The organism is Streptomyces cupreus, assembly GCF_014257025.1.
In the GTDB taxonomy this organism is placed as follows: Bacteria; Actinomycetota; Actinomycetes; order Streptomycetales; family Streptomycetaceae; genus Streptomyces; species Streptomyces cupreus.
The window spans coordinates 55,331-161,375 of the sequence record NZ_JACMSF010000013.1 but is presented as its reverse complement, the minus strand read 5'-3'; the positions used below and the strand labels follow the sequence as shown (position 1 = coordinate 161,375).

Sequence of the window (106,045 nt, the reverse complement as noted above, 5' to 3'; positions counted from 1 at the left end):
GCAAGGCTCTGGCCCGGGGAGCCAAGGCGCCCCATGGCGAACCCATCCCCAGCGGAGGGTGCATGGGTGAGGCGGACCGGATCGTGCGGGTTCCCTACGACTACGCCAAGGGTGTGGCGGCGGCCCGGACCGTCGACTTCGACGGGTTCAAGAAGTCACTCACCGCTCCGAGCGTGAAGAAGGCCTTCTCGGAGTGGTCGGCCTGTATGAAGGCCAAGGGCTACTCCTACCCCACCCCGCTGGCGGCCATGGGCAGTGCCGAGTTCTCCAAAGGGTCGATCTCCGACCATGAGCGTGCCGTGGCCCAGCGCGATGTGCGGTGCAAGGAGAAGGTGGATCTGATCCATCGCTGGAACGAAGCGGAGTCCGCGGTCCAGCGGAGCCTGATCAAGAAGAACCAGGCGGTTCTCGACCGGTTCCAAGAACTTCAGACCGCCAAAGTGGCTGCCGCTCGCAAGCTGCTCGACCCGGACGACTGAACAGGTCGGCCCGCGACCCGTACAGGGCCGCGGGCCGAACCCGTCGTGCGAGACGTCAGCTGGTCACCTTGACGTCCATGACCCGCCCGCGCCACTTGCCGTCGTCCGCCTGTATCGGCAGCTCGGTGAGCCACACCAGCAGATACCGGGAGTTGAGGTCCTTGCCGGGCTCGAGCGTCACCGTCGTGCCCGAACCCTCGGCAACCTTGGCGTAGCCCTCCAGGGACGTCGGCATCACACCGGTGTCGCCGGAAGCGGCACGGAGTTCGACGGACGTGCTCCCCTTGAATGTGACGGTCACCTTGCCGACCTGCTGGGCCTTGCCGAGGTCGAGGACGACTCCGACACCCGGCTTCAGGTTCCCGAGGTCGGCGCCCTCGTAATAGCTGGTCTCCCAGTACGACTTCGGGTCGGCGTCATAGACCTTGTACACGTTTTCCGGGTACTCGGTGCCGTCCTCGCCGTACGGGTCGAAGTCATGAGCGCTCTGGATGGCGATCGGCTTGCCGCTCGCCGGCTTCTTCGGGCTTTTGTCGTCCCCGTCCGTCGTCTGCGTCTGATTCGTGTCGTCGGACTTGTTGCCCTGGTCCATGAGGGCATCCGCCAGCTGCCAACTGCCAAGACCCAGCGCGGCGATGAGCAGCGCCGAGACGGCCCACTTCAGGGCCCGGCCCGTGCGGCTCTGGAGCGGGGGCGGCGGGGCAGGAACCGACTGGGGCGCGCCGGGGCGGGGGGCCTGGCGGCCGTACGTGCCCTGTTGGTACGTCGTGCGCTGGTACTCCGGCGGTGCGGTGAACGCCGGCTCCGGCGGGCGGATGCGCGGCATCTCGCTGATCGCCTTCACCAGCTCCTCCGGCGTCGTGCACGCGGACTCGTGGCGGGAGGCGGTCGCGCCGTCGTTGGCGAGCGCGCGCATGGACAGCTCGGACAGACCGCGGTGGACCCCGGCCCGCACCTGGTCGGGAGCGATCAGACCGACGTCCTTGGGCAGCCCGGACAGACCGTAGGCGTCGCTCTCGTACGGCCAGCGCTGGGTGAGCGCCGCGTACAGCAGGGCGCCGATCGATTCGGTGTCGGTGCGCTGCGGAGTGTCCGAACTGATCCCGCGCAGCGCGGCGTTGACGGCCAGTCCGCGGATGCGCCACTGGCCGGTCGACGTGCGCAGCACCGCGTTGGGGTTCAGCCGCAGATGGGCGAGGCCCTCCCGGTGCGCGGCCGCCATGGCCGCCGCGACCTGGGAGACCATCTGGTAGCCGTCGTACGGCTCCAGCGGCCCGGCGGACAGTAGCGTCGTCAGCTCGGTGGCGTCGGGCAGCCACTCGTGGACGACGTAGACGAGGTCGTTCTCCTCGACGGCGTCCAGCACCTGGACGAAGCGGGGGTCGCCGAGCAGCGCGGAGGAGCGGGCGGCCGCCAGCACGGAACGGGCCCGTGAATGGTCCGCGGGCAGGATGTGGACGCCGACGGCGCGCCGCAGCTTCTCGTCCACCGCACGCCAGCTGCTGAAACCGTCCAGACGGGTGACGCACTCCTCCAGCCGGTAGCGTCTGGCGAGCTTGTGGCCGCTGTGCAGTTCCGGTGGTGAGGCCTTCCCGGAACCCTCGGTCCCGCCACTCCCCTGTGCCTGGTCGGTGTCCGTGTCCCGCTCCCGATTCTTGACCACCCCGTCGGCCGTGGACTGGTCCGCCTGTGCGGTCAGCGACTCGTCGCCGCTGTTGTCTGCCACGTCGACGGCAGCCGTGCTCCGTTCCGCCACCGTCGCTCCTGCCTCCCCATCCATTGCGCGCTCTCAGACGCCGAAACCAATTGTGCCCACAGTCCGCCGCTATGCACGACACGCAGCGGCGGACGATGGTTGTGCGCTTACCCCCGCCTCAGCGCCCCAGACGCCCGCGGACCATTCCGACCAGTGAGTTCAGCTCCTCGATGCGCATCTTGCGGGCGAAGACGAAGAAGATCCCGAGCAGGACGGCGCCGCCGACGATCAGGGCCGCGAAGGAGCCCAGGACGCCCTGGCCGAGGCTCTGGGCGATGCCGTAGCAGGCCGCACCGCTGAGCAGCGCGGCCGGGATCGAGGCGATGCCGAGCCTCGCGTACGTCCGGATCACCCGTGCACCGTCCAGGTCGCCGCCCAGTTTCCTGCGCAGTCGGGCCCAGGCGACGCCGACGCCGATCGCGTAGGCCAGGCCGTACGAGGCGGCCATGCCGACGACGGCCCAGCGGGCCGGGATGACGAAGAAGCAGACGGCCGAGGCGATGGCGTTGACGGCCGCCACGATGACCGTGTTGTAGAAGGGGGTTCGGGTGTCCTCGTAGGCGTAGAAGGCACGAAGGACGACGTACTGCACGGAGTACGGGATGAGGCCGAGGCCGAAGGCCATCAGCATGTAGCCCATGTTGGTGGCCTCGCTGGTGCCCGAGGAGCCGAACATCAGCGTGCACATCGGGACGCCCAGGGCCAGGAACCCGAAGGCGATGGGGACGATCGCGACCGCCGTCGTCCGCAGGCCCTGGGAGATGTCGTCCCGGACGGCGCCGCGGTCGCCCTCGGCCGCCGAGCGGGAAAGACGCGGCAGCAGGGCGGCCATCAACGAGACGGTGATGATGGCCTGCGGCAGACCCCAGATCAGCTGGGCGTTGGCGTAGGCGGCGAAGCCGGTTCCGTCGACATCGGCGTTGACGCCGGCCGCGGTGGACAGCTGGGTGACGACGAGCGCACCCGCCTGGTTGGCCAGGACGAACAGGATCGTCCACTTGGCGAGCATCGCCGCCTTGCCGAGACCGTGGCCCTTCCAGTCGAAGCGCAATCGCAACCGGAAACCCGTCTCGCGCAGGTACGGGATCATCGCCAGGGCCTGCACGACCAGGCCGAGCAGCACGCCGACGCCGAGGAGCCGCTGGCCCTCCGGCGGGATGCTGGTGACCGCCATGCCCGAGTGCTCAGCGGTGCCGTACACCCAGAGGAACATCCCGAGCGTCACGATGATGACGATGTTGTTCAGGACCGGCGTCCACATCATCGCGCCGAACTTGCCGCGGGCGTTGAGGATCTGGCCCATCACCACGTGGACGCCCATGAAGAAGATCGAGGGCAGGAAGTAGCGGGTGAAGGTGACCGCCACGTCGTTGGCGGCGGGGTCGTTGGCGACCTTGGTCGACAGGGCGCTCACCAGGAGCGGCGCGGCGACCATCGCGAGCGTGGTGAGAGCGGCGAGCGCCACCATCACCAACGTCAGCAGACGGTTCGCGTACGCCTCGCCGCCGTCCTCGTCGTCCTTCATGGCGCGCACCAGCTGCGGCACGAAGACGGAGTTCAGGCCGCCGCCGACGGTCAGGATGTAGATCATCGTCGGCAGCTGGTAGGCGACCTGGAAGGTGTCGCCGAGCAGACCCACACCGAGCGCCGACACGATCATCGCCGACCGGATGAACCCGGTGAGCCGGGACACCATCGTGCCCGCCGCCATCACCGCGCTGGACTTCAGCAGGCCCGCGGCCTTCCCGCCCCTCTTCGCGGAAGCCGCTGGAGCCGCGGGAGCCGGAGTCGGTGAGGCCGGCGGTGGTACCGGTGCGGTGCCGAGGTTCATGGTCGCGTCGGCCGGGGGTGGGCCGGCCGGCTGCGGCTGCTGGTACTGCCCGGGCTCCGACGCAGGGCCCGGCACCGACGGCTGCTCGTACGGCGGGCGGACGCCGCCCTGCTGCTGGTCCCTGAACAGGTGGGCGAAGGCGTCGGGCTCGTGGCGTTCGTCGGCGGAGTGCGTGACCAGGTCGTCGACGCCCACGTACTGCGTGGTGCGCGGATCGTCGCCGTAGGGCAGGTACTGGCTGGCGCCGTCCGGCTCGGGGGCCGGGGTCTGGGCCCACACATTCGGGTCGGGGGCGTACGGCGACTGCTGGGGCTGGGCGTAGAGCGGCTGCTGCGGCGCGTACGAGCCCGGGGGCGGCGGGGGGTGCGCGGCGCGGTCGTAGAGCGCCTCGGCGACCGGGTCCTGGGCCGAGAGGTCCTGCGCCCGGTAGGGGTCCTGGTCGTAGGCGTCCTGGAGGTACATGTCCGCGGGCGGCTGCGGCGGCACCGGGCCATGCTCGGGCGGCGGGCCCTCGGGGTAGCCCGAGCTGCCCGCGCCCTGGCCGCGGGCACCGTCGTACGGCGCGTTCATGGTTACCCCACCTCATCGTCCCGGGCCCACCGGCCACGACATCCTCAACGGTCCACTCTCTCACCCGTGCCGGACGGGTCGGCGCTTTCCGCTGGGGTGTCCGGTGCCGGGTCACTCGGCTGCTCCGGGTCGTCTGCCCCGGCACCGGATCCGGACTCCTCCGTAGGACGGTCGTCGGGGCCCTCGGGGTTCTCCGGTCCGTCCGTGTTCTCGTCGGAGGTGTCGGGGCCGTTCTCCTCGACCGCCCGGGCGGCACGCTTGCGCTGCGTGTACATCCGGAAGCCGGCGAGGACGAGGAGGAGGAAGCCGCCGCCGATGACCAGCATCACGGTGGCGGTGAACTCGGTGACCTTCACGTCGAACTTGACCGGGTCACCGTACTTCTGCCCGTCCTCCGTGTAGAGCTGGGCGATCACCTCGGCCTGGCCGTTGGCCTCGGCGGAGGTGGTGAACTTCACCGTCTGGCTGTGCCCGCCGGAGACCGTGACCGGCTGCTCCTCATAGGCGTAGCCGCCGATCTTCAGGCGCCTCGGGCTCGTCGAGGTGAGCCGCAGCACCAGGTTGTCGACGCCCTGGACCAGGTTGTTCTGCACGGTCACGGGGATCGTGGCGCTGCGGCCGGAGAGCTTGGTCTCGGACTTCTCGATCAGGGTGACCTGGTCGGCCAGGGACTCCAGGTACGTCTCCACGTCGTTGCGGTACACGGCCGCCTCGGTGCCGCGGCCGCGCCACGACGTGGACATCCCGCGGTCCATGGCGCGACCGAAGGGGGTCACGACCCGGGACTCGTTGCTGAGGATGACCTTGAACTTGTCGAGCTTGTCCTGGGTGGCCGCGATCTGCTCGAAGGCCGACCGCTGGAGCTCCTGCTTGCGCAGCGCGGAGGGGTAGGCGGACGCCGACGGGACCTTGGTGGTGGCGTCCGGGTCCGGCTTGGCCGTGGCGGCCTCGGTGAGGTCCTGGGGCTCGGTCCAGCCGCCGCCCTGGAGGGCCGTCACCGCCTCCGCCAGCGCCCGGGCCTGGCCGGCCGTCGGCATGCGCTGCGGGGCGATGACGATGCTGCGCTGCTTGTCCGTCTGGAGGTTCAGCGCCAGGCTCTGGGCCAGGAACCGCTGGACGGCGAGCGTCGAGGTGGACGCCCTCGTCATGTCGCCCTGGAACGCCGTGGACAGCCGAGCGTCCGCGACCACCGCCGTCGTACCGCTGCCGATGGGGCGGGCCGCCGAGGGCGTGTAGGTGAGGCCCGCCGTCTCATCCAGGCTGTCGCTGCGCGCGATCACCTTGTCCGCACCTGCGGAGGTGGCGACCTTCACGATCGACGGGTCCACGGCGCCGTCCACCGGCCAGGCGAAGTCGGTGGTCGGCTCCACATGCAGGATCGACTCGACGGTGTCGGCGGCGACATCGGTCGCCTCCTTGAGGTGGCCCAGCGAGCCGGTGACGGCCGTGCCGTTGTGGGCGAGGGAGGCCAGGTCGGGGTCGGCGAAGGGCAGGGCGACGACCTCGTTGTCCGCCACCGCGTCCTGAAGCTCGGCGAGCCATTGCTTGGCGAGCTCCTGATCGGCGCGGGTACCGGCCGTGGTGGTGGTGCCGTCCTCGTCCTGGACGCGGTAGCTGCGGGTCATGGCGTCGACGGAGGCCAGCAGGTCCGGGTCGACCACCCAGGTCACGTCGAGGTCCTTGCCGAGGGAGACCATCTGCTCCAGGCGGCCGCCCGGCGCGAGCTCTTTGGCGAGGTCGTTGTCGCGGAAGACCGGCGTCTGCGACTCGTTCGACCCCGTCTGCGCCGTCATGTGGACGGTGGAGATCAGCGGCCACAGCACGGTCGTCTTCGTCTGTGTGTCGGGCCCGTCGGGCTGCCACGGCAGGAAGGTCCGCTGGATGCCGAGCACCTGGGGCCACGGCTGCGCGGCCGTCTGGCCGGACAGGGAGACCGCGAACTGGTAGATCCCGTTGCCGCCCAGGTCCAGCTCGTCGACCGGTACGGAGATGTCGAAGGACTCGGAGACGCCCGGAGTGAGCTTGGAGAACTTCTCGACGTACTTCCCGCCGACCGGCACCCCGTCGGTGCCCGGCTGGTGGCCGGTGGTCTTGGCGGCGGTGTCGATGCCGGAGCGGGTGTTCAGCTCCTGGCCGACGCGGAGGTCCACCTGGGCGTCGGTGACCGCCTGCTTGCCGTTGTTCGTCACGGTGCCGGACACGGTCAGCGTGTCGCCGTCCGTGGGGATGCTCGGGGTGAGGGAGTCCACGGAGACAGCGACCGTCTCGGAGGCGGTGGCGGCCTCGGCGGGGGACGCGGCGGGCAGCTGGAGAAGCCCCGCCAGCAGGGGGGCACCGGCGAGCAGTGCCCCGGTGCGCCGCAGCCACCGGCGGGCAGGTGAGGCACTCGTCCCCTGGAAGTCTGCCGCCTCGGCCACGCGCTCGCCCGTCCCTCGTCGTCGTCAGTGGTCGTCGGAATGTGCGTCCAGGCATGGTAACGATGCGCGCTGAGGGGAAGTGCCGCGGACTCCTCCACAAGATCGGCTCGTACCCCCGGGCTGTCCCCTATGTGCCCGTATGAAAGGGAGCGGGTCTGTGCACGTTAATGGGGGCGCAGGGGGCCGTTCCGGCCACGTACCCTCTTTTGTTGTGCCGAACGCCAAAGACAACCTCAGTGTCCTGAGTCAGGTGCAGCACCGCGCGGTGAGTGAACTGCTGCGGGTCGCGCCTGTCGCCGACGACCTCGCCCGCCGTTTCCAGGAGGCCGGGTTCTCACTCGCCCTGGTCGGCGGGTCGGTGCGGGACGCGTTGCTCGGCCGGCTCGGCAACGACCTCGACTTCACGACCGACGCCCGGCCCGAGGACATCCTGAAGGTCGTGCGCCCGTGGGCGGACTCCGTATGGGAGGTCGGGATCGCCTTCGGCACGGTGGGTGCTCAGAAGGACGGCTACCAGATCGAGGTCACCACCTACCGGTCCGAGGCGTACGACCGGACCTCGCGCAAGCCCGAGGTGTCGTACGGCGACTCCATCGAGCAGGATCTGGTCCGCCGTGACTTCACGGTGAACGCGATGGCCGTCGCGTTGCCGGAGAAGGAGTTCATCGACCCGCACGGCGGGCTCGGTGACCTCACGGAGCGTGTGCTGCGCACCCCGGGCACGCCCGAGGAGTCCTTCTCCGACGATCCGCTGCGGATGATGCGGGCCGCGCGTTTCGCGGCGCAGCTCGACTTCGAGGTGGCTCCCGAGGTCGTCACCGCCATGAAGGAGATGTCCGAGCGCATCGAGATCGTCTCGGCGGAGCGGGTGCGGGACGAGCTGAACAAGCTGATCCTCTCCGCCCACCCGCGCAAGGGTCTGTCCCTGCTCGTCGACACCGGTCTCGCCGATCGGATCCTGCCCGAGCTGCCGGCCCTGCGGCTGGAGAGTGACGAACACCACCGGCACAAGGACGTCTACGAGCACACGCTGATCGTCCTGGAGCAGGCGATGGCCCTGGAGGAGAGCGGTCCCGACCTGACCCTCCGCCTGGCCGCGCTGCTGCACGACATCGGCAAGCCGCGTACGCGGCGCTTCGAGAAGGACGGCCGGGTCTCGTTCCACCACCACGAGGTGGTCGGCGCGAAGATGACCAAGAAGCGCATGACGGCGCTGAAGTACTCCAACGAACTGGTGAAGGACGTCTCGCGGCTGGTCGAACTCCACCTGCGCTTCCACGGCTACGGCACCGGCGAGTGGACGGATTCCGCGGTCCGCCGCTATGTCCGGGACGCGGGACCGCTGCTCGACCGGCTGCACAAGCTGACCCGCTCGGACTGCACGACCCGCAACAAGCGCAAGGCGGCCGCGCTGTCCCGGGCGTACGACGGTCTGGAGGACCGGATCGCCCAGCTCCAGGAGCAGGAGGAGCTGGACGCGATCCGCCCGGACCTCGACGGCAACGACATCATGCAGATCCTCGGAGTCGGCCCGGGCCCGGTCATCGGCCGCGCCTACAAGCACATGCTGGAGCTGCGGCTGGAGAACGGCCCGATGGAACGCGACGCCGCGGTGACTGCCCTCAAGGAGTGGTGGGCCGAGGAGGAGCAGGGCTGAGGCTGTGAAACGGGGTCATGTTTCACGTGAAACATGACCCCGGACGCACCGAGGGGCGTTGTTTCACGTGAAACAACGCCCCTCTCGGCTGTCTGCTTACTTCTTGTAGTCCTTCAGGCAGAGCAGGAAGTCGCTGCCGTCACCGGACTCGGTGTAGACGTACTGGAAGTCCTTCGCCTTGGCCTCGCACTGCGTCTCGGCCGTGAGGCCGCTGAACGAGCCCTCAATCTTGGCCAGCACCTCGTACTGAGCGTCCGAGGAGCTGCACTCGACGACCTCAAGGTCCGGGTTGTTGTCGTCGGTGCTGCCCCGGTGCATACAGTCGCCCACAGCGGCCGCGGCCGCGTCGTCCTGGCTGGCTATGTAACCGCCGACAATCACGGAGACAACGGCGACGCCGATGACGATGTTCTTGATCGTCTTGAAGCTGAGCTTGCGGCGGGGCTGCTCCGGCGGGACCGGGGCGTACGGGGCCGCACCCTGCTGCGGGAAGCCCGGCTGCTGCGGGTACGGAGCCTGGCCCTCAGGCTGGGCATACGGGTTCTGGCCCTGAGCGAACGGGTTCTGGCCCTGGGGCGGCGGAGTGGTCACTTGGGGGTCCCCCTAAGAACATGGGTGAGTGACGCGAACGGAGCGCGCATAAGACCCACGTAAGTTATCGGGCCCCACTGACACACCAGTAGTCAGGAGGGGCTCTGTGGCACTGATGTGACACTTACTGGCGCTCAAAGCGGGCCATAGCAACAGCAACCGCTCCGTAGATAACGGCGACCGTTACCACCAGCGGTACCGAGCGGCCGTCCGGGGGCAGTATCAGGGCGGCGACTCCCGCGGCGCCGACGAAGGCGACGTTGAACAGGACGTCGTAGAAGGAGAAGACGCGGCCTCGGAAGCCGTCGTCGACCGAGGACTGGACGATGGTGTCCGTGGCGATCTTCGCGCCCTGGGTGGTCAACCCGAGGACGAACGCCGCGAAGAGCATGGGAACCGTGGCGAACGGCAGCCCCAGGGCCGGTTCCAGCACCGCCGCGACGCCGGCGCACACGACGATCCAGCGGCCGGGGCCGAGCCGCCGGGCCGCCCAGGGCGTCAGGACGGCCGCCGTGAAGAAGCCGGCGCCGGAGACGGCCAACGCCAGCCCCAGCAGCGCGAGTCCGTCGTCGGTGGTCGTGGAGAAGGAGTACCGGCACAGCATCAGCAGGATGACGAGCAGGGCGCCGTAGCAGAAGCGCATCAGGGTCATGGTGGCGAGCGCCCACACCGCCTCCCGGCGTGCGGGTGTGGCCAGATGACGTACCCCCGCCACCAGATCGCGCGCGGTGCCGGCGATCGCCGTCCGCAGTCCGGGCCGCACCAACTCCGGGTCAGGGCCCAGCAGATCGCGGGACATCCGCAGCGACGCCAGCGCCGCGCACAGGTACAGGGCCGCGCCGAGCAGCACCACCGCCGCGTCGGAGTCCGACACCAGCAGCCGTACGACGAAGGCGAGACCGCCGCCCACGGTCGCCGCGAGCGTTCCGGCCGTCGGGGACAGGGAGTTGGCCATCACCAGGCGCTCTTCGTCGACGACGCGCGGAAGAGCGGCGGACAGGCCGGACAGGACGAAGCGGTTGACGGCGGTGACGCACAGGGCGGAGACATAGAAGAGCCAGTCCGGGACGGGACTGAGCATCAGCACGGCCGTCGCCGTCGCCAACAGGGCGCGCAGCAGGCTGCCGTAGAGGAAGACCTGGCGGCGCTGCCAGCGGTCGAGGAGGATGCCGGCGAAGGGGCCGACGAGGGAGTACGGCAGGAGCAGGACCGCCATCGCGGAGGCGATCGCGGCGGCCGAGGTCTGCTTCTCGGGGGAGAAGACGACGTAGGTGGCGAGCGCGACCTGATAGACGCCGTCGGCGCCCTGGGAGAGCAGCCGGAGGGCGAGCAGACGCCTGAAATTACCGAAGCGCAGCAGTACGCGCAGGTCGCGGGCGACGGACATGGGGCTCAGCCTCACATACGGGAAGGTCCCCGGGCCGCATGACCCGGGGACCCTTCACGGCCCTGGCAGGAGCAGAATCGCGGAGCGGCTTTAGCGCTCGACCGTGCCCTGGATGAACTTCTCGACGTTCTCGCGGGCCTCGTCGTCGAAGTACTGGACCGGCGGGGACTTCATGAAGTAGCTCGACGCGGAGAGGATCGGGCCGCCGATGCCGCGGTCCTTGGCGATCTTCGCGGCGCGCAGGGCGTCGATGATGACACCCGCGGAGTTCGGGGAGTCCCAGACTTCGAGCTTGTACTCCAGGTTCAGCGGGACGTCACCGAACGCGCGGCCCTCCAGGCGGACGTAGGCCCACTTGCGGTCGTCGAGCCAGGCGACGTAGTCGGACGGGCCGATGTGGACGTTCTTCTCGCCGAGGTCCCGGTCGGGGATCTGGGAGGTGACGGCCTGCGTCTTGGAGATCTTCTTGGACTCCAGGCGCTCGCGCTCCAGCATGTTCTTGAAGTCCATGTTGCCGCCGACGTTCAGCTGCATCGTGCGGTCCAGGATGACGCCCCGGTCCTCGAACAGCTTCGCCATGACGCGGTGCGTGATGGTCGCGCCGACCTGCGACTTGATGTCGTCACCGACGATCGGGACGCCGGCCTCGGTGAACTTGTCCGCCCACTCCTTGGTGCCGGCGATGAAGACCGGGAGGGCGTTGACGAAGGCGACCTTGGCGTCGATGGCGCACTGGGCGTAGAACTTCGCCGCGTCCTCGGAGCCGACGGGGAGGTAGCAGACCAGAACGTCGACCTGCTTGTCCTTCAGGACCTGGACGACGTCGACCGGGGCCTCGGCGGACTCCTCGATGGTCTCGCGGTAGTACTTGCCGAGACCGTCGAGGGTGTGGCCGCGCTGGACGGTCACGCCGCTGTTCGGCACGTCGCAGATCTTGATGGTGTTGTTCTCGGAGGCGCCGATGGCATCCGCGAGGTCGAGGCCGACCTTCTTCGCGTCGACATCGAACGCGGCGACGAACTCCACGTCACGGACGTGGTAGTCGCCGAACTGGACGTGCATCAGGCCCGGGACCTTGGACGCCGGGTCGGCGTCCTTGTAGTACTCGACGCCCTGCACCAGCGACGCGGCGCAGTTGCCCACGCCGACGACGGCTACGCGAACCGAACCCATTCCGGTTGCTCCCTGTGTGTACGAGTGAGGCCCTGGCTGGGCGCTCACGTGGCGGTGTCGTCGGGCGTATCCGTCGCGGGGGTGTCCCCGGGACGGGGCAGGCCGCCCGTCGATCCATTGGTGGTGTCCTGCTGAGCGGACCCCCCGGAGCCGGAACCCTTCAGGTCCCGTCCGGCCCGCTCGCTCTCGATGAGCTCGTTCAGCCAGCGCACTTCGCGCTCCACGGACTCCATCCCGTGGCGCTGGAGCTCAAGCGTGTAGTCGTCGAGGCGCTCCCTGGTGCGCGCCAGCGAGGCGCGCATCTTCTCCAGACGCTCCTCCAGGCGGCTGCGGCGGCCCTCCAGCACGCGCATGCGGACGTCGCGCGAGGTCTGCCCGAAGAAGGCGAAACGAGCGGCGAAGTGCTCGTCCTCGTACGCGTCGGGGCCGGTCTGGGAGAGGAGGTCCTCGAAGTGTTCCTTACCTTCCGCCGTCAACCTGTAGACGATCTTGGCGCGGCGGCCGGCCAGGGTCGCCGCGAGGGCGTCCTCGGGGGCGTTCCCCGGCTCTTCGATCAACCAGCCGTTGGCGACCAGCGTCTTGAGGCAGGGGTAGAGGGTCCCGTAGCTGAACGCACGGAACACACCCAGTGACGTATTGAGTCGTTTGCGCAGCTCATAGCCGTGCATCGGGGACTCGCGGAGCAGGCCGAGGACGGCGAACTCAAGGATCCCGGAACGTCGGCTCATCCTCTCGCCTCCTCGCCTTATCTCGCGCTGATGTATCGACTCGATACATCACGACGATAGAACGGCCTTCCGCATGCGACAAGAGGGAGGATGGTGAACGGGATCACATCACTGATTCATGGGAGGCGAGTTGCCTGATTTGGGGGGAACTTCGGGGCTAGGCGGGTTTTGACGGTGCGTAGTCTGTGCGCCATGCACACCACCGGGAACCAAGTGACGTCTGGGGGCGTCGTCGTCCTCGGTGCAGTACGGGTGAATGCGGTACCGACCACATCCGTACTTCGGGGGGACCGGAAACCTGCCGCCGTTTCCAGGCGCGTCACACGGGTGCGCCTGCCCGAGGAGTAGTCGTTCGATGAGCGAGCACCGTCGCAAACCGCCGCAGCCGCAGGAAGGCGGACGTGCCGCGGCCCGACGCGGCCAGTCCGGCTCGTCCTCCGGCCGCCGCGCGGCACCGCGAGGCGCCACCGGATCTCCCGCCGACTCCTATGGGACGAGTTCCCATGGGTCGGAGTCGTATGGTCCGGGTGGTGAGGAGCGTCCGTACGGCGGCCGCGCCGAAGCCCGGCGTGCGGCCCAGAGAAGCGGGGGCGGCCGCCGTAGAGCGGCCGAGCCGGGCCGGGGCGGCCGGCGCGGTGCTCCCGGCGGGCCGACCGGTCCCGGGCGGGGCCGCGGGCGGGCCACCGGTCCCGTCAAGAAGCGGTTCATCGACTATCCGCGCGCGGGCAAGTACGGCTGGCGCCGCTGGGTGCCGTCCTGGAAGCTCGTGTCCGGGCTGTGCATCGGTTTCTTCGGCAGCCTGGTGGCCATCGCCGGCATCGGTTACGCGATGGTGGGCGTCCCCGACGTGGCCAAGACCGCCAAGGCGCAGAACAACGTCTTCTACTGGTCCGACGGCTCCGAGATGGTCGCCACGGGTGGCGAGACCAACCGCCAGATCGTCAAGCTGGACCAGATCCCCGAGGAGATGCGCAACGCGGTCATCTCCCAGGAGAACAAGACCTTCATGACCGACAGCGGCATCGACCCCAAGGGCATCGCCCGCGCCGTGTTCAACATGGCACGGGGCGGCGAGACGCAGGGTGGCTCGACGATCACCCAGCAGTTCGTCAAGAACGCGATGCTGGACGATCAGTCGCAGACGTTGACCCGTAAGTTCCAGGAGATCTTCGTCTCGGTCAAGGTGGGCGCCAAGTTCTCCAAGGACCAGATCATGGAGGGCTATCTGAACTCCGCGTACTACGGCCGCGGTGCCTATGGCATCCAGGCGGCCTCGCGGGCGTACTTCAACAAGGACTCGGTCGACCTGAGCCCCGGGCAGTGTGCCTTCCTGGCGGCCATGCTCAAGGGCGCCACCTATTACGACCCGGCGGGCGCGACCTCCGTCGACGCGGCCGCGACGCCCGAGGCCAACAGCCGACGGGCCAAGATCCAGATGCAGGACACGCTGGACAAGATGGTCGAGTACGGCCACCTCGACGCCACCACGCGGGACAAGTACAGGGAGCTTCCGGCGGTCCAGAACCCTCGGTCGAACACCGCGCTGAGCGGCCAGGTCGGCTATCTCGTCGACCTCGCCAAGGCATACGTGATCAACAACACGAACATCACCGCCGACGACCTCCAGCAGGGCGGCTACTCGATCTACACGACCTTCGACAAGAAGAAGGTCAAGGCGCTGGAAGCCGCGGTCAAGAAGGTCGAGAAGGAGAACATCGACCCCAAGAAGCGCCCGAAGACGGACAAGCACGTCCAGTTCGGCGGGGCTTCGGTGGACCCGGAGACGGGGGCCATCAGGGCGATCTACGGCGGTGCGGACGCGACCAAGCACTTCACCAACAACGCCGACGTGACCGGCGCCCAGGTCGGCTCGACGTTCAAGCCGTTCGTTCTCGCGGCCGCCATGAAGTGGGGTGTCCGGGATCCCGAGGGCGTCCCGGAGCAGGCACAGGACGAGCGGACCAAGGTGTCCCCGAAGAGCCTGTACAGCGGCAAGAACGACCTCAAGATCAAGAACTACGACGGGACGGTCTGGCAGGACGACAAGGGCAAGGAGTGGCTCCAGGCCAACGACGGCGACCAGTCGCTCGGTGACCCGCCGAACTACCAGGTCGACCTGCGGACCGCGATGCAGTTCTCGGCGAACTCGGCCTTCGTGCAGCTCGGTATGGACGTCGGTCTGGACAAGGTGCAGGAGGCCGCCACCGACGCGGGCCTCTTGAAGGAGAGCCTGACGGGCACCACTTTCCCGTCCTTCTCCATCGGTATCTCCGAGCCCAGCGCGATCCGTATGGCGGGCTCGTACGCCACCTTCGCGGCCAGCGGTAAGCAGCGTGCCCCGTACTCCGTCACCGAGGTCAAGAGCGCGGACGGCACGGTCTACACGCACGAGGACGAGACGAAGCAGGCCTTCACCGCTCAGGTGGCCGACAACGTCACCGACGTCCTCAAGACCGTGGTCGAGAAGGGTACGGGTACCAACGCCCAGCTCACCGGCCGTGAGGTCGCCGGCAAGACCGGTACGACCGACGGCAACAAGTCGGCCTGGTTCGTCGGGTACACCCCGCAACTGTCCACCGCGATCAGCATGTTCCGGTACCCGGACGACGAGACCATCAAGAACCGCAAGTTCCTGAAGATGTACGGCACGGGTGGCGAGCAGTCGATCCACGGTGCCTCGTTCCCGGCCGAGATCTGGCACGACTACATGGAGCAGGCACTGAAGGGAGAGCCGGCGAAGGACTTCCCGACCCCGGAGCCCATCGGCAAGGTCATCAACGACGTTCCGAGCCCGACCGCGACGCCCACGCCCACGGAGACGGAGGAGGAGGAGAGCCCGACGCCGACTCCGACGCCCAGCAAGACCCACGGCAATCCGAAGCCCACGGAGTCCGAGCCGGAATGCGGCTTCTTCGGCTGCGAGGAGACGACCGGCGGGACCGACAGCGGTGGTACGGACGGGGGGGTGACCACATCACCCACGCCCACGGAATCCAGCGATACCAGCAATGGCAATGGCAACGGCAATGGAGGCCTCTTCGGAGGAGAGGACTCGACCGGCTAGCCCTGGCTGACCCGACAGGCCGGGAATCCGGTGGGCGTCCGGTTGGGCGCCATATCGCCCAGCGCGGGTGTTTCACGTGAAACATAGGCCGCCGCACCTACCAGGTGCGGCGGCCCTCGGCGTGTTCCCAGGCGCGTACGGCAGGATGTGCCCCATGCCCAGTGCAGAGACGACGCAATCGAGCGTGCACGAGCCTGACCCGGTGCGGCCCACCAAGGACGACGAGGTGGCCCGCAGCGGCAGTGAGCTGATCGGCGGCCCCATCGGACGGCGTGCCCTGCTGGGGACGTCTTGGTGGACCCCGGTGCGGGTCATCGCGCTCGTGGCGATCGGTATGTTCGCCCTCGGCATGGTCCAGAAGGCGCCCTGCTACAACGGGGCCTGGTTCGTCGGCGCCAGCTCGCAGTACACACACGCCTGCTACTCCGACATCCCCCACCTCTACCAGGGGCGCGGCTTCGCCGACGGCCTCGTGCCGTACTTCGACAAGCTCTCCGGCGACATGGAGTACCTGGAGTACCCGGTGCTGACCGGTGTGTTCATGGAGGTGGCCTCCTGGCTCACACCGGGCAGCGGCAGCATCCAGGACCAGGAGCAGTGGTACTGGATGGTCAACGCGGGGATGCTGATGGCCTGCGCGGCCGTCATCGCCGTCTGTGTGACCCGCACGCACGCCCGGCGTCCCTGGGACGGACTGCTGGTCGCGCTGGCACCGGCCTTCGCGCTCACCGCGACCATCAACTGGGACCTGCTGGCCGTCGCTCTGACGGCCGCAGCGATGCTGATGTGGTCGCGGGGCCGTCCCCTCGCCTTCGGTGTCCTCCTGGGGCTCGCCACGGCCGCCAAGCTCTATCCCGCCCTGCTGCTGGGCGCGCTGTTCGTGCTGTGCTGGCGTGCGGGCAAATGGCGGGACTTCGGCAAGGCGCTGGGCGGCACGGCCGTCGCCTGGGTGATCGTGAACGGCCCGGTGATGCTCCTCGCCTTCGACGGCTGGTCGAAGTTCTACACGTTCAGCCAGAAGCGGGGCGTCGACTTCGGGTCCTTCTGGCTGATCCTGGCCCAGAACTCCGACGACCCGCTGAGCACCGACACAGTCAACACGCTGGCCACACTCCTGATGCTGCTGTGCTGCGCCGGTGTCGCCGCGCTCACGCTGACCGCCCCGCGCCGGCCGCGCTTCGCCCAGCTCGCGTTCCTGATCGTCGCGGCGTTCATCCTCACCAACAAGGTCTACTCGCCGCAGTACGTCCTGTGGCTGATCCCGCTGGCCGCGCTGGCCCGGCCCAAGTGGCGGGACTTCCTGATCTGGCAGGCCTGCGAGGTGGCTTACTTCCTGGGGATCTGGATGTACCTCGCGTACACGACCAGCGGAGACGCCCACAAGGGGCTGCCGACCGACGGCTACCACTGGGCCATCGGCGTGCATCTGCTGGGCACGCTCTACCTGTGCGCCGTGATCGTCCGCGACATCCTCATGCCGGAGCGGGACGTGGTGCGCCGGACGGGCGACGACGATCCCTCGGGCGGGGTGCTCGACGGGGCGGAGGACGTCTTCGTGCTCGGGGCCGCGGCCCATCCGCCCAAGCACGCGGCCCACTTCGACGGGCCGCAGGTGGAGTGGGGCAGTCCGGGGGCGGGCGATCGTTCGCTCTGAGCGAACACCGTCCCGGGAGGCCTGGGACGAAGGAGTGCGGGACATGCGAAAGGCCGTGCGCGGGAAAACCCGTGCACGGCCTTTGTGTTGGGCTGGGGAGGATGTCAGCGGTCGACGATGCGGTCGAACTGCGTGGTGGTGTGGCGCAGATGGGCCACCAGCTCGTCGCCGACCTTCGGCTCCGGGGCGTCCGCAGGGACGAACAGGATGGAGACCTGCATGTGCGGCGGCTCGGCGAACCAGCGCTGCTTGCCGCCCCAGACGAACGGAGAAAGGTTCCGGTTCACGGTGGCGAGTCCGGCGCGGGCGACGCCCTTGGCGCGCGGCATGACGCCGTGCAGCGCCTTGGGGGCCTCCAGACCCACCCCGTGCGACGTTCCGCCCGCCACGACCACCAGGAAGCCGTCGGAGGCCGCTTTCTGCTGCCGGTAGCCGAAACGGTCGCCCTTGGCGACGCGCGTGACGTCGAGGACGGCGCCGCTGTACTCCGTGGCCTCGTGGTCCCCCAGCCACAGCCGGGTGCCGATGCGGGCGCGGAAGCGGGTCTGCGGGAACTGCTGCTGGAGCCGGGCGAGTTCATCGGCCTTGAGGTGGCTGACGAACATCGTGTGCAACGGCAGCCGGGCGGCGCGCAGGCGGTCCATCCAGCCGATGACCTCCTCGACGGCGTCCGAGCCGTCGGTGCGGTCCAGCGGCAGGTGGATGGCGAAGCCCTCCAGGCGGACGTTCTCTATGGCGGAGTGCAACTGCGGCAGGTCCTGCTCGCTCACGCCGTGCCGCTTCATCGAGGACATCACCTCGATGACCACCCGGGCCCCCACGAGGCCGTACACGCCGTCGATCGAGGACACCGAGCGGATGACCCGGTCGGGCAGCGGCACCGGCTCCTCGCCGCGCCGGTACGGCGTCAGCACCAGCAGGTCACCGCCGAACCAGTCCTTGATGCGCGCGGCCTCGTACGTCGTGCCCACGGCGAGGACGTCGGCGCCGAGCCGCGTGGCCTCCTCCGCCAGCCGCTCGTGCCCGAAGCCGTAGCCGTTGCCCTTGCAGACCGGGACGAGGCCCGGGAACTGCTCCTGCACGTGCTTGTGGTGCGCCCGCCAGCGCGCGGTGTCGACGTAGAGCGTGAGCGCCATGGCCGGACCTGGAACCTTTCTGGTGGCTGCGGTGTATCAGAGGTATGGAAGCTATCGAAGCAAATGCCTGTGGCTCAGCGGCGCGACATGTAGATGTCGAGCGCCTTGTGGAGCAGCTTGTTCAGCGGGAAGTCCCACTCGCCGAGGTACTCGGCGGCCTGGCCGCCGGTGCCCACCTTGAACTGGATCAGGCCGAAGAGGTGGTCGGACTCGTCCAGCGAGTCGGAGATGCCCCGCAGGTCGTAGACGGTCGCGCCGAGCGCGTAGGCGTCGCGCAGCATCCGCCACTGCATCGCGTTCGAGGGCCGGACCTCACGGCCGATGTTGTCGGAGGCGCCGTAGGAGTACCAGACGTGTCCACCGACGATCAGCATCGTCGCCGCGGACAGGTTCACGCCGTTGTGCCGGGCGAAGTAGAGCCGCATGCGGTTGGGGTCCTCGGTGTTGAGGGCCGTCCACATGCGCTGGAAGTACCCCAGCGGGCGGGGCCGGAAGTGGTCGCGCACGGCCGTGATCTCGTACAGCCGCTGCCATTCCTCAAGGTCGTGGTAGCCGCCCTGGACGACCTCGACACCGGCCTTCTCGGCCTTCTTGATGTTGCGGCGCCACAGCTGGTTGAAGTTCTTGTGCACCTCTTCCAGCGAGCGGTTGGCGAGCGGCACCTGGTAGACGTAGCGGGGCTGTACGTCGCCGAAGCCGGCCCCGCCGTCCTCGCCCTGCTGCCAGCCCATACGACGCAGCTTGTCGGCGACCTCGAAGGCGCGCGGCTCGATGAAGTCGGCCTCGATGTCGCGCAGTCGCTTCACGTCGGGGTTCTGGATGCCGGCCTTGATGGAGCCCGCCTCCCAGCGCCGGATGATCACCGGCGGGCCCATCTTCACGGAGAAGGCGCCCTGCTGCTTGAGGTGCGCGAGCATCGGTTCCAGCCAGTCCGTCAGATTCGGCGCGAACCAGTTGATGACCGGGCCCTCGGGCAGATAGGCGAGGTAGCGCTTGATCTTGGGCAGCTGGCGGTAGAGCACCAGGCCCGCGCCGACCATCTCACCGGTCCGGTCGTCGAACCACCCGAGGTTCTCGGAGCGCCACTCCGCCTTGACATCGGCCCAGGCCGGAACCTGCATGTGGCTCGCCGCCGGCAGGCTCTGGATGTACGCCAGATGCTGCTCGCGACTGATCGTCCTCAGGGTCAGGCTCATTCGGGGCGCTCCTCGGGCTGGTGTGTCCCCATGGGTTCAGGGGCTCCGGCTCTCGCGCCGAAGCCTACTGCGCCTCGCGAGCGGCCCGACTGGGCATACGGCAGCTTCGCCCCGGCCTGTGGGCCGCCGGGGCGATCGGTGGCGGTGTCGGAGGAGTCCGAGGACGGTGTCTATGGCATCAGCCGACGACCCCGCCGAAGAGCCCACCGTGCGCCATGCCCAGGAAGAAGCCGACGCCCGCGGCGCCCAGGCCCAGGATCAGGCCGAAGCGCTCCCGCGTCGTCTCCGAGACCCACTGGCCGTAGGCACCGGTGGCGATCCCCACCAGGCCGGTCCAGGAGCTGAGCAGATGCAGGTCGTGGAACATCGCCGTGACGAAAGACGTGATGCCCAGCACCAGGGTCACCGCGAGCAGGGTGTCCTGGAGCGGGTGGGACTTTCCGTCCGTGGCGAAGAGGCCTCCGACGGTGTTGGGTCGCATTGCTTGTGCCATGAGGGCACCTCCTGCGGAAGGCGGCGCATCGTAGCGCCATACACACCCGATGTATCCAGATTGTCGGCGCTCACGGCCGGATTTCAACCGGAAGCGGGTGTGCGGGTACTCTGTACCGTCTGCACCGGTGTCTGCCCACGTCACGGCCGGGAATCCCGAGAGGGACCCCGATTGTCAGTTGTGGCCGATACCGTTGCGTACGCATCACAACCCTCCTGCCACGGAACGACCGTGGCCGTTGAGTCCAAAGGAGGTGGGTTCCACATGCGTCACTACGAGGTGATGGTCATCCTCGACCCCGATCTGGAGGAGCGCGCTGTCGCCCCCCTGATCGAGAACTTCCTCTCCGTCGTCCGTGAGGGCAACGGCAAGGTCGAGAAGGTCGACACCTGGGGCCGTCGTCGTCTCGCGTACGAGATCAAGAAGAAGCCCGAGGGCATCTACTCGGTCATCGACCTGCAGGCCGAGCCTGCGGTCGTCAAGGAGCTCGACCGCCAGATGAACCTGAACGAGTCGGTCCTCCGGACCAAGGTCCTCCGCCCCGAGACCCACTGAGCTCTCCCGCTCAGCTGATCTCGGGATTTCGAGTAGCAGCACAAGCAGCCAGCAGCAAACCCGCCGAGAGGTTCCCCCAATGGCAGGCGAGACCGTCATCACGGTCGTCGGCAATCTTGTCGATGACCCCGAGCTGCGCTTCACCCCTTCCGGTGCGGCGGTCGCGAAGTTCCGTGTCGCGTCCACTCCCCGCACCTTCGACCGTCAGACCAATGAGTGGAAGGACGGCGAGAGCCTCTTCCTGACCTGCTCGGTCTGGCGTCAGGCGGCGGAGAACGTCGCCGAATCGCTCCAGCGAGGCATGCGCGTCATCGTGCAGGGCCGGCTGAAGCAGCGGTCCTACGAGGACCGTGAGGGCGTCAAGCGCACGGTCTACGAGCTGGACGTCGAGGAAGTCGGCGCCAGCCTGCGCAGCGCCACGGCCAAGGTCACCAAGACCGCCGGCCGCGGTGGCCAGGGCGGTGGCTTCGGTGGCGGTGGCGGCCAGGGTGGCGGCGGCTGGGGCGGTGGCCCCGGCGGCGGTCAGCAGGGCGGCGGCGCTCCGGCCGACGACCCGTGGGCGACCGGCGCTCCCGCCGGTGGCCAGCAGGGCGGCGGTGGCGGCGGCTGGGGTGGAAACTCCGGCGGCAGCGGTGGCGGCTACTCGGACGAGCCCCCCTTCTAGGCCCTCGGGCCGAGGGTGGGTCGTACCCACACTTCTTGATCACACAGGAGATACACCATGGCGAAGCCGCCTGTGCGCAAGCCGAAGAAGAAGGTCTGCGCTTTCTGCAAGGACAAGGTCACGTACGTGGACTACAAGGACACGAACATGCTGCGGAAGTTCATTTCCGACCGCGGCAAGATCCGTGCCCGCCGCGTGACCGGCAACTGCACGCAGCACCAGCGTGACGTCGCCACGGCCGTGAAGAACAGCCGTGAGATGGCGCTGCTGCCCTACACCTCCACCGCGCGATAAGGGAAGGGTGACCGACACATGAAGATCATCCTCACCCACGAGGTCTCCGGCCTCGGTGCCGCGGGCGACGTCGTCGACGTCAAGGACGGTTACGCTCGCAACTACCTGATCCCGCGGAACTTCGCGATCCGTTGGACCAAGGGTGGCGAGAAGGACGTCGAGCAGATCCGTCGTGCTCGCAAGATCCACGAGATCCAGACCATCGAGCAGGCCAACGCTGTGAAGGCCCAGCTTGAGGGCGTCAAGGTCCGCCTGGCCGTCCGCTCCGGTGACGCCGGTCGTCTCTTCGGTTCCGTCACCCCGGCCGACATCGCTTCCGCGATCAAGGCTTCCGGTGGCCCCGAGGTCGACAAGCGCCGCATCGAGCTCGGCGCGCCGATCAAGACTCTGGGCGCCCACGAGACGTCCGTGCGTCTGCACCCCGAGGTTGCCGCCAAGGTCAACATCGAGGTCGTCGCGGCCTGATCGCTGCGCTCGGCTTGAAGAGCTGAGAGAAGGGGCCGTGCCCGTGGGGTGCGGCCCCTTCTTCGTGCCTGGGGCCATGTTTCACGTGAAACGTCGGTTTCACGTGAAACAGTCAGCGCGTCGCGCCCGTCACGATCCATCGGCCGGAGCGGGCGCGGAGCCAGAGCGTCAGCATCCGTACCGTCATCATCAGCGTCATCGCCCCCCAGACCGCGGTGAGTCCACCGCCGAGGACCGGGACGAGCAGGGCGACCGGAGTGAACACGGCCAGGGTGAGCACCATGGCCCAGGCCAGATACGGGCCGTCGCCCGCGCCCATCAGGACGCCGTCCAGGACGAACACCACGCCGCAGATCGGCTGGGAGAGCGCCACCATGAGCAGAGCGGGCAGCGCGGCGTCCTTCACGACCGGGTCGCTGGTGAACAGCGGCAGGAACAGGGGCCGGGCGATCACCACGAGCAGGGCCAGGACGACACCTGCCGCGATGCCCCACTCCACCATGCGGCGACAGGCGGCGCGGGCGCCCTCGGCGTCGTCAGCGCCGAGATAGCGGCCGATGATCGCCTGCCCTGCAATGGCTATCGCGTCGAGGGCGAAGGCGAGCAGGCTCCAGAGGGACAGGATGATCTGGTGGGCCGCGATATCGGCGTCTCCGAGGTGGGCGGCGACCGCAGTGGCGATCATCAGGATGGCCCGCAGCGAAAGCGTCCGCACCAGCAGCGGCACACCGGCCTGGGCGGAGGCCCGGATCCCGGCCGCGTCGGGGCGCAGGGAGGCCTGGTGCTCGCGGGCTCCGCGAACGACGACCACGAGATAGGCGGCCGCCATGCCGCACTGGGCGATGACGGTGCCCCAGGCGGATCCGGCGATCCCGAGGTCGGCGCCGTAGACGAGGCCGAGGTTGAGGACGGCGTTGGTGACGAAGCCCGCGATGGCGACGTACAGCGGTGTTCGGGTGTCCTGGAGTCCGCGCAGGACGCCGGTGGCGGCGAGGACGACGAGCATCGCCGGTATGCCGAGTGCGGAGATCCGGAGATAGGTGGTCGCGTACGGGGCTGCAGTGTCGGAGGCGCCGAAGAGTTCCACGAGGAACGGTGCCGTGGGCAGCACGACCGCGATGACGCCGGCGCCGAGGATGAGGGCCAGCCAGATGCCGTCCATGCCCTGGCGGATGGCGGCCTGGAGGTCACCGGCGCCGACGCGTCGGGCGACGGCCGCGGTGGTGGCGTAGGCCAGGAAGACGAAGACGCTCACGGCCGTCATGAGGAGCGCGGAGGCGACGCCGAGGCCGGCGAGCTGGGCGGTGCCGAGGTGGCCGACGATCGCGCTGTCGACCATGACGAAGAGGGGCTCGGCGACGAGTGCGCCGAAGGCCGGGACGGCCAGCGCGATGATCTCTCGATCGTGCTGGCGGCGGATGGCCTTGGGGGTCGCGGGAGCCTGTGTCATGAGCACCAATCTAATCGTCCACAGGTAAGAGATGCAATCAGAGAATGACCCTTACTGTTCGTCTCGGGGTGTGTGCTCTCGCGCACCGTTCGAAGTGATCTTGGGCCGACTGGGGAAGTTTTTCTTCTGCACAGCCGGTGGATGGGAAACATGCAGCTCAGAGGCGGTGCTTGGGAAATCGGCGCGGCTTGTTCACAGGGCTGTCCACCGGGTCGTGCACAGGTTTTGCGGAGTTCTCCACAGCATCCGGGCCGTCGTCCACATGGCCTGTGGATAACCAGATTGGCTGACGGTGCCGAGGGGCCTACCGTGGTCCGGCGCCCGCTCCGTCCGTCGGTCGAGAAAACGACACAAAACCGACGAGCAAGAACCGGAGTTGGGCCTCTTAGTTGTCAGTGGCGTGCCGTAGAAATGAGGGGCACGCGAGGTCCGCTCGGCGGACGGGAGGAGGTGGCTCGGTGAGCATTTCCGAGCCCTTGGACGACCCGTGGGCCGACAGCGGGCCCAGTGATCGTCTGCCTGCCTCCCGCCGCCGCGGTGACGGGGGCCGGGGCCGGGACGAGCAGCACGACCGCGGCCGGGAGAGCGGCGAGTGGGACGGTGGCGGTTCGGCCTTCGAGCGGGTGCCGCCCCAGGACCTGGACGCAGAGCAGTCCGTCCTCGGGGGCATGCTCCTGTCCAAGGACGCCATCGCGGACGTGGTCGAGGTCCTCAAGGGCCATGACTTCTACAAGCCCGCGCACGAGACAATCTTCCAGGCGATCCTCGACGTCTATGCCAAGGGCGAGCCTGCCGACCCCATCACCATCGCCGCCGAGCTCACCAAGCGCGGCGAGATCAACAAGGTCGGTGGCGCCTCGTATCTGCACACCCTCGTCCAGACGGTGCCGACCGCGGCGAACGCCGAGTACTACGCGGAGATCGTCCACGAGCGCGCCGTGCTCCGCCGCCTGGTCGAGGCCGGAACCCGCATCACCCAGATGGGATACGCGGCCGACGACGACGTCGATGAGATCGTCAACCGCGCCCAGGCCGAGATCTACGCGGTCACCGAGCAGCGCACCAGCGAGGACTATCTGCCGCTCGGCGACATCATGGAGGGCGCGCTCGACGAGATCGAGGCGATCGGCTCGCGTACCGGCGAGATGACCGGTGTGCCCACCGGGTTCACGGACCTCGACTCGCTCACCAACGGCCTGCACCCGGGTCAGATGATCGTCATCGCGGCCCGTCCCGCCATGGGTAAGTCAACGCTCGCGCTGGACTTCGCGCGGGCGGCGTCGATCAAACACAACCTGGCGAGCGTCATCTTCTCCCTCGAAATGGGGCGCAACGAGATCGCGATGCGTCTGCTGTCCGCCGAGGCCCGCGTGGCCCTGCACCACATGCGCTCCGGCACCATGACGGACGAGGACTGGACCCGACTGGCGCGCCGGATGCCCGAGGTCTCGGCCGCACCGCTCTACATCGACGACTCCCCGAACCTGTCGATGATGGAGATCCGTGCCAAATGCCGCCGGCTGAAGCAGCGCAACGACATCAAGCTCGTGATCATCGACTATCTGCAGCTGATGCAGTCCGGCGGTTCCAAGCGCTCTGAGAGCCGTCAGCAGGAGGTCTCGGACATGTCCCGTAACCTCAAGCTGCTGGCCAAGGAGCTGGAGGTCCCGGTGATCGCGCTCTCGCAGCTCAACCGTGGACCCGAGCAGCGCACGGACAAGAAGCCGATGGTGTCCGACCTGCGTGAGTCCGGCTCCATCGAGCAGGACGCCGACATGGTGATCCTGCTGCACCGCGAGGACGCCTACGAGAAGGAGTCCCCGCGTGCCGGCGAGGCGGACATCATCGTGGGCAAGCACCGTAACGGTCCGACGGCGACGATCACGGTGGCCTTCCAGGGCCACTACTCACGCTTCGTCGACATGGCGCAGACCTGATCCGTCCGCATGTAGGGTCTCAAATCTCGCGGCACAAACTCATCTCCGATGGCAAAACACCCATCCAAGCCGTGAGACCGCGGGAAGCTGCTCAGCGCCTCGTCTCGTACCTGGTCAGGACCACGCCGCCGGGAAACGTTCGCGTCTCCACCAGGTTCAGGTTCACCCAGCTGTCCAGCGCGGTGAAGAACGGCGTGCCGCCGCCCACCAGGACCGGATGGGCGGCGATCACGTACTCGTCGATCAGCCCGGCGCGCATGGCCGCCCCGGCGAGCGTTGCGCCGCCGATGTTCATTGGGCCGCCGTCCTCGGCCTTGAGCCGGGTGATCTCGGCGATCGCGTCGCCGGTGACCAGGCGGGTGTTCCAGTCGACCTTGTCGATCGTCGAGGAGAACACCACCTTCGGCGTGTCCCGCCAGTTCCGCGCGAACTCGATCTCCGCCGGGGTGGCGTTGGGCTGCTGGTCGCCGGTCGGCCAGTAGGAGCTCATCGTCTCCCACAGCTTGCGCCCATACAGCGACAGGCCACTCGCCTGCTCGTGGTCGAGCCACCACTGGAACAGCTCGTGGCTCGGCGGTCCGCTCCAGCCGATGTCGTCGCCGGCCGCGGCGATGTAGCCGTCCAGGGTCAGGTTCATGCCGTAGATCAGTTTCCGCATGGCCCAGCCTTCCGTCCGTGGGTGTCCGGCGTATAGACCAGCGCGGCGCGGGAAACACATCGGTGCGCGATCTGGGCTCGCCGGTAGTCCTCGTGCTCGGGGCTCAGCGTGGTGTACTCGGCCGACACGGGCAAGCCGGCTGATCTCGACCTCGCCCTCGCGAGGAAATGCCACGGATTTGAGACTGATCATGGGTGACAAGGCCGTGAGACAGCCAACAACGCCCAGGTCACGCAAGATCGACATGTCACGAGCGGCGAGACCCCACACCGCGCCGCGGGATATGCGCTCGACTCCCACAGGCCCCTCGGGGTGGACTGGGGGGATGACGACACCTCAGGAAGAGTTGCTGCCCGGGACCCGACGGGCGCTGCTGCACCGGATCGCCGTGGCCCAGTCCGAAGGGCGGGCGCCCTCGCTGGTCGCGGCGGTCGTTCGGGGCGGGAGCGCGGTGTGGCACGGGTCCCGGACGTCGGTCGAGGGGCACGGGCCGGACGAGAACGTGCAGTACCGGATCGGCTCGATCACCAAGACCTTCACGGCCGTTCTGGTCATGCGGCTGCGCGACGAGGGGCTGCTCGACCTCGGGGATCCGTTGGAGAAGCATCTGCCCGGGACCGGCGCGGGGGAGGCCACGGTCGCCGAACTGCTCGCCCACACCGGCGGACTGGCCGCCGAGTCCCCCGGGCCCTGGTGGGAGCGGACGCCCGGCTCGATGCGGCCCGAACTCTCCGATGTGCTGGGAGAACAGCCCCTGCTGCATCCCGTCGGCCGCCGCCACCACTACTCGAACCCCGGCTACACCGTGCTGGGAGCGCTGGTGGAGAAGCTGCGCGGGGCGCCCTGGGAGGACGTACTGCGGCGGGAGGTGCTCGGCCCCCTGGGCCTGAGCCGCACGAGCGGGCAGCCGAAGGCGCCGCACGCGGGTGGCTGGGCGGTGCACCCGTGGGCCGATGTGATGCTGCCGGAGCCCGCGGAGGACCTGGGGCGGATGGCCCCGGCCGGTCAACTGTGGTCCACCACAGCCGACTTGGCGCGGTTCGCGACCTTCCTGGTCAAGGGGGACGACCGGGTGCTGAGCGCGGAGAGCGTACGGGAGATGCGGACGCCGGCCGCGCCGGGCGAGGCCGCGGATGTCGCCGACGGAGCCGCGTACGGACTGGGGCTGCAGATCCAGCACCGGCACGGCCGACTGTTCGCGGGGCACTCGGGATCGCTGCCGGGCTTCCTGGCGAGCCTCTTCTTCAGCGAGAGCGACGACGTCGCGGCCGTGGTGCTCGCCAACTGCACCTCGGGCCCGCTGCTCTCCCTGGTCGCCACCGACCTCGTGCGCGTCGTTGCCGAGGCGGAGCCGCGGATCCCCGAACCCTGGCGGCCGATGACCGAAGTCGATCCGGGCGTACTGGAGTTGGCGGGGCAGTGGTACTGGGGGACGTACGGCTTCGCGCTGCGGCTGACGGCCGATGGGCTTGTCTCGCTGGAGCCGCTGTCCGGCAAGGGCCGTCGCTCACGGTTCCGGGCGAACGGTGACGGCACCTGGACCGGCCTTGAGGGCTACTACGCGGGAGAGGTCTTGCAGGCCGTACGGCGCCCGGACGGGGGCGTGAGCCATCTCGACCTCGGGTCGTTCGTGTTCACGCGTCAGCCGTACGACGAGGGAGCTCCGGTGCCGGGTGGAGTGGACCCGGAGGGGTGGCGGGGCATCGGGTAGCGGTTGTTGAGTGGGGAGCGCCTTGTTTCACGTGAAACAAGGCGCCTCGGCCGTCACAGGGCGAGCTTGAAGCCCACGTGGGAGGCCTCGAAGCCGAGTCGCTCGTAGAAGCGGTGGGCGTCGGTGCGGGAGGCGTCCGAGGTCAACTGGACGAGTTGGCAGCCCTGGCGCCGGGACTCCTCCACCGCCCACTCGATGAACTGTGTTCCCAGGCCGCTGCCGCGCTCGTCGGCGTGGATGCGGACGGCCTCGATGATCGAGCGGGTGGCGCCCTTGCGGGAGAGCCCGGGGATGAGCGTGAGCTGGAGGGTTCCGACGACCCGTCCCTCCCGCTCGGCCACCATCAGGTACTGGTTCGGATCGCGGTTCAGGCGTTCCAGGGCCGACATATAGGGGCTCAGGTCGTCGGGGGACTCGCGCTGGGCGCCGAGAGGGTCGTCGGCGAGCATGGCGACGATCGCCGCAACGTCGTCCGCTGTGGCGGGGCGTATCTCAAGATCTCCCATGGGGCTCACCCTAAGCGGCGGATGGCAGGCCTGATCGGCTCAGGCGTGCCCGGGAACGCGCAGGGACTCCATGACCCGGACCAGCGGGGCCAGTTCGGGATGCTTCGCGGCCTCGTCGAGCGCCTCTCGCAGGGCGGTGTCATTCGTCGGCCGCGCCTCCTGCAGAAGCTTCAGGCCCGTCTCGGTGACATCGGTGTAGATGCCCCGCCGGTCGGTGCGGCACAGATAGCGCGTCAGTAGCCCGCGGTCCTCCAGGCGGGTCACCAGACGGGTGGTGGCGCTCTGGCTGAGGACGACGGCGTCGGCGACCTGCTTCATCTGGAGGTGGCCGCCCTCGCCGGAGTGCTGCCGGCTGAGGACGTCGAGCAGCGAGTACTCCCGGACGCTCAGGTCGTGCCGGGTCTGCAGGGTGCGCTCGATGTGGGCCTCGATCCGCCCGTGCAACAGGGAGAGCGCGCACCAGCCCTGGGCGAGGGCGGTGAGTGCGGGGTCCGTCGCTGTCATGTGCGTCTCCTTCGTCCCTGAGCGGCTGAAGCCGGATGAGGGCAGGGCCGCGATTGCCGTCGCTTGCAAATATAGTGCGCATGCAAGTATTGTCGTGGCGCGTAAAGCTCTCCTGCAATATTCTGGGAAGGTGGCTCCTCATGCCGCTCGCGCTCCTGGCCCTGGCGATCGGGGCCTTCGGAATCGGAACGACCGAGTTCGTGATCATGGGCTTGCTGCCCGAGGTCGCTGCCGACTTCGGGGTCTCCATCCCCACCGCGGGGCTGCTCGTGACCGGCTACGCACTCGGCGTCGTGGCCGGAGCGCCGCTGATGACCGTGCTCGGCACCAAGGTCTCCCGCAAGCGGATGCTGATGCTGCTGATGGGCCTGTTCATCGCCGGAAACCTGCTCTCCGCGCTCGCTCCGGCCTTCGCCGTCATGCTGATCGGCCGGGTCGTCGCCTCACTCGCCCACGGGGCCTTCTTCGGCATCGGCTCGGTCGTCGCGGCCGAGCTGGTCGCCCCGGACAAGAAGGCCGGCGCCATCGCGATGATGTTCACCGGCCTCACCGTCGCCAACGTGGTCGGCGTCCCGCTCGGCACCTTCGTCGGGCAGTCCATCGGCTGGCGCGTCACCTTCGGCATCGTCGCCGCCCTCGGTGTGATCGGCCTGGTCGGCATCGCCCGGCTCGTCCCCGATCTGCCCCGGCCGGAAGGCGTACGGCTGCGCCATGAGCTGGCCGCCTTCAAGAACACCCAGGTCCTGCTCGCGATGGCGATGACCGTGCTCGGCTTCGGCGGCGTCTTCGCGGCCATCACCTACATCGCGCCGATGATGACCCGAGTCGCCGGTTTCGCCGACGGCTCCGTCACCTGGTTGCTGGTCCTGTTCGGGCTCGGCATGGTCGGCGGCAACCTCGTCGGCGGCAGGCTCGCCGACCGCGCCCTGATGCCTCTGCTGTACGTCTCCCTGGGCGCCCTCGCCGTCGTGCTGGCACTGTTCACCCTCACCGCCCACAACAAGGTCCTCGCGGCCGTCACCATCGCGCTCATCGGCGCCCTGGGCTTCGCCACCGTCCCGCCGCTTCAGAAGCGCGTCCTCGACCAGGCCCACGGCGCTCCGACCCTGGCCTCGGCCGTGAACATCGGTGCCTTCAACCTCGGCAACGCGCTCTCCGCCTGGCTCGGCGGCCTCGTCATCGCGGCCGGCCTCGGGTACACCTCCCCCAACTGGGTCGGCGCCGCCCTCGCCGCCGCCGCGCTGCTGCTGGCCTTCCTCTCGGCCGCCCTGGAGCGCCGGGACCGTAGGACCAGCACCGTCGTGGCCGGGTCGGCGCCCGCCGAGGAGCAGGCTCTGGCTCACCGCTGACCGAACTCGAACGCCGGTTCCCGACTGCCCCCGGGAACCGGCGTCGTCATGTCCGCCCGGCTCAGCCCGCCGCCACCGTGAGCGGGGCGAACCGCCGTTGCCAGTCCCCGGGCAGTTCGGGGATGCCGTAGGTCATCACCGAGTTGAAGGCGACGGAGGCCAGACCCCGCTCCTTGGCCCAGGTCAGCAGCTCCTCGTGCCGTACGTCGATGTCGGTGCGCAGAGGGCGGTCGGTGCCTGCGGCGAGGGAGGCGATCAGGGACTGTGCGGTCCGGGTGTCGCGGGCGATCAGCGGGCCGACGACATGGGTGTGCATGTTGGGCCAGGCCGCCGCGTATCCGGTGATCCGGCCGTCCTCCTCGGCCACCCGCAGCTGGTCGGCGAAGGCGGGCAGCCGGGTGATGAGAGGCGTGCGATCCGAGCCGAAGACCTCCTCGTCGAGCCGGAGGATCGCGGAGAGGTCCTCGGCGGTGGCCGCGCGCGTGCTGGCCTCCGGTTCCGGGCCTCGGGGCGTGAGGTGCCCGAGCAGCATCTCCGCCCGGCCCGTGGTCTTGAAGCCGAGCTCCTCATACAGCGGGCGGCCGGTCGGCGTCGCGTGCAGCGTCAGCGGGGTGGTGCCCTGAGCCGTGAGGACGTGCCGCATCAGATGGCGTCCGATGCCCTGACGGGCGTGCCGTTCGGCGATCAGCACCATGCCGATGGCCGCCAGATCGGGGCGCTCGGGCGGGCCGTACCGGGTGACCACACAGGCGCCGATGAGTCCGCCCTCGGGGTCGTCGATGCCGTAACCCTGTCCCGCGGTGAGGAGGAAGCCCCACTTGTGTTCCTCCCGGGGCCACCCCCGGTTCTCGGACAGGTCGGCGCAGGCGGTGAGATCGCGCGGCGTCAGACGGCGGATGGACCAAGTGGCGGGGGAAGGAGTCGGCACGCAGGTCAGGCTGTCTGACCGGTGGCCTCGTCGTCCACCTGTTTCCGGGGAGACGCACGCGCTTTTGGCCATGTCATGGCCAACTGTGCAGGGGGCTGACCGACGCAGGCTGTTTCACGTGAAACATGGACGAACAGCGTGCGTCCGGCAATCCGACCGCTGGTCGTCGGCCAAGGCGCACTAGCCTCACCGGTCATGGCGCGACTGCATCTCTTCGACCTCGACGGCACCTTGCTGCACGGCACGTCCGCGCCCGTGGAGATCTCACGGCAACTCGGTCTTGAGGCCGAGACGATGGCTCTCGACCGGGCGATCTCGGACGGCAGGATCGGCCCGCCGGAGTATGCGGTGCAGGTGCACGGCCTCTGGGCGGAGCTCACCGAAGCGCATGTCACGGCCGCCTTCGAGGGCGCGCCCTGGCTGGACCGTATCCGTGAGGTCTGGGCGGAGATCGGACAGCGGGGGGACTACTGCGCGGTGGTGTCCCTCTCGCCGTCCTTCTTCGTCGAGCGGCTCATCGGGTGGGGCGCTCACGCGGCCCACGGATCGCTCTTTCCCGCGGTGCCGTTCACCGAGCCGGTCGATCCGGCCGGTGTGCTCAGCGCCGCCGCCAAGGTGCGTATCGCCGACCGGCTGTGCGCGGAGTTCGGGGTCACCCGGGCCGACTGCATTGCCTATGGCGACTCCCTGTCGGACATGGACCTGTTCGCAGCCGTACCGATCTCTGTGGCGGTCAATGCGGACCGCCATCTGTCCGGTCTTGCGACCCACTCCGACCTGGGGAGGGATCTATGGGAAGCCTATGAATTAGTGCGGTATGCCCGGTAATTGACCGAAGTCACAGCTTCACCCCTGGTTGACAAGTGACAGGGGATGGGGGGACTTGTGTGCGCGGCGCTGGCCGGTAGGGTCGACTCCGGTTCGCATCCGGGACGGGCGCCGGGGTGAGCGCACACGACCTGTGCGAGCCGAGAACAGGGCAACGCAGCCTAACGGGACGGAGAGATCGAAGACCCGCATTTGCGCTTATGCGGCCGGGGTTTGCACGCGCGGTGGGATGCTGCGGTGACAAGACTGCGGCCAATGTCACACTCTCCCCTTACTTGTCCGTACGAAGTGTGAATACGGGTTGAATGTGGCTGCATTGGCCAGGGCGCCGAACGGGGAGACCAAGCCGTCTGCGGGGGAAAGCAGGCACCTTCCGACCAAGGAAGTGCGCAGACCGACCGAGAGATGTTCGAGGCGAGGCACACAGGATGGACGCTCCGACCACCACGCCGGCCGACAACGGCACTCCCGGCGGCGGGGGCGGCTGGTTCACGCCGCGCACGCAGCCGACGACGGCTCAGAGCAGTGAGCCGGAGACGGCCGAGGGCAGCCGGCTGGCGGCGATGCGCCCGGTGGGCAGGCCCAGGGCGGGTGCCGAGGAGAATCCGCCGGTAAGGCAGGACACTTCACCGCCGGTAGCGCAGGAGGCGGCACCGCCCGAGATACCTGTCCAGCCCACACCCTCCACCCCGCCTCCGCCGCCCGAACCCCGCGTCCCCGTCCAGCGCCCCGCCCCCGCGCGGCAGGCCTCCCCGGACGCCGTCCTCGTCCGCCGGACGATGGCCGAAGTCGGCCCCGTCGCCGACAAGGTGACCTCGTACTTCTACGCGCTGCTCTTCGTCCGCCACCCCGACCTGCGCCCCATGTTCCCGGCCGCCATGGACACCCAGCGGGACCGGCTGCTCAAGGCGCTGCTCACGGCCGCCGAGCACATCGACAACACCGAGGTCCTGGTCGCGTATCTGCAGAACCTCGGCCGGGGCCATCGCAAGTACGGCACCCGGCCCGAGCACTACCCGGCCGTGGGCGAGTGCCTCATCGGCGCGCTGAGCAAGTACGCCTCCGCCGTCTGGGACGCGGAGACGGAGGCGGCCTGGGTGCGGACGTACACGACGATCTCGCAGGTGATGATCGACGCGGCGGCCGCGGACGAGCTGCGTGCCCCGGCCTGGTGGTACGCGGAGGTCGTCGCGCACGATCTGCGGACCCCGGATGTCGCGGTCGTCACCGTCCGCCCCGACCAGCCCTACCCCTTCCTCGCCGGGCAGTACACAAGCCTGGAGACACCCTGGTGGCCGCGTATCTGGCGGCACTACTCCTTCGCCTCGGCGCCTCGCTCCGACGGACTGCTGTCGTTCCATGTGAAGGCCCTCCCCGCGGGCTGGGTGTCCAACGCGCTGGTGCACCGGGCCCGGCCAGGCGACATCCTCCGGCTCGGTCCGCCGGCCGGCTCGATGACCGTGGACCACACCACCGACAGTGGACTGCTCTGCCTCGGCGGCGGCACGGGGATAGCCCCCATCAAGGCGCTGGTCGAGGACGTCGCCGAGCACGGCGAGCGGCGGCCCGTGGAGGTGTTCTACGGCGCCCGCAGCGACCACGACCTGTACGACATCGACACGATGCTCAGGCTCCGGCAGTCGCACCCGTGGCTGGAGGTCCGCCCCGTGGTGGACCGGCACGGACTGGTCCAGCTGCCCGACGCCATACGCGAGTTCGGGCCCTGGGACGAGTACGACGCCTATGTGTCGGGCCCACCGGGGATGATCCGCAGCGGTGTGGACGTCCTCCGGGACATCGGTGTTCCCTCGGAGCGCATACGCCACGACGCGCTGGAGGAACTGGTCACCGCAGGGAGCTGAGCTCAGCCCAGGTCCGGCGCGTGCATGGCCCGTACGCCCTCGATATTGCCGTCCAGATAGTGCCGCAGCGACAACGGAACGAGGTGTACGGAGGCGATGCCGACGCGGGTGAACGGCACCCGCACGATCTCGTACTCGCCGATCGGCTCGTCGACCTCCGGCCCGTGCCGCAGGGACGTGTCCATCGACTCCAGACGGCAGACGAAGAAGTGCTGCACCTTCACACCGGTCGCGCCGCCGTCCTCACCGATGTGCTCGACGGTGTCGACGAAGCAGGGCACCACGTCGATGATCTTGGCGCCGAGTTCCTCGTACACCTCGCGGTGCAGGGCGTCCACGACGGTCGTGTCCGTCGGCTCGACTCCGCCGCCGGGGGTCAGCCAGTAGGGATCCATGCCCGGCTTGGTGCGCTTGATCAGAATCAGGTCGTCACCGTCCAGCAGAATGGCGCGGGCGGTGCGCTTGACCACGGGTCGGACGGTCATGGGAGAAATGTGGCCCGGCTGGTTCCACGTGAAACATCGCGAAACGTCACGAGGTGAGCTCAGCGGGTGACGCCCATGGGTCCCGGCTGATCACGCCCTCGCGCGGCGGCTCAGCACCAGTCGGAGGCCGCCCGCAAAAGCCACTCATGGGCGCGCGCGATATGGGGCATCGCCAGCGTCCCGGTGCGGACCACCAGGAAGTACGTCCGCAGGGGCGGTACGGCGGGTTCGTGCAGGGCGACGACATCGCCGCGGTCCAGCGTGGGCGCACAGAGATAGCGGGGCAGCACCGCTAGGCCCGCCCCCGCGACCGCACAGGCCAGGACCGCCCGCAGGTCGGGGACGATGACGGTGCCGGGGCCGGCAGGGCGGGAGTCGAAGACGGAGGCCCAGTAGCGGGAGACGAAGGGCAGCGACTCGTGCACCTCGATCACCGGCACGTCCTCCAGCGCGGGCGCGCCGTTGCGGTCCGGTGTTCCGGCGCCGATCTTCTCGGCCCAGCGGGGAGCGGCGAGCAGAACATGCTCTTCGTCGCAGAGCGGAGTCGCGGTGAGCAGAGCGCCGCGTGGGCGGGCGGTACTGATGGCCAGATCATGATGTCCGGCGGCCAGCCCCTCCAGCGTCTCCTCGGCATTTCCGAAGGAGGCCCGCAGCGCGAAGCCCTGGCCGTCGTCGCCGGTCAGCTCGGTGAGCGCGGGCAGCGCCCGCTCGGCGGTGAACTCCGGAGGGCCGGCCAGATGCAGGGTCCGTAAGGAGGACTCGTCGTCGAGACCGGTCTCGGCGATCTCGACCAGGGCGTCCAGGTGCGGGGCGGCCTTGTGCGCGAGTTCGTCGCCGATGGTCGTCGGGGTCACACCGCGGGCCTGACGGAGGAACAGGGGGCGGCCCAGCTGCCGTTCGAGGGTGCGGATCTGGGAGGTCACGGCGGGCTGGGACATGCCGAGCAATGCGGCGGCGCGGGTGAAGGAGCCGGCCCGGTGCACGGTCACAAAGGTGCGCAACAAGGCCAAGTCCATGCCGCACCCTCCCCTTCTCAGCCCTCCCTCAGCCCCCCGGCCGCGCCCAACTATAAATAAGTCGATAGGTCTCTGTCGCTACTGTGATTGGACACTGACACAGAGTCAACTAGCCTTGTTCGCGCGGTTCTTCGCGCGCGGAACCGAGGACGGTCCGAGCCACGAGGGGGGAGGCTCGGACCGTCCGTTGTGCGTAGCCGGCCCCCCACCGAGGCGGTCAGCGCGCCGACTCGTCCAGCGCTCGCAGCACATCCGCCACCAGGTCCTCGGTGTCCTCGGCACCGACCGAGAGCCGGATGAAGCCCTCCGGCACCGCGTCCCCTCCCCAGCGTCCGCGCCGCTCGGCCGTGGACCGCACCCCGCCGAAGCTCGTCGCGTCGTCCACGAGCCGCAGCGCGTCAAGAAAACGCTCGGCACGCGCGCGCGTGGGGAGCGTGAAGGAGACCACGCACCCATAGCCGCGCATCTGCCGTGCGGCGGTCGCGTGGGAGGGGTCGGCCGGCAGCCCCGGGTAGCGCACCCCGAGCTCCTCCGGACGGTCGCGCAACGCCTCGGCGACCGCCAGGGCGGTGGCGTTCTGCCGGTCCACACGCAACTGGAGCGTGGCGAGGGAGCGGTGCGCGAGCCATGCCTCCATGGGGCCGGGAATCGCGCCGACGATCTTGCGCCAGCGGCGGACGGCGGTCATCGCCTCACCGGCGCGGCCACAGACGTAGCCCAGCAGGATGTCGCCATGCCCGGTGAGCTGCTTGGTGCCGCTCGCCACCGAGAAGTCGGCGCCGAGCTCCAGCGGGCGTTGCCCGAGCGGCGTCGCGAGCGTGTTGTCGACGGCGACGAGGGCGCCACGCGCGTGTGCCGCCTCGACGAGGCGCCGGATGTCGCAGACGTCCAGGCCTGGATTGGAGGGCGTCTCAAGCCACAGCAGCCGGGCGCCGTCGAGGACGTCGAGCTGGGCGTCGCCGCCGGTTGGCGCGGTGCGCACCTCGATGCCGTACGCCTCCAGCTGGTCGCGCACCAGGGGCAGCGCCTGATAACCGTCGCTGGGCAGGACGACCGAGTCCCCGGCGCGCAGTTGGGAGAGGAGGACCGAGGAGATGGCCGCCATGCCGGAGGCGAACACGAGCGTCTCGACGCCGTCCCCGTCCGGCGCCTCCAGCTCCCCGATGGCCCGCTCCAGATGGGTCCAGGTCGGGTTCTCGTCGCGGCCGTAGGTGTACGGACCGGTGGGGTCGCCCGGCAGATGGAAGTGGGCCGCGAACACCGGACCGGGCAGGGTCGGTTCGTGCTTGACCGGCTCGGGCAGTCCGGCACGCACCGCGCGCGTGCCGTCGCCCAAGCCTCCGGCGGCGCTCATGCCGCCCGCTCCTCGGCCTTCTCGCGCACCACCTCGACGAGACCGGTGCTGGCCGCCTCGACCATCGCCAGACACTCCTCGAAGCCCTCCATGCCCCCGTAGTACGGGTCGGGTACGTCGAGGTCGTCGCCCGCCGTGGGGTCGTAGGAGCGCAGCAGCCGTACCTTCGCCGCGTCCTCTTCGGTGGGGGCGAGCCGGCGCAGCGCCTTGAGGTGGCCCTCGTCGAGCGCCACGACCAGGTCCAGGCGGGCGAACCAGGAGGCCTGGAACTGCCGGGCGGTGTGCCCGCCGTCGTAGCCGTGCGCCTCCAGGACGGAGACGGTGCGCGGGTCGGCCGGGTCGCCCTCGTGCCAGCCGCCCGTGCCGGCGCTGTCGACCTCGACCAGGCCGTCGAGCCCGGCCTCTTCCACCCGCGCGCGGAAGACGGACTCGGCCATCGGGGAGCGGCAGATGTTGCCGGTGCACACGAAGCAGACGCGATACGTCATCGGCGCTCAGTCCCCGTCGGGCAGGACGACGTTGAGCGCCCAGGAGACGATCGAGATGATCAGGCCGCCGAGGACGGCGGTCCAGAACCCGTCGACATGGAAGCTCAGGTCGAGCTTGTCGGCGAGCCAGGAGGTCAGCAGCAGCATCAGCGCGTTGACGACCAGCGTGAACAGGCCGAGCGTGAGGATGAGCAGCGGCAGGCTCAGCAGGCTCACGATGGGCTTCACCAGGAAGTTGACCAGGCCGAAGATCAGTGCGACCAGGAGCAGGGTGCCGACCTTCTTGCCGGTGCTGTCACCGGTGAGGGTGATCTTGTCCAGCAGCCATACGGCGACCGCCAGGGCACCCGCGTTGGCGATCGTCTTGACTACGAAATTCTTCATGTGTCTGATCGTGGCAGACGAGACCGGTTACGAGCAGTGGGACGAGGGCGGACGAGAGCGATGAAGGCATTCCGGCTGGATGAACTGGAGGCGGAGCGCGCCGCCAATGAGGGCGCCTACCTGCAGTTTCTGCGGGAGCGGAACATGTCGGTCGGTCTGTACGCGCTCAACGCGGGCGAGCACGATCCACAGAAGCCGCACAACCAGGACGAGGTCTACTTCGTCGTGAGCGGCCGCGCCGCGATCACCGTCGGCATGGAGACCACGCAGGTGGCGCGTGGCAGCGTGGTGTACGTGCCGGCCGGAGTCGCCCACAAGTTCCACCACATCAGCGAGGATCTGCGGGTCCTCGTGGTGTTCTCTCCGCCCGAGAGCTGAGGGTCCGCCCCCGGATTCCCTAGGGGATCGATCAGGGGAGGACAGGGGGCGCGAGGCCCCCGCCGGAGCCCTCCGCGGCCCTAGCATCGAAGGCAGGCAGGAAGGGACAGGTCCGCGGGCACAGCGCGGGCCGTCTTCCAAGCGACCCGGCACAGCGACGGGCGGAGAGGTAAGGACGAGGGCGATGGGTGAGATCTTCGCGGGACTGCCGTGGTGGGTGAAGTGGATCGCGGTGCCGGTCATCGCCCTGGTCGTGTTCGGCGGGCTGATAGCGAGCGTCGTCGGCTTCGTCATCGGGCTGCTGTTCAAGGTGCTCGTCTTGGTGGCCCTGGTCGGCGGACTCATTTATGTCGTACGGAAGTTCACGTCGAGTTCCTCATCACGGAGCGACTTCTGAGGGATCCGCGGGCAACCGCTGAGCGGTAACCAGAATCAGCGGTTCCCTCGGCCGAGGGAAGTTTTCCGGGCAGGCCGTCTGCGAGCGGTGGCCGACGATTAGAGTCCGGAAATCGACGCGGGGACGACCCCGCGAGCGGCGTACACCCCCACCCGTGTTTCCCCGCACGGGCTGCCCCCTCGCGCTTCGGGAGTGACCCTTGGCCACGGTTGACACCGCACCCTCCGAGCCACCCACAGCCCGCGCACCCGCCCGGGCCCCCTACCCCGGCACCGGGACCTGCGTCCGGCCCCCGGCACAGCCGACACCGCAGAACCCCGCAGGCACCGAGAGCCTGACGGGCCCGACGGGCCCTGCGCGCCACAGGAGTTCCCCCGGTTCCGCGAACCCTCCCGGCCCGGCGGCTTCCGCGCACCCTCCCAATCCGGCGGCTTCCGCCAACTCCGCCACCCTCATCGGATCCGTCCAGCGCGCCATGCGCCTGCTGGAATCCGTCGCCGACCACGAGCACGGCGCCCCCGCCAAGCAACTGGCCCGGGAGAACGGCCTGGCGCTGCCCACCGCGTATCACCTGCTGCGCACCCTCGTTCACGAGGGCTATCTCCGCCGGGACAAAGGCCTGTTCTTCCTCGGGGAGGCGGCCGAACGGCTGAGCAGCAGCGGAGCACAGCAGAAACGTCGCAGCACGGTCGCCGACGTGCTCGCGCACTGGCGGGACGCCATCGGCGCACCCGTGTACTACGCGATGTACCGGGAAGGCGAGATCGAGGTCATGTGCGTCTCCGACACCCCGGGCAACCCGGCGGTCGAGGAGTGGGCCGACTTCCGTGAGACCGGGCACGCGCATGCCATCGGACAGTGTCTGCTGGCCCAGGTGGACGAGGCCATGCGCCGTGACCATCTGGAGCGCTATCCCGTGCAGCCCCTCACCCCGTACACCGTGCGCGACGACCACACGCTGCTGCGGCGGCTGGACCGGCTGCGGCGGATGGAGCTGGTGACCGAGCGTCAGGAGTACGCGCTGGGCACGGTCTGCGCCGCGATTCCGATCACCGTGGGCACCACCGCGGCGACGATGGCCTTTTCCCTTCCGGCCCACCAGGCCGACCGGCTGCTGGTCACGGCACGGCAGTTGCAGACAGAGATCGGACGCCGGCTCGGGTCACTGGCGATCTCTATCAGTATCTGAAAACTCACTCCTTGTGATCTGTCGTGTACGTTCAGCAAGATTCCCTCAGTGTCAGCGGGTCATTCCTGGCTCTTACGACGGCAGATGACGGGGTAGGCGATGCACGAGTCCGTACAGGCAGAGGTCATGATGAGCTTCCTCGTCTCCGAGGAGCTCTCTTTCCGCATTCCGGTGGAATTGCGGTACGAGACCTGCGATCCCTATGCCGTGCGGCTGACCTTCCATCTGCCCGGAGACGCCCCGGTGACCTGGGCGTTCGGCAGGGAGTTGCTGATCGACGGCGTGGGTCGGCCGTGCGGTGAGGGCGATGTGCGGGTCGCGCCGGCCGACCCCGAGTCGCTCGGCGATGTGCTGATCCGGCTTCAGGTCGGCGGCGATCACGCGCTGTTCCGTTCCTCGGCGGCGCCGCTCGTGGCCTTCCTCGACCGCACCGACAAGCTGGTGCCGCTGGGCCAGGAGGGTGTGCTGTCCGACTTCGACGCCAGTCTCGACGAGGCCCTGGACCGCATCCTGGCGGAGGAACAGAGCGCGGGCTGAAGCGTTACGGCAGGACAGCGCGAGGGGAGGTCGTAACGCTTCAGCAGGAGCCGCGGAGTAGTGCAGGAACGCTTCTTCCTTGGCCAGAGGCGTCCGGTCCCGCCCCCGGCCTCACCGCTTCCGCCGCCGCCCCCGCCCCCCACGCGCCGGAGCCGGCCGGTCACCGGCCATCGCGGGCTCCCGTTCGGGGCGGTCGGCCGCGACCATCAGGGCGGCCAGGGCCGTGGTGACCGGGACCGAGGCGACCAGGCCGATCGAGCCGACGAGGGTGCGCACGATCTCCTCCGCCACCAGCTCGCTGTTGGCGACCGTGCCCACACTGCTCTGCGCGATCGAGAAGAGCAGCAGCAGTGGCAGCGCGGCGCCCGCGTAGGCGAGGACGAGGGTGTTGACGACGGACGCGATGTGATCGCGGCCGATCCGGATGCCGGCCCGGTACAGCCCGCGCCAGCCCATCGTGGGGTTGGCCTCGTGCAGCTCCCAGACGGCCGAGGTCTGGGTGACCGTCACATCGTCGAGGACACCGAGCGAACCGATGATGATGCCGGCGAGCAGCAGACCGCTCATGTCGATCTCCGGGTACAGCCCGTGGATCAGACCGGTGTTGTCGTCCGTGTTGCCGGTGAGGGCGGCCCAGTCGATGAAGACGGAGCCGAGGATGCCGATCAGCAGCAGCGAGATCAGGGTGCCGAGCACCGCCACGGATGTACGGGCCGAGAGCCCATGGCACATATAGAGGGCGATCAGCATGATGGCGCTCGACCCGACCACCGCCACGACCAGCGGGTTCGACCCCTGGAGGATCGCGGGCAGGATGAACAGGGTCAGCACCAGGAAGCTGATGGCCAGCGCGACCAGCGCCATGACACCGCGCAGCCGGCCCACCACCACGACGGCGAGCGCGAAGATTCCGGCGAGCACCGCCATCGGGACCCGGCGGTTGACGTCGGTGACCGAGTACTGGAGGTCCTCGGGCGCGGAGGGCTCGTAGGCGACCACGACCTTCTCGCCCTCGTGCAGCTGCCGCGACTGGTCGGGCTGGACGATCTCGGTGAAGGTACGGCCCTTGTCCTTGCCTGTGTCGACCCGGATCGTCGCCTTCTTGCAGGTGCCGTCGGCCTGTTGCTGGGCCGAGGAGCCCTCGGCGGTGGAGGTGTCGCCGGTCGGGGGGACCCCGGAGGCGTTCACCGAGGAGCAGCTGACCTCGTCGACCTTGGTGACCGTGGCCTGCTGGGTCTGCCGGTCGAAACCGACTCCGGTGCGCTCGTGTGCAGGCGCGCCTCCCGGCCACAGCACCACGAGCCCGACGACCACCGCCGTGGCGAACGGGATGAGGATCGCCGCGATCACCTTGCGCAGATGCTTGGAGACCGGAGCCGCCGGACCGTGCACGTGGCTGTGGGAATGGCCGTGTCCGTGCCCAAGCCCGTCACCGCCGCCGGTGGATCCGGAACCGGGACCGTGGCGCGGCTCGGGCGGTGGGAACGGAGGTTCATGCGGTGTGGTCACCGACCGATCATCGCAAGAACGACAGGGGCCCCCTGTTCACCGCGCCCGAATTGACGCTAGCGTGGGGGCACCTTTGTACACGCGGGAGCTCGGAGCACCGGGCTGAGAGGGCGCTGACCTCCGTCCCAGCAATGTTTCACGTGGAACGTCATCGAGAGCGAGTGACATTCCCCACGGAACATCGGCAGACGGAAACCGCTGCGTCGACCGCCGAACCTGTTACCGGGTAATGCCGGCGTAGGGAGTAGGTCTCATGACCATCAAGGACGCGCGCACGCCTGCCTCCATCCAGGATGAGAAGTCCCAGGAGGCCGGGAAGTCCATCGGCTGGCACAAGGCGTACGTCGAGGGCTCGCGCCCCGATCTACGGGTGCCGGTCCGTCAGGTGCACCTCACCAACGGGCAGTCCGTCACGCTGTACGACACCTCCGGCCCGTACACCGATCCGACCGTCGACACCGACGTCCGCCGGGGTCTGTCCCCACTTCGGGAGAACTGGATCATCGCCCGCGGCGACACCGAGGAATACGGGGGCCGCCCTGTCCGCCCCGAGGACGACGGGATCAAGCACACCTCGCCGCGCGGCGGCCTGCGCAATCTCGACGCGGTCTTCCCCGGGCGGCCGCGCCAGCCTCGCCGCAGCCGTGACGGCCGGGCGGTCACACAGCTCGCGTATGCCCGTCGGGGCGAGATCACGCCCGAGATGGAGTACGTGGCCATCCGGGAGAACGTGGCGCCCGAGGTGGTCCGTGAGGAGATCGCGGCCGGCCGTGCCGTCCTGCCGGCGAACGTCAACCACCCGGAGATCGAGCCGATGATCATCGGCAAGCGGTTCCTGGTGAAGGTCAACGCCAACATCGGCAACTCCGCGGTGACCTCCTCCATCGAGGAGGAGGTCGAGAAGATGACCTGGGCGACCCGCTGGGGCGCCGACACGGTCATGGACCTGTCCACCGGCCGCAACATCCACACCACCCGCGAGTGGGTGCTGCGCAACTCCCCCGTCCCCATCGGCACGGTGCCGCTCTACCAGGCCCTGGAGAAGGTCGACGGCAAGGCCGAGGAACTGACCTGGGAGATCTACAAGGACACGGTCATCGAACAGGCCGAGCAGGGCGTGGACTACATGACGGTCCACGCGGGCGTCCGCCTGCCGTACGTACCGCTGACCGCCAACCGCAAGACCGGCATCGTCTCCCGGGGCGGCTCGATCATGGCCGCGTGGTGTCTCGCGCACCACAAGGAGAGCTTCCTGTACGAGAACTTCGAGGAACTCTGCGAGATCCTCGCCGCCTATGACGTGACGTACTCGCTCGGCGACGGCCTCAGGCCCGGCTCGATCGCGGACGCCAACGACGAGGCGCAGTTCGCGGAGTTGAGGACGCTCGGGGAACTCAACCGGATCGCGAAGGGCTTCAACGTTCAGACCATGATCGAGGGCCCGGGACATGTCCCGATGCACAAGATCAAGGAGAACATCGACCTCCAGCAGGAGATCTGCGAAGAAGCCCCGTTCTATACGCTCGGCCCGCTGACGACCGACGTCGCGCCCGCCTACGACCACATCACCTCCGGCATCGGTGCCGCGATGATCGCCTGGTGGGGTACGGCCATGCTCTGCTACGTCACGCCCAAGGAGCACCTGGGCCTGCCCAACCGGGACGACGTCAAGACCGGCGTCATCACCTACAAGATCGCCGCCCACGCCGCCGACCTCGCCAAGGGACACCCCGGTGCCCAGGAGTGGGACGACGCGCTGTCCGACGCCCGCTTCGAGTTCCGGTGGGAGGACCAGTTCAATCTGGCCCTCGACCCGGACACCGCACGGGAGTTCCACGACGAGACACTGCCGGCGGAGCCCGCCAAGACGGCCCACTTCTGTTCCATGTGTGGTCCGAAGTTCTGTTCGATGAAGATCTCGCAGGACATCCGCCGTCAGCACGGCAGTGCAGCGGGGGAGATCGAGGAGGGGATGGCCCTGAAGTCCAAGGAGTTCGCGGCCGCGGGAAACCGCGTGTATCTGCCGATCGTGGACTGAGGGGTGGTGCACGGGTACGCGTCTCCGGGCCGGCGTGAGAGCGTCGGCCGGGGCGCGGGCCGGCGCCGTCAGCTGCTGATCGTTGTTTCACGTGAAACAGTCGGCCGTCCCGTACGGACGTACTACGGGGCCCTTCCGGCTTCACCGTCCCACTCGGCAGACTGATCCCATGACCGCACTGAGCAAGGGCGCCAACCTTCCTGTCGACTCCCCGGCGGTACGCGTGGAGCTCTCCTGGTCCGACGGACCAGGGGTGCCCGATGTGGACGCCTCGGCGCTGCTGCTGACCGCCGCCGGACGCGTGCGCGACGATGCCGACTTCGTCTTCTACAACCAGCCGCACCACGCCTCCAAGGCCGTGAGCCACCTCGGCAAGCAACGGGCCGGGGGCGTGGTCACCGACACCGTGGCGGTGGATCTAGGGGCGGTGGAGCCGGCCGTCGAACGGATCGTGCTGTGCGCGTCGGCCGACGGTGGGACGTTCGGGCAGGTGCCCGGGCTGACGCTGAAGCTGCTCGACGACCGGACCGGGAGCGAGGTCGCCCGGTTTGTCACGGAGGCGGACTCGGAGACCGCGTTCATCGGCGGGGAGCTGTATCTGCGCCAGGGGAAGTGGAAGTTCCGGGCGGTGGGACAGGGGTACGCGTCCGGGCTCGCGGGACTGGCGACGGACTTCGGCATCACGGTGGACGAGGAGGAGACCGCCGTACCGACGACACCGCCCGTACCGACGGCTCCGGCCGCACCCGCCGCGCAGCCGACACCCGCAGCGCCCCCCGTCGCCCCCGCCGCCCCTCCCGCCTCCCCCAACCTCACCAAGGGCGAAGAGCGCCTGCCCGTGGACATGCGCAAGCGGTTGGACCTCCGTAAGCAGCAGGTCGCGGTCAGTCTCAGCAAGCACGGCGCGGCCGGTATCACCGCTCGGGTCATCCTGGTGCTGGACGCCTCCGGGTCCATGTCGTTCCTGTACTCCCGGGGAGTCGTCGCGGACGTCGTGGAGCGGATGGCCGCCGTGGCCGCGCAGTTGGACGACGACGGGGAGATGCAGGCCTGGACGTTCGCCTCGAACCCGGCCCGGCTGCCCGACTTCCGGATCGGGGAACTGCCGGAGTGGACACGGCTGCACGTCCGGTGCGGTGAGCTCAGCCTCTTCGGCGGCAAGAAGCGGAAGAAGGGACTGGAGGACAGCCAGGTCGACATGCGGGCTGTCGGCATCCAGAACGAGGAACAGAAGGTGATCGCCGAGGTCCGGGACTACGTCCGCCAGACCCCGGTCGCGGCCCCCACGCTGGTGCTGTTCTTCTCCGACGGGGGCATCTACCGCAACGCCCAGATCGAGAAGGAGCTCCGGGCGGCGGTCGAGGAGCCGATCTTCTGGCAGTTCGTGGGGCTCGGCAAGTCCGACTACGGAGTGCTGGAGAGGTTCGACACCCTTCCCGGCCGCCGTGTCGACAACGTCGGCTTCTTCGCCGTGGACGACATCAGCACGGTCCCCGACCAGGAGCTGTACGACCGGCTGCTGTCGGAGTTCCCGCACTGGACGGTGGCCGCACGCGGCGCGGGCATCCTCTGATCACACCTGAACGCCCCGGACATCCGGCTTGCGCTCCCCGCGACGGGGGCGCAAGCCGAGGGGCCAGGGGTCACTCCGGCTGCTGCTCCGGGCCCCCGAAATCCGGGCTGGTGTAGTCCGGGCTGCTGAAGCTCGGGCGCGGGCCTGACGCAGGGCCCTCGCCGGGGCTGGAGAAGCCCGGGCGGTCGTAGCCGAGGTGCGGGATGCGGCTCGGCGCCGTGGGTGCCGTGCGGTGCAGGGCGGCGGCGGTGCCGGGGTCGGCCAGCGCGTCCCGCAGGAACGGCAGGACGCCGCGCTCCAGCAGGGCTTCACGCCAGGCTTCCCTGGCCCGGGCCACCTCGCTGCCCAGCTCCCCGTACGGGCCGGTGTCGAGTGCCGGCCTGTTGCGCAGGGCGGTGAGCAGCAGTCCGACGGCGGCGACGAGGATCGCGGCCGCCGTCACGGCGCCGAACACCCATCCGGTGGTGAGCATGGTCTGGGCGAACGCCGGCTCGGGTTCGAGCATCTTCAGGATGTACCCGACGAGCAGGAAGATCGCCGCGGCGATTCCGGCGAGAACGGGGGTGAGGACGGCCGCGACGGCGACGATGCCCGCGCCGGCTGTCTCGGCGGCGGCCTCTCCCATGGTGGTGGCGAGCCCCATCGCGCTCTGACCCGACTCGGTGGAGCCGGACTCGCGAACGGACGACGGGGTGGACGGCGCCGGCTGGCGCAGTTCCTCGCGGACCTTCACGTAGTGCTGGTACTCGGTCGCCGCGGCCGCCGTGATGATCGCGGAGGCGTTGAGCGCCATGGTGCGCAGCTGTTCGGGGTTGAGCCGCTGTCCGACAGCGGCCAGTTCCGGGCGGGTTGGTGCGGAGCGCAGCGCCTCATCGAGGATCCGCTCGTACTCCTGGCGGTCCTCACTGTGCAGGTGCTGCGGAACGCTGTTCATGTGCATCCCCCGATGCTCCGTAGGGCTTGGGGCTCGCATGACGACGAGCCGTCGGGCAGAAACGGAGGGGAGCCTGCTACGGATAAGCCGATGGTAGAGCGGTGACGGCACACGGTGACAGGGGGTTTCCAGAAATTGGGCCCTGGCCTGCGTCGTCTCCGGTCGTTCCGACCCGGGGGGACGTCTGCCCAGTGAACGTTCAGTTATCCAGGGGAAGTTGCTGGACCAGCAGCTTTCCGGCCATGGTCACTCCGCCGTCCATCGCGATGGCGAGACCGGCGGCGTAGATGTGCGGTCCCTCGACCACCGGGCCGCCGCCGTCCTCGCCGTCCTCGGAGCCGACCTCGCCCAGCAGATAGGGAATCGGGCTGTGGCCGTGAACGATGCGGGTGCCCCCGTACGTATCGAGCAGGGAGCGTACGGCGTCGGAGCCGCCCTCGTCGCGGAAGGAGAAGCGCTTGGTGAACTTGCGGAACAGGTCCCAGCATTCGTCCGCGTCGTTGCGGGTGAGGGTCTCGCGGACGGTGTCGTTGACCTCTTCGATGGAGTGGCCGTAGTCGAGGTAGGCGGTGGTGTCGGAGTGGACGAGCAGATGTCCGTCGACCTCCTCCATGGCGTCCAGGCGGGCCATCCACTGGAGGTGGTGGTCCTGGAGGCGGTCCATGTCGGTCTTCTGGCCGCCGTTGAGCAGCCAGGCCGCCTGGAAGGTGGCGGTGCCCGCGCCGGAGTTGACGGGGGTGTCGGAGAACCGCTTGGCGCCGATCAGCAGCAGCTCGTGGTTGCCCATCAGGGCCTTGCAGTAGCCGCCGGCCGCGGCGGCCTCGGCGGACAGCCGCATCACGAGGTCGATGACGCCGATGCCGTCCGGGCCGCGGTCGGTGAAGTCGCCGAGGAACCACAGCCGGGCGGTGCCCGCGCACCAGTTGCCCGCGGAGTCGATCAGGCCCTTCTCCTGGAGGGCGGCCACCAGTTCGTCGAGGTAGCCGTGCACATCGCCGACGACGAACAGCGGACCGGGGCCGCCCGACTGCTGCGGAACGACCGCGGCCACCGGATCGACGGTCACCTGAACCGTGTCACCGCGGTTGATGACGGGCAGATCGCGCTGGGTGGGGGTGTACCCCTCCGGGTAGGTCTCCTCCATGGGCGGCGCGATGTCGCCCGGATGCGTGCTGTGGACGTACGGACCGGTCTCGTGGACGTACGCGGGCACCCGGAAGTCGCGCAACGTCGCTGTCCGCTCCGCCTCGGGTCCCTGACCGGCCCCCTGAGTCATCAGACCCCTCCACCATCGCGCCGCAGCTGCACCGCATCGGACTGCCTGGTCGCAGCGGCCCGCGGTGTCGTGGGCCCATCATAGGAATGCCGATCGCGCCATGTGATGACCCAGGGGTGGTGAATCAAAGCAGGGCTCTGGTTCACCGCGGCTTTCGCCCCGATTGGGCAGGGCTTCTCCCGCCTGCCTTCCGGTCGGGTTCTACCGCTCCTCGGGCGACCGCGGCAGACTGACGGTCGTCCGCGGCGGACGTCGCTGGGACGAGGTACGGACGATCAGCTCGGTCGGTATCACCTGCTCGACCGGTTGGTCCGATTCGACCCCCTCGATCGCGTCGATGAGCAGTTGCACCACCGCCGTGCCGATCCGGCGTGGCTTCAGCGAGAGCGTGGTGATGGGTGGCTCGGTGTTGGCGTACACCGTGGACTCGCTGCAACAGACGAGAAGCAGGTCGTCCGGTACCCGCAGCCCGTAGCGGCGGGCGGCGGCGAGCAGATCGGTGCCGTTCGGGTCGAACAGGCCGTAGACGGCGTCGGGGCGGTCGGGGCGGGCCAGCAGCCGGTCGGCGGCTACGGCGCCCGCGCACGGGTCGTGCGCGGGGTAGGCCTCGTACACCGGGTCCTGGCGGACCCGCTCGCACCAGCGGAGATAGGCGGTGGTGGACAGATGGGTGTAGGTGTCCGTCGTCGTCCCGGTCAGCAGGCCGATGCGGCGAGCGCCGGCGTCGGCCAGATGGTCGAGGATGCCGAGGACGGCGGCCTCGTGGTCGTTGTCGACCCAGGCGGTGACCGGCAGCGAGCCGACCGGGCGGCCGTCGGAGACGACCGGTAAGCCCTGCCTCACCAGCTCGCTGACCACCGGGTCCTGGTCGGACGGGTCGATGACGACCGTGCCGTCCAGGGCGACGTTCGACCACACGTCGTGGCGGGAGGTCGCGGGGAGGATGACCAGGGCGTAGCCGCGGGCGAGCGCGGCCGAGGTGGCGGCTCTGGCCATCTCGGCGAAGTACGCGAACTCGGTGAAGGTGAAAGGTTCATCCCCGTATGTCGTCACGGTCAGGCCGATGAGCCCTGACTTGCCGGTACGGAGGGTTCGGGCCGCGGCCGACGGGCGGTAGCCCAGCCGGTCGGCGACCTCGCGGACATGGCGTCGGGTGGCGTCGGGGAGCCGGCCCTTGCCGTTGAGGGCGTCGGAGACGGTCGTGATGGAGACTCCGGCGGCGGCGGCGACGTCTCTGATGCCTGCCCGGCCCGGCCGGTTGCCCCGGCGGGCGGTTTCCGCGCGGCTCACCTGGTGCTTCCCTGCTGCTGTCATGGCGAGCCGATAGTAGGGCTCATGCGGTGGGGTAGTGCGGACGCATATGCAGCGGTTGACAGGCACGTTTCTGCAAGGTCATACACCGTCAGAAGCTTTGGATTACAAGGGAGTTGAGCGCTCCCATGGCAATACGTGACTTGTCGGCGTGCGCACACCTGCCAAGTTCCCGATGTTTCGAAGAGGTCTCAACTCACCTTCACGAGGGATGCGCGCTACGGCGTGAGCCACCGGCGCGTAGATATATGTGTGACGCGCCCCCTAATTCGTACGGCTTCGCGGTGTGATGCCCCTGATGCCGGTGTGACGAAGGAGGTCTGCTCTCACCTGTACGCAGCCGAGCCGAATCCTCATAAGGTGAGAAGCATTGGAAGCCGGCGGTGACGATGGGCCGCCGGTGGTCGCGAGGAGGACTGCGGTGAGCGAGACGAGCCCCAAGCTGCGCGCCGAGCTGGAGGGTATTCCCACCTACAAGCCGGGCAAGCCCGCCGCGTCCGGCGGCCCGGTCGCCTACAAGCTGTCCTCCAACGAGAACCCCTATCCGCCGCTGCCCGGGGTGATGGAGAGCGTGACGTCCGCCGCCTCCGCCTTCAACCGCTACCCGGACATGGCGTGCACGGGCCTGATGAACGAGCTCTCCGAGCGCTTCGGCGTCCCGCTGACCCATCTGTCCACCGGCACCGGCTCGGTCGGCGTCGCCCAGCAGCTGCTCCAGGCCACCTCCGGCCCCGGCGACGAGGTCATCTACGCCTGGCGGTCCTTCGAGGCGTACCCGATCATCACGCAGATCAGCGGGGCGACCTCGGTACGGGTGCCGCTGACGGCCGGCGATGTGCACGACCTGGACGCGATGGCCGACGCCATCACCGACCGGACCCGGCTGATCTTCGTCTGCAACCCCAACAACCCCACCGGCACGGTCGTCAAGCGCCCCGAGCTGGAGCGGTTCCTGGACCGGGTGCCCGGTGATGTGCTGGTGGTGCTGGACGAGGCCTACCGGGAGTTCATCCGCGACCCCGAGGTGCCGGACGGCGTGGAGATCTACCGGAACCGGCCGAACGTCTGCGTCCTGCGCACCTTCTCCAAGGCGTACGGCCTCGCGGGGCTCCGGGTCGGCTTCGCCATCGCCCATGAGCCGGTGGCGGCGGCGCTGCGCAAGACCGCGGTGCCCTTCGGCGTGAGCCAGCTCGCCCAGGACGCGGCGGTGGCCTCGCTGCGGGCCGAGGACGAACTGCTGGGCCGGGTCGGCTCACTGGTCTGCGAGCGCGCTCGCGTGGTCGAGGGGCTGCGGGCCCAGGGCTGGACGGTGCCCGAGACCCAGGCCAACTTCGTGTGGCTGCGGCTGGGGGAGCGTACGGTCGACTTCGCGGCGGCGTGTGAGCGGCACGGCGTGGTGGTCCGGCCGTTCCCGGGCGAGGGAGTGCGGGTGACGATCGGGGAGACCGAGGCGAGCGACATCTTCCTGAAGGTGACGGAAGGGTTCCGCAAGGAGCTCTGAGGTCGGGCTCGCGAGGCGGCATTGTCCTCCCAAACTCCGTTTGGGAGGACCCCCAGCCTCGCGAGATCGGTGTGCGGTCGTCGAGTCGGCAGGCAATTCAACAAGATGTTGAAGTTGCTGCCAGGAGTGTGCCGAAAGGCCCAAGCGGGGACCCCCCTTCGAGCTTCGATAATCAGTGCGTCATAATTGCTTGTGAATGTGAACGCGTTCACAAGCGTGTCCGGATTGATCCCTGATGTGCGGGACGTAACGGGCACACTGCCGCTGTGACCACGGCGATGTGAGGAGACTGACGACGTGGACCTGGCTTTGGCGCCGGAGACTCTGGCGCGATGGCAGTTCGGCATCACTACCGTCTACCACTTCCTGTTCGTCCCCCTGACGATCTCGCTCGCCGCCCTGACCGCCGGCCTGCAGACCGCCTGGGTGCGCACGGAGAAGGAGAAGTACCTCAGAGCCACCAAGTTCTGGGGCAAGCTCTTCCTGATCAACATCGCGATGGGCGTGGTCACCGGCATCGTGCAGGAGTTCCAGTTCGGTATGAACTGGTCCGACTACTCGCGCTTCGTCGGTGACATCTTCGGTGCCCCGCTCGCCTTCGAGGCCCTGATCGCGTTCTTCTTCGAGTCCACCTTCATCGGGCTGTGGATCTTCGGCTGGGACAAGCTGCCGAAGAAGATCCACCTCGCCTGTATGTGGATGGTGTCGATCGGCACCATCCTCTCGGCGTACTTCATCCTCGCGGCCAACTCGTGGATGCAGCACCCGGTCGGCTACAAGATCAACGAGGCCAAGGGGCGGGCCGAACTCACCGACTTCTGGCTGGTTCTGACCCAGAACACCGCGCTGGCCCAGGCCTTCCACACCCTCTCCGCCGCCTTCCTGACCGGTGGCGCCTTCATGGTCGGCATCTCCGCCTTCCATCTGCTGCGCAAGAAGCACATCCGCGAGATGAAGACCTCGCTGCGGCTCGGCCTCGTCACCGTGGTCATCGGCGGCATGCTCACCGCGATCAGCGGTGACGTCCTCGGCAAGATCATGTACGAGCAGCAGCCGATGAAGATGGCCGCGGCCGAGGCGCTGTGGGACGGCGAGGCGCCGGCACCCTTCTCGGTCTTCGCCTACGGCGACGTCGACAAGGGCCACAACAAGGTCGCCATCGAGATTCCGGGCCTGCTGTCCTTCCTGGCCAAGGACGACTTCAGCTCGTACGTCCCCGGTATCAACGACGTCCAGAAGGCCGAGGAGGAGCAGTTCGGGCCCGGCGACTACCGGCCCAACATCCCCGTCGCCTACTGGGGCTTCCGCTGGATGATCGGCTTCGGCATGACGTCCCTCGCTCTCGGCGTGGCAGGACTCTGGCTGACCCGCAAGAAGTTCATGCTGCCGCAGCACCTGCGGGTCGGTGACGACGAAGTGCCGAACCTGGTCCTGTTCCGGAAGAAGGCACTCGGCCCGAAGCTCACCAAGTGGTACTGGCGCATCGCGATCTGGACCCTGGCCTTCCCGCTGATCGCCAACTCCTGGGGCTGGATCTTCACCGAGATGGGCCGCCAGCCGTGGGTCGTCTACGGCGTGCTCCAGACCCGGGACGCGGTCTCCCCCGGTGTCTCCCAGGGCGAGGTCCTCACCTCGATGATCGTCTTCACCACGCTCTACGCCATCCTGGCCGTGATCGAGGTCAAGCTGCTCGCCAAGTACGTCAAGGCCGGCCCGCCCGAGCTCACCGAGGCCGACCTCAACCCGCCCACGAAGATCGGCGGCGACTCCCGTGACGCCGACAAGCCGATGGCCTTCTCGTACTAGGCCGAGGGAGCTGCACAGTCATGGAACTGCACGACGTCTGGTTCGTCCTGATCGCCGTCCTGTGGACCGGCTACTTCTTCCTGGAGGGCTTCGACTTCGGGGTCGGCATCCTCACCAGGCTGCTGGCCCGCGACCGGCCCGAGAAGCGGGTGCTGATCAACACCATCGGCCCCGTCTGGGACGGCAACGAGGTGTGGCTGCTCACCGCGGGCGGTGCGACCTTCGCCGCCTTCCCCGAGTGGTACGCGACCCTCTTCTCCGGCTTCTATCTGCCGCTGCTGATCATCCTGGTCTGTCTGATCGTCCGGGGCGTGGCCTTCGAGTACCGGGCCAAGCGGCCCGAGGAGAACTGGCAGCGCAACTGGGAGACCGCGATCTTCTGGTCCTCGCTGATCCCGGCGTTCCTGTGGGGCGTGGCCTTCGGCAACATCGTGCGGGGCGTCAAGATCGACCGGGACTTCGAGTACGTCGGCAACTTTTGGGACCTGCTCAACCCGTACTCCCTGGTCGGCGGACTGGTGACGCTGACGCTGTTCACCTTCCACGGTGCGGTGTTCGTGGCGCTCAAGACCGTCGGGGACATCCGGGAGCGGGCGCGGAAACTGGCGCTTCGGGTCGGCCTCGCCGCAGCCGTGCTCGCGCTGGTCTTCCTGCTGTGGACGCAGGTCGAGAGCGGGGACGGCGAGAGTCTGGTCGCGCTCGTCGTGGCCGTGGCCGCACTGGTGGCGGCGCTGGTGGCCAATCAAGCCGGGCGTGAGGGCTGGGCGTTCGCGTTGTCCGGCGTCACCATCGTGGCCGCCGTGGCGATGCTCTTCCTGTCGCTCTTTCCGAACGTCATGCCCTCCTCGCTCAATGAGGAGTGGAGCCTGACGGTCACCAACGCATCGTCCAGCCCGTACACCTTGAAGATCATGACCTGGTGCGCGGCGATCGCCACGCCGATCGTGCTGCTGTACCAGAGCTGGACCTACTGGGTGTTCCGCAAGCGGATCGGTACGCAGCACATCGCTGAGACCGTGCATTGAGGTGTGTTTCACGTGAAACCAATCGATCCGCGTCTGCTTCGCTACGCCCGGGCCACCCGGTTTTTCCTGGTGGCCGTGGTCGGCCTGGGTGTTGTGGGGGCCCTGCTGGTCATCGCCCAGGCGATGCTCATCGCCGAGATCGTTGTCGGTGCGTTTCAGCACGGGCTTTCGGTCGGTGAACTCCGTACTCCTCTGCTGCTGTTGGTGGCCGTCGCGTGCGGGCGCGCTCTGGTCGCCTGGCTCACCGAGCTCGCCGCTCACCGGGCGAGCGCGGCGGTGAAGTCGGAGCTGCGGGGGCGGCTGCTGGAGCGCGCCGCCGCGCTGGGCCCGGGGTGGCTGGGCGGGCAGCGGACCGGATCGCTGGTCGCCCTCGCCACCCGGGGGGTCGACGCCCTCGACGACTACTTCTCGCGTTATCTGCCGCAGCTGGGGCTCGCGGTGGTGGTGCCCGTGGCGGTGCTCGCGCGGATCGTTACCGAGGACTGGGTCTCGGCGGCCATCATCGTCGGGACCCTCCCCCTCATCCCGGTCTTCATGATGCTGATCGGCTGGGCCACCCAGTCCCGGATGGACCGTCAGTGGCGGCTGCTGTCGCGACTGTCCGGGCACTTCCTGGACGTTGTCGCGGGGCTGCCGACGCTGAAGGTGTTCGGCCGGGCCAAGGCGCAGGCCGAGTCGATCCGGCGGATCACCGGCGAGTACCGGCAGGCGACCATGCGGACCCTGCGCATCGCCTTCCTGTCCTCCTTCGCGCTGGAGCTGCTCGCCACGATCTCCGTGGCACTGGTCGCCGTGACGATCGGCATGCGGCTCGTCCACGGCGAGATGGACCTGTACATCGGTCTGGTCATCCTGGTGCTCGCGCCCGAGGCGTATCTGCCGCTGCGCCAGGTGGGCGCGCAGTACCACGCGGCGGCCGAGGGCCTTGCGGCGGCCGAGGAGATCTTCGCCGTGCTGGAGACGCCGGTGCCGGCGTCCGGGAGCGCGGAGGTGCCCTCGGGTGCCCTGGCCTTCGAGGGCGTGACCGTCCGCTACCCCGGCCGGTCCGGGGACGCCGTGTCGGACGTGTCCTTCGTCGTCGAGCCCGGGGAGACCGTGGCGCTGGTCGGGCCGAGCGGTGCGGGCAAGTCGACGCTGCTGAACGTGCTGCTGGGATTCGTGCGGCCCGCCGAGGGGCGGGTCCGGATCGGCGGCGCCGACCTTGCCGGACTGGACCTGGAGCGGTGGCGGTCGAGGATCGCGTGGGTGCCGCAGCGGCCGCACCTGTTCGCGGGGACCATCGCCGACAACGTCCGCCTGGCCCGCCCCGACGCCGACGACACCGCCGTGGCGCGGGCGTTGGAGGACGCCGGGGCGCTGGAGTTCGTGGCCGCGCTGCCCCAGGGCGCCGACACCGTGCTCGGTGAGGACGGCGCCGGGCTGTCCGCCGGGCAGCGGCAGCGGCTGGCGCTGGCCCGGGCGTTCCTCGCGGACCGGCCGGTGCTGCTGCTGGACGAGCCGACGGCCGCGCTGGACGGCTGGACCGAGGCGGAGGTCGTGGCGGCGGTGCGACGGCTCGCCGTGGGCCGGACGGTCCTGCTGGTCGTGCACCGGCCCGCGCTGCTCGGGATCGCCGACCGCGTGGTGCGGCTGGCGGAGGCCACCGTGCCCGCCCCGGCGACCGCCGCCGTCTCCAAGGCCCCCGCGGCCCGCCTCATCGAGGAAGTGGTGGGCGAAGCCCCTGCCGCCGCCGAGGAACAGCCCGCGAAGACCACGGGCGGCGTCCTTGCCCGCGTCCGCGCGATGTCCGGCGCCCGCCGGGGCCGACTCGCCCTCGCCCTGCTGCTTGCCAGCCTCGCCCTCGGCAGTGCCGTCGGGCTGATGGCCACCTCCGGCTGGCTGATCTCCCGGGCCTCGCAACAGCCACCCGTGCTCTATCTGATGGTGGCCGTGACGGCGACGCGCACCTTCGGCATCGGGCGGGCCGTCTTCCGGTATGCCGAGCGGCTGGTGTCGCACGACGCCGTCCTGCGGATGCTCGCCGACACCCGCGTCGCCGTGTACCGGCGCCTGGAGCGGCTGGCGCCCGCCGGACTGCGCACGGCCCGGCGCGGCGACCTGCTGTCGCGGCTCGTCGCCGATGTGGACGCGCTCCAGGACTACTGGCTGCGCTGGCTGCTGCCCGCCGGTGCCGCGACCGTCGTCTCGGCGGTGTCCGTCGGGTTCACGGCCTGGCTGCTGCCGGAGGCCGGCGCGGTGCTCGCCGTGGGACTGCTGGCGGCCGGCGCCGGCGTCCCGCTCCTCACCGGCGCCGTGTCCCGCCGCGCCGAGCGCCGACTGGCCCCCGCCCGAGGACTGCTGGCGACCCGGGTGACCGATCTGCTCACCGGAACCGCCGAGCTGACCGTCGCCGGCGCCCTGCCCGCCCGTACTGCCGAGGCACGGCGGGCCGACGGGACGCTCACCCGGATCGCCTCGCGCGCCGCCACCGCCACCGCGATCGGCGACGGACTCACCGCGCTGCTCTCCGGCCTGACGGTCGCCGCCACCGCCCTCGTGGGCGCCCAGGGTGTCGCCGACGGACGGCTGAGCGGGGTCGCCATGGCCGTGGTGGTGCTCACCCCGCTGGCCGCGTTCGAGGCGGTCCTCGGGCTGCCGCTCGCCGTGCAGTACCGGCAGCGGGTGCGCAGGAGCGCCGAGCGGGTCTACGAGGTGCTGGACGCGCCCGAGCCCGTACGGGAGCCGGAGCGGCCCCGGCAGGCGCCCGTCTCGCCCTTCCCGGTCGTCCTCAGGGACCTCACCGCCCGCCACGCCGGGCAGGACCGGGACGCGCTCGCCGGGCTCGACCTGACTCTGGGGAAGGGCCGCAGGATCGCCGTGGTCGGGGCGTCCGGCTCCGGCAAGACGACCCTGGCCCAGGTGCTGCTGCGCTTCCTGGACGCGAGGGCGGGCGGGTACACGCTCGGCGGCGTCGACGCCCACGCCCTCGACGGCGACGACGTACGGCGGCTCGTGGGGCTGTGCGCGCAGGACGCGCACCTCTTCGACAGCTCGGTGCGCGAGAACCTGCTCCTCGCCAAGAAGGACGCCGACGAGGACGAACTGCACGACGCCCTGAGGCGGGCCCGGCTGCTGGAGTGGGCCGACGGACTGCCCGACGGGCTCGACACGCTGGTCGGCGAGCACGGGGCGCGGCTCTCCGGCGGGCAGCGGCAGCGGCTGGCGCTGGCGCGTGCGCTGCTCGCCGACTTCCCCGTGCTGGTGCTCGACGAGCCCGCCGAGCATCTCGACCTGCCCACCGCCGATGCGCTCACCGCCGATCTGCTGGCGGCCACCGAGGGCCGTACGACCCTGCTCATCACCCATCGGCTGGCCGGGCTCGAAGCCGTGGACGAGGTCGTCGTCCTCGATCGGGGACGGGTGACGCAGCGCGGTTCCTACGCGGAGCTCGCGGCGGTCGAGGGGCCGTTGCGGGCGATGGTGGAACGGGAGGAGGAGGCGGACCTGTTGGTGTCGGTGGGGTAGCCGGTTCGACTTTCCGGACCAAAACGACTTCCTTGGGCTCGGGTCATGTCACCGTCCTCCGGTCTCCCTCCGGGGAGCACGGCGGCGGTACGACGGTGGTGTGGCAGGCGCCTCGCTGAGCGCTTCTGTGAACGTCCGACCGAGCGCCCGGCTGGTCCGTCCGGGCCAACCGTTCCCCCAGCCGTACGACTTGAACAGGACCGCGCACCCCCGCGCGGGCCACGATCGCTGACATGCGCTCACATCGCCGTCATCCGCTGATCGTTCCGGCGCTGCTGTGCGCGTTGGCCGTGCTCGCGGCCCGGCCCACCGACGCCGCCGACACGGACAGCGACTCCACACTCAGCACCGAGGTGGCGCGGCTGTACGAGGACGCGGCCGTGGCGACCCAGCAGTACGAGGCCGGGCGGCGCGAGGCGGAGGCGCAGCGGGCGCGGGCCCAGCGGTTCGAGGTGCTCCTCGACCGCCAGCGCCGCGAGATCTCCGCCCTGCACGAGGATCTCGGCCGTATCGCGCGCGCCCAGTACCGCGACGGCGGCGGGATGCCGGTCACCGCGCAGATCATCCTCGCCGACAGCCCCGATGAGCTGATGCGAGGTCAGCACGTCTTCTCCCGGACCAACCTGGCGGTCAACAACGCCATCGAGAAGAGCCGCAGGGCCGAGACGCGGCTGGCCGCCGACGAGGAGAAGGCCGCCGCGGCATGGCGGGCGCTGGAAAAACGGAACACCGAGCTCGCCGCGATGAAGAAGGACATCGAGCGCAAGCTCGAAGACGCCCGCTGGCAGTTGCAGGGCCAGGCGGACGCCTCGGTGGCGGCCGGTTCGTGCCGGGGCGCGGTACGCCTGGACCAGCCGGAGACCCACTTCACCAACCGCTGGGTCGCGCCCGTGGAGACGTACGAGCTGTCCGCGTCCTACGGCAGCGGCGGGGAGCGCTGGGCGCGGCGGCACACCGGGCAGGACTTCGCGGTGCCGATCGGCACTCCGGTGCGGGCGGTCGGCGTGGGACGGGTGGTGCGGGTGTCCTGCGGGGGCCCGTTCGGCGTCGAGGTCGTGCTGGAGCATGCCGGGGGCTACTACACGCAGTACGCCCATCTCGCGGCCGTGGCCGTGGAACAGGGTGAGCGGGTGGGCGTCGGGCAGTGGATCGGGCAGTCCGGTACCAGCGGCAACTCCACCGGACCGCATCTGCACTTCGAGGCGCGGGTCACCCCGGAGTCGGGATCGGCGGTCGACCCCGTGGCCTGGCTCGCGGCGCGGGACGTGAGCCTCGGGTAGTCACCCGCGCTCGGCCAGCAGCCGCTCGATCACGACCGCCACACCGTCGTCGTTGTTGGCGACCGTCCGCCCGGAGGCCGCGGCGACCACGTCCGGGTGGGCGTTGCCCATGGCGTAGGACCGTCCGGCCCAGGTGAGCATCTCGACGTCGTTCGGCATGTCACCGAAGGCGACGACCTCCTCGTGTGAGATCCCGCGCTCGGCGCAGCACAGCGCGAGGGTGCTGGCCTTGGAGACGCCGGGGCCGCTGATCTCCAGCAGGGCGCTGGGGCTGGAGCGGGTGACATCGGCGCGGTCGCCGATGGCCAGGCGGGCCAGGGTGAGGAAGGCGTCCGGGTCGAGGTCGGGGTGGTAGGCGAGGATCTTGAGCACCGGCTCGTCGGCGCTCGGGGCGTCCTCAGCGAGCAGCCGCTCGGCGGGCGCCAGGCTGTCGGGGATCTCCATGTGCAGCTTCGGATAATCCGGCTCCTGGTGGAAGCCGTACGTCTGCTCGACCGCGTAGACCGTGCCGGGCGCCGCGTCCCGCAGATGGCGTACGGCGTCCAGGGCGTTCTCCCGGGCCAGCTCGCGCACCTTCACGAACCGATGGGCGCCCGGGCCGCCGTGCAGATCGACCACCGCGGCGCCGTTGCCGCAGATCGCCAGGCCGTGACCGTGGACATGGTCGCTGACGACGTCCATCCAGCGGGCGGGCCGGCCGGTGACGAAGAAGACCTCGACGCCCGCCTCCTCGGCGGCGGCGAGGGCCGCGACCGTACGCGGGGAGACCGACTTGTCGTCCCGCAGCAGAGTGCCGTCGAGATCGGTGGCGATCAGCCGGGGCGGTAGGGCGGCGGCCGGGGGCTCGTGCTGTCGAGTCGCTGAGGTCACCGGGCCATTGTCCCGCATATGCCCGCACGCCCGTGCGGGAGTGTGCGCATCTGAGTGGGAACGACGCTCACCCGCGCCCTGGCTCAGTCGAGCTGGGCCGTCGCCTCCATCGCGATCTGCTCGAAGACCTTCTCGTCCGCGGCGAAGTCCGAGTCGGGGATCGGCCAGTGGATCACGATCTCGGTGAAGCCCAGCTCGCGGTGGCGGCCCGCGAAGTCCACGAACGCGTCGAGGGACTGGAGCGGACGGGCGCGGTCGGGGGTGAAGCCGGTGAGCAGGATCTTGTCCATGGCGGCCGCGTCCCGGCCGATCGCGGCGCAGGCGTCGGCGAGCTTGTCGATCTGTCCGCGAATGGCTTGAACCGATTGTTCGGGGGTGCCGTTCTCGTACAGCTTCGGGTCGCCGGTGGTCACCCAGGCCTGGCCGTGGCGGGCGGCCAGCCGCAGTCCGCGCGGGCCGGTCGCGGCGATGGCGAAGGGCAGGCGGGGGCGCTGGACGCAGCCGGGGATGTTGCGGGCCTCGTGCGCGGAGTAGAAGTCGCCCTCGTAGGAGACGGCGTCCTCGGTGAGGAGGCGGTCCAGGAGCGGCACGAACTCGGCGAGCCGCTGGGCCCGCTCGCGCGGCGTCCAGGGCTCCTGGCCGAGGGCGGTGGCGTCGAAGCCGGTGCCGCCGGCGCCGATACCGAGGGTGATACGGCCGCCGGAGATGTCGTCGAGCGAGATCAGTTCCTTGGCGAGGGTCACCGGGTGCCGGAAGTTCGGGGAGGTGACCAGGGTGCCGAGGCGGAGCTGGTCGGTAGCGGCCGCGGCGGCGGTCAGGGTCGGTAGGGCACCGAACCACGGGCCATCGCGGAAGCTGCGCCAGGACAGGTGGTCGTAGGTGTAGGCGGTGTGGAAGCCGAGCTGTTCCGCCCGCTGCCAGGCCTCACGGCTCCCCTCGTGCCAGCGGCGGTACGGGAGGATCACGGTGCTCAAACGCAGACTCATGATTCGAGCGTATGCGGCCGAAAGGGTTTCACGTGAAACGGTCACCGTGTGCCGCGGTGCGACTCCGGAAAACGCAGGTATGGGGGTGGGACCGACCGGGTCAGCCAGACCCCGTTGGCGCTGACGTGGAAGACGTGGCCGTCGCGGTGCATGGCGCCCGAGTCGACGGAGAGGACGACCGGGCGGCCACGGCGGGCGCCTACGCGGGTCGCCGTCTCGCGGTCGGCCGAGAGATGGACGTCGTGGCGGTTCATGGGGCGCAGGCCCTCCGCGCGGATCGCGTCCAGCCGACGGGCCACCGTGCCGTGGTAGAGGTACGGCGGTGGGGTCGCCGGGGGCAGGCCCAGCTCGACCTCGATGCTGTGGCCCTGGCTGGCCCGGATACGGGTGCCGTCGATGGCGAAGCGGCGTTTGTCGTTCTTGGCGACCACGTGGTCCAGCTCTTCCCGGGTGAACCGGAAGCCGTGTGCCGCCGCCGCGGCGATGAGGGTGTCGATCTCCACCCAGCCGCCCTCGTCGAGGGTGAGGCCGATGCGCTCGGGCTGATGGCGGAGGTGTTTGGAGAGGTACTTCGACACCCTCACCGTGCGACGGTCGTCCATGGGTCTTTCTTCCATCTCCTCAGAGTGGCGGGAGAGACCTGGATCACGCGAATGATTTTGTCGACGATGTTTGATCCACAGCCAAGTGAGGTTATCCACAGGGGAATTGGCGATTCTGTGGACAACGAGCCTTCGTACCAAGGGGTTTCGTCAAGATCCGTTGACGTTTGACCAGTTGGCCAACTGCCCTGTCACACCGGTGGCTTGACCCGCGCGATCCTCCGCAGCACCCCCGGCGCGAACCGCGACAGCAGATGCGCCCCACGTGCCTCCGGAGTCACCGGAACAACCGCCTCATTGTTGACGATTCCGCGCAGAATCGCCTCCGCGACCTTCTCCGGTGGGTAGTTGCGCATGCCGTACAGACGGGCCGACCTCTTCTGGCGGCGGGCCTCCTCCTCCGCGTCAACACCAGTGAAACGCGCCGTCGATGTGATGTTGGTGTTCACGAAGCCGGGGCAGATCGCCGTCACGCCGATGCGGTCGTCGGCCAGTTCGGCACGCAGACATTCGCTCAGCATCAGGACCGCCGCCTTGGTCGTGCTGTAGGCGGGAAGGGCCCTCGACGGCTGATACGCCGCCGCCGAGGCAGTGTTGACGATATGGCCGCCCTGCCCCCGGTCCGCCATCTGCCTTCCGAACAGACGGCAACCGTGGATCACTCCCCACAAGTTGACGTCCAGCACCGTGCGCCAGTCGTCCGACGTCGTGTCCAGGAACGAGCCCGACAGGCCTATCCCGGCGTTGTTCACCAGGACGTCGACCACTCCGTACTCCGTGGCGACCTTCTCCGCCAGCTTCTCCATGGCCTGTTCGTCCGAGACGTCCACCGTCTCCGCCCATGCGTCCGGAGCGCCGATCAAGCGGGACATCTCCGCCGTACGGGCCGCCGCTTCCCCGTCCCGGTCCACCGCCACCACGCGCGCACCGGCCTCCGCGAACGCGTACGCCGTCGCCCGGCCGATGCCGCTGCCCGCGCCCGTGATCAGGACCAACTGGCCCCCGAATCGGTCGGCGTAGCGGCCGGTCGCCCTCGGTTCCTGCCTGCCGCCCTCCACCGACCTCACGAATGCGGCGACCCAGGACGCCAGTTGGTCGGGACGGGTGCGCGGGACCCAGTGCTTCGCCGGGAGCGTCCTGCGCGTCAACTGCGGAGCCCACAGCTCCAGTTCGTCGTAGAGCTGCTCCGACAGGAACACGTCCGCCAGCGGTGTGATCAGCTGCACCGGCGCATGCGCGTATGCGTCCGTGCGCGGGCGGCGCAGCCGCGACCGTACGTTGTCCCGGTACAGCCACGCCCCGTGCGCCGCGTCCGAAGGGAGCGACGACGTCGGGTAGTTGTCGGACGGTACCCTCTCCATCCGGCGCAGGATCCGCGGCCAGGTCTTGCCCAGCGGTCCGCGCCACGCCATCTCCGGCAGGGCCGGAGTGTGCAGCAGGTAGACGTACCAGGACTTGGCGCCCTGGCCCAGGAGTTGGCCCATCCGGCGCGGGGTCGGGCGCTTCATCCGCTTCTGGATCCAGTGGCCGAAGTGGTCCAGGGACGGGCCGGACATGGAGGTGAAGGAAGCGATCCTGCCCTCCGTGCGCTTCACCGTGACGAACTCCCAGGACTGCACCGAACCCCAGTCATGGCCCACCAGATGCACCGGACGGTCCGGGCTCACCGCGTCCGCGACCGCCAGGAAGTCGTCCGTCAGCTTCTCCAGCGTGAAACCGCCCCGCAGCGGCTGCGGGGCCGTGGAGCGGCCATGGCCCCGGACGTCGTACAGCACGACGTGGAAGTGGTCGGCCAGCCGCGCGGCGACCTGAGACCAGACCTCCTTGCTGTCCGGATAACCGTGCACCAGAAGCACAGTCGGCTGAGAAGGATCCCCCAGCTCCGCCACGCACAGCTCGACCCCGCCGGTCCGCACCCAGCGCTCACGCGCGCCCGTCAGCACTGTCACTTCTCCTCCGCCCAGCGCCGCACATGCGGCAGATCGTCGTCCAGCCAGAAGGCGCTCTCCTCGGTGTCCCGGGAGTCCGTGACGACGAGGATCTCCTCGAACTTCGCGCCCGTGCCCCGGAATCCGAGGTGGGGTTCGACCGCCCACAGGCCCGGCCGCGGCGGATGGTCGGAGAAGCGGTACGGCGACCACAGCGGGGACCAGCCCTCGCGGTGGCCGTGCAGCGCGTCGGCGGCCAGGCCCTTGAGGGACTGCGTGCCGAACCCGAAGAGCCGCGGTGACCAGCGCCGCTCGCGCACCCGGTCCACCTTGTGGGCGATCACGCCGAAGGGATACGCGCGATGCCGGTTGGCATAGCCCTGGCGGACCATCAGCCGGTCCACGTCCTCGTAGATCTCCCGCAGCGACCGGCGCTCACGCACCTCGCGCAGGATCAGCTCGCGGTGCGCCTGGAGGTCGTCCATCAGCTTGTGCTGGACCTGGTTCACACCGAGCGAGCCCGAATAGCCGATGTCGGCGGTGAAACCCTCGTACACCGGGGCCATGTCGAGGATGAACGGCATCCCCGGCTCCAGTCGGCGGTCGGTCGGGAAGAACTGCAGCGGAATACGGAAGCCGACGAACGCCGTGCGGTCCCCGAACCAGGCGAAGGGGAGGTGGAACCAGTCCCGCACGCCGCGCTCGCGCAGCCACTCCCGCTGCATCCGAGCCGTCTCACGCTCGGTCACACCGGGTTGCAGCTGGGCCGCCACCGTCTCGGCGCACTCGTAGGCAAGACGCTGCACTCTTCGGAAACCTCGCAGCTCCGCAGAGCGTTCACTGGTCAGTGCGGTAGCCATGGCACCCCGTCCTACCGGTTGCGGTACGCGCTCGTAACGTGACATCGGAGAATCTGACACTTGTTAGACCCACCGTCAATAGGCGGGGTGGCGACGGCTCTACCACAGCTCCCGTTGTTCGACCTCAGGGTGACCCCTAAGGACCCGTACGACTCCAGAGGGACCCCAAGACGGCTCTACGGTCTGACGACCGGCGTGTTCCACGTCACTACCGTCGTTGACGTGACTGTGATCGCGACCGAAAGCCTGAGCAAGCGGTTCCCCCGGGTGACCGCGCTTGACCGGCTCTCCGTGGACGTCGGGCCCGGTGTGACCGGACTCGTCGGAGCCAATGGAGCCGGCAAGTCCACACTGATCAAGATCCTGCTGGGTCTGTCCCCCGCCACCGAGGGCCGCGCCGAGGTGCTCGGCCTCGACGTCGCCACCAAGGGCGCCGCCATCCGTGAGCGCGTCGGGTACATGCCCGAGCACGACTGTCTGCCGCCGGACGTCTCGGCCACCGAGTTCGTCGTCCACATGGCGCGCATGTCAGGGCTGCCGCCGACCGCCGCGCGCGAGCGCACCGCGGACACACTGCGCCATGTCGGCCTGTACGAGGAGCGCTACCGCCCCATCGGCGGCTACTCCACCGGCATGAAGCAGCGTGTGAAGCTGGCCCAGGCCCTGGTCCACGACCCCGACCTGGTCTTCCTCGACGAGCCGACCAACGGCCTCGACCCGGTCGGCCGCGACGAGATGCTCGGCCTGATCCGCCGTATCCACACGGACTTCGGCATCTCGGTGCTGGTCACCTCCCACCTCCTGGGCGAGCTGGAGCGGACCTGCGACCACGTCGTCGTCATCGACGGCGGCAAGCTCCTGCGCTCCAGCTCCACCACCGACTTCACCCAGACCACGACCACCCTCGCGATCGAGGTAACCGACACCGACGAACACCCCGACGGCACCCGCGCGGTGCGCGAGGCGCTCCACGCGCGCGGGGTCACCGTCGAGGCCGGCAGCGGCCTGCCGGGCGCCGGGCACATCCTGCTGCTGAGCGCGCAGGGCGAGGAGACGTACGACCTTGTCCGGGACGTGATCGCGGACCTCGGCCTCGGCCTGGTGCGCATGGAACAGCGCCGGCACCACATCTCCGAGGTCTTCCAGGACAGCGACGAGCAGCGGAAGGAGGCGGCCGTTCATGGCTCTTGACCAGCCCGTGGCGGGTGACCAGACCCGCATCCACGACATCGGCTACCGCAACTACGACGGCCCCCGCCTCGGCCGTTCGTACGCCACCCGGTCCCTCTACTCGCAGTCCCTGCGCGGCGCCTACGGCCTCGGCCGCTCGGTGAAGTCCAAGGTGCTGCCGATGCTGCTGTTCGTGGTGATGTGCGTGCCCGCGGCCATCATGGTCGCGGTCGCCGTCGCCACCAAGGCGAACGACCTGCCCGTCGACTACACCCGCTACGCGATCGTCATGCAGGCGGTCATCAGCCTCTACGTCGCCTCCCAGGCACCCCAGTCCGTCTCCCGCGACCTGCGCTTCAAGACCGTGCCGCTGTACTTCTCGCGGCCGATCGAGACCGCGGACTATGTGCGCGCGAAGTTCGCGGCGCTGGCCTCGGCGATGTTCGTCCTCACCGCCGCCCCGCTGCTCGTCCTCTATGTGGGCGCGCTGCTGGCCAAGCTCGACTTCACCGACCAGACCAAGGGATTCGCACAGGGACTCGTCTCGGTGGCACTGCTCTCACTGCTCTTCGCCGGCCTCGGCCTGGTCATCGCCTCGGTCACCCCGCGCCGCGGCTTCGGCATCGCCGCCGTGATCGCCGTACTGACCATCTCCTACGGCGCCGTCTCCACCCTCCAGGCCATCGCCGACACCCAGGGCAGCACCGACGCCATCGCCTGGATCGGCCTGTTCTCGCCGATCACCCTGATCGACGGGGTGCAGTCCGCCTTCCTCGGCGCCTCCTCCGCCTTCCCCGGCGGATTCGGACCGTCCGACGCGGAGGGCGCGGTGTACGTCCTCGTCACGCTCGGCCTGATCGCCGCCACCTACGGCCTGCTGATGCGCCGCTACCGAAAGGTCGGACTGTGACCACGCTCTCCATCGATCATGTGTCCCGCTGGTTCGGCAACGTGGTCGCCGTCAACGACATCACCATGACCATCGGCCCCGGTGTCACCGGCCTGCTCGGCCCCAACGGCGCCGGAAAGTCCACCCTCATCAACATGATGGGCGGCTTCCTGGCCCCCTCCACCGGCACGGTCGCCCTCGACGGCCGGCAGGTGTGGCGCAACGAGGAGATCTACAAGCACATCGGCATCGTCCCCGAGCGCGAGGCGATGTACGACTTCCTCACGGGCCGCGAATTCGTCGTCGCCAACGCCGAGTTGCACGGCCTCGGCGCGAAGGCGGCCCAAAAGGCCCTGGCCACGGTCGAGATGGAGTACGCACAGGACCGCAAGATCCAGACGTACTCCAAGGGCATGCGCCAGCGGGTGAAGATGGCTTCGGCGCTGGTCCACAACCCTTCGCTGCTGTTGCTGGACGAGCCCTTCAACGGCATGGACCCGCGCCAGCGCATGCAGTTGATGGACCTGCTGCGGAAGATGGGGGACGAGGGCCGCACGGTGCTCTTCTCGTCCCACATCCTCGAAGAGGTCGAGCAACTCGCCTGGCACATCGAGGTCGTCGTCGCCGGACGCCATGCGGCAAGCGGTGACTTCCGCAAGATCCGCCGCCTGATGACCGACCGGCCGCACCGCTACCTGGTGCGCTCCAGCGACGACCGCGCTCTCGCAGCCGCGCTGATCGCCGACCCGTCGACGTCCGGCATCGAAGTCGACCTGGCGGAGGGCGCGTTGCGCATCCAGGCCGTCGACTTCGGCCGCTTCACGGCCCTGCTGCCGAGGGTCGCCCGCGACCACGGCATCCGGCTGCACACGGTCTCGCCGTCCGACGAGTCGCTCGAGTCCGTCTTCTCGTATCTCGTCGCGGCGTAGGAGGCCGAAGATGTACGACCCCACAGTCGCCCGACTCACCTACCGGGCCCTGCTCGGCCGGCGCCGGGCCCTGATCCTCGGCGCCCTTCCGCTGCTGCTGATCGTGATCTCGGTGATCGTCCGCGCCCTCGCCGGCGCCGACGACCAGACCGCCTCCGACCTGCTCGGCGGGATCGCGCTCGCCACCATGGTGCCGATCATCGGCGTCATCGCGGGCACCGGAGCGATCGGACCCGAGATCGACGACGGCTCGGTGGTGTATCTGCTCTCCAAGCCGATCAAGCGCCCGACGATCATCTTCACCAAGCTGATCGTGGCCATCGCCGTGACCATGGTGTTCTCCGCGGTGCCGACGATGATCTCCGGCCTCATCCTCAACGGCAACGGCCAGCAGATCGCCGTGGCCTACACGGTGGCCGCGCTGGTCGCCTCCATCGCCTACGCCGCGCTCTTCCTGCTCCTCGGCACGGTGTCGCGGCACGCGGTGGTCTTCGGGCTCGTCTACGCCCTGGTCTGGGAGGCCCTGTTCGGCTCCCTGGTGGAGGGCGCGCGCACGCTGAGCGTCCAGCAGTGGTCGCTCGCGGTGGCCCATGAGGTGACGGGCGGGGAACTCGTCACGTCGGACGTGGGCATCACCACGGCGACGGTGCTGCTTGTCGCGGTGACCGTCCTGGCCACCTGGTACGCGGGCCAGAAGCTGCGGTCGCTGACGCTGGCGGGCGAGGAGTAGACGGCCCGCTCATTGCCTGGGCGGGCTGGTTCTTCAGCGAGGGGCGGCGTCGCAGGTGGCGGCGCCCCTGAGCTGTTTTATTCGGTGGCGGTCAACTCGGGGGGCGGGCAGGATGGTTGGTGTCCAGGACGCCGGATCCAGTCGGCGCCACCAGCTGGGGAGGAGCGCGACGACGTCCATGCACGACAGTCCGTCGAGTTCCCCACAGGGCAGCCCGCGGCGGGCTCCGGAGTAGTTACCCCTCCGTCGAGCCCGCACCGCATCGGGGAGCTGCCCGGGCGGCCGCTTCGAGCACGCGGCGCGCTGCGCTTGCGTGAGGCCGCCTTCCCTTTCGCTCCCTCGCTGAAGGGGGCACCCTGCGCTGGGGCCGGCGCGGGTCGGTTGCGCAACTCGGCGCCGCGAGGTGCCTCCCCCCCCGAGGGGGGACCCCAGCGCCCACCCGTGCCGCCCCAGCGGCACGACTGCCCGCAGGCTGCGCCGGTCTAGGAGCTCGCCAGCAGCCGTTCCAGAACGACGGCGATCCCGTCCTCGTCGTTCGACGACGTGACCTCGTCCGCCACCGCCTTGAGTTCCTCGTGCGCGCCCGCCATCGCCACGCCGTATGACGACCACGCGAACATGGGCAGGTCGTTCGGCATATCGCCGAAGGCAATCGTGTCGGCGGCCTTCAGGCCCAGGCGGCGGGCCGCGATCGACAGTCCCGTTGCCTTGGACAGCCCCAGCGGAAGCAGTTCCACAATCCCCGCGCCCGCCATCGCGACCGTGACGAACCCGCCCGCGGCGCGCCTCGCGGCGTCCGCCAGTTCGTCGTCCGACAGTTCCGGGTGCTGTATGTAGATCTTGTTCAGCGGTGCCGACCACAGATCGGCCGCGTCCGTGAAGGGCGTCGCCGGCAGTTTGCCCGTGACCGCGTACCCCGGGCCGACCAGCACCTCCCCGTCAAGACCGTCCCGGCTCGCCGCCAGGAACAGCGGACCGACCTCCGCCTCGATCTTCGCGAGCGCCACCCCGGCCAGTTGCCGGTCGAGCGTCACCGACGTCAGCAGACGGTGCTCACCGGCGTCGTACACCTGCGCACCCTGCGCGCACACCGCGAGCCCCCGGTACCCGAGGTCGTCGAGGATGTGCCGGGTCCAGGGCGCCGCACGTCCGGTCACGACGATGTGCGCGGCGCCCGCCGCGGTGGCCGCGGCGAGCGCGTCACGGGTGCGCCGCGAGATCGAGTCGTCGGAGCCCAGGAGCGTCCCGTCGAGGTCGGTCGCGATGAGCCTGTAAGGGAGGCCGGCGCTCACTTGGCGACCGGCTCCAGGACCTCCCGGCCGCCCAGGTACGGACGCAGCACCTCGGGCACCCGTACCGAACCGTCGGCCAGCTGGTGGTTCTCCAGGATCGCCACGATCGTCCGCGGCACCGCGCACAGCGTGCCGTTGAGCGTCGCCAGCGGCTGCACCTTCTTGCCGTCACGCATACGGACGGACAGGCGGCGCGCCTGAAAGCCGTCGCAGTTGGAGGCCGAGGTCAGCTCGCGGTACTTGCCCTGGGTCGGGATCCACGCCTCGCAGTCGAACTTGCGGGAGGCGGAGGCGCCGAGGTCGCCCGAGGCGACGTCGATGACCTGGAAGGGCAGCTCAAGACCGGTCAGCCACTGCTTCTCCCACTCCAGGAGCCGCCTGTGCTCGTTCTCCGCGTCCTCGGGGTCGACGTAGGAGAACATCTCGACCTTGTCGAACTGGTGCACCCGGAAGATGCCGCGGGTGTCCTTGCCGTAGGTGCCGGCCTCGCGGCGGAAGCACGGCGAGAAGCCGGCGTAGCGCAGCGGCAGCCGGTCGGCGTCGAGGATCTCGTCCATGTGGTACGCGGCGAGCGGGACCTCGGAGGTGCCGACCAGGTAGTAGTCGTCCTTCTCCAGGTGGTACACGTTCTCCGCGGCCTGGCCGAGGAAGCCGGTGCCCTCCATCGCGCGCGGGCGGACCAGCGCGGGGGTGAGCATCGGGGTGAAGCCGGCCTCGGTGGCCTGGGCGATGGCGGCGTTGACCAGCGCCAGCTCCAGCAGGGCGCCGACACCGGTGAGGTAGTAGAAGCGCGAGCCGGACACCTTGGCGCCGCGCTCGACGTCGATGGCGCCCAGCGCCTCGCCGAGCTCCAGGTGGTCCTTGGGCTCGAAGCCCTCGGCGCCGAAGTCGCGGATGGTGCCGTGCGTCTCCAGGACGACGAAGTCCTCCTCGCCGCCCACGGGCACGTCGGGGTGGACGAGGTTGCCGAGCTGGAGGGCGAGGCGCTTGGTCTCGTCGTCGGCCTCGTTCTGCGCGGCCTCGGCTGCCTTGACGTCCGTCTTGAGCTGCTCCGCCTTCTGCAGGAGCTCGGCCCGCTCCTCCGGAGTGGCCTTGGGGATCAGCTTGCCGAGCGACTTCTGCTCGGAGCGCAGCTCGTCGAAGCGGACGCCGGACGACCTGCGCCGCTCGTCGGCAGACAGGAGAGCGTCGACGAGCGCGACGTCCTCTCCACGGGCGCGCTGGGACGCGCGCACACGGTCGGGGTCCTCACGGAGCAGGCGAAGGTCAATCACGCGGTCAAGGCTACCGGGGCCCGGTCCCTGCTCACGACTCGCTTTTCCGGGGCGCCCCGATTTGCGGCTTACATACCGTTATGAGGGAATTGCGCCCCGTGTCAATAAAAGGCGTCTCACTCCCTGGGACGGGGCAGGCGGCGGGCGCGATGTTGACCGGATTTCCTTGTGGAGAACGGGACTTGGGGTCTCGTCATCCACAGGCGTCCACACCCCTCCAAGAGTTATCCACAGGCTGTGTGGAAGATCTGTGGACGCCGGAATTGATCACTCCGAATTGCGTGGTTGATCCTGGTGATTCCCAGGCCAAACCTCCTTTACGCCCACGTTCGAGTGGAATTGCGTCGCCCCAAAGGATGGCTCGCAGGAAACGAGTGGACGAAGGGTGAACTGCGCGCCGGTGGACGAGGTGGTGCGCTGTAGGGCGATTTGTCGACTGAGTCGCATGGCGGTGTCGACTTGTCCCCAGGTCGAGAGGCCGACCTGTGGATAACTCCTGTGGATAACGACAATACGCTGGTGGTACCGGCTCAGAATCGCCCGTCCTGGCACCGCGCCACCCAGTCCGACGCCGACACGAACGCCTCGTCCGACGTCCCGGTTCGCGGCGCGCTCACGTCCTCCACGCCCACATCCGCGCGCGGGTACGAGCCGAGGAACCGCACCTCCAGGCAGATCCGCTTCAGCCCCATCAGGGCCTCCGCCACCCGCCGGTCGGAGATATGACCCTCCGCGTCGATGCAGAAGCAGTAGTTGCCGATACCGGCGCCGGTGGGCCGGGACTGGAGCAGCATCAGGTTGATGCCCCGGGTCGCGAACTCGCCCAGCAGATCGCGCAGCGCGCCGGGGTGGTCGTCGCGCTGCCACAGCACGACGGAGGTCTTGTCCGCGCCGGTCGGCGCCGCGGGCCGGGCCGGGCGGCCGACCAGCACGAACCGGGTCTGGGCGTTCTCCGCGTCGTGGATCCCGCTCTCCAGGGCCTCAAGGCCGTACAGGGCGGCGGCGAACTCGCCCGCGAAGGCCGCGTCGTACTGCCCCTCCTGGACCAGGCGGGCGGCGTCCGCGTTCGAGGCGGCCGATTCCCAGTGGGCGTCCGGGAGGTTGTTCTTCAGCCAGTTGCGGACCTGCGGCTGGGCGGCCGGGTGCGCGGAGACCGTCTTGATGTCGGAGAGCTTGGTGCCCGGCCGGACCAGCAGCGCGAAGGTGATCGACAGCAGCACCTCGCGGTAGATCATCAGCGGGGCGCCCGCGACCAGCTCGTCGAGGGTGGTGGTGATCCCGCCCTCGACGGAGTTCTCGATCGGCACGAAGGCGGCCTCGGCCTCACCGGCACGCACCGCGTCGAGCGCCGACTGCACGGACACGTACGGGACGAGCTCCCGCGTGGCCGTCTCGGGAAGCGTGCGCAGGGCGGCTTCGGTGAAGGTGCCTTCGGGACCGAGATACGCATAGCTCGCTGGCATGACCTCACCCTAATGGCCTCGGGGAAGCCCGGCGCACGTGTCTCACGACCGGGTGAAGCCGCCTCGCGTCACCCCTCCAGCAGCGCCTGCCCGACGTACTCTCCCTCGGCCGCCCCGCCCGGCACCGCGAACAGGCCGCTCGCCTCGTGGCGGATGAACTTCGACAGCGCGTCGCCCCGGTCCAGCTTGCGCTGCACGGTCACGAAGCCGCGCAGGGGATCGGCCTGCCAGCAGATGAACAGCAGCCCCGCGTCCGGAGTCCCGTCCGCGTCGATGCCGTCGTGGTAGGAGAACGGCCGCCGCAGCATCGCCGCCCCGCCGTTCTGGTCGGGCCGGCTGATCCGGGCGTGGGCGTTGATCGGGACGACCAGGCTGCCCTCCGCGTCCGTCTTCTCCAGGTCCATCCCGGTGGTCTCGGTGCCCCCGGACAGCGGCGCCCCGTCCGCCTTGCGGCGCCCGATGACGTCCTCCTGCTCCTTGCCGGAGAGCCGCTCCCAGTCGTCGAGGAGCATGCGGATCCGACGTACGACGGCATAGGAGCCGTTCGCCATCCAGGAGGGTTCCCCCGAGGACGGCACGAAGATCCGCCGGTCGAAGTCGGACTCCGTCGGCTTCGGGTTGCGGGTGCCGTCGATCTGGCCCATCAGATTGCGGGCCGTCATGGGGTGGGCGGTGGCGCCCGGCGAGCGGTTGAAGCCGTTCATCTGCCAGCGGACCCGGGCGGCGCTGCCCGCGTCCTTCTGGATCGCGCGCAAGGCGTGGAAGGCGACCAGCGCGTCATTGGCGCCGATCTGCACCCACAGGTCGCCGTTGCTGCGCGCCTTGTCGAGATGGTCGGAGGAGAAGTCGGGCAGCGGGTCCAGGGCGACCGGGCGCTGCTTCTCCAGGCCGGTACGGGCGAAGAAGCTGTGCCCGAAGCCGAAGGTGATCGTCAGCGAGGACGGGCCGGCGTCCCGGGCCACACCGGTGTCGTCCGAGGCGGCGGCCTCGCCCGCCATCAGCCGCCGTGCCGTTTCCGACCAGCGGCGCAGCAGCGCGGCGGCCTCCTTGCGGCCCACGCCCGCCGCCAGGTCGAAGGCGAGGACATGGCCACGGGCCTGGAGGCCCTGAAGGATGCCGGGCTGATGTTTCCCGTGAAACATCACCTCGTCCGCGCCCAGCGAGGTGAGCGGAGTCGCCTCGGAGGGCGCGGCGGCATAACCCACGGCCCCGCCCGCCGCGCCGAGCACGAGCCCGGTGGCACCGGCGGTGCCGAGCAGGGCGCGTCGCGAAATGCCCGACGAAGCCTGAGAGGACACGCTCTCGTCGGTGACAGGAGTGCGGGCCTGCGGGATGGACTGGTCAGCCATGGTGTTCAGCCGATCTGCGCGTTCTTGGAGACGGTCGTCTGGTCGATGTCGGAGGTCCGCACGGTCACGGCGATCTTCCAGTCGCCTGCCATGGGGATCTGCACTCCGTTCGCCGACCAGTGTCCGGTGGTGATGTGGTCAGGGACGACGGGCAGCGGCCCGATGTCCTGGGATTCGAGGGTGAAGGCGACCTTCACCTCGGGGATGTCGAAGGCCCGTCCGTTGGGCCGCTGGACGTAGACGTGCATCTCGTTGCCGCCCACGCGCGCGGGGTCGAGTTCGAGCCGTACGACGCCCTTGCCGTCCTCGCCGCCGGTGTCGAAGGACATGTCCAGGGTCAGCGCCCCGGAGGCGTCGGCGGAGGACGAGGAGGACGCGGCGGTGGCCTTGGCGGCGTCCTGTTCCGTACGACCGGGTTCGGTGGACGTCAGGACGGTGGTGACCGCCAGCAGCACGACCGCGACTCCGGCCTCGGCGAGCACCGAGCGGCGCAGTCCGAAGCGGTTCGGGTCGGCGTCCCGCAGCCGCTTCTGCCGGGCGGTGTCCATGGCGGCCTGCTGCCGGGCGAGTTGGGCGGCCCGCTCGGGATCACTGGACGCGGTCGCCGCGTCGAGGTCACCAGTCGTACTCGCCGCGTCGGGATCACCGGACGCCGTCGCCGCGACCTTCTGCTTCTGCGGTGCGGCAGCCACCGTCTTCGCCAGCCGAGCCGTCCACCGCCGAGAGATCCACGCGACGCCGACGAGCAGCGTCACCAGGCCGATCTTGACGAGCAGCAGTTGACCGTAGCGGGTCTCGGTGAACGCCGACCAGGATCCGAGCTGACGCCACGACTGGTAGGCCCCGGTGGCGACGAGCGCGACCACGCTCCCGAACGCGAGCGCCGAGAACCGTCGTACGGCCGTGCCGTCCACCGGTGTCCCGGGCGAGCGGTACAGGGCGACGAGCAGGGCGGTGAGGCCGCCGAGCCAGGCGGCGACGGCGAGCAGATGGACCACGTCGACCGGCATCGCGATCCCGGGCTGGAGGCCGGTGGAGGCGTGCTCGGACATCGCCCAGCTCGCCGCGAGCCCGGCCGCGACGACCGTACCGCCGATCGCCAGCCCGAAGGTCAGGTCCCGTTTCTCCTGGTCCTCGCGTTTGTCATAGGCCCCGAACAGCACCGCGATGAACAGCGCCGCCGCCGCGAGCAGCAGGAGCCGGGAGACCAGGGCCGCGCCGGTCTTGGTCTCGAGGACGTCGGCGAGGAGGTTGAGGTCGAAGATGTCGCCGGCCTTGCCGGAGCCTGTGTAGGAGCCGCGCATGAGCAGCAGCGCGAGGGTGGCCGCGGTGAGCGCGAGCCAGCCGGAGACGACGAGCCGCTGCACGGCCCGCACCCCCGACCCGCGCTGCCAGCAGGCGAGCACGAAGGCGGCGCCGCCGACCATGACGACGAAGCCCGCGTAGGAGACGTAGCGGCCCATGCCGTAGAGCACGCCGACGACCCCGCCGCCCGCCGTCTGGTCGGAGAGGGACACGGAGGTCGCCGAGGGGGCGCCGACGGAGAAGGTGAAGGCGCCCGCGACCGGATGGCTGTCGGCCGAGACGACCTGGTAGGAGACGGTGTAGGTGCCGTCCGCCAGACCGCCGTTCAGTCGCACGGCGTACGTCGTGCCGCTCGCCTTGGACGGCTTGCCGGTGTCGACGCGCTTGCCGTCGGGGGCGAGGACGCGCACCGAGTCGTCGGAGAGCGCGACCTCTTCGGAGAAGGTGAGCGAGACCCGGTCCGGGGCCTGTTCGACCACCGCCCCCTGCTGGGGGTCGCTGCCGGTCAGCGCGGCATGCGCGGAGACCGGTCCGGCACCGGCGAGGAGCAGTCCGGCGGCGGCCAGGAGCAGCAGCACCAGGGTCCGGACGCGTGGGGCGATGGTCGGCGTCAAGGGTTTTCTCCCTCAGTGTCCGGTCGCGGGGGTGTACGTGGCCGGCTTCACCGGCATCTCGACCGTGACGGGGTCGGTCTCGGCGAAGTGCAGCACCACGGACACCGTGTCGCCCTGCTTCGGCTTGCGCTTCAGCTTCTCGAACATCAGGTGGTTTCCGCCGCTCTTGAACACGACCTCGCCATCGGCGGGCACGGCGAGGTTCTCGACCTCCCGCATCGCGGAGTCGACGGTCTCGTGGACGGTGACGGCGCCCGCGATGTCGCTGGTGACGGAGGTCAGTTCGTCCTGAGTGCCGCCGTCGTTGGCGAGGGTCAGGAAGCCCGCCGCCATGGAGTCGGAGACCGGTTGCGGCATATAGGCGCCGCTGACGGAGAGTTCGGGGCCGTCTTCGGAGGAGCCGCAGCCGGACAGCACCAGGCTCAGGCTCGCGGCGAGGACCGCGGCGGAGGCTGCCGGACGCCTCACGGGTTCTCCCCCTTGATGAGCTTGGGGAGGTCCTTGGTGTAGTCGTCGACGGTGGCGTCCTCGCCGTAGAGGACATAGCCGCCGTCGGTCTTCGGCGAGAAGGCGATGACCTGGGTGCCGTGCGTGGAGACCATCTTGCCCTTCTCCTCGTGCGGTGGCTCGATGCTGATGCCGAGGGTGCGGGCGCCGGCTTGGATGGTGTCGAAGTCGCCGGTCAGGCCGACCACCTGGGGGTCGATGCCCTTGAGCCACTTGCCGAGCGCGGAGGCGGTGTCGCGCTCCGGGTCGGTGGTGACGAACACGATGCGCAGCTCGTCCTGTTCGGCCTTGGACAGCTGCTTCTTGGCGACGGCGATGTTGTTCATCGTCAGCGGGCAGATGTCGGGGCAGTTGGTGTAGCCGAAGTAGATCAGCGTCGGCTTGCCCGCGGTCTCCTCGCGGAAGTCGTACTTCTCGCCGTTGGTGTCGGTGAGGACCAGGTCGGGCTTCTCGAACGGCTTGTCGAGGACGGTCGCGGCCTTCTGGGAGCCGGCCTCCTCGGAGACCACGGTGACGGGCGACGCGTCGTCGTCACCGCCTCCGCAGGCGGAGAGGGTCAGGGTGGTGGCGGCGAGCAGCGCGGCCGCCGTGAACTTCTTGGTGCGCATGGCGAAATGTCCCGGAGGTGAAGGGCTCGGGCACGCGCCGGTGGGCAGAGGCACCGGCGCGCGCCGAGGTGACGGACTAGGCGTTGGTACGCCGACGGCCGGCGAGCACGCCGTAGGCCACACCGATGGCGCCGACGACGATGCCCACGACGCCCAGGACGCGGGCGGTGGTGTCGCTGCTGTCGGAGTCGGCGTCGTCGGCGGTGGTGGTCGCGGCGGCCTGGGAGGCGTCGGAAGCGCCCTCGGAGGGTTCCTCGCTCGGCTCGGAGCCGTGCGAGTGGCCGTCCTCGGAGGCCTCGGACAGGGCCAGCACCGGGGCCGGCTTCTCCGGCTCCTCCTGGCCTTCCTGCTGCACCTCGATCCAGCGCGCGACCTCGCCGTCGTCGTACGTCTGGACCGCCTTGAAGACCAGTTCCTCGGCGTCCTCGGGCAGGACGCCCATGGAGACCGGGAACTTCTGGAAGAAACCGGGGCCGACGCCCTTGCCGGTCGCGGTCCAGGTGATCTTGCTGACGGCCTCGGTGATCTCCTGGCCGTGCAGCTCGATCGGCTTGTCCAGCTCGGCCTTGGTGACCTTCGCGGTCCAGCCGGCGATCGGCTCGGGCATGGCGGACGCGAGCGGGGTGTCCATCGGGAAGCTGACCTCCAGCTTCACGGTGGACGCCTTGTCGCTCTCGTTCGGGACCCGGAAGTCGACGACCGCGTAACCGCCCTTGGCGGCCTCGCCCTCGGGCTGCACGGTGACATGCGCGAAGGCGGGGGCGGACAGGGCGAGCACGGCGGTGCCGACGAGGGCGCCGACGGCGGCGATGCGGGAAGAGGCCTTCATACGGGAGCACTCCACGGTGAGTGAGATTCGGTTGTTCCGGAAGTGAAGAGGGACGCATGCGCGATGAGGTGGCATGCGCGGGCCGCGCGACGGCGGTCCCTACCGGAATCCGAGGTGGATCTCCCAGCGGTGGTCGCGTCGCGTCAGGCGGCGAGCACGAGTGCGCGGGCGGCGGCGGGCGGGCCGCGCCGGATCACCGTGTGCTGGAGCGCGGTGGTGTGCGGAGGGGGTGGTGCGAGCTCCGCGGTGCGCGTCAGGCGCGGGCCGGCTCCGGGGAGGTCCGGGAGCCCGGCGCGCAGGGTGCGGACCAGGGCGAGGGCCGCGCGCAGGGACCGTACGGCCGCCCCCTCGACGAAGGAGTGGGCCGAGAGTTCGACGAGGCGGCGCAGGGCCAGGTCGCCGCGGCGCAGCAGCCAGCCGGCGACCAGGGCCGCGAGCAGATGGCCGAGCAGCATCGGCAGCGACGGCAGCAGCGAGGCGGAGTCGGTGACGGTCTCGGCCCGGTGGTCCGGGTGGGCGGAGTCCGGCCGCAGCCGCGCCTCGGTGAGGATCTTGTGGGCCTGGGCCGGGCTGATGGCCGCCGCCGTGGTCCCGCACACGATCCGCGCGGCCTGGGCGACGAGCGAGGCGTCGGAGGCGGTGGCGGTCGTGGTGGCGGTGGTGCCGTGCTGGGCGAGGCCGAACAGCGAGTGCAGCACGGTCTGTCCGAGCGCGAGCAGCGCCGCGATGCCGGGCAGCGAGCGCTCGCGTCCGGCGAGCGGTACGGCGACCGCGAGGACCGTGAGGAATCCCGCCCCCAGAGCCCACAGCGGGATCGAGGCGCAGGAGCCGAGTGCGTGTCCGCCCGCGGCCAGCACGACACAGACCGCGGCGAACACCGCGGCCCGCAGGATCCGGACGTCGCGTCCGGCGCGCGCCGTGCGCTGGTGGGGGGCACTCATGGCGGCCCAATCATCGCACTGGCCTTACCGCGCCCATACGGCAGGTCCGCAAGATGACCTACGGGTGGAAGATCCCTTCTGGCGTGAACCGCCCCCATATACACCGTCGACGGCTTCGGACGCATCGCCCATATGGGCGGTATCACGTCAGCGATGTGCTTACGTCCCGGCGCTCGCGGCAATACGTAACGGTATGTCGAGCCGCGGCCGGGAGGCTGGAGCATGAGCATCTGGTGGTCACTCCATCTGCGGCGGGAAGCTGCGAGCGTGCCGCTCGCGCGGAGGCTGTTGCTCGGCACCATGGAGAGTGCGGGTGTGGACCCGGACGTGTCGTACGACCTCTCCATCGCGCTCAGCGAGGCCTGTGCGAACGCCGTCGAGCACGGCGGGGACACCGCTCTCGACGGCGGCTCGGAGGCCTACCGCGTCACCGCCTATCTCGACGGAGAGACCTGCCGGATCGAGGTCGCCGACTCCGGACCCGGCTTCGGCGGTATGGGCCGGGGCTCGCGCCCGATGTCCATGGAGGCCGAGAACGGCCGGGGGCTGTATCTGATCCAGGAGCTCGCGGACCACGTCCACATCGGCAACAAGCCGGGGCAGGGCGGCGCCGTGGTGAGCTTCGACAAGATCCTGAAGTGGCGGAAGGACGTCTCCCCTTTGATGGCGGTGTAGTGTTCCTCGTCACTATTCCGCGAAAGCGGCACTGGGGTATGTGAACCGCGAATCAGAAATCCTCGGTGGCCGAAAGTGGAGGTGTGAAATCCGCCTTTATCGACGGCCAGAATCAGCCACACGGGAAGCTCAAAGGTTTCTTGAATCTCCCTCAAGACCTGCTGTTCTGTGGCTCAAAGGCTCAGGGCGGTCGGTTTCCGGCCATCCTTGACGAACCTTTTGCTTGACTGGTTATTGCCCTTCATACAGCCTCGTGATTCATGACGATAGGTCGCCGAAAGCGTCAACTTGAAGAGTTGTCTCACTTTCTACGGACCCGGCGAATGCGACTGTCCCCGGCGGAAGTCGGGCTCAGCGCGTCGGGTCGCCGGCGTACTCCCGGACTGCGCAGGGAGGAAGTGGCCGTCCTCGCCGGGGTCGGCACGTCCTGGTACACCTGGCTGGAACAAGGAAGGGACATCAACGTCTCTGAATCGGTGCTCGGCGCGATCAGCGGAGCGCTACGGCTCAACCCCGCCGAGGAGATCTACCTGCACCGGCTGGCCGGCCTGAAGACGCCGGACGTCGACCAGCGGGCCGACAGCGGTCCCGCCGACCCCGAACGTCTTGCCGAGATCGTGAACCACTGGTTCCCCAACCCGGCGCTCGTGCGGGACCGCTCCTGGGACATCCTGGCCGCCAACTCGGCCGTACCGGAGTTCCTGGGCTTCGAGGGCCCCGGCGGGAACATCCTGGTGGAGTTCTTCACCGACGAGACCTGCCGCCGCCGTTACGCACACGCCGACGAGCTCGCCCGCAGCACGGTCGCCCGCTTCCGCGCGGACGTGGCCGACTGCTTCGGCCGCCCCGAGGTCGAGCGCATCCTCGACGAGCTCACCGACCGGAGCCCGGAGTTCGCCCGGCTGTGGGGCAGCCACGAAGTGCTGGAACCGTCCCGCAGCCGGACCAAGGAGATCAGCCACGACGGCGTCGGAGCGCTCAGCTTCGATGTGCACGAATGGGAACTCGCCGCCGACCACGAGGTCCAGCTGGTCCTGCACATGCCGACGGTGCAGGAGACACGGGACAAACTGGACGCCTTCTTCGCCGCGGCCGGTCCGGACGATCCGGACCGGCCGGGCGAGGACGGCGAGGGAGACGATGACGATCAGCTGCCGTCGAAGGCCATCGCGGCCGCGTAGGAGTCTTCGAAGGTCTGATACCGCTGGATGAGGCCGTCGCGGACCGTGATCCGGATCGCGAAGGGGCCCGAGAACGACTTGCCGGTCGAGATCACCTTGTGGGTGAACTCCCCGAGGACGAAGGCGTCCTCGCCGTCCACGGCTATGCGCTCGACATCGAAGTTCTGGGTGTCCACAGCGGCCACGAACCGCTGGAAGTAGCCTTCCACCTCCTGGCGGCCGACCAGGCGCCCCGTCCACGGGACGACGGGGGCGCCCGCCACCACCAGCTCCGCCTCCTCGGCGAACAGCTCCGGAAGACCGGGCAGATCGCCCACTCCGAAGCGGCCGAAGAACTCCTGGACCGTGTCCGCGGTGCTGCGGACGTTGCTCTGCGTCATGCGCTGTGTCCTTCCCTGGTGAGGTTGCCGGCCGGGGCCAGCGTGGCCAGATGGCCGAGGATGCGGCTCAGTTCGGGGGTCTGGTCCTGGGCGGCGACATAGTGGTCCGGGCGGACCAGGACGGCGGAGAAACGCCGGCCCGGCGCCGAACGGACCGTCACCAGATCGCCGTACGTCTTCTCCAGCTCGGCCAGCCGGGGCGGGCGGGTGCCGGAGGGCGGGAGTGTGACGAGGAGCGTGTAGCGGTCGACCTGCAGTGACTCGCGCAGCGCGGTGTCCGTGACCAGATGGCCGTTGCGCAGGCGGGTGCGCCGCAGCCGTCCGCCCTGCTCCTCGTCGACGGCCGGTCCCGCCGGGTAGTGGTTGGTCAGACCGGCGAGCCACGGCGAGTAGAACCGGTCGAAGACGCCGGAGCGTTCGGCGAGCCGGGCGGAGACATCGCGCAGCACGATCTGCCAGCGCTTGGAGAGCATCCACGCCTTGGTCTGAACCTCGGCCTGCTTCACCACGCCCTGGGCGACCGCGGCGCGCTCGGCGCCGTAGCTGTCCAGCAGCCCCGGCGCGGCCGCGCCGCGGTGCACCAGGGCCAGCTTCCAGGCGAGGTTGTGGGCGTCGGTCACCCCGGTGTTCAGGCCCTGGCCGCCCGCGGGGCTGTGGATGTGCGCGGCGTCGCCCGCCAGGAAGACCCGTCCGGCCCGGAACCGCTCGGCGTGCCGGGCGTGGATGCTGAACGTGGTCTGCCAGGAGACGTCGTACAGCTTCAGGCCCCCGGGGCCCCGCTTGTCGACGAAGTCCTGGAGGACCTCCTCGGTGAGGTCCTCGGGGCGCATGCCGGGCGGGCCCGCGGTGAACACACGGAAGCGGCCGTTGTAGAGCGGGACCAGGACCATGATCCCGTTCTCGGTGCAGTAGTAGTGCACGGCGTCGCGCTGGAGGTCCCCGTCGATCTCGGTGTCGGCGAGGATGAAGACGTTCGGGTAGGTGGCGCCCTTGAACTCGATGCCCAGCGACTTGCGGACGGTGCTGCTCGCCCCGTCGCCGCCGATGACGTAGGCGAACTCCTCGGTGGTCTCGGTGCCGTCCGGGGCGCGCAGGGTGGCCAGGACGCCGTCCGGGTCCTGGCTCAGCCGGGTCAGCTCGGTGCGCCACTCGATCTTGCCGCCGGCTTCCGTGAACGCCTCGCGGAGCAGTTCCTCGACGTCCGGCTGGATGATCACCATGGGGCGGGTGCGGTCGCCGAAGACGATGTCGCAGATCGGGTCGGTGCCGGAGTTGTAGCGGAAGGAGTGCACCGGCAGACCGTGCTTGTCGATGTAGGCGTCGGCGCCGAGCCCGCGGAACACCTCCAGGGTGCGCGGCCACACCATCAGGGCCTTGGTCAGCGGGCTGGGCGCGTCGGTCTTGTCGACCAGGCGCACCGGGGTGCCCCGGCGGGCCAGTTCGGCCGCGGCGGTCAGACCGACCGGGCCCGCGCCGACGACCAGCACCGGCCTGTCATCGGGTGTGCTCATGAGGTCTCTCCCATCGTGATCGGTTCCCGGGTCTCGTGCTCGGTGGCGTCGGCGCTCCGCCCGGCCGGGGCGGGGCGCAGCATCCGCATGATCAGCGGGGCGCCCAGCGCGCACACCGCGGCAAGCAGCCACAGCACGGTGTGCAGGGCGGAGGTGTAGGCGCCGGAGACGTACGCGGTGAAGTCGGCCCGCGCGTCGGCGGGCACCTGGTCGGCTACGGCGCTGATCTCGCCCTGCACGACCCGGTTGGCGAGCTCGCCGACGCCGCCCTCCCAGCCCTCGGGGTTGTTGAGGTTGCCCTGGGTGATGCTGACGAGGACGGAACCCATACCGGCGATGGCGACGGCCTCACCGGTCAGCCGCATGGTGTTGAACAGTCCGGCCGCCATGCCCGCCCGGCTCGCGTCCACGGCGCCGATCGCCGCGCCGTCGAGCAGACCGAAGGAGATGCCGACGCCGGTGCCGATGACGAGCAGCGGCCCCGCGAGCACGGCGGTCGTGGAGTTCTGGTCGAGGACGGTGAGCCAGGCCGCTCCGCCCGCCACCAGCAGCAGGCTCACCCCGAGCAGCACCGAGGTGGAGACCTTGCGGGCGAGCACGCCGCTGATCACGGGCAGCGCCAGCACCGGGCCGCTGAGCAGCAGCATGGTCAGACCGGCGCGCTGCGAGCTCATGCCGTTCACGCCGATGAAGAAGGACGGCAGGAACACCAGCAGACACACGAAGCCGAAGGCCAGCAGCACCGGCATCAGGCTGACCGCGGCGAACTTGGGCTCGCGCAGCAGCGACAGCTCCAGCATCGGCCGGGCCCGCCGCTTCTCGATCCGCACGAACGCCGTCATCAGGACGACGGCCAGCACGGCGAGCGCCAGCACCACCGGGTGCGCCCAGCCCAGCTGCGGGCCCTCGACCAGGGCGAGAGTGAAGGCGAACAGGGCGCCGCTGAAGGTGGTCGCGCCCGCGTAGTCCACGCCGGAGGCCTCCGGGTCGCGGGACTCGGCGAGTGCCGGGCGCAGCAGCAGCACGGCCGCGGCGACGGCGGCATGGGCGAGGAACACCGACCTCCAGCCCCAGGCGCCGACGAGCAGCCCGGACAGGGAGGGGCCGAGCGCGAGCCCGAGTCCGAAGGAGGAGCCGAGGAACCCGAACGCCTTGGCGCGGGCGGCGCCTTCGTAGGCCTGGGCGAGCAGCGCGGTCGCCGCGGTGAGGACCATCGCGGCGCCGACGCCCGCGGCGCCGCGCAGCACGTCGATCAGCACGACCTCGGAGACGAGCGCCGAACCGGCCGTGCACAGCACGAAGACCACGAGCCCGAGCGTGAACATCCGGCGGCGGCCGAGGAGATCGGCGAGCGAGCCGGCGACCAGCATCACGCTGGCGAAGGTGAGGTTGTAGGCGTTGACGACCCACTGCACGGTCACCAGAGAGGCGTCCAGATCGCTGCCGAGGTCGGGCAGGGCGACGGAGGTTCCGGTCAGGGAGGCGGGCAGCAGTCCGCAGGAGACACAGACCGCGATGAGGGTGAGAAGGGGACGGGAACGTGCGGCACCCGTCGAAGGAGTGGACACGAGAACTCCAGGGTTCGTATGTGGAGGGATTCGCTACGGCCGTGGGGTGCGCGCTTGTTCTACGGCCCACAGCACCAGCACGAGCGCGGCCAGGCCGCCCCCGGCCGCGCACACTCCGGCCCACCCGGCGGCGGAATGGACGGCGCCCGAAAGCGCCGAACCCGCCGCGCCGCCCAGGAAATAGGCGGTCATGTAGGCCATCGTGATCCGGCTGCGGGCCTCGGGGCGCAGCCGGTAGAGGACACCGAGGTTGGTCACCTGGGCGCCCTGCACACCGAAGTCGAGCAGCAGCACACCGAGCACCAGGCACATCAGCAGGTGGCCGCCGTCCAGGGCGAGCAGCCCCCAGGCGGCCAGGTTCGCGACGTACAGCAGGGTCGAGGCCAGCCGGTCCCGGCCGCGGTCCACCAGTGGCCCCATGGACCGCGCGGCCAGCGCCCCGGCCGCCCCGAGCAGCCCGAACGCGCCGATCAGGGCCTCGCCGTACGAGTAGGGGGGCTCGGCGAGCAGGAAGGCCGCCGAGGTCCAGAAGACGCTGAATGAGGCGAAGGTGAGGAAGCCGTACAGGCAGCGCAGCCTGAGCAGGGGTTCCTGGGCGACCACCGACGCCACCGAGCGCAGCAGGGTGAAGTAGCCGAGCCGCTCGGCCGGTTCGAGGTCGGGCAGCAGCCGCCACAGCAGCGCCGCGAGCACCAGCATCCCCACCGCCGCGACCGCGAACACCGAGCGCCAGCTGCCGGTCCACTCGGCGAGCAGGCCCGCGCCGGTGCGGGCGAGCAGCACGCCGAGGAGGACCCCGCTGAGCATCCGGCCGGTGACCCGGCCGCGTTGCTCGGGCCGGGCGAGGGCGGCGGCGAACGCCACCAGCAGCGGGGCGCCCACCGCTGTCACCGCCATCAGTCCGGACAGCACCACCAGCGCGGTGACCGTGGGCGCGGCGGCCGAGGCGGCCTGCCCCACGGCGGTCACCAGCAGCAGCGCCACCAGCAGCCGGCGCCGGTTCACCGTGTCGCCGAGCGGCACCAGCAGGGCGAGGCCCACGGTGTACCCGGCGGTGGAGGCCGTGACCACCAGCGAGGCGGCGGTGCTGCTGACGCCGAACGCCGAGGCGATCGACGTCAGCAGCGGATGCGCGTAGTAGATGTTGGCCACGGCCAGACCGGCGGCCACGGCGAACACCGTGACCAGCCGGTCGGGCAGACCGCCGGCCGGGCGCAGTGCCTCGGGCCCGGCCCGGCGGTTCCTGGCACGCTTCCCCGCGGCGGGGGCGCCCCCATCGCCGCCGCTCGACACGGTTGCCATGTGCCGTTCCTCCCGGCGGACCTGAACTGCCGGACGGATCCTGGCGGTACGGCGTCCGGCCGAGCCGTTCGCGGCGATGGATGACGTCATGGGACCAGCACGATCTTTCCGGTGGTGCGGCCCGCCTCGCCGTACTCGTGCGCCTTGGCGGCGTCGGCGAGCTTGAACACCTGGTCCACGCGCACCTTCAGCCGGCCCGCCTCGACCAGCGCGGCGAGCGCTTCGAGCCCGGAGTGGTCCGGCTCGACCAGGAAGCCCGTCACCCGTACGCCCAAACTGGCGGCGTGGGTGGCGAGTTCGGGGCTGACGTGCCCGATCACCGTGATCAGCAGTCCGCCCGGGCGCAGGGTGCGCAGCAGTTCGAAGCTGTGCTCCCCGCCGAGCAGATCGAGGACGACGTCCTGTCCGGTGACCGTGTGGTGCAGCGGGCCCGCCGTGTAGTCGACCGGGTGGTCCACGCCGACCTCGCGCAGGAAGTCGTGCTTCTCGGCGCGGGCCGTGCCGGTGACCTCGGCGTCGTGGGCCCGGGCGATCTGGGCGGCCAGGTGGCCGACGCCGCCCGCCGCCGCGGTGACCAGCACCTTGTCGCCCCGCCTGATCCGCGCGGTCTCCACCAGCGTCTGCCAGCCGGTGAGTCCCGCCAGCGGCAGCGCGGCCGCCTCCTCGAAGCTCAGCCCCACCGGTTTGCGGGCGAACTGCCGGGCGGGCGCGGTCACATACTCGGCGTACGTGCCGCCGGGCCGAGGGAAGCCGATGAGGCCGAACACCTCGTCGCCGGGCTCGAAACGGGTCACTCGGGGCCCGGACTCCACCACTCCGGCGATGTCCCAGCCCTGCACGAAGGGCGGGGCGCCGAGCGCGCCGGGCGGGAAGACGCCCGCGCGGATCTTCCAGTCGACGGGATTGACGCCCGCGGCCTCGACCCGGACCAGCACCTCGGTGGGCAGCGGCGTCGGGCGGTCGACCTCGGTCAGGCGCAGCACGTCCGGGGCGCCGATCCCGGTGGTGACGGCGGCTTTCATCGGCCGCTCCGCTCGTCGAGGTAGGCGGCCCACTCGGCCAGCTTCTGACTGAGGACGAGGTCGCCCTCCGGAACCTCGATGCCGTACTCGCGCTGGATGAACAGGGCGATCTCGATCAGGGTGAGCGAGTCCAGCGAGAGGTCCTCCAGGGTCCGCTCCGGGTCGATCTCCTCGATGGGGATCTCGGCCTTCTCGGCTATGAACGCGACCAGTCCGGGATATGCCGTGACAGGCATCTCGTACTCCCTCCTCGGAGCCGTGCTCCGGGGCTTGCGTGGATCGGTGAGGCGGGGGTGCGGGGGTGAGGTGTGCGGGCGCCGGGCTGGATCAGGCCGCGGCGGAGTTGGGCATTCCGGTGTACTGAAGGCCGTCGGGCCAGGTGAGAGTGATCGCGCCCCAGGTCGTACCGGCGCCGAAGGCGGTCAGGAGCACCTTGTCCCCCGCCCGCAGCCGCCCTTCGCCGTGCGCGTCGTCCAGGGCCAGCGGGATCGACGCGGCGGCCGTGTTCCCGGTGTGGCCGATGTTCACGTAGGCCCGCTCCTGGCCGATGCCGAGCTGCTCGGCGACGGCGTGCAGGATGCGGACGTTGGCCTGGTGGCCGACGAGGAGGTCCACGTCGGCGGTGGACCAGCCGGTGCGGTCGAGGACGGTCCGCGATGCCTCGGTCATCCGCAGCACCGCGTTCTTGAACACCTCGCCGCCGCGCATGGTGAGGTACTGGTCCTCGCGCAGCGCCGCGCTGTGGTGACTGCGCTGCCGGGAGCCGCCGGCCGCCACCCGGATCAGGTCGGCCTGCATCCCGTCACTGGCGAGTTCGGTACGGCGCAGCGCGCCCGGTTCGTCGGCCCGCCCCGCACGCAGCACCACCGCGCCGGCGCCGTCCGCGAAGATCGGCGCGGTGTTGCGGTCGTAGGGGTCGACGATGGTGGTGAAGGCGTCGGCGCCGACCACCAGCACGCTGTCCGCCACCGAGGAGGCGATCAGACCGGCACCGGTGGCCAGGGCGTACAGGAACCCCGAGCAGACGGCCCCGACGTCGAAGGCGGGGACGGTGCCGAGCCCGAGCCCGGCGGCGACGGTCGGACCGGTCGCCGGGCACGGGTGGTCCGGAGTGGCGGTGGCGACCACCACGGCCCCGACGTCTGGCCCGCCCGCCGAGTCCAGCGCCCGCCGTCCAGCCTCGATGGCGAGGTCGCTGGTGGCGGTGCCGGGGTCGACGATCCGCCGCTCGGCGATACCGGTGCGGGTACGGATCCACTCGTCGGAGGTGTCCATCCGGGCGGTCAGATCGTGGTTGGTCACCACCCGGGGCGGCAGCGCGGAGCCGAGGCCCGCGAGAACGGCGGTGGGCGCCGCGGTGCCGGGATCACCAAGGCCCGCCGTGCCCGGATCACCAAGGCCCGAGCGGACCGTCATCGCACGATCACCGAGGCCCGGTCGGACTCGGTGCGCATGTCGAGGGCCTCGTACTCGGCCTGCGCCTTCGCGATGGCCTCCTCCGGCGACATCAGCGCCGGCAGGTCGAACAGCCGGGCGATCTCCACCAGCCGCTCCTCGACGGTGCCGCCCACCACGTGCGCGGGGATGCCGAGTTCGGCGGCGACCTCCAGCAGCCGCTCGTCGGCCATGGAACGGAACCGCTCGTTGACCGGACGGTGCCCGTCGGCGGCCAGTGCCAGCTCGTTGGGCAGGTGCACGAAGACGTCGTACGTCTGCTTCACGTGCTGCTTGAAGGCGATGCCCAGTTGCTCCATGACCGCGTCGAACACCCGGATGTCCGCGGTGCGTTCGACGCTCTCCAGCTCGCTGAGGTGCACGGAGTCATTGGGGTTGATGCCGACGATGACGCGCACCGCGCCGTAGATCCACTCCTGGAGCGAGGAGCCGTCGGAGATGAACGAGCCCTCGAAGCGGCTCTCGTGGACGGCCCGGTCCACATGGCGGCGGACGATCAGCTGGACCAGCTCGGCCGCGGTGCACTGCTCCAGGGTCTTGCCGGGCACGGCCTCGGGCAGCAGCTCGCGCATGGTGCGGGCACGGGTGCGCGGAATTCCCACGTAATGCGCGAGGGCATACGAGGTGAGGGTCTTTCCGGAGGAATACGTGCCGGATATGGCGATACGCATGACAGGCTCCAGTTCTGAAAAGGTGGCCGGTAAATCAGCCGGGAAGTCGGTGCGCGACAGAGCAGCGCACGGTGTTTCCGGCGAGCCGTCCGACGATGTCGGCCGTGCGCCAGATCTCTTCGTCCCGCCGAAGCAACGTGCTGTTTTCCAGCCGTACATCCAGCGGGGTCTCGTAGCGGATGGGATCGGGCTCCGCGCTCGCCTGGAGCACGGTCGTGCGCATCCACAGGGTGTTGCTCGCGCCCCGGGAGATCCCGTCGGTCTCGTACAGCAGGATCTGACCGAGCTGAAGGCTCGTCACGAAGGTGTCGATCAGCCCGACGAAGGGCTGGTACAGGCCCTCGGTGCCCTCGGTGGCCAGCACGGTGCCGGGCTCCTGGGCCACGTCCACGACGGCGTGCGCGCGGGCCTCGGCGGCCCGCACCGCGACCTTGCGCACGCTCTGCGTCCGGGCCGCGAAACCAGTGCCGTAGTACTGCCGCTCCACCGGCCCGAGCAGTTCCGCCGGGCCGCTGTAGGTGGCCGTGGCGACCGGGCCGTCGGAGGAGGGACCCGGCTGCGGATGGCGCAGGTCGGTGCGGACCCGCATCGCGCCGACCATGGTCTGCAGCCGCGACACCGCCTCGCCCTCGCTGTTCCGTACCGGCACGCCGAGCACGGTGGTGCGCACCGGAAGGCCGGTCAGTTCCTCGTCGGGCTCGGTGCCCGCCTTGATCCGCACCGACAGCACCCGGCCCGCACGCCGGCTCTCGGGGCCGAGGCCGAGGGCGTGGGTGAGGGCCGCCTCGCTCAGGTGCACGGCGATGATCAGTCCGTCGACGGTGCTCAGATGCGGGCGCAGATCGCCGCGGGTCTTCGCCTTGGTCGACCAGTCGGCCGGGTAGACGACGTCGAGCCGGCTGCCGAGTTCGGTGGGCACATCCCGGCCGCCGGTCATCTCGACCTTGTCGTAGCGGTACTGCACGCGCCGGAATCCGGAACCGAAGAACCGCTTTTCGCCGGGCCCCAGATAGTCGTCGACCGAGTCGAGGAGTAATTCCTTGGCAGGCAGCATTCCAGACAACGCTAACTCCCTTGTGTCGGGCCCAGCGGGGCGATTTCCCGGCATGTTTCCCGGGCTGCTTCTCGGTGAGCTCGAAGCTAGCCGAAATATTTCGCCGCAACGAGAGTCGGCTCATGCGGTTACTGCCAACACCACCTTGGACACCACCAGTTGGCGCCCTTTTCCGAACACCCCGGAATTGACTAGCGTCCGAGGTGTTCGCGGACACGGATTCCAGTGCCGCACACGGGGAGGCAGCCATGTCCGACACCACGCTCGGCCCCTGGGCCGTGACGCCCGAGTTCAGCCAGCAGCAGCTCGTCCCGAAGATGGGGATCGAGCTGGTGCGCTGCGAGCCGGGCCTGGTCATCGGCACCATGCCCGTGGCCGGCAACCGCCAGCCCGTCGGCATCATGCACGGCGGCGCCAACGCCGTACTGGCGGAGACTCTGGGATCCATCGCCGCGTTCCTGCACACCGGACCCGGCGGCCACGCGGTCGGCCTGGACCTGTCCTGCACCCACCACCGCTGGGTGGCCGGCGGCACGGTGACCGGTGAGTGCCGTCCCCTGCACGAGGGCCGCACCACCGCCACCTACGAGATCGTCATCATCGACAGCTCCGGCAGACGCACCTGCACCGCTCGGCTGACCTGCGCCGTCAGCGTCCGCGCCCGTTCCCGCGGCGTTCTGCGCACGGCGTGAGGAATCCGGGGTCCCCCCGCAATCACCATCGAAGAGAGGCCAACACCCCATGTGCCACAGCACCGACAGCAGGCCCCCCGCCGTCGAGAACCCCGGCAGCGTGGCCGAGGAGGGGCTGATCGAGCTGACCTCCCAGGACGGGACGGCGTTCAGCGCCTTCCACGCGCAGCCGGGTGAGCCCAACGGACGCGGCGTGGTGATCCTGCCGGACATCCGCGGCGTCCACGCCTACTACCAGGAGCTGGCCCGCCGGTTCGCCGAGGCCGGGTTCGCCGCCGTCGTCCTCGACTACTACGGGCGTACGGCAGGACTCGGGCCGCGCGACGACGAGTTCGAGTGGCAGCCGCACTTCAAGCAGCTGGTCCCGGACAGCGTGGCCGACGACGCCGCGGCCGCGGTCGCCTACCTGACCGAGAAGAACCCCGGTGTCACGGTCTTCTCGGTCGGCTTCTGCCTCGGCGGCGGCCACTCCTGGCGGCTCGCGGGCACCGACCTCGAACTGGCGGGCTCCATCGGCTTCTACGGCCTTCCGGGCCTCGCGGAGGACCGCCTGGGGGACATCTCCGCCCCGCTGCTGCTGCTCCTCGCCGGCGACGACGTCGCCACCACCCAGGAGGACTTCGCGGCCTTCCGCGGCAAGCTGGACGACGCGGGCAAGCCGTACGAGTACAAGATCTACGACGGTGCCCCGCACTCCTTCTTCGACGGCGGCGCCCCGGAGTGGAAGGACATCAGCGCGGACGCCTGGCAGCGCCTGCTGGACTTCACCGCGCGCCACGCGGAGCCCGCCGTATGACCCGCGACATCCGCGACGAGCAGCGCGGCAACCCCCGCTTCGAGCGCGGGCACGCCAAACTGCTGGAACTCGGCGACTCGGGCGACGCGATCTTCACGGCGCTCGCCGACGTGGCCCCCGACATGGGCCGCTACGTCGCCGAGTTCGTCTTCGGAGACCTGTACGGCCGGGGCGGACTCGACGACCGGCAGCGGCAGTTGGTCACCCTTTCGCTGCTCACCGCACTCGGCGACACCGAGCGCCAGTTCGCCTTCCATCTGAACCTGGCGCTGAACGCGGGCGTCACCCCGCAGGAGGTGGTGGACGCCCTGGTGCACGGCCTGGCCTTCGTCGGCTTCCCGCGCACCTTCAACAGCCTCAGCACGGCCAAGCGCGTGTTCGCCGAGCGGGGGCTGCTGCCGGTGGCCCCGGCCCCCGTGGCCGAGGCCGCGGCGGCCGGCTGACCGCTCCCGCCCCGCGCGTGCCCTCAACCCCCCGTCGGCCGCGCGGGGCGGGACACCCATTTCACGCAGGAGGGAACCGCCTTGCGACGACGTACAGCCGCGTTCTTCGACGTCGACGGCACCGTCATCAACGTCACCAGCATGTTCCGGTTCCTGGAGTTCCGGCTGGCCGCCGAGGGGCATCCACCGTCGGCCTACCGCTACGAGCGCCAGCGGCTGAAGGCCATGACGGCCGCCGGGGTCCCGCGCACCGAGACCAACCGCGCCTACTTCGCCTCCTACGCCGGAGCGGACGTACGCGCCATAGCCGCCCTCGCCGAGGAGTGGTTCCGGACCGAGCTGGACCGGGGCGCCCTCTTCAACGAGCACGTGGTCGCCGCCCTGCGCCGGCACCAGCGCGAGGGCGACCTGGTGGTGCTGGTGTCGGGCTCCTTCCGGGCCTGCCTGGCCCCCATCGCCCGGCACCTCGACGCGGACATCGTCGTGTGCTCGGACCCGGAGACCGCTCACGGCACGTACACCGGCCATGTGGAGCGCCCGATGATCGGCGAGGCGAAGGCGGAGGCGGTCCGCACCCTGAGCACCACGGGCAGACTGGACCTGCCCGCGTCCACGTCCTACGGCGACCACATCTCCGACCTACCGCTGCTGCGCATGACGGGCCGGGCGGTGGTGGTCGGCGACGACCCGGAGATGCGCGAACAGGCCCGCCGCCACGGCTGGACGGTGTGGCCGCGCACTCCGGCGCCCACGCTCACCCGCTGAGTTTCAGCTTCCTCAGGACTCTCAGCCCACGCACAGCCGTCACCCACGGTCCTGACGGCCACCGTTCCTACGTTCATGTCCATGACGGGAAACCACAAGGACACTTCGATCACCCGGCGCCGCGCCCTCGCGGTGACCGGCGGCACGGTGGCGGCGGGCGGGCTGGCGTTCGCGGGCTACCAGGCGGCGTTCGCGGACGAGACGACGGCGGCCGAGACCACCACTGCCACGGCCACCTCTTCAAGTTCCAGCACCTGCATGACGCTGATGTCGAGCGTCACCGAGGGCCCCTACCACCTCGACGGCGCCCTGGTGCGGAAGGACATCACCGAGGGCAAGAGCGGAGTCCCGCTGACCCTGCGCCTGACGGTCGTGGACGCCGCGGACGGCTGCACCCCGGTCCCCGGGGCGGCGGTAGAGATCTGGCACTGCGACGCCTGGGGCTACTACTCCGGCTACACGACGGCCAACCCCGGCGGCTCGGCCCCCGCGGAGAGCGAGGACGGCTCGACGGCCGACGACAACACCTACCTGCGCGGCTACCAGATCGCCAACGCCAACGGGGTGGTCAAGTTCGAGACGATCTTCCCCGGCTGGTACACCCCGCGCACCTGCCACATCCACGTCAAGGTGCACACGGGCGGTGAGAAGGAGGACGGCACCTACGAGGGCGGCAAGGTCAACTACACCGGCCAGTTCTTCTTCGACGACGAGATCGCCCAGGAGATCTTCACGCTGGAGCCGTACTCCCAGCACTCCGGCAGCTACACGACCCTCGACAACGACATGGTCTACGACGGAGGCGGCGCGTCCAGCGGCCTGCTGACCCTGAAGGCGGTGAAGAAGGCCGACCCGTCAAAGGGCTACAAGGGCTTCCTGACCCTCGGCATCGACCCGGACGCGGAGAACACGGGCGCGGGCAGCGGCGGCGGTGGCGGCACGCCTCCCGACGGCACGCCTCCCAGCGACGCCCCTTCGGCCCCGGCGTCTTCGTAGGGTACGGCGATGACGAGCCGCGAGGACGAGGCGCTGGCGCGGGCCGCGGTGACCGCGCTGACGGACCAGCTGGCGCTGACCCCGAAGCCGGGCCTCCCCGACCCCTCCCACCGGGACCACAACACCCTGCGCTGGTCGGCGAAGGCCCTGACCCCGGGCCTCGCGGCCATGTCGGCGGCGGCCCGCCGCACCGGCGAACCGACTCCGGGGTTGCGCGCGGAGCTGGGCGCGATAGGCCGCTGCACGGAGCACTCGGTCGGTCTGGCGGGCGGCGGCCACCGGGGGGCCCTGTGGACGCTGGGCCTGCTGGTGGCGGCGGCAGCGATAGAACCGAGGGAGGTCCCGGCGACGGCGAAGCGCATCGCCGCGCATCCCGACAGAGGAGCCCCGCGCCGACCCTCCCGAGGCTCGTCGATGTCCGCGAAGTACGGAGCGGCCGGGGCGAGGGGAGAGGCCCGCGCGGGCTTCCCGCACATACGGCGGGCATGGGCCGTCCTCGCCGACGGCACCCCGAGGCCCCAGTCCCGCCTGAACGCCCTGCTCACGATCATGTCCACCCTCCAGGACACGGAACTCCTGTACACAGCGGGCCCGACAGGGCTACGGCACGTACAGGCGGGCGCAAGGAGGGTGCTGGAGGCAGGCGGAACGGGAACGGCAGCGGGAGCGAAGGCCCTGACGGCACTGGACACGGACCTGCACAACCGAGGCTGGAGCCCGAGGGGGAGCGCGGGACTGATGGCGGGGGCACTGTTCTTGGATGCGCTGCCGGCAACGGCTCAACCAGCGGGAACCAGAACCCCCGTACGAGGCACCGCAGCCCGACGCGCCACCGGCTCCATCGCATAGGACGCCACCAACGTCACCCCACCCAACAGCAGCCACCCGGGCGCCCCCCACTGCACCAGCAGCGTCGTCAGCACCAACGGCCCTGCCGTACGGGCCACCGTGACCCCCGTACCGAAGAAGCCCTGGTACTCACCCACCCGATCCGCCGGCGCGAGATCGAAGGACAGCTGCCAGGATCCCGCCGACTGCCCCATCTCGGCGACGACCTGGAGCACAGCCCCGACCACCAACGCCCCCACGGCAACCCACGGCGACGCCCCCGCCGACAGCGCGAACACCGCACACGCCGCCAGCATCACCCACCCCGACCGCCGCACCGCACTCACGGCCGTGGCAAGCCCGGTCACCCCACGAGCCATCCGAACCTGGAACAACATCACCGCACCGGTGTTGAGCACGAACAACGCCGACACCAGCCACGCAGGCGCAGCGGTCCGCTCGGCGATCCACAGCGGCAGACCGAGACTCAGCAACGGCATCCGCAGCAACAGCACGGTGTTGAGCGCCGTGATGACCACATACGGCCGATCACGCAGCACCGCGAGCCCGTTCCCCTTCACGGAGACGACCGGCGCCACAGCAGGCAGCCGCAACAACACCGCGGCGCACAACAGGAAGCTCACCGCGTCCAGAGCGAACACCCCGAGATAAGCCCCCCGAGTCCCCACATGCAGCGCCAGACCGCCCAGCCCCGCCCCCACGGCGAGCCCGGCGTTGAGCGTGGACTGAAGATGCGCCAGCAACCCCGTCCGCTCCCCGGCGGACACCAGCCCCGCCAGCAGCGCCTGCCGCGCCGCGGCGAGCCCGGACTGAGCGGTGGCGTAGCCGACAGCGGCCCCCACGAAGGGCCAGAACCCCCGCACCACAAGGAAGGACGCGACCGCGAGCGAGGTCGCCAACGCCAGCAGCACCGCCGTCCCCCGCGCCCCCCGCCGGTCCGCGAGCCGCCCGAGCGGCACCCCCGCCAGCGACCCGACCGCCCAGGCGACGGTCAGCCCGAGCCCCACGCGCGCGGGGTCGAGACCCACGACGTGGGTGAAGTAGAGCGCCGAGGTGACATAGAAGGCACCGTCCCCGACCGAGTTGGCCAACTGGGCCAGAGCCAGGACGCGTTGCGGACCCGCGGGCGGAACGAGGGAGTTCGTCATGCCTACGACACTAGGTGCGGACTGGATCCCCAAACAGAACCACTAAGGGCCGAAATCCATGGCCCAATTCACCCTGCGTCGAGCACCTTCCCCAGCACCTCCAGCGCTTCGGGATACACCCGCTCCCGAGGCGTCCCGTACCCCACGACCAGCCCCTGCGGCCGCCCTTCACTCTCCGGTGAGTGCCAGTGCTCCCCGAGCGACCCCACCGCGAGCCCCTCCGCCTCGGCCCGCGCCAGTACCTCGGCCTCGTCGTCGACCTCGATCAGCGCATGCAGCCCCGCGGCGATCCCGCGCACCCCGCGCCGCGACCCGAGCCGGTCCACCAGCCGGTCCCGCCGCCTGCGGTACCGCAGCCGGCACGCGCGCACATGACGGTCGTAGGCATGACTGTCGATCAGTTCGGCGAGCGCCAACTGACCGAGCGACTCGGTGTGATGGTCGCTGTGCAGCTTGGCGTCGGCGACGTCGTCGACGAGTTGCGGCGGCAACACCATCCACCCGAGCCGCAGCGCCGGCCCGAGCGTCTTGGAAGCGGTCCCGAGATACACGACGTGCCCCGGCGCCATCCCCTGCAACGCCCCCACGGGCTGCCGGTCGTAACGGAACTCCCCGTCGTAGTCGTCCTCGACGATCAGTCCGTCACGCGCGCGTGCCCAGTCGGTGAGCGCCCGCCGCCGCTCGGGATGGAGCGTGACCCCGGTCGGATACTGATGCGCGGGCGTGACAACGACCGCCGAGGGCTCCCCGAGACCGTCCACGCAGGCCCCCCGCTCATCGACCCGCACAGGCACCACGGAGCCACCATTGCGCCGTACGACATCCCGATGGAACGGCAGCCCCGGATCCTCCATGGCGATGTCGCCACCGTCCAGCACACGCGTGAGCAGCGCGAGCCCCTGCACATACCCCGACGTGATGACGATCCGCTCGGGCGGCGCGATCACCCCCCGAGCCCGCCCCAGATACCCGGACAGCGCGGCCCGCAGCTCGATCCGCCCCCGGGGATCGCCATAGTCGTAGGCCAGGGAGGGCGCGGTGGCGATGGCCCGCCGCAGCGCCCGCAGCCAGGCAGCAGCCGGAAACGCCCCCACGTCAGGACTGCCGGGCCGCAGATCGAACAGAGGCTCACGCGCGCGTGCGGAAGCCTCCGGCGGGACGGCGTCCTCCGCAGGCAGCGAGGCGACCTGAGTACCGGACCCCTGCCGAGCGGTGAAGTACCCCTCGGCGACGAGCTGGTCGTAGGCCCCCTTGACGGTGTTGCGGGAGACTCCCAGTTCTTCGGCGAGCCGCCGTGTGGCGGGCAACCGCTCCCCGGGCGCCAACCGCCCGTCCCGCACCGCGTCACGCAGGGCACGCTCCAGCCCGGCACGCCGCCCATCAGCAGCGACAAGCTCCACATGCAGGTCCACCCAAGCCCCCACTCCCGCAGACCGCAACGATGGCCGGACACCCCACCGGTGCCCGGCCATCAATCCAACAAGTCAGCCCTTCAGCGAAGCCATCCAGGCCTCAACCTCATCAGAGCGACGAGGAAGCCCGTCGGACAGATTACGGTTCCCGTCCTCCGTCACCAGAATGTCGTCCTCGATCCGCACACCGATGCCCCGATACTCCTCAGGCACCGTCAGATCATCGGCCTGGAAGTACAGACCGGGCTCAACAGTCAGACACATCCCCGGCTCAAGAACACCGTCCACATACGTCTCCACGCGCGCCGCAGCGCAGTCATGGACGTCAAGACCGAGCATGTGCCCCGTACCGTGCAGCGTCCACCGCCGCTGAAGCCCCAGCTCCAGCACCCGCTCCACGGGCCCCTCGACAAGCCCCCACTCCACGAGCCTCTCGGCGAGCACCCGTTGCGAGGCGTCATGGAAGTCCCGGTACTTCGCACCGGGCTTCACGGCCGCGATCCCGGCCTCCTGCGCCTCGTACACGGCGTCGTAGATCTTCTTCTGGATCTCGGTGTACCGGCCGTTGATCGGCAGCGTCCGCGTGACGTCGGCGGTGTAGTACGTGTGCGTCTCGACGCCCGCGTCGAGCAGCAGCAGGTCCCCGGACCGCACCGGCCCGTCGTTGCGCACCCAGTGCAGCGTGCAGGCGTGCGGCCCGGCCGCGGCGATGGTGCCGTAGCCGACGTCGTTGCCCTCCACACGCGCGCGGAGGAAGAAGGTGCCCTCGATGTAGCGCTCGGAGGTGGCCTCGGCCTTGTCGAGGACCTTCACCACGTCCTCGAAACCGCGCACCGTCGAGTCGACGGCCTTCTGCAGCTCGCCGATCTCGAACTCGTCCTTGACCAGCCGCGCCTCGGAGAGGAAGACCCGCAGCTCCTCGTCCCGCTCGGCGGTGACCTTGTCGGTCAGCGCGGCCTCGATCCCGGCGTCGTAACCGCGGACGACCCGCACCGGACCGGTCGCCTCGCGCAACGCCTCGGCCAGCTCGCGCACGTCGGAGGCGGGGATGCCGTACAGCTTCCCGGCCTCGGTGAGGGAGTGCCGGCGGCCGACCCACAGCTCGCCCTGGCCGGAGAGCCAGAAGTCGCCGTTCTCGCGGTCGGAGCGGGGCAGCAGGTAGATCGTCGCCCGGTGACCGTCGGCCACGGGCTCCATGACCAGGACGCCGTCCTCGGTCTGGTTGCCGGTGAGGTAGGTGTACTCGACCGAGGCCCGGAAGGGGTACTCCGTGTCGTTCGAGCGGGTCTTCAGATTGCCCGCGGGGATCACAAGACGCTCGCCCGGGAAGCGCGCCGACAGCGCGGCGCGGCGCGCGGCGGTCTCGGCGGCCTGGGGGATCGGCTCCAGGCCGCGCAGCTCGGTGTCGGCCCAGCCGGACTTCATGTTCTCGGCCAGCTCGTCGGACACGCCCGGGTACAGGCCGTTCTTGCGCTGCTTGATCGGCTCTTCAGACTCTTCCGGGGTCTCCGGGGTGAGCTCCTCGGCCACGGTCATCCTCCTTGATACGGCACTGGACCCCCTCCATCGTACGGTCGTACGGAAGGGGGCCCAGGGGCGAAGGACCTGTTACCGGTGTCATTCGAAGCGCGCGGCGAGCAGGACGACGTCCTCCGTGCTGTCCGCCACGTCGAGACCGTCGGGCAGCACCGCCCGCAGGACGTGCTCGGCGATGGCGTCCGGGTCGTGCCGGATCGACCGGGGGACGCTCGCCGCCGCCGTGTGCAGCCGCGCGAAGGCCCGGTCCGTGGCGTCGCCGGTACGGCGCAGCAGCCCGTCGGTGTAGAGCAGAACCGTCTCTCCTGCTTCTGCCTGGAGCTCTACGCTGGGCGCCTCCCAGCAGGCCAGCATGCCGAGCGGGGCGGAGACGGAGGTCTCCACGAACTCGGTGCGCCGCTCGCCGATCAGCAGCGGCGGGCAGTGCCCGGCCCCGGCGAGGGTGATCTTGCGCAGGGCGGGCTCGCAGTAGGCGAACAGGGCGGTGGCCGAGCGGGCGGGCTCGGTCAGCCGCAGCAGCAGCTCCAGATCGGACAGGACCGCCACCGGGTCCTCGCCCTCCATCACGGCGTACGCCCGGAGCGACGCCCGCAGCCGGCCCATCGCGGCGACCGCGCTCGGCCCGGATCCGGTGACCGCGCCGACCGCGAGACCGAGGGCCGCGTCCGGCAGCGGCAGCGCGTCGTACCAGTCGCCGCCGCCGAGCGGCCCGGTGCGGTGCCGGGCGGCGAGCTGGACGCCGGCCACCCGGGGCAGCCGGGAGGGAAGCAGTTCCTCGGACATCGTCGCCATGCACGCGCGCGTGCGCTCGACCTCCAGCAGCCGGGCGAGGTGCTCGGTGGCGTAGCGCGTGTACAGGCCGACGAGGTGCCGCTGGCGCTCGGCCGGCTGGGCGGGCTCGTCGTAGAGCCACACGGCGGCGCCGAGCCGGCCGGCGGCGTCGGTGTGCAGGGGGAGTGCGTAGCTCGCGGCGTAGCCGAGGCGCGCGGCCACCTCGCGGTGGCGCGGATCGAGCCCGTCCTCGGCGAACAGATCGGGCTGCGCGATCTCGCCGTCCCCGCCGGGCAGTCCGTCGAGGATCTTCCCGTACGACATCGAGCCGCGCGGCACGGTCTCGATATGGCCGAGGTCCGCGCGGGCCAGCCCCAGGCCGACGGTGGTGTCCGGGCCCCGTCCGTCGGCCGGTTCCAGTACGACGAGTCCGCGCCGGGCGCCGACGAGGGCGGATCCGGCGCGCAGCAGCTCCTGGAGGGCGTCGGACAGGGAGTCCGTACGGGCCATGCGTTCGGTGAGTTCGTGCAGCGTGGTGAGGTCGGAGACCCAGCCGGCGAGACGGTCCTGGAGCAGCAGTCCGGGGGCGCCCGGTGTGGTGGGCGGTGAGACGGGAGTGGTGGCTGTGTTTTCGGAGGCCGCGGGCGCGGGCGCGACAGTGTGTGCGGGCGAGGGAACCGTTGAATCGATTCCGGCCACTTTCGGAGGGTGAGGGGCGTTCATGTCGTCCGGCTTTCCGACCGGTGCGTATTGCTCAAAAGCATCGCAAACCCCCATGTCATTCTGCGCCGCTAGCAGTGTCTCCACATGTACACGCACTCGTGAGGGGATGTCCAGCATTGTCCTGCCGGGATTCCTGGTGTCCGTGGGTAACCAGAGCACATCTTCCCGACCCCTTGCAGAAAGGCAAAGTTGGCTTAAAACTGCCTCAGGGAACGCCTTATTGCGGTCGACTGGGCTTGCTCCACGGAGCGTCACAGCGGTCGTGATGGGTACGTACTCGGAGAAGGCCAGGGGTGGTTGACAGCCACCCGGAACCTGGTGGCGGACCCGGGCGTCTTAGCCACCGACGACCGTGCCCCATCCTCCCGTGGCGGAGGCGAAGAGAAATACGTGCGACGGCAAAACGCCAGACTTCGCCACCCCACGCCACGCCCATGCTTTTGATAGACGCGGTATGGGCGAGGCTGCCGCGGACGCAGCCAACGCTCGGCCCATAGGGGTTCCCCTTGCTCTTGGCAGGGGTGTGATGCGCCAACAGGTACGCACAGTGAAGTGATCGACACATGGTGTGATGTGGACCACGGTGTTGCCAGCGGTGCAACGGAAAGGAACGAGCGCTCATGCGCGAGATCCTCGGAAGGCGACGCAGGCTCCTGTCCCAGCGCAACGGCGGGAGGCCTGAGTTGCTCAGCGCGGCCCTGACCTTCGCGACTCAATGGCAGTGGCCCGTACTCCCGGGAGTGACGGCGGACCCGCAGGGGCGGTCCCGCTGCGGCTGCCCCGATCCGGAGTGCACGGTGCCCGGTGCGCACCCGTTCGACCCCGGCCTGCTCGCGGCCACCACCGACGAGCGCATGGTGCGCTGGTGGTGGACCAACCGCCCGTCGGCACCGATCGTGCTGGCCACCGGCGGCAGGGCGCCCTGCGCGGTCAGCCTGCCGGCCCTGCCGGCCGCCCAGGCCCTCCTCGCGCTCGACCGCATGGGCCTGCGGCTCGGTCCCGTGATCGCCTCACCCACCCGCTGGGCCCTGCTCGTCAAGCCGTACTCCATGGAGCGGTTGGGCGAACTGCTGTACGCCAAGGACTGGGTCCCGGGCTCCCTGAGGTTCCACGGCACGGGCGGCTATCTCGCCCTGCCCCCCTCCGAGACCGGCGAGGGCACCGTCCGCTGGGAGCGCGCGCCGCTGCCCGGCTCGGCGACCCCGTGGCTGCCGGACGTGGAGGCCGTGGTGGACGCGGCGGTGGAGGCCCTCACTCGTACGGGTGTGAGCGCACCCGAGTTGTAGGGGTGTCGGGCGCGCGCCGGTCGGGGCGCCCGCCCCACCTCGTTATCTTCCGCAGTATGAACCCTCGTCTGCTCGCCCTCGTGGGCGTCGCGGTGTGCGCGGTGGCGCTGCCGCTGGCCGTGGCGTCCGCGGGGCAGGTGGGCGAAGAGGGCCGTACCGCCGCACCCGCCTCCTCCGTACGTCCGTCCGCGTCCGCCGACGCCAAGGCACCCTCCCCCTCACCCCTGAGGCTGGGCCTCGGCCTTGCCACCGCCGCGCGCTGCGGACCCGAACTCACCTCCCCCGAGGGCATCGAGGCGCAGACCTGTGTGCTCACCCAGGGCGAACAGACATGGGCGCGCACCTACTACCGCAACACCACCGGCGAGGCGCTGGATTCGGTGCTGAGCGTCATGGGACCGGGCGGACGCACCGTGCAGATGCGGTGCGCGGTGGGCGCCGAGGACGAGCCCGGCACCTGTGAGACCCCGCGCGAGCGGACCCGGGGCGAACCGGACGGCTACACCGCCGTCGCGGAGTTCGCGGCCGGCGCCGGTGAGGGTCCGCTGCTGCTGCGTTCCGGGAGCAACTCCGGTGCTCCTACGGGCAGTTGACATGCGGCGGCGTTCTGTACAGAGCCCTGCACATGAAAAGACCCGGTTGCTGGCGACGGGGGATGCACCAGCAACCGGGCTACTGGAACGGTAACAAGAGATCGGCGGTTCGCAAATTCGATCCGGGCTTTCCGGTCACCGATTTCCCCGTGCCGACGGGGAGTTGTGATCGGAGTCACCTGTTCCGCGCGCCCCCGTCGGCTGACCGGTCGATCAGCCGCGGAGGATCGTCTTCCGGCGCGTCAGCTGAGCGTGACCTGGCGGTTGGTCAGGCCACCACGCGCGCGGCGCTCGTCCGCGGTGAGCGGGGCGTCGGTGGCCAGCGCGGCGGTGAGACGCTCGGCGAACTCGGCGGCCGGCTTCTCCACGTCCTGGGCGCCGACCTCGCTCGGCAGGTCCCAGACCGGGACGATGAGGCCATGAGCGCGGAAGGAGCCCACGAGACGGGTGCCCTCGCCCAGGTTGGAGCGGCCCGCCGCGTGCAGCCGCGCGAGCGCGTCCAGAAGCCGCTCCTCGGGGTACGGCATGACCCAGCGCAGGTGGTTCTTCTCCGGCGTCTCGCACCAGTACGCGGCGTCCACGCCGGTCAGCCGCACGGTCGGGATGGCGGCGGCGTTGGCCCGCTCCAGGGAGGCGGTCACCTCCGGGGTGGCGTTCTCCGCGTCCGGAACCCAGAACTCGAAGCCCGGGTGCACAACTGGCTCGAACGCGCCTTCGGGGTCGAGCAGGTCCTGAAGCCGGGGACCGTCGGCCGGGGCGCGCCGCGCCTGCACCGGGGAGCCGGGCATGGCCTCCAGGGCGCGCCGGAGGGTGTCGGCGAGATCGCGGCTGATGTCGCCGGACGCCGTGTCGTTCTGCAGGCCCAGCAGGACCGAGCCGTCGTCACGGCGCAGCGCCGGCCAGGCCATCGGCAGCACGGTCGCCAGCGTGACGGCCGGGACGCCCTCGGGCAGGCCGCCCTTCAGGTGCAGCGGGACCGTGGCGGCGGGCACCAGCTCGCGCAGGGCCACCCAGTCGCACTCGCCGGGCAGCCCCTCGAAGGGGCGCTGCACCAGCTCGGTCACGGCCTCGGCGGCGGCCTTGCCGTGACAGGCCTTGTAGCGACGGCCACTGCCGCACGGGCAGGGCTCGCGGGCGCCGACGACCGGAACGTTCTCATCAGCGCGGGCACCGTCCGTGAGCTGCGGGCGCGTGGCCTTCGTCTGGGGTCGCTTCTTGGCCATGAGGGTGTCTCCCGGAAACGGCTCGTCTCGTACGGCGGGAGCCTAGCTGTTCACGCCATGGCCGACGCGACCCTGTGGACAACGCGTCTCTGTGGACAACGCCTCACCTCGGGAACCGGAGGTTCAGTCCAGGTCGTCGAACGCGTCCGCGAAGTCCAGTTCGGGGATCGCGGCGACCGACGGGGCCGCGATGCGCGTAGCGAAATCGTGGCGTCGGTGTCCGGCGTCGCGGTCATGCACGTCGTCGTGGACGACGACCCACACGGTGACCTCTCCCTGGGCGTCGTCCCGGACGCCCCAGTCGTCGGCCAGCGCGGTGATGATGTTCAGCCCACGGCCGCCGTGCGCGGTGACCGAGGGCGTGGCCGGAGCCGGGCGGGTGGGCCCGCCGCCGTCCGTCACCTCCACGGTGAGCCGCCCGGCGGTGTCCACCCGCCATGCGGCTCGTACGTCACCGTCCCCGGCCAGGGCGTCGCCCAGTGGTCGGCCGTGTTTGCACGCGTTGCTCAAGAGTTCGGAAAGAATCAGTACGGCGTCGTCGATGACCGATTCCGCCACGCCACCCCTGCGCAACTGATCGCGCATCCGGTGTCTCGCTTTCCCCACGCCCGCAGGGCCATGGGGTACGGCCATGCTCGACGACGTGGGCACCTCCTGTGCCACCACCAACGCCACCCCCGAGACCTCCTTCGCCCCACGCCACGGTGTGGATGCCCCATTGGCCTGTACCGGAAACCGGCCAATCCATGTCCGGTGACGCATTCGCAACGATCGAACACGGACCGAACACGCCGGAGCACTCCCTGTAATCGCCTGGCTGGAAATCGACGGTGTGGCCGAGATGTGGAGGATGGGGCCGATGTGGCCACCGGGTCAAGAGGTCGTACCGGGGCAGATGGGTTGTCGCAGTTCAGCGGCCGAGCTGACGCAGTACCGCGCGCGGGCGGTTGGTGATGACGGCGTCGACGCCCAGTTCCACACAGAGATCGACGTCCTCGGGCTCGTTCACGGTCCACACGTGCACCTGGTGACCGGCCCGTTTCAGACGCTCGATGTACGCGGGGTGATTGCGCACGATCCGGATCGAAGGACCCGCGATCCGCACCCCCGCCGGAAGCCGTCCGTCGCGCAGCCGGGGGGAGACGAACTGCATCAGATAGACCGTCGGCAACGTCGGCGAGGAGGCACGCACGCGGTGCAGCGAGCGCGCCGAGAAGCTCATCACGCGGACCGGGGACTCCGCGGCGGAGGCCGGGGCGTCGAGCCCGAACCGCTTCAGCAGATGCAGCAGCCGCTCCTCGACCTGGCCCGCCCAGCGAGTGGGGTGCTTGGTCTCGATGGCCAGCTCCACCCGGCGACCGGCGTCGGCGACCAGCTCCAGCAGGCGTTCCAGGGTGAGGACGGAGGTGTCCTCCCGGTCCTCGGGACGGTGTTCCCAGTCGGGCTCCTCGTCGCGGCTCTTCCAGGAGCCGAAGTCCAGCGCGGCGAGGTCGGCAAGCTCCAGGGCGGAGACCGCGCCGCGGCCGTTGGAGGTGCGGTTGACGCGGCGGTCGTGGACGCAGACGAGGTGGCCGTCCGCGGTGAGGCGGACATCGCACTCCAGGGCGTCCGCCCCGTCCTCGATCGCCTTCTTGTACGCGGCCAGGGTGTGCTCGGGGGCCTCCTCGGACGCTCCGCGGTGGGCGACGACTTGAGGCGTGTGCTGCCGTGCGTGGGTCACCGCGTCATGGTGCCACCGAGCGGGGGTAGACGCCTCGACGGAGGCGCTGGGATTGCGCCCTTTTCGTCGTACATGACCAATATAAAGAATGGCCTCGGACCCACAGCCACCGCTTATGGTGCTCTGACGGCCCATGGGAAAAGCTGACGGCATACAAAAAGGCCTGCACAGCTGAAGCGCACCGGGTCGTCGACACGTGAACGGGCGTGACCGAGTGCGACCGAAAACTACAGCCGTGGATCGAGGAGAAAAGCTGTGAGCACCGAGAACGAGGGAGCCGCGGTACCCTCGGCCCCGTCCGCACCCCCCGTGCCGGTGGACGCTCCCGCTGCTCCGGAGCCGCAGGGCCACCCGGCTCCCGACACCGGCGCCCCGACCACCCCGCTCCCGCCGGTGCCGCAGAGCACGCCGCAGACGGCCGCCGCAGGACCGGAGCCGACGCAGCCGCAGGGCTCGTCGGCACCGGACGCCTCCTGGCCGCCCCCTGCCCCGGCCACGCCCGCGTACGCCGCCGCCCCGGAGACCGGTGCGGGCGGGACCGGCTCGGGCACGGTCTGGGGCGCCGCGTACCAGCAGCCGGCGCCCGCGCCGAAGTCCGGCCGACGCGGCGGTCTGCTCGCCGCGGTCCTGATCGCCGCGCTGGTCGCGGGCGGCATCGGCGGCGGACTCGGCTACACCCTGGCCAAGGACGACGCGAACTCCTCCACCACCGTCTCCGCCTCCGACACCGGAGGCGACGTCAAGCGCGACGCGGGCACCATCGCGGGCGTGGCCCAGAAGGCACTGCCCAGCACCGTCACCATCGAGGCGGAGAGCAGCAGCGGTGAGGGCGGCACCGGCACCGGGTTCGTCTTCGACACCGAGGGCCATATCGTCACCAACAACCACGTGGTGGCCGAAGCGGTCGACGGCGGCAAGCTGACGGCGACGTTCCCGAATGGCAAGAAGTACGACGCCGAGGTCGTGGGCAACGCACAGGGCTACGACGTAGCGGTGATCAAGCTCAAGAACGCGCCGAGCGACCTCAAGCCGCTGACGCTGGGCAACTCCGACAAGGTGGCGGTGGGCGACTCGACGATCGCGATCGGCGCCCCCTTCGGCCTGTCGAACACGGTGACGACGGGCATCATCAGCGCGAAGAACCGCCCGGTGGCCTCCAGTGACGGCACCGGCAGCAACGCGTCGTACATGAGCGCGCTCCAGACGGACGCGTCGATCAACCCGGGCAACTCCGGCGGCCCGCTCCTGGACGCTCAGGGCAATGTGATCGGCATCAACTCGGCGATCCAGTCCGCCGGGAACGGCCTGGGCGGCACCAGCCAGTCCGGCTCCATCGGCCTGGGCTTCGCCATCCCGATCAACCAGGCGAAGGTCGTCGCCCAGCAGCTGATCAAGACCGGCAAGCCGGTGTACGCCAAGATCGGCGCCTCCGTCTCCCTGGAGGAGGGCACCGGCGGCGCGAAGATCACCGAGCAGGGCGCGAGCGGCTCGGACGCCGTGGAGTCGGGCGGCCCCGCGGCCGAGGCCGGCCTCAAGCCCGGCGACGTCATCACCAAGCTCGACGACCGCGTGATCGACTCCGGCCCCACCCTGATCGGCGAGATCTGGACCCACCAGCCCGGCGACAAGGTCAAGATCACCTACGAACGCGACGGCCAGACCCGCACGGTCGAACTGACCCTCGGCTCCCGAGTCGGCGACAACTGAGACCCCACCCGCCCACACCCACCGGTTACTCTTGTCCCCGCGCCGCCGATCAGCGGTGCGGGGAGGCGTGCCCGAGCGGCCTAAGGGAACGGTCTTGAAAACCGTCGTGGCAGCGATGTCACCGTGGGTTCAAATCCCACCGCCTCCGCGTTGCTGAGCAGGTGAGAGGGGCTGCCGAGAATATCGGCGGCCCCTTTTCCGCGGGGGTGGAGCTCACGCCCGATGCCCCGTCATCCGCGCTGCCGAAGCGATCGTCGCCCGGGCTTCCCGTTCGGTCAGCCCTGTGTTGAGCGCCGCCTCGATCAGGGGATCGTTCAGCGCGGGCCCGATCCCGTCCTCGTACGCTCGGCAAGCAGCCCAGAACAGGCGGGTGTTGCGCTGGCCCTCGTGTGCGGCGAGGACGAACTGGACCAGGCCTCGGCCGTGGTCGCCTGCCGATGGGGGGACCGGGCTCTGCGGTGCTCGGGGTGGCGGAAGCAGCAGGCGGAGGAGTGAGGGCGGGCAGGGTGCGGGGGACAGGTGTGCGGTGCCCGGGGCCGTGCCGTAGACGCCGTGTTCCGTGCGGGAACCGGGGCCGACGAGGTAGCCGCCGGCGCCTCTGATGTCGATGCCGGGGGCGAGGCGGCCGGCCGAGTTGGGGACGACGACGTCCGGTGGGCCGGTGAGCCAGAGGTGGCGGCCGCCGCTGGGGGTCAGGACGACCACCGTGTCGGGGATCGTGAACAGGTGGCGCAGGGCCAGTTCGCGCAGGGCCGCCGAGGAGTCCGTGCCCGACTTCGTGTCCAGGTCGATGCCGATCAGATGGTGCGGCGGCAGGCCGCACGCGATGCCGTAGCCGGTCGCCCAGGGCGCGGCGGCGAACAGTTCGCGGATGTGCGCGGGGTCGGTCGAGGCGTCGTAGACGCCGTGGCCGAAGCGGCCGCACTCGCCGTGGCAGGGGATGGGGTCGTCGCGGTGGGGGGAGCGCAGGGCCGGGAGTTTCGTCCGGGACAGGGGGATGACGGCCAGTCCGCGCTCCGCGGCTGACAGGGCGTGTGCGAGGGCCAGCGTCGTGGCCTGCCGGTCGGTGGTGGCCATGCCTCCATGTTCGTACGTATGTTCGAGAAAGGGAAGGGGGCGCCGCGGTGACTCGCCCGGGGGGACGGATTGGCTGGAAATGTGCCGGAACGCTGCACCTCTTGCGGCACTTGGGATGAGTTGTTCCCGCTGTTATGAAATGGGCCTTCAGGTCGATCATGGTGGTTTATCGACATGTCATCACGCTTGAGGGCGAATCATGGCTTTCGAGGTGGTTCGATGGGGATTCGGTGGGCAACTCTGGATTCGCGACGTCGTGCACAACGCCGGGGCGGTCGGCCAACTGCCTTGGGAGAAGCCGTACTTCACGTGCTTCACGTACTTCACGTTCTGGAGGACAACATGGCAAGCATCCGTACCGCCCGCGTCATCGCCGCCGTCTCCGCACTTCCGCTCGCCGCCGCCCTGTTCACCGGTGTGGCGTCGGCGGACAACGGCGCCATCGCGGACGACGGATCGAGCGCGGCCGTCACGAATGTCTGGCAGGGCGCCATCGGCAGTGGTGTGGGCGGCGA

At 69.9% G+C, this 106,045-nt stretch carries 94 protein-coding genes, 1 tRNA gene and 1 pseudogene (1 of these 96 only partly in view); 41 read left to right on the top strand and 55 right to left on the bottom strand.

Features of this window, described 5'->3' with window-relative positions; genetic code table 11:
* Window positions 1-479 (top strand): annotated as a pseudogene (locus tag H4N64_RS15090) (hypothetical protein); the annotation flags it as partial.
* 55 nt (window positions 480-534) lie between these two features.
* On the opposite strand, the gene H4N64_RS15085 reads toward H4N64_RS15090, so the two are convergent.
* From H4N64_RS15085 to H4N64_RS15075, 3 genes are all read right to left on the bottom strand, one after another.
* Window positions 535-2,235 carry a protein kinase family protein gene (locus H4N64_RS15085; RefSeq protein ID WP_186282809.1) on the bottom strand — a complete coding sequence of 567 codons (1,701 nt, stop codon included), beginning with the start codon at window positions 2,233-2,235 and terminating at the stop codon, window positions 535-537.
* Between the two features lie 118 nt (window positions 2,236-2,353).
* Window positions 2,354-4,636 (bottom strand): murein biosynthesis integral membrane protein MurJ, encoded by a 2,283-nt coding sequence (murJ, locus tag H4N64_RS15080; RefSeq protein ID WP_186282808.1) that lies wholly within the window; start codon window positions 4,634-4,636, stop codon window positions 2,354-2,356.
* Window positions 4,637-4,680: 44 nt separating this feature from the next.
* Window positions 4,681-7,053 (bottom strand): DUF6049 family protein, encoded by a 2,373-nt coding sequence (locus tag H4N64_RS15075; RefSeq protein ID WP_186282807.1) that lies wholly within the window; start codon window positions 7,051-7,053, stop codon window positions 4,681-4,683.
* Between the two features lie 211 nt (window positions 7,054-7,264).
* Here H4N64_RS15075 and H4N64_RS15070 point away from each other — a divergent pair, with 211 nt between their 5' ends.
* A complete protein-coding gene (locus H4N64_RS15070; protein WP_186282806.1) occupies window positions 7,265-8,710 on the top strand; it encodes a CCA tRNA nucleotidyltransferase in 1,446 nt (481 codons plus the stop codon).
* Window positions 8,711-8,806: 96 nt separating this feature from the next.
* On the opposite strand, the gene H4N64_RS15065 is transcribed toward H4N64_RS15070, so the two are convergent.
* From H4N64_RS15065 to H4N64_RS15050, 4 genes are all read right to left on the bottom strand, one after another.
* A complete protein-coding gene (locus tag H4N64_RS15065) occupies window positions 8,807-9,301 on the bottom strand; it encodes an LppU/SCO3897 family protein (RefSeq protein WP_186282805.1) in 495 nt (164 codons plus the stop codon).
* A 124-nt stretch (window positions 9,302-9,425) separates the two neighbouring features.
* Window positions 9,426-10,688: an MFS transporter gene (locus H4N64_RS15060; protein WP_186282804.1), complete on the bottom strand. Its 1,263-nt coding sequence runs from the start codon at window positions 10,686-10,688 to the stop codon at window positions 9,426-9,428.
* A gap of 90 nt (window positions 10,689-10,778) precedes the next feature.
* Entirely contained in the window at window positions 10,779-11,861 is a 1,083-nt protein-coding gene (locus H4N64_RS15055) for an inositol-3-phosphate synthase (protein WP_186282803.1), read from the bottom strand.
* A gap of 44 nt (window positions 11,862-11,905) precedes the next feature.
* Window positions 11,906-12,589, bottom strand: a complete 684-nt coding sequence (locus H4N64_RS15050; protein WP_186282802.1) for a PadR family transcriptional regulator — start codon at window positions 12,587-12,589, stop codon at window positions 11,906-11,908.
* 355 nt (window positions 12,590-12,944) lie between these two features.
* Between H4N64_RS15050 and H4N64_RS15045 the strand changes: the two genes are divergently transcribed.
* On the top strand, window positions 12,945-15,653 hold the full coding sequence (locus H4N64_RS15045; protein ID WP_186282801.1) for a transglycosylase domain-containing protein: 2,709 nt from the start codon (window positions 12,945-12,947) through the stop codon (window positions 15,651-15,653).
* A gap of 145 nt (window positions 15,654-15,798) precedes the next feature.
* Window positions 15,799-17,307, top strand: a complete 1,509-nt coding sequence (locus H4N64_RS15040) for a glycosyltransferase family 87 protein (RefSeq protein WP_186282817.1) — start codon at window positions 15,799-15,801, stop codon at window positions 17,305-17,307.
* A 104-nt stretch (window positions 17,308-17,411) separates the two neighbouring features.
* On the opposite strand, the gene H4N64_RS15035 is transcribed toward H4N64_RS15040, so the two are convergent.
* From H4N64_RS15035 to H4N64_RS15025, 3 genes are all read right to left on the bottom strand, one after another.
* The gene (locus H4N64_RS15035; RefSeq protein WP_186282800.1) at window positions 17,412-18,443 is read right to left on the bottom strand and encodes an alanine racemase; all 1,032 of its coding nucleotides are present in this window, start codon (window positions 18,441-18,443) and stop codon (window positions 17,412-17,414) included.
* A gap of 74 nt (window positions 18,444-18,517) precedes the next feature.
* Entirely contained in the window at window positions 18,518-19,639 is a 1,122-nt protein-coding gene (femX, locus tag H4N64_RS15030; RefSeq protein WP_015659275.1) for a peptidoglycan bridge formation glycyltransferase FemX, read from the bottom strand.
* Window positions 19,640-19,817: 178 nt separating this feature from the next.
* The gene (locus H4N64_RS15025; protein ID WP_186282799.1) at window positions 19,818-20,132 is read right to left on the bottom strand and encodes a hypothetical protein; all 315 of its coding nucleotides are present in this window, start codon (window positions 20,130-20,132) and stop codon (window positions 19,818-19,820) included.
* Between the two features lie 264 nt (window positions 20,133-20,396).
* Between H4N64_RS15025 and rpsF the strand changes: the two genes are divergently transcribed.
* The 4 genes from rpsF to rplI all read left to right on the top strand — a co-directional run bounded on the left by rpsF (window position 20,397) and on the right by rplI (window position 22,110).
* Window positions 20,397-20,687 carry a 30S ribosomal protein S6 gene (gene rpsF, locus H4N64_RS15020; protein WP_003956532.1) on the top strand — a complete coding sequence of 97 codons (291 nt, stop codon included), beginning with the start codon at window positions 20,397-20,399 and terminating at the stop codon, window positions 20,685-20,687.
* 79 nt (window positions 20,688-20,766) lie between these two features.
* On the top strand, window positions 20,767-21,351 hold the full coding sequence (locus tag H4N64_RS15015) for a single-stranded DNA-binding protein (protein ID WP_186282798.1): 585 nt from the start codon (window positions 20,767-20,769) through the stop codon (window positions 21,349-21,351).
* Window positions 21,352-21,408: 57 nt separating this feature from the next.
* Window positions 21,409-21,645, top strand: coding sequence for a 30S ribosomal protein S18 (rpsR, locus tag H4N64_RS15010; RefSeq protein ID WP_003949403.1), 237 nt, complete (start codon window positions 21,409-21,411; stop codon window positions 21,643-21,645).
* Window positions 21,646-21,663: 18 nt separating this feature from the next.
* The gene (gene rplI / locus H4N64_RS15005; RefSeq protein WP_095756004.1) at window positions 21,664-22,110 is read left to right on the top strand and encodes a 50S ribosomal protein L9; all 447 of its coding nucleotides are present in this window, start codon (window positions 21,664-21,666) and stop codon (window positions 22,108-22,110) included.
* A gap of 112 nt (window positions 22,111-22,222) precedes the next feature.
* Here rplI and H4N64_RS15000 read toward each other — a convergent pair whose 3' ends face one another.
* A complete protein-coding gene (locus H4N64_RS15000; RefSeq protein ID WP_418896267.1) occupies window positions 22,223-23,569 on the bottom strand; it encodes an MATE family efflux transporter in 1,347 nt (448 codons plus the stop codon).
* Window positions 23,570-24,018: 449 nt separating this feature from the next.
* On the opposite strand from H4N64_RS15000, the gene dnaB reads away from it, so the two are divergent.
* Window positions 24,019-25,497: a replicative DNA helicase gene (gene dnaB, locus H4N64_RS14995; protein ID WP_186282796.1), complete on the top strand. Its 1,479-nt coding sequence runs from the start codon at window positions 24,019-24,021 to the stop codon at window positions 25,495-25,497.
* A gap of 91 nt (window positions 25,498-25,588) precedes the next feature.
* Here the strand turns inward: dnaB and H4N64_RS14990 are convergent, their stop codons facing one another.
* Window positions 25,589-26,155: a dihydrofolate reductase family protein gene (locus tag H4N64_RS14990; protein WP_138906991.1), complete on the bottom strand. Its 567-nt coding sequence runs from the start codon at window positions 26,153-26,155 to the stop codon at window positions 25,589-25,591.
* Window positions 26,156-26,480: 325 nt separating this feature from the next.
* Here H4N64_RS14990 and H4N64_RS14985 point away from each other — a divergent pair, with 325 nt between their 5' ends.
* Window positions 26,481-27,866 (top strand): serine hydrolase domain-containing protein, encoded by a 1,386-nt coding sequence (locus H4N64_RS14985; protein WP_186282795.1) that lies wholly within the window; start codon window positions 26,481-26,483, stop codon window positions 27,864-27,866.
* Between the two features lie 53 nt (window positions 27,867-27,919).
* On the opposite strand, the gene H4N64_RS14980 is transcribed toward H4N64_RS14985, so the two are convergent.
* Both H4N64_RS14980 and H4N64_RS14975 read right to left on the bottom strand, forming a co-directional pair.
* Window positions 27,920-28,372 carry a GNAT family N-acetyltransferase gene (locus H4N64_RS14980; RefSeq protein ID WP_186282794.1) on the bottom strand — a complete coding sequence of 151 codons (453 nt, stop codon included), beginning with the start codon at window positions 28,370-28,372 and terminating at the stop codon, window positions 27,920-27,922.
* A 39-nt stretch (window positions 28,373-28,411) separates the two neighbouring features.
* Complete coding sequence (locus H4N64_RS14975; RefSeq protein ID WP_186282793.1) at window positions 28,412-28,876, bottom strand: MarR family winged helix-turn-helix transcriptional regulator; 465 nt, start codon at window positions 28,874-28,876, stop codon at window positions 28,412-28,414.
* Window positions 28,877-29,016: 140 nt separating this feature from the next.
* Between H4N64_RS14975 and H4N64_RS14970 the strand changes: the two genes are divergently transcribed.
* Window positions 29,017-30,225: an MFS transporter gene (locus H4N64_RS14970; RefSeq protein WP_186282792.1), complete on the top strand. Its 1,209-nt coding sequence runs from the start codon at window positions 29,017-29,019 to the stop codon at window positions 30,223-30,225.
* Between the two features lie 61 nt (window positions 30,226-30,286).
* Here H4N64_RS14970 and H4N64_RS14965 read toward each other — a convergent pair whose 3' ends face one another.
* Complete coding sequence (locus H4N64_RS14965) at window positions 30,287-31,153, bottom strand: GNAT family N-acetyltransferase (RefSeq protein WP_186282791.1); 867 nt, start codon at window positions 31,151-31,153, stop codon at window positions 30,287-30,289.
* Window positions 31,154-31,348: 195 nt separating this feature from the next.
* Between H4N64_RS14965 and H4N64_RS14960 the strand changes: the two genes are divergently transcribed.
* Both H4N64_RS14960 and H4N64_RS14955 read left to right on the top strand, forming a co-directional pair.
* Window positions 31,349-31,981, top strand: coding sequence for an HAD family hydrolase (locus H4N64_RS14960; protein WP_186282790.1), 633 nt, complete (start codon window positions 31,349-31,351; stop codon window positions 31,979-31,981).
* 428 nt (window positions 31,982-32,409) lie between these two features.
* Complete coding sequence (locus H4N64_RS14955; RefSeq protein ID WP_186282789.1) at window positions 32,410-33,843, top strand: globin domain-containing protein; 1,434 nt, start codon at window positions 32,410-32,412, stop codon at window positions 33,841-33,843.
* 2 nt (window positions 33,844-33,845) lie between these two features.
* On the opposite strand, the gene H4N64_RS14950 is transcribed toward H4N64_RS14955, so the two are convergent.
* From H4N64_RS14950 to H4N64_RS14930, 5 genes are all read right to left on the bottom strand, one after another.
* On the bottom strand, window positions 33,846-34,328 hold the full coding sequence (locus tag H4N64_RS14950; protein WP_186282788.1) for an NUDIX domain-containing protein: 483 nt from the start codon (window positions 34,326-34,328) through the stop codon (window positions 33,846-33,848).
* 110 nt (window positions 34,329-34,438) lie between these two features.
* The gene (locus H4N64_RS14945; RefSeq protein WP_186282787.1) at window positions 34,439-35,344 is read right to left on the bottom strand and encodes a LysR family transcriptional regulator; all 906 of its coding nucleotides are present in this window, start codon (window positions 35,342-35,344) and stop codon (window positions 34,439-34,441) included.
* Between the two features lie 217 nt (window positions 35,345-35,561).
* A complete protein-coding gene (locus tag H4N64_RS14940; RefSeq protein ID WP_186282786.1) occupies window positions 35,562-36,698 on the bottom strand; it encodes a cystathionine gamma-lyase in 1,137 nt (378 codons plus the stop codon).
* Window positions 36,695-37,186, bottom strand: a complete 492-nt coding sequence (locus tag H4N64_RS14935) for a low molecular weight protein-tyrosine-phosphatase (protein ID WP_186282785.1) — start codon at window positions 37,184-37,186, stop codon at window positions 36,695-36,697. Before H4N64_RS14935 ends, H4N64_RS14940 begins: the two co-directional genes overlap by 4 nt.
* A gap of 6 nt (window positions 37,187-37,192) precedes the next feature.
* Entirely contained in the window at window positions 37,193-37,570 is a 378-nt protein-coding gene (locus H4N64_RS14930; protein ID WP_186282784.1) for a phage holin family protein, read from the bottom strand.
* A gap of 60 nt (window positions 37,571-37,630) precedes the next feature.
* Between H4N64_RS14930 and H4N64_RS14925 the strand changes: the two genes are divergently transcribed.
* From H4N64_RS14925 to H4N64_RS14910, 4 genes are all read left to right on the top strand, one after another.
* Complete coding sequence (locus tag H4N64_RS14925; protein WP_067018163.1) at window positions 37,631-37,948, top strand: cupin domain-containing protein; 318 nt, start codon at window positions 37,631-37,633, stop codon at window positions 37,946-37,948.
* 184 nt (window positions 37,949-38,132) lie between these two features.
* Window positions 38,133-38,345, top strand: a complete 213-nt coding sequence (locus H4N64_RS14920; protein WP_186282783.1) for a DUF5326 family protein — start codon at window positions 38,133-38,135, stop codon at window positions 38,343-38,345.
* 475 nt (window positions 38,346-38,820) lie between these two features.
* Window positions 38,821-39,534 carry an IclR family transcriptional regulator gene (locus H4N64_RS14915; protein ID WP_186282782.1) on the top strand — a complete coding sequence of 238 codons (714 nt, stop codon included), beginning with the start codon at window positions 38,821-38,823 and terminating at the stop codon, window positions 39,532-39,534.
* 99 nt (window positions 39,535-39,633) lie between these two features.
* Window positions 39,634-40,071, top strand: a complete 438-nt coding sequence (locus H4N64_RS14910) for an SsgA family sporulation/cell division regulator (protein WP_186282781.1) — start codon at window positions 39,634-39,636, stop codon at window positions 40,069-40,071.
* Between the two features lie 111 nt (window positions 40,072-40,182).
* Here the strand turns inward: H4N64_RS14910 and H4N64_RS14905 are convergent, their stop codons facing one another.
* Complete coding sequence (locus tag H4N64_RS14905) at window positions 40,183-41,580, bottom strand: YibE/F family protein (protein ID WP_186282780.1); 1,398 nt, start codon at window positions 41,578-41,580, stop codon at window positions 40,183-40,185.
* A gap of 253 nt (window positions 41,581-41,833) precedes the next feature.
* On the opposite strand from H4N64_RS14905, the gene thiC reads away from it, so the two are divergent.
* Window positions 41,834-43,618, top strand: a complete 1,785-nt coding sequence (gene thiC, locus H4N64_RS14900) for a phosphomethylpyrimidine synthase ThiC (RefSeq protein WP_222108962.1) — start codon at window positions 41,834-41,836, stop codon at window positions 43,616-43,618.
* 169 nt (window positions 43,619-43,787) lie between these two features.
* On the top strand, window positions 43,788-45,191 hold the full coding sequence (locus H4N64_RS14895; protein WP_186282779.1) for a VWA domain-containing protein: 1,404 nt from the start codon (window positions 43,788-43,790) through the stop codon (window positions 45,189-45,191).
* A 70-nt stretch (window positions 45,192-45,261) separates the two neighbouring features.
* Here the strand turns inward: H4N64_RS14895 and H4N64_RS14890 are convergent, their stop codons facing one another.
* From H4N64_RS14890 to H4N64_RS14880, 3 genes are all read right to left on the bottom strand, one after another.
* Window positions 45,262-46,131: a hypothetical protein gene (locus tag H4N64_RS14890; protein WP_186282778.1), complete on the bottom strand. Its 870-nt coding sequence runs from the start codon at window positions 46,129-46,131 to the stop codon at window positions 45,262-45,264.
* A 193-nt stretch (window positions 46,132-46,324) separates the two neighbouring features.
* Window positions 46,325-47,401, bottom strand: a complete 1,077-nt coding sequence (locus H4N64_RS14885) for a metallophosphoesterase (protein ID WP_186282777.1) — start codon at window positions 47,399-47,401, stop codon at window positions 46,325-46,327.
* Between the two features lie 201 nt (window positions 47,402-47,602).
* The gene (locus H4N64_RS14880; RefSeq protein ID WP_186282776.1) at window positions 47,603-48,715 is read right to left on the bottom strand and encodes a LacI family DNA-binding transcriptional regulator; all 1,113 of its coding nucleotides are present in this window, start codon (window positions 48,713-48,715) and stop codon (window positions 47,603-47,605) included.
* Window positions 48,716-49,133: 418 nt separating this feature from the next.
* Here H4N64_RS14880 and hisC point away from each other — a divergent pair, with 418 nt between their 5' ends.
* The 5 genes from hisC (at window position 49,134) to H4N64_RS14855 (ending at window position 57,828) form a co-directional block, all read left to right on the top strand.
* Window positions 49,134-50,213, top strand: a complete 1,080-nt coding sequence (hisC, locus tag H4N64_RS14875) for a histidinol-phosphate transaminase (protein ID WP_186282775.1) — start codon at window positions 49,134-49,136, stop codon at window positions 50,211-50,213.
* A gap of 297 nt (window positions 50,214-50,510) precedes the next feature.
* A complete protein-coding gene (locus tag H4N64_RS14870) occupies window positions 50,511-52,019 on the top strand; it encodes a cytochrome ubiquinol oxidase subunit I (RefSeq protein ID WP_186282774.1) in 1,509 nt (502 codons plus the stop codon).
* 20 nt (window positions 52,020-52,039) lie between these two features.
* Window positions 52,040-53,044, top strand: a complete 1,005-nt coding sequence (cydB, locus tag H4N64_RS14865) for a cytochrome d ubiquinol oxidase subunit II (RefSeq protein ID WP_186282773.1) — start codon at window positions 52,040-52,042, stop codon at window positions 53,042-53,044.
* A gap of 12 nt (window positions 53,045-53,056) precedes the next feature.
* The gene (gene cydD, locus H4N64_RS14860) at window positions 53,057-56,548 is read left to right on the top strand and encodes a thiol reductant ABC exporter subunit CydD (RefSeq protein ID WP_186282772.1); all 3,492 of its coding nucleotides are present in this window, start codon (window positions 53,057-53,059) and stop codon (window positions 56,546-56,548) included.
* Window positions 56,549-56,781: 233 nt separating this feature from the next.
* Window positions 56,782-57,828, top strand: coding sequence for a M23 family metallopeptidase (locus H4N64_RS14855; RefSeq protein ID WP_186282771.1), 1,047 nt, complete (start codon window positions 56,782-56,784; stop codon window positions 57,826-57,828).
* On the opposite strand, the gene H4N64_RS14850 is transcribed toward H4N64_RS14855, so the two are convergent.
* From H4N64_RS14850 to H4N64_RS14830, 5 genes are all read right to left on the bottom strand, one after another.
* Window positions 57,829-58,716 carry a Cof-type HAD-IIB family hydrolase gene (locus H4N64_RS14850; RefSeq protein WP_186282770.1) on the bottom strand — a complete coding sequence of 296 codons (888 nt, stop codon included), beginning with the start codon at window positions 58,714-58,716 and terminating at the stop codon, window positions 57,829-57,831.
* A gap of 65 nt (window positions 58,717-58,781) precedes the next feature.
* Window positions 58,782-59,684, bottom strand: a complete 903-nt coding sequence (locus H4N64_RS14845; RefSeq protein WP_186282769.1) for an LLM class flavin-dependent oxidoreductase — start codon at window positions 59,682-59,684, stop codon at window positions 58,782-58,784.
* A gap of 41 nt (window positions 59,685-59,725) precedes the next feature.
* Entirely contained in the window at window positions 59,726-60,286 is a 561-nt protein-coding gene (locus H4N64_RS14840) for an RNA 2'-phosphotransferase (protein WP_186282768.1), read from the bottom strand.
* A 191-nt stretch (window positions 60,287-60,477) separates the two neighbouring features.
* Entirely contained in the window at window positions 60,478-62,235 is a 1,758-nt protein-coding gene (locus tag H4N64_RS14835) for an SDR family oxidoreductase (RefSeq protein ID WP_186282767.1), read from the bottom strand.
* Complete coding sequence (locus H4N64_RS14830) at window positions 62,232-63,074, bottom strand: M24 family metallopeptidase (RefSeq protein WP_186282766.1); 843 nt, start codon at window positions 63,072-63,074, stop codon at window positions 62,232-62,234. Before H4N64_RS14830 ends, H4N64_RS14835 begins: the two co-directional genes overlap by 4 nt.
* Before the next feature lie 183 nt (window positions 63,075-63,257).
* On the opposite strand from H4N64_RS14830, the gene H4N64_RS14825 reads away from it, so the two are divergent.
* The 4 genes from H4N64_RS14825 to H4N64_RS14810 are packed head-to-tail and all read left to right on the top strand — an operon-like array spanning window position 63,258 to window position 66,792.
* Entirely contained in the window at window positions 63,258-64,265 is a 1,008-nt protein-coding gene (locus H4N64_RS14825) for an ABC transporter ATP-binding protein (RefSeq protein WP_186282815.1), read from the top strand.
* Window positions 64,255-65,154: an ABC transporter permease gene (locus tag H4N64_RS14820; RefSeq protein WP_186282765.1), complete on the top strand. Its 900-nt coding sequence runs from the start codon at window positions 64,255-64,257 to the stop codon at window positions 65,152-65,154. Before H4N64_RS14825 ends, H4N64_RS14820 begins: the two co-directional genes overlap by 11 nt.
* The gene (locus H4N64_RS14815) at window positions 65,151-66,062 is read left to right on the top strand and encodes an ATP-binding cassette domain-containing protein (protein WP_186282764.1); all 912 of its coding nucleotides are present in this window, start codon (window positions 65,151-65,153) and stop codon (window positions 66,060-66,062) included. Before H4N64_RS14820 ends, H4N64_RS14815 begins: the two co-directional genes overlap by 4 nt.
* Before the next feature lie 10 nt (window positions 66,063-66,072).
* A complete protein-coding gene (locus H4N64_RS14810; RefSeq protein WP_186282763.1) occupies window positions 66,073-66,792 on the top strand; it encodes an ABC transporter permease subunit in 720 nt (239 codons plus the stop codon).
* A 482-nt stretch (window positions 66,793-67,274) separates the two neighbouring features.
* Here H4N64_RS14810 and H4N64_RS14805 read toward each other — a convergent pair whose 3' ends face one another.
* The 9 genes from H4N64_RS14805 to H4N64_RS14765 form a co-directional block, all read right to left on the bottom strand.
* The gene (locus H4N64_RS14805) at window positions 67,275-68,084 is read right to left on the bottom strand and encodes a Cof-type HAD-IIB family hydrolase (RefSeq protein ID WP_186282762.1); all 810 of its coding nucleotides are present in this window, start codon (window positions 68,082-68,084) and stop codon (window positions 67,275-67,277) included.
* On the bottom strand, window positions 68,081-69,358 hold the full coding sequence (serS, locus tag H4N64_RS14800; RefSeq protein ID WP_186282761.1) for a serine--tRNA ligase: 1,278 nt from the start codon (window positions 69,356-69,358) through the stop codon (window positions 68,081-68,083). The genes H4N64_RS14805 and serS overlap by 4 nt, the downstream gene beginning before the upstream one ends.
* A 530-nt stretch (window positions 69,359-69,888) precedes the next feature.
* Window positions 69,889-70,821, bottom strand: coding sequence for a prephenate dehydratase (gene pheA / locus H4N64_RS14795; RefSeq protein ID WP_186282760.1), 933 nt, complete (start codon window positions 70,819-70,821; stop codon window positions 69,889-69,891).
* A 68-nt stretch (window positions 70,822-70,889) separates the two neighbouring features.
* Complete coding sequence (gene efeB, locus H4N64_RS14790) at window positions 70,890-72,170, bottom strand: iron uptake transporter deferrochelatase/peroxidase subunit (protein ID WP_186282759.1); 1,281 nt, start codon at window positions 72,168-72,170, stop codon at window positions 70,890-70,892.
* Between the two features lie 5 nt (window positions 72,171-72,175).
* Complete coding sequence (locus H4N64_RS14785) at window positions 72,176-74,089, bottom strand: copper resistance CopC/CopD family protein (RefSeq protein ID WP_186282758.1); 1,914 nt, start codon at window positions 74,087-74,089, stop codon at window positions 72,176-72,178.
* A gap of 12 nt (window positions 74,090-74,101) precedes the next feature.
* Window positions 74,102-74,557 (bottom strand): copper chaperone PCu(A)C domain-containing protein, encoded by a 456-nt coding sequence (locus tag H4N64_RS14780; protein WP_186282757.1) that lies wholly within the window; start codon window positions 74,555-74,557, stop codon window positions 74,102-74,104.
* Window positions 74,554-75,204 (bottom strand): SCO family protein, encoded by a 651-nt coding sequence (locus tag H4N64_RS14775; protein ID WP_186282756.1) that lies wholly within the window; start codon window positions 75,202-75,204, stop codon window positions 74,554-74,556. The genes H4N64_RS14780 and H4N64_RS14775 overlap by 4 nt, the downstream gene beginning before the upstream one ends.
* A 76-nt stretch (window positions 75,205-75,280) precedes the next feature.
* Window positions 75,281-76,033 carry a YcnI family copper-binding membrane protein gene (locus H4N64_RS14770; protein ID WP_186282755.1) on the bottom strand — a complete coding sequence of 251 codons (753 nt, stop codon included), beginning with the start codon at window positions 76,031-76,033 and terminating at the stop codon, window positions 75,281-75,283.
* 143 nt (window positions 76,034-76,176) lie between these two features.
* Window positions 76,177-76,974, bottom strand: coding sequence for a hypothetical protein (locus H4N64_RS14765; RefSeq protein WP_186282754.1), 798 nt, complete (start codon window positions 76,972-76,974; stop codon window positions 76,177-76,179).
* A 222-nt stretch (window positions 76,975-77,196) separates the two neighbouring features.
* Here H4N64_RS14765 and H4N64_RS14760 point away from each other — a divergent pair, with 222 nt between their 5' ends.
* The gene (locus H4N64_RS14760; RefSeq protein WP_186282753.1) at window positions 77,197-77,649 is read left to right on the top strand and encodes an ATP-binding protein; all 453 of its coding nucleotides are present in this window, start codon (window positions 77,197-77,199) and stop codon (window positions 77,647-77,649) included.
* Between the two features lie 260 nt (window positions 77,650-77,909).
* Entirely contained in the window at window positions 77,910-78,830 is a 921-nt protein-coding gene (locus tag H4N64_RS14755) for a helix-turn-helix transcriptional regulator (protein ID WP_260859729.1), read from the top strand.
* Here the strand turns inward: H4N64_RS14755 and H4N64_RS14750 are convergent.
* The 9 genes from H4N64_RS14750 to H4N64_RS14710 form a co-directional block, all read right to left on the bottom strand.
* Complete coding sequence (locus tag H4N64_RS14750) at window positions 78,797-79,210, bottom strand: nuclear transport factor 2 family protein (protein ID WP_186282751.1); 414 nt, start codon at window positions 79,208-79,210, stop codon at window positions 78,797-78,799. The genes H4N64_RS14755 and H4N64_RS14750 overlap by 34 nt on opposite strands.
* Entirely contained in the window at window positions 79,207-80,721 is a 1,515-nt protein-coding gene (locus H4N64_RS14745; RefSeq protein WP_186282750.1) for an FAD-dependent monooxygenase, read from the bottom strand. The genes H4N64_RS14750 and H4N64_RS14745 overlap by 4 nt, the downstream gene beginning before the upstream one ends.
* Window positions 80,718-82,289 (bottom strand): MFS transporter, encoded by a 1,572-nt coding sequence (locus H4N64_RS14740; RefSeq protein ID WP_186282749.1) that lies wholly within the window; start codon window positions 82,287-82,289, stop codon window positions 80,718-80,720. Before H4N64_RS14740 ends, H4N64_RS14745 begins: the two co-directional genes overlap by 4 nt.
* Window positions 82,290-82,322: 33 nt before the next feature.
* Window positions 82,323-83,591 (bottom strand): MFS transporter, encoded by a 1,269-nt coding sequence (locus H4N64_RS14735; protein ID WP_186282748.1) that lies wholly within the window; start codon window positions 83,589-83,591, stop codon window positions 82,323-82,325.
* Window positions 83,592-83,677: 86 nt separating this feature from the next.
* A complete protein-coding gene (locus H4N64_RS14730) occupies window positions 83,678-84,613 on the bottom strand; it encodes an NADP-dependent oxidoreductase (protein ID WP_186282747.1) in 936 nt (311 codons plus the stop codon).
* Complete coding sequence (locus H4N64_RS14725) at window positions 84,610-84,849, bottom strand: acyl carrier protein (RefSeq protein ID WP_186282746.1); 240 nt, start codon at window positions 84,847-84,849, stop codon at window positions 84,610-84,612. Before H4N64_RS14725 ends, H4N64_RS14730 begins: the two co-directional genes overlap by 4 nt.
* A gap of 91 nt (window positions 84,850-84,940) precedes the next feature.
* Window positions 84,941-86,029 (bottom strand): beta-ketoacyl-ACP synthase III, encoded by a 1,089-nt coding sequence (locus tag H4N64_RS14720; RefSeq protein ID WP_186282745.1) that lies wholly within the window; start codon window positions 86,027-86,029, stop codon window positions 84,941-84,943.
* A complete protein-coding gene (locus H4N64_RS14715; RefSeq protein WP_186282744.1) occupies window positions 86,026-86,739 on the bottom strand; it encodes an AAA family ATPase in 714 nt (237 codons plus the stop codon). The genes H4N64_RS14720 and H4N64_RS14715 overlap by 4 nt, the downstream gene beginning before the upstream one ends.
* A gap of 34 nt (window positions 86,740-86,773) precedes the next feature.
* Window positions 86,774-87,793 (bottom strand): AvrD family protein, encoded by a 1,020-nt coding sequence (locus tag H4N64_RS14710; protein ID WP_260859735.1) that lies wholly within the window; start codon window positions 87,791-87,793, stop codon window positions 86,774-86,776.
* 248 nt (window positions 87,794-88,041) lie between these two features.
* Here H4N64_RS14710 and H4N64_RS14705 point away from each other — a divergent pair, with 248 nt between their 5' ends.
* The 6 genes from H4N64_RS14705 to H4N64_RS14680 all read left to right on the top strand — a co-directional run bounded on the left by H4N64_RS14705 (window position 88,042) and on the right by H4N64_RS14680 (window position 92,334).
* Window positions 88,042-88,485, top strand: a complete 444-nt coding sequence (locus H4N64_RS14705) for a hotdog fold thioesterase (RefSeq protein WP_186282742.1) — start codon at window positions 88,042-88,044, stop codon at window positions 88,483-88,485.
* Window positions 88,486-88,534: 49 nt separating this feature from the next.
* A complete protein-coding gene (locus H4N64_RS14700; RefSeq protein ID WP_222108960.1) occupies window positions 88,535-89,281 on the top strand; it encodes a dienelactone hydrolase family protein in 747 nt (248 codons plus the stop codon).
* A complete protein-coding gene (locus H4N64_RS14695; RefSeq protein WP_186282741.1) occupies window positions 89,278-89,724 on the top strand; it encodes a carboxymuconolactone decarboxylase family protein in 447 nt (148 codons plus the stop codon). The genes H4N64_RS14700 and H4N64_RS14695 overlap by 4 nt, the downstream gene beginning before the upstream one ends.
* Window positions 89,725-89,805: 81 nt before the next feature.
* Complete coding sequence (locus H4N64_RS14690; RefSeq protein ID WP_186282740.1) at window positions 89,806-90,489, top strand: HAD family hydrolase; 684 nt, start codon at window positions 89,806-89,808, stop codon at window positions 90,487-90,489.
* A gap of 81 nt (window positions 90,490-90,570) precedes the next feature.
* Window positions 90,571-91,485, top strand: a complete 915-nt coding sequence (locus H4N64_RS14685; protein ID WP_418896266.1) for an intradiol ring-cleavage dioxygenase — start codon at window positions 90,571-90,573, stop codon at window positions 91,483-91,485.
* 9 nt (window positions 91,486-91,494) lie between these two features.
* Window positions 91,495-92,334: a triphosphoribosyl-dephospho-CoA synthase gene (locus H4N64_RS14680; RefSeq protein WP_186282738.1), complete on the top strand. Its 840-nt coding sequence runs from the start codon at window positions 91,495-91,497 to the stop codon at window positions 92,332-92,334.
* Here H4N64_RS14680 and H4N64_RS14675 read toward each other — a convergent pair.
* The 4 genes from H4N64_RS14675 to H4N64_RS14660 form a co-directional block, all read right to left on the bottom strand.
* Entirely contained in the window at window positions 92,265-93,482 is a 1,218-nt protein-coding gene (locus tag H4N64_RS14675) for an MFS transporter (RefSeq protein ID WP_186282737.1), read from the bottom strand. The two genes, H4N64_RS14680 and H4N64_RS14675, sit on opposite strands and share 70 nt — an antisense overlap.
* 68 nt (window positions 93,483-93,550) lie before the next feature.
* On the bottom strand, window positions 93,551-94,954 hold the full coding sequence (gene pdxR, locus H4N64_RS14670; RefSeq protein WP_186282736.1) for a MocR-like pyridoxine biosynthesis transcription factor PdxR: 1,404 nt from the start codon (window positions 94,952-94,954) through the stop codon (window positions 93,551-93,553).
* Window positions 94,955-94,966: 12 nt separating this feature from the next.
* Window positions 94,967-96,430: an aminopeptidase P family protein gene (locus H4N64_RS14665; RefSeq protein ID WP_186282735.1), complete on the bottom strand. Its 1,464-nt coding sequence runs from the start codon at window positions 96,428-96,430 to the stop codon at window positions 94,967-94,969.
* A gap of 81 nt (window positions 96,431-96,511) precedes the next feature.
* On the bottom strand, window positions 96,512-98,041 hold the full coding sequence (locus tag H4N64_RS14660; protein WP_186282734.1) for a PP2C family protein-serine/threonine phosphatase: 1,530 nt from the start codon (window positions 98,039-98,041) through the stop codon (window positions 96,512-96,514).
* 503 nt (window positions 98,042-98,544) lie between these two features.
* On the opposite strand from H4N64_RS14660, the gene H4N64_RS14655 reads away from it, so the two are divergent.
* Window positions 98,545-99,210 carry a bifunctional DNA primase/polymerase gene (locus tag H4N64_RS14655; protein WP_186282733.1) on the top strand — a complete coding sequence of 222 codons (666 nt, stop codon included), beginning with the start codon at window positions 98,545-98,547 and terminating at the stop codon, window positions 99,208-99,210.
* Between the two features lie 56 nt (window positions 99,211-99,266).
* Window positions 99,267-99,803, top strand: coding sequence for a hypothetical protein (locus H4N64_RS14650; RefSeq protein ID WP_186282732.1), 537 nt, complete (start codon window positions 99,267-99,269; stop codon window positions 99,801-99,803).
* A 242-nt stretch (window positions 99,804-100,045) separates the two neighbouring features.
* Here the strand turns inward: H4N64_RS14650 and H4N64_RS14645 are convergent, their stop codons facing one another.
* From H4N64_RS14645 to H4N64_RS14635, 3 genes are all read right to left on the bottom strand, one after another.
* On the bottom strand, window positions 100,046-101,026 hold the full coding sequence (locus H4N64_RS14645) for a DUF5926 family protein (RefSeq protein ID WP_186282731.1): 981 nt from the start codon (window positions 101,024-101,026) through the stop codon (window positions 100,046-100,048).
* A 123-nt stretch (window positions 101,027-101,149) separates the two neighbouring features.
* Entirely contained in the window at window positions 101,150-101,788 is a 639-nt protein-coding gene (locus tag H4N64_RS14640; RefSeq protein WP_186282730.1) for an ATP-binding protein, read from the bottom strand.
* Between the two features lie 148 nt (window positions 101,789-101,936).
* Window positions 101,937-102,746: a glycerophosphodiester phosphodiesterase family protein gene (locus H4N64_RS14635; RefSeq protein WP_186282729.1), complete on the bottom strand. Its 810-nt coding sequence runs from the start codon at window positions 102,744-102,746 to the stop codon at window positions 101,937-101,939.
* A 255-nt stretch (window positions 102,747-103,001) separates the two neighbouring features.
* Here H4N64_RS14635 and H4N64_RS14630 point away from each other — a divergent pair, with 255 nt between their 5' ends.
* Window positions 103,002-104,453, top strand: coding sequence for a trypsin-like peptidase domain-containing protein (locus H4N64_RS14630; RefSeq protein ID WP_186282728.1), 1,452 nt, complete (start codon window positions 103,002-103,004; stop codon window positions 104,451-104,453).
* Between the two features lie 61 nt (window positions 104,454-104,514).
* Window positions 104,515-104,601 (top strand) — tRNA-Ser (locus tag H4N64_RS14625).
* A gap of 65 nt (window positions 104,602-104,666) precedes the next feature.
* Here the strand turns inward: H4N64_RS14625 and H4N64_RS14620 are convergent.
* Complete coding sequence (locus H4N64_RS14620) at window positions 104,667-105,530, bottom strand: bifunctional DNA primase/polymerase (protein ID WP_186282727.1); 864 nt, start codon at window positions 105,528-105,530, stop codon at window positions 104,667-104,669.
* Between the two features lie 342 nt (window positions 105,531-105,872).
* On the opposite strand from H4N64_RS14620, the gene H4N64_RS14615 reads away from it, so the two are divergent.
* Window positions 105,873-106,045: the 5' portion of a hypothetical protein gene (locus tag H4N64_RS14615; RefSeq protein WP_186282726.1), read on the top strand. Its footprint extends 154 nt past the window's final position; 173 of the gene's 327 nt are visible here — the first part of the coding sequence; the start codon lies at window positions 105,873-105,875; its stop codon lies beyond the right edge, outside the window.

What these genes read in the sequence shown, in the direction of transcription:
- H4N64_RS14760 (WP_186282753.1), top strand. Translation starts at nt 77,197, where the DNA reads ATGAGCATCTGGTGGTCACTCCATCTGCGGCGGGAAGCTGCGAGCGTG.
- H4N64_RS14685 (WP_418896266.1), top strand. Translation starts at nt 90,571, where the DNA reads ATGACGGGAAACCACAAGGACACTTCGATCACCCGGCGCCGCGCCCTC.
- H4N64_RS14660 (WP_186282734.1), bottom strand. Translation starts at nt 98,041, where the DNA reads ATGCTGGACATCCCCTCACGAGTGCGTGTACATGTGGAGACACTGCTA.
- H4N64_RS14680 (WP_186282738.1), top strand. Translation starts at nt 91,495, where the DNA reads ATGACGAGCCGCGAGGACGAGGCGCTGGCGCGGGCCGCGGTGACCGCG.
- H4N64_RS14960 (WP_186282790.1), top strand. Translation starts at nt 31,349, where the DNA reads ATGGCGCGACTGCATCTCTTCGACCTCGACGGCACCTTGCTGCACGGC.
- H4N64_RS15025 (WP_186282799.1), bottom strand. Translation starts at nt 20,132, where the DNA reads ATGGCACAAGCAATGCGACCCAACACCGTCGGAGGCCTCTTCGCCACG.
- H4N64_RS15035 (WP_186282800.1), bottom strand. Translation starts at nt 18,443, where the DNA reads ATGGCGCTCACGCTCTACGTCGACACCGCGCGCTGGCGGGCGCACCAC.
- H4N64_RS14840 (WP_186282768.1), bottom strand. Translation starts at nt 60,286, where the DNA reads ATGGACGACCGTCGCACGGTGAGGGTGTCGAAGTACCTCTCCAAACAC.
- H4N64_RS14970 (WP_186282792.1), top strand. Translation starts at nt 29,017, where the DNA reads ATGCCGCTCGCGCTCCTGGCCCTGGCGATCGGGGCCTTCGGAATCGGA.
- H4N64_RS14935 (WP_186282785.1), bottom strand. Translation starts at nt 37,186, where the DNA reads ATGACGTATCGCGTCTGCTTCGTGTGCACCGGCAACATCTGCCGCTCC.
- rplI (WP_095756004.1), top strand. Translation starts at nt 21,664, where the DNA reads ATGAAGATCATCCTCACCCACGAGGTCTCCGGCCTCGGTGCCGCGGGC.
- H4N64_RS14855 (WP_186282771.1), top strand. Translation starts at nt 56,782, where the DNA reads ATGCGCTCACATCGCCGTCATCCGCTGATCGTTCCGGCGCTGCTGTGC.
- H4N64_RS14700 (WP_222108960.1), top strand. Translation starts at nt 88,535, where the DNA reads ATGTGCCACAGCACCGACAGCAGGCCCCCCGCCGTCGAGAACCCCGGC.
- pheA (WP_186282760.1), bottom strand. Translation starts at nt 70,821, where the DNA reads ATGCCAGCGAGCTATGCGTATCTCGGTCCCGAAGGCACCTTCACCGAA.
- H4N64_RS14950 (WP_186282788.1), bottom strand. Translation starts at nt 34,328, where the DNA reads ATGACCGTCCGACCCGTGGTCAAGCGCACCGCCCGCGCCATTCTGCTG.
- H4N64_RS14650 (WP_186282732.1), top strand. Translation starts at nt 99,267, where the DNA reads ATGAACCCTCGTCTGCTCGCCCTCGTGGGCGTCGCGGTGTGCGCGGTG.
- H4N64_RS14920 (WP_186282783.1), top strand. Translation starts at nt 38,133, where the DNA reads ATGGGTGAGATCTTCGCGGGACTGCCGTGGTGGGTGAAGTGGATCGCG.
- H4N64_RS14640 (WP_186282730.1), bottom strand. Translation starts at nt 101,788, where the DNA reads ATGCGTCACCGGACATGGATTGGCCGGTTTCCGGTACAGGCCAATGGG.
- H4N64_RS14845 (WP_186282769.1), bottom strand. Translation starts at nt 59,684, where the DNA reads ATGAGTCTGCGTTTGAGCACCGTGATCCTCCCGTACCGCCGCTGGCAC.
- H4N64_RS14765 (WP_186282754.1), bottom strand. Translation starts at nt 76,974, where the DNA reads ATGAGTGCCCCCCACCAGCGCACGGCGCGCGCCGGACGCGACGTCCGG.
- H4N64_RS14715 (WP_186282744.1), bottom strand. Translation starts at nt 86,739, where the DNA reads ATGCGTATCGCCATATCCGGCACGTATTCCTCCGGAAAGACCCTCACC.
- H4N64_RS14925 (WP_067018163.1), top strand. Translation starts at nt 37,631, where the DNA reads ATGAAGGCATTCCGGCTGGATGAACTGGAGGCGGAGCGCGCCGCCAAT.
- H4N64_RS14850 (WP_186282770.1), bottom strand. Translation starts at nt 58,716, where the DNA reads ATGCGGGACAATGGCCCGGTGACCTCAGCGACTCGACAGCACGAGCCC.
- H4N64_RS14695 (WP_186282741.1), top strand. Translation starts at nt 89,278, where the DNA reads ATGACCCGCGACATCCGCGACGAGCAGCGCGGCAACCCCCGCTTCGAG.
- femX (WP_015659275.1), bottom strand. Translation starts at nt 19,639, where the DNA reads ATGAGCCTGACCCTGAGGACGATCAGTCGCGAGCAGCATCTGGCGTAC.
- H4N64_RS14985 (WP_186282795.1), top strand. Translation starts at nt 26,481, where the DNA reads ATGACGACACCTCAGGAAGAGTTGCTGCCCGGGACCCGACGGGCGCTG.
- H4N64_RS14990 (WP_138906991.1), bottom strand. Translation starts at nt 26,155, where the DNA reads ATGCGGAAACTGATCTACGGCATGAACCTGACCCTGGACGGCTACATC.
- pdxR (WP_186282736.1), bottom strand. Translation starts at nt 94,954, where the DNA reads ATGGCCGGGCACCGGTGGGGTGTCCGGCCATCGTTGCGGTCTGCGGGA.
- H4N64_RS14775 (WP_186282756.1), bottom strand. Translation starts at nt 75,204, where the DNA reads ATGCGCACCAAGAAGTTCACGGCGGCCGCGCTGCTCGCCGCCACCACC.
- H4N64_RS15045 (WP_186282801.1), top strand. Translation starts at nt 12,945, where the DNA reads ATGAGCGAGCACCGTCGCAAACCGCCGCAGCCGCAGGAAGGCGGACGT.
- rpsR (WP_003949403.1), top strand. Translation starts at nt 21,409, where the DNA reads ATGGCGAAGCCGCCTGTGCGCAAGCCGAAGAAGAAGGTCTGCGCTTTC.
- H4N64_RS14735 (WP_186282748.1), bottom strand. Translation starts at nt 83,591, where the DNA reads ATGGCAACCGTGTCGAGCGGCGGCGATGGGGGCGCCCCCGCCGCGGGG.
- H4N64_RS14915 (WP_186282782.1), top strand. Translation starts at nt 38,821, where the DNA reads ATGCGCCTGCTGGAATCCGTCGCCGACCACGAGCACGGCGCCCCCGCC.
- H4N64_RS14675 (WP_186282737.1), bottom strand. Translation starts at nt 93,482, where the DNA reads ATGACGAACTCCCTCGTTCCGCCCGCGGGTCCGCAACGCGTCCTGGCT.
- H4N64_RS14945 (WP_186282787.1), bottom strand. Translation starts at nt 35,344, where the DNA reads ATGGACTTGGCCTTGTTGCGCACCTTTGTGACCGTGCACCGGGCCGGC.
- efeB (WP_186282759.1), bottom strand. Translation starts at nt 72,170, where the DNA reads ATGGCTGACCAGTCCATCCCGCAGGCCCGCACTCCTGTCACCGACGAG.
- H4N64_RS14890 (WP_186282778.1), bottom strand. Translation starts at nt 46,131, where the DNA reads ATGCACATGAACAGCGTTCCGCAGCACCTGCACAGTGAGGACCGCCAG.
- H4N64_RS14655 (WP_186282733.1), top strand. Translation starts at nt 98,545, where the DNA reads ATGCGCGAGATCCTCGGAAGGCGACGCAGGCTCCTGTCCCAGCGCAAC.
- cydB (WP_186282773.1), top strand. Translation starts at nt 52,040, where the DNA reads ATGGAACTGCACGACGTCTGGTTCGTCCTGATCGCCGTCCTGTGGACC.
- H4N64_RS14955 (WP_186282789.1), top strand. Translation starts at nt 32,410, where the DNA reads ATGGACGCTCCGACCACCACGCCGGCCGACAACGGCACTCCCGGCGGC.
- H4N64_RS15040 (WP_186282817.1), top strand. Translation starts at nt 15,799, where the DNA reads ATGTGCCCCATGCCCAGTGCAGAGACGACGCAATCGAGCGTGCACGAG.
- H4N64_RS14645 (WP_186282731.1), bottom strand. Translation starts at nt 101,026, where the DNA reads ATGGCCAAGAAGCGACCCCAGACGAAGGCCACGCGCCCGCAGCTCACG.
- H4N64_RS14620 (WP_186282727.1), bottom strand. Translation starts at nt 105,530, where the DNA reads ATGGCCACCACCGACCGGCAGGCCACGACGCTGGCCCTCGCACACGCC.
- H4N64_RS14755 (WP_260859729.1), top strand. Translation starts at nt 77,910, where the DNA reads ATGACGATAGGTCGCCGAAAGCGTCAACTTGAAGAGTTGTCTCACTTT.
- H4N64_RS14980 (WP_186282794.1), bottom strand. Translation starts at nt 28,372, where the DNA reads ATGGGAGATCTTGAGATACGCCCCGCCACAGCGGACGACGTTGCGGCG.
- H4N64_RS14720 (WP_186282745.1), bottom strand. Translation starts at nt 86,029, where the DNA reads ATGACGGTCCGCTCGGGCCTTGGTGATCCGGGCACGGCGGGCCTTGGT.
- H4N64_RS14975 (WP_186282793.1), bottom strand. Translation starts at nt 28,876, where the DNA reads ATGACAGCGACGGACCCCGCACTCACCGCCCTCGCCCAGGGCTGGTGC.
- H4N64_RS14730 (WP_186282747.1), bottom strand. Translation starts at nt 84,613, where the DNA reads ATGAAAGCCGCCGTCACCACCGGGATCGGCGCCCCGGACGTGCTGCGC.
- H4N64_RS14705 (WP_186282742.1), top strand. Translation starts at nt 88,042, where the DNA reads ATGTCCGACACCACGCTCGGCCCCTGGGCCGTGACGCCCGAGTTCAGC.
- H4N64_RS15060 (WP_186282804.1), bottom strand. Translation starts at nt 10,688, where the DNA reads ATGTCCGTCGCCCGCGACCTGCGCGTACTGCTGCGCTTCGGTAATTTC.
- H4N64_RS14750 (WP_186282751.1), bottom strand. Translation starts at nt 79,210, where the DNA reads ATGACGCAGAGCAACGTCCGCAGCACCGCGGACACGGTCCAGGAGTTC.
- H4N64_RS15050 (WP_186282802.1), bottom strand. Translation starts at nt 12,589, where the DNA reads ATGAGCCGACGTTCCGGGATCCTTGAGTTCGCCGTCCTCGGCCTGCTC.
- H4N64_RS15055 (WP_186282803.1), bottom strand. Translation starts at nt 11,861, where the DNA reads ATGGGTTCGGTTCGCGTAGCCGTCGTCGGCGTGGGCAACTGCGCCGCG.
- H4N64_RS14830 (WP_186282766.1), bottom strand. Translation starts at nt 63,074, where the DNA reads ATGGCTACCGCACTGACCAGTGAACGCTCTGCGGAGCTGCGAGGTTTC.
- murJ (WP_186282808.1), bottom strand. Translation starts at nt 4,636, where the DNA reads ATGAACGCGCCGTACGACGGTGCCCGCGGCCAGGGCGCGGGCAGCTCG.
- H4N64_RS14880 (WP_186282776.1), bottom strand. Translation starts at nt 48,715, where the DNA reads ATGACAGCAGCAGGGAAGCACCAGGTGAGCCGCGCGGAAACCGCCCGC.
- H4N64_RS14940 (WP_186282786.1), bottom strand. Translation starts at nt 36,698, where the DNA reads ATGAGCGCCGCCGGAGGCTTGGGCGACGGCACGCGCGCGGTGCGTGCC.
- H4N64_RS14745 (WP_186282750.1), bottom strand. Translation starts at nt 80,721, where the DNA reads ATGAGCACACCCGATGACAGGCCGGTGCTGGTCGTCGGCGCGGGCCCG.
- H4N64_RS15015 (WP_186282798.1), top strand. Translation starts at nt 20,767, where the DNA reads ATGGCAGGCGAGACCGTCATCACGGTCGTCGGCAATCTTGTCGATGAC.
- H4N64_RS14710 (WP_260859735.1), bottom strand. Translation starts at nt 87,793, where the DNA reads ATGCTGCCTGCCAAGGAATTACTCCTCGACTCGGTCGACGACTATCTG.
- H4N64_RS14910 (WP_186282781.1), top strand. Translation starts at nt 39,634, where the DNA reads ATGCACGAGTCCGTACAGGCAGAGGTCATGATGAGCTTCCTCGTCTCC.
- H4N64_RS14810 (WP_186282763.1), top strand. Translation starts at nt 66,073, where the DNA reads ATGTACGACCCCACAGTCGCCCGACTCACCTACCGGGCCCTGCTCGGC.
- H4N64_RS14770 (WP_186282755.1), bottom strand. Translation starts at nt 76,033, where the DNA reads ATGAAGGCCTCTTCCCGCATCGCCGCCGTCGGCGCCCTCGTCGGCACC.
- thiC (WP_222108962.1), top strand. Translation starts at nt 41,834, where the DNA reads ATGACCATCAAGGACGCGCGCACGCCTGCCTCCATCCAGGATGAGAAG.
- H4N64_RS14930 (WP_186282784.1), bottom strand. Translation starts at nt 37,570, where the DNA reads ATGAAGAATTTCGTAGTCAAGACGATCGCCAACGCGGGTGCCCTGGCG.
- rpsF (WP_003956532.1), top strand. Translation starts at nt 20,397, where the DNA reads ATGCGTCACTACGAGGTGATGGTCATCCTCGACCCCGATCTGGAGGAG.
- H4N64_RS14820 (WP_186282765.1), top strand. Translation starts at nt 64,255, where the DNA reads ATGGCTCTTGACCAGCCCGTGGCGGGTGACCAGACCCGCATCCACGAC.
- H4N64_RS14725 (WP_186282746.1), bottom strand. Translation starts at nt 84,849, where the DNA reads ATGCCTGTCACGGCATATCCCGGACTGGTCGCGTTCATAGCCGAGAAG.
- H4N64_RS14895 (WP_186282779.1), top strand. Translation starts at nt 43,788, where the DNA reads ATGACCGCACTGAGCAAGGGCGCCAACCTTCCTGTCGACTCCCCGGCG.
- H4N64_RS14885 (WP_186282777.1), bottom strand. Translation starts at nt 47,401, where the DNA reads ATGACTCAGGGGGCCGGTCAGGGACCCGAGGCGGAGCGGACAGCGACG.
- H4N64_RS14665 (WP_186282735.1), bottom strand. Translation starts at nt 96,430, where the DNA reads ATGACCGTGGCCGAGGAGCTCACCCCGGAGACCCCGGAAGAGTCTGAA.